Genomic DNA, 115343 nt, shown 5'->3' on the forward strand with positions numbered 1-115343 from the left:
GATTTCGCCGCTGCCGCACGCATCTGCAGGTAGTAATTGTAAGATGAGGTGTTGGCCTTTTTATTCGGCGTCACCACGTGGAAGCCTTCACCGAGGAAGTCGGCATACTGATCGGCAACCGCCTGGCTTGAGGTACAGTCCACAATCACCGGATTCAGCAGGTGATACTCTTTTACCAGACGCATCAGGCGGCCAAGATTAAACGGCTCTTTGGCGTCAGCCAGCGACGCTTTCCAGTTCTCCAGCGGAATGCCGTGCACGTTGGTCAGCAGCGCTTTGGAATTGGCGATGCCGCACACCCGTAAATCGATATGTTTATTTTTCAGCCACGCCTGCTGGCGATGCAGCTGATCGATCAGTGCCGCGCCAACGCCGCCGACGCCGATCACAAACACTTCAATCACCTGGTCAGTGGCGAACAGCATCTGATGCACCACGCGCACGCCGGTGGTCGCCTGATCGTTATCCACCACCACCGAGATAGAACGCTCGGAAGAGCCCTGGGCGATGGCCACGATATTGATATTGGCCCGCGCCAGCGCCGAGAAGAATTTGGCAGAGATGCCGCGCAGCGTGCGCATACCGTCGCCGACCACTGAAATCACCGCCAGATGCTCCATCACATCCAGTGGCTCTAGCAGGCCATCTTTCAGCTCAAGATAGAACTCTTCTTCTAATACGCGTCGGGCACGCGCCTGATCGCTCTGCGGCACGCAGAAACTGATGCTGTATTCAGACGAGGACTGGGTGATCAACACCACGGAGATACCGCTGCGGGACATGGCGGCAAAGACTCGCGCCGCCATGCCGACCATCCCTTTCATGCCCGGGCCGGAGACGTTAAACATCGCCATGTTATTCAGATTGGTGATGCCCTTAACCGGATTATCATCATCCGAGCTGTCGCCACCAATCAGCGTGCCGGGCGCCTGAGGATTGGCGGTATTCTTGATCAGGCACGGGATCTGGAACTGTGCGATAGGAGTGATGGTGCGCGGGTGCAGCACTTTCGCGCCAAAATAGGAAAGCTCCATCGCTTCCTGGTAGGACATCGATTTCAGCAGGCGCGCATCCGGCACCTGGCGAGGATCGCAGGTGTAAACCCCGTCCACATCGGTCCAGATTTCACAACAATCAGCGCGTAAACAGGCGGCCAGCACCGCAGCCGAATAATCGGAGCCATTGCGGCCCAGTACCACCAGTTCACCTTTATCATTACCGGCGGTGAAGCCGGCCATCAGGATCATGTTTTCTCGCGGGATTTGGCTGGCGGCAATACGGCGAGTGGACTCAGGGATATCAACGGTGGATTCGAGGTAATGCCCAACGGCCAGCAGCTTCTCAACCGGGTCGATGACGCTGACGCCATGTCCGCGCGCCAGCAGCAGCGCTTCCATAATGGCGATCGACAGCTTTTCGCCACGGCAGATAATCGCCGCGTTGACGCTGTCCGGGCACTGTCCCAGCAGGCCAATGCCGTGCAGGATCTGCTTAAGCTGCGCAAATTCCTGGTCGACAACGGTTTTCAACTTGTCGTACTGGAAACCCGGCTGCACTTCCGCCAGGCCCTGCAGAAGGGAAGCAAAAATGCTTTCCGCATCGCTGATGTTCGGCAAGGCATCCTGGCCGCTGATGGTTTTTTCAATCATCGCCACCAGGTGATTAGTGATCTTAGCTGGCGCGGACAATACGGTAGCAACCTGTCCCTGCTTCGCATTACTTTCCAGAATGTCTGCCACGCGTAAGAAGCGTTCCGCGTTGGCTACTGAGGTTCCACCGAATTTCAGCACTCGCATATCAAAATCTCCTGAATTTTTGCCGAAAAAAAAGCCCGCACTGTTTAGGTGCGGGCTTATTTTTGATGATTCCTGTATGCGTCAGCCCGCACCGTTACCTGTGGTAATGGTGGTGGTAATAATGATTGTTGTCATCAGGCTGAAATTGCGCATTTTAGATTTATCGTCTGTCTGTTTATAAATTCTGTCGGCCTCCAGAAGTAAAGCAATCCCCTGGCCAAGTCAATTTTTTTATCACCGTCTGGCCGACGGCGCAGCGGAGAAGCCTTGGGGCATTTCCCGGAAAAACAGATCCATTCTGTTAGCTGTCGAAACAATGCCAGTAATACCCACTGCCATTGCTTTATTCGCCAGTTTTTTTATCTATAAGTTTTTTTTCTACATCATGCAGCAGACGATGCAGCATGGCGTTGTCGCGCTGTTCCAACAGGCCAAGTCGCTGGGCCAGCCAGTCCACCAGTTTGCTGTCCTCGCTGACTTCCAGGCTCACCAACAGCCGATCGAGACGCTGCCGCAATGCATCCAGCTGCTGGGCATCCGCTGGCGCTTCTTTTATGGCACTCACCTGCCGTAGCGCGGAAAGCTGGTAGCAATAGACCATGACTGCCTGTCCCAGATTCAGGGAAGGATAGTCGGCAGCCATCGGGATCCCGGTCAGCACATCCACCAACGCCAGCTCCTCATTGGTCAGCCCGGTATCTTCTCGGCCAAACACCAGCGCGGCACTTTGCACCCACTGCTGCTTCTCTTCTAACAGGCTCTGCACCTGCTGAGGCGTGGCGTAATAGCGGAATTTTGCCCGACTGCGCGCGGTGGTGGCGATGCTGAAGTCGATGTCCGCCAGTGCCGCGTCCAGCGAATCCCAGTGGGTGGCGTTGTCGAGGATTTCCCCGGCACCATGCGCAACCCAGCGGGCGGCCGGTTCAAGGTGCGCCTGACTGTTGACGATCCGCAGCTCATCAAATCCCATGGTTTTCATGGCGCGGGCGGCGGCGCCGACATTTTCTGGTCTGCGTGGTGAGACAAGGATCAGGGGAAAACGCATAACTGCCTTAATAATGGTTGGCCGGGCGGTAAACAAATTACAGCCAGCTTGTAAAAAAATTCGCTCACCAGTAACAAATAAACAACATTACCGGTGCATACTCTATTCAGTCATAAACAAATTATATGACGACTTCAGGCTAAATACCCTAATAAAAACAATTATCAGCACATAAAACCATAGGGTTCAATCAATTACCAAATGTTAAATCCGATCCAAACTCCTTTTGCCGCCGGGCGCTAACTTGTCGGCGAAAAGCACATAAATGTGAGCTAAGCTGGCATTCTTGGAAGAGTTTTTCACAAACTTGTTAACGTGCTACAATTGGTTTGATATAAGTCAACTTAGCGTTGTTTATTACATTTCGGTCAGGTCTTGTACTGTTATATTGCTGTTAATGCGGATAAGATGTACACCCATTTTTAAGCGTACCAGGACAGGATGCACCTTGTCTTCCCGGGAAGCACGGCCTGGTCTTTAATGGCTCAAGAACATATTCTGTACAGTTGACGTTTTGCGCCGGATGACTCATCTGCTTTGTCTGGTCCTGTTAACTGTATGCCCTGTTTTAACTTTGTTGGCAATTTTAGGTAGCGAACACATGCAGACCCCGCACATACTTATCGTTGAAGACGAATTAGTGACTCGTAATACTCTCAAAAGTATTTTTGAGGCCGAAGGCTACATGGTTTATGAAGCTACGGATGGTGCTGAAATGCACCATATATTGACCGAGAACGACATCAACCTGGTGATCATGGATATTAACCTGCCAGGGAAAAACGGTCTGCTGTTGGCCCGCGAACTTCGCGAACAGGCTAACGTAGCCCTGATGTTCCTGACCGGTCGCGACAACGAAGTCGACAAAATTCTCGGCCTGGAAATTGGTGCAGATGATTACATCACTAAACCGTTTAACCCGCGTGAGCTGACCATCCGCGCACGCAACCTGCTTTCCCGCACCATGAATCTGGCGCCGCACAGTGAAGAGCGCAAGCTGGTTGAGAGCTACAAGTTTAACGGTTGGGAGCTGGACATCAACAGCCGTTCCCTGATCAGCCCACAGGGCGAGCAGTACAAGCTGCCGCGCAGTGAGTTCCGCGCGATGCTGCATTTCTGCGAGAACCCAGGCAAAATCCAGACCCGTGCCGATTTGCTGAAAAAGATGACCGGCCGTGAGCTGAAGCCACACGATCGTACCGTTGATGTGACCATCCGCCGTATTCGTAAACACTTCGAATCCACGCCGGATACCCCAGAAATCATCGCGACCATCCACGGTGAAGGTTACCGTTTCTGTGGCGATCTGCAGGACTAATTCCTGCGGGTGCAAAAAATTAAGGGCCGGTAATCCGGCCCTTTTCTATGCAGCAGACTATTTCCACGGCATAATAGGCACTGCGCTCAGGGCGTTTTTAGGCGAACCATCCACAACTTTATCGGAATAGCTCAGATAGATCAGCGCATTACGCTTCTGATCGTAAAACCGTACCACCTGAAGCTTTTTAAACACCAGTGAAGTCCGTTTCTGGAACACGACCTCGCCTTCCGCTTTGCCCTTGGCAATTTTATCGCTAAGTTCAACCGGACCAACCTGCTGACAGGAGATGGCCGCGTCTGAGGTATCCTCAGCCAGCCCAAGTCCCCCCTTGATGCCGCCGGTTTTGGCGCGACTGATATAACAAGTTACATTTTTTACATCCGGATCGTCGAAGGCTTCAACCACTATCTTATGGTCTGGGCCAAACACCTTAAACACCGTGTCCACTGATCCAACCTGCTCAGCATGAGCGGTTACCGATGCAAAAATTACCGACGTGACTATTAACAATTTTCTCATTGTCATAACGTTACCATTGCTTAGAAAATAGATGACATTGTAAGGTAAACTTCTTCAGGCACTTGCCGCATGGTAACACCTCCCCGTTGTTTGAGGCGCATCAGCACAGGGTATTTGTCTTCTTGCAGACTGAATGCGTAACAGAAGCCAGTAGTGGAACTTTTCCCTGCACTAATTTTAACCAGGTAAGGATGATTTATGGATCAAGCCGGTATCATTCGCGATTTGCTTGTCTGGCTTGAAAGCCACCTTGATCAGCCGCTGTCTTTGGACAACGTGGCGACCAAGGCCGGTTATTCAAAATGGCACTTGCAAAGAATGTTTAAGGAAGTCACCGGACACGCGATTGGCGCATACATCCGCGCACGCCGTCTGTCTAAGGCCGCAGTAGCGCTTCGCCTGACCAGCCGTCCGATTCTGGACATTGCCCTGCAGTATCGTTTTGATTCGCAACAGACGTTTACCCGGGCATTTAAAAAGCAGTTCAACCAGACGCCTGCGTACTATCGCCGCTCGTCTGACTGGAACTCGTTTGGCTTACGTCCGCCGATCCGCCTGGGTGATTTCCACGTTCCCGAGCCTGCTTGGATCACTCTGCCGGAAACGGTGTTGGTTGGGCAAACGCAAAGCTACACCTGTACGCTGGAGCAGATCTCCAGTGCGCGGAGTGAGATGCGGTTGCACTTCTGGCGTCAGTTCCTGGCCGAAACGGATATGGTGCCGCCGGTGCTGTATGGCCTGCATCAGTCGCGTCCAAGCATGGAAAAGGATGATGAGCAGGAGATCCTGTACACCACCGCCGTGCCGTCGGACAAGCTGTCGCAGCCGTTGCAGTCCACGCAGACCGTGATGTTAGAAGGGGGGGAATACGTGCAGTTTACGTACGAAGGCCCGCACAGCGAATTCCAGGACTTTATCCTGCTGGTGTACGGCACCTGTATGCCGATGCTGAAGCTGACCCGCCGCCATGGCCAGGATATTGAGCGCTTCTACACCCACGGTGGTAAGAAACGCGCCGAGCCGCCGACGGAGATCCGTTGTGAATATCTGATCCCCATCCGTGCGCCGGCAGACTCAGCAACCGCGTAACCACAGGGTAATTGAGCACGGTATTCCCCGGCTTTTAGCGTGAAGGGGCGAAACACCTCGCCCCTGCTTCATCTTCCGATGATTAGCGCTGCAGCTCATCCAGCGCAGGCTGATCGAGATGGGCAACATCCCCGGCCGTTTCCACGACCCAACCCGCTGCCAGCCAGGCACTCTGCTGATGATCAACGCGTGAAATCGAGCAGTTGCGTAAGCGCAGACGACGTTCAGCATGCGCCGGCAGGCCCAATAAGGTACTGACCAACACGCCCAGCGCCATACCGTGGCTGACGATCAGCGGACGGCTTCCTGCAGGCAGATCCAGACAGGCGTTCAGCGCGTTATGCATCCGCTCTGCCATCTCCGTCATCGACTCTCCGCCAGGAATGCGGCCGTTTTCAGTGCCGTCGACCAGCGTTTTCCGCCAGCTCTCCTGCTCGGCGGTCAGTTCATCCAGCGGCTGCTCTTCCAGCACACCCATGTTCAGCTCACGCAAGCGTGGGTCGAGGGTGACGTTGCAGCCACAGGCATCCGCAATGATCTCCGCCGTGCGTTTGGTTCGCCCCAAATCGCTGGAGATCACATGGGTGATGCCAAGATGTTTCACGCGCTCCCCAACCTGATGAGCCTGCTGCTCTCCTTTCTCCGTCAGCGCGCTGTCTGACTGTCCCTGAATGCGTCGGGCGGCATTCCAAAGCGTTTCTCCGTGGCGAACAAGATAGACCTGTAACATGCGATTTTCCGTTATACTGCGACAAATTTGCCTAAAGGGTTCAAACAATTATGTACCATGTTGTCGCTGCCACCATCAATCCAGCCAAAATTAAGGCAATTTCTCAGGCATTCAGCGATGTGTTCGGTGAAGGATCCTGCCATATTGAGGGTGTCGAGGTCGACAGCGGCGTGGCCGCACAGCCAATAACAAATCACGAAACGAGAACTGGCGCACGCCAACGGGTGATGAATGCCCGCCAGGTTCGTCCGGAAGCAGATTTCTGGGTGGCGATTGAAGCCGGGATCGAAGAAGAGAGTGCCTTCGCCTGGATGGTGGTGGAAAACCACAAACTGCGCGGCGAATCGCGCTCGGCCAGCTTTACGCTGCCGGCCATCGTGATGAAAGGGATCCACGAAGGCCGTGAACTGGGTGAAGAGATGTCCCGCCTCACCGGCATTGATAACATCAAGCAAAAAGGCGGTGCCATCGGCGCCTTTACCGCCGGCCTGCTGTCACGCACCAGCGTGTACCATCAGGCGCTGATTCTGGCGCTCTGCCCGTTCCATAATGATATCTATCAGATGAAGCCGGGCGAATCCGACGGATCAGATCTTATCTGAGCCGGTCAGCAGTTGCGCCTCCAGCCAGGCTTTCAGCGCTGGCGGCGCACTTTTCAGGCTGTTCGACCCACGGGTTATGGTCGCAATCCCCACCCCTAAATCGTTTTTCAATTCACGCTGGCTCAATTCGCCCCGCATCAATTCTTCAATAATCCGCAGTCGCGTTCCCAATGCTTCGCGCTCATCTGGCGTCATCATCAGTTGCAGCAGCGGCAGATGTAATCCATTGCCAAAGGCACGTTGCAGCAGCGTCACAAAACGCTGCCACTCTTCGTTATGCGGTTCCATGGTAACGGGAACGGAAGATTCGCTCATGTGTGGCCCATACTATTAAACTAGTACAGAAGCATAGCACAGGCCTGGCGCGATCAGTAGCGTCGTTGCCACTCGTTATCCGCCAGAATTTTGTCTGACTTATCCATGAAATGGCGATAATACGCATCGTACGCCAGCACGTTTTTCACATAGCCGCGCGTTTCCGAGAACGGGATGGTTTCAATAAAGGCCACCGGATCCAGCTTGCCCGCGCTGTTACCCAGCCAGGTTTTCACCCGTGATGGGCCGGCGTTGTAGGCAGCAGACGAGAAGATGCGGTTCTGACCAAACTGCTGATAGACCGATTCCAGATACTGCGTGCCGATCTGAATATTGGTTTCCGGATCCAGCAGCTGGCTGCTGTTGCTGTAGCCCGGCAGGCTGTAGACCTTCACCGTATGCTGCGCGGTAGCCGGCATCACCTGCATCAGACCAGACGCCCCCACCGGCGAGCGCGCTTTCGGGTTCCAGGCGCTCTCCTGACGGGCGATGGCCATCGCATAGCTAATCGGAATCGCCTTGCCGTTGGCATAGCGCTGGAACTGATCCTGATAGGCCAGCGGGAAGCGTTCCTGCAGGCTGTTCCACAATTTGCCGGTAATGGTTGCCTGCACGCTCAGCACCCACCAGTTTTGCTGGTAGGCATACTGGGCCAGTTGCTGCTGCTGGCCGCTGTTTTTACTGGAAACCAGGTAGCTCCATTCGGTGCGGGCAAGGTTATCCATTCCCCAGTACATCAGCTCACGCACGCGGGCAATCTCGCTGCCCTGGGTCAGGCTGCTGTCCTGAGGCGGCGCCTTGTCGATCTGCATTTTGTACTCTTCGCCGAGCTTCTGCGCGGCCACCATCGGATAGAAGCCGCGTTCCTGCATCAGTCCATGCAGGATTTTCTCGGCTTCCTCTTTCCGGCCCTGCTCTAACAGCAGGTCGGCCTGCCAGTATTGCCACTCATCTTTCTGTTTGGCTTCAACCGGCAGGCGGGCTATCCAGGTATTCAGACCGCGACGATCGTTATTGCCGAGCGACATCCTGACCCGGCGCTCAATCAGTGACGTGGAGTCGCTGCGCATCACCACATCATCACGCCAGCGGGCCTGTTCAGAGGTGATATCGTTGCCCATCAGACGCCAGGCGACCGCCTCTTTCAGATCCTGCGCTTCCTGATCGCTCATTTTTTGCGCGGTCACCAGCGACGGGATCATCGCCCGGGCATTTTCCGCGTCTTCACGCGCCACGCGCGCAAACGCCAGTGAGGTCGCCTGACGGGTGAAATCGGTCGGGCCCACGGCGCGGGCAAAGGTCACCACCGTTTGAGGGTTGTTCTGCAGATCCATTACCGCGTTGGCCATGGTCTGATAATCTTCCGGCAGCTGTTTCGCGAGGAAATTGACCAGGTTGGTATTGCCTTCCTTCATCGCCAGACGCATACGCTCAAGGGTGGTAATGGGCGTTTGCTGACCTGCAGCCTGCCAGACGCTGAACAGCTTATCGCAGGTTGCTGGCAGAGACGTGCCGCGCAGCCAGATGGCTTTCGCGCCATCCCAGGCGACCTGCTGCTGCCCGGTCGCCCATTTGGCGTAATACCAGTTACAGCGCGCGGACACCGGCTTCGGCTCTTCCGGGCTGAACACCAGCAAACCGCGCCAGTCTTCACGACGGGCCAGTTCATTAACAAAGCGGGAAGGTAAGGAGCGTACCGGCGGTAAGGTCGGATACTGCTTAATAAAGGCATTCACTGCCAGCCCGGTTTCCTGATCCAGGTGCTGAGCCAGCTCACGGTATTCAAGATAAGGATAAAGAGGATAGTCACGTAACGTGGGCATCAGCTGCGCCACCGTATCCATTTGATTGCTGTCCCACGCCTGCTTAATCTGCAAATAACGACCGCGCTGCGCATCCAGCGAATCGGCGTGTGCCATTCCTGTAACTACCGTTAAACAGGCGCCTGCTATCCACAACTGCCACTTGTCCGCCATGACTTTCCCCACGTTAACGCCTCTCTTTATCCTGAACTCACGTTACAACTTCCTTCATGCTAACCAGGCTTACGCACTACTGCACTGATATGCACAAATATTTACTAAACTTTGGTCAGTTTTTTAGCGGATATGCATCACATTTCACGGATCAAGTGATTGCGGTATCCGCACCCGCCGTTAATCATGGCGCATGATTGTTACTGTGCATAGCACAGGCAAAACCTGGCACACCGTTCTCCCGGTGGGCCAGGTTTTTTTATTTTCAGGGCGGATAAATGAAGATCGCAAAAATCCTTAATAATAATGTGGCGATTATCCTGGCGGACAACGGCCACGAACAGGTGGTGATGGGACGCGGTTTAGCCTTTCAAAAACGCGTCGGCGATGAGCTGGATGCCGGCCTGATTGAAAAAGTGTTCGCGCTGCAAAGCGATGCGCTGACCGCCCGTCTGAGCGAACTGCTGTCGGAAATCCCGCTGGAGGTGATCACCACCACCGAGCTGATTATCGCCGAAGCCCGCCGCGAGCTGGGCACGCCCTTACATGAGAGCCTGTCGATTGCCCTCAGCGATCACTGCCACTTTGCGCTGGAGCGGCACCGGCAAAACCTGCCAATCCGCAATGTGCTGAAGTGGGAAATCAAAACGCTGTACCCTAAAGAGTTCGCGCTGGGCCTGAACGCCCTTGAGCTGATTGAAAAACGGCTGGGCGTAACGCTACCGGAGGATGAAGCCGGGTTTATTGCCCTGCATCTGGTCAACGCCCAGCTGGGCAGCGATATGTCCGATGTGTCGCATATCACCCAGTTTATGCAGGAGATCCTGCATATCGTGAAGTACCGGCTCCAGCTGGATTACCGCATCGACAGCCTGAGCTATAACCGCTTTGTTAACCATCTGAAGTTCTTCGCCCAGCGCATGCTCGGCAAACGCGGCGTGTGGAGTGACGATGAGTCGTTGCATGATGTGGTGCGCGATAAATATCCGCTCTCCTACCAGTGCGCGCAAAAAATTGACCAGCATATTCAGCAAAAACATCACTACACGCTCTCCTGTGAAGAACGCATGTTCCTGACCATTCATATCGAGCGGGTGCGTAAGGAAACGCTGGCGTTAGCGGAGGACGCAGACGAGGCGTAACGCCGGGCGGAAACCGCCCGGCGAGCGGTTATTTCAGTGACTCACCGTGGCTGCGGATCACCTGTTGATACCAGTAAAAGCTCTGCTTACGGGACCTGGCCAGCGTTCCTTTTCCCTGGTCATCACGATCGACATAGATAAAGCCATAGCGTTTGGAGAACTCCGCTTTCGAGGCGCTGACCAGATCAATCGGTCCCCAGCAGGTATAGCCCATCACTTCCACGCCATCTTCAATCGCTTCGCGCACCTGCACTAAATGATCGTTCAGATACTGAATGCGGTAATCATCCTGAATGCTGCCGTCGGCTTCGACCTTATCTTTCGCGCCCAGGCCATTTTCAACAATAAACAGCGGCTTCTGGTAACGGTCGTACAGCATATTCATCAGAATGCGCAGGCCTTCCGGATCGATCTGCCAGCCCCAGTCGGAACTGGCAAGATGTGGGTTCGGCACCATTGAGAGAATATTGCCGCGCGCCTTCTGATTCTCTTCTTCATTGGTGGTGACGCAGCCGGTCATATAGTAGCTGAAGGAGATGTAATCGATGGTGTGTTGCAGGTCCTGCTTATCCTGCTCGCTCACCTCCAGCGTGATATTGCGGTCGGCAAAGAAACGGCGCATATAGGCCGGATAGTAGCCGCGCACCTGCACATCACCGAAGAACAGCCATTCGCGGTTCTGCTGCAGGGTTTCCATCACGTCTGCCGGGCGACAGCTGAGTGGGTAAAGTAATCCGCCCAGCAGCATATTGCCGATTTTCCCGTCCTTGACGATCTGATGGCACGCCTTTACCGCGCGGGCGCTGGCCACCAGCTGATGATGGATGGCCTGATAAATTTCCGCCTCGCTGCTCTCTTCAGCCAGACCCACGCCGGTGTAGGGCGCGTGAAGCGACATATTGATTTCATTGAAGGTCAGCCAGTGCTTCACCTTGTGCTGATAACGGCTGAACACCGCCCGGGCATAACGCTCGAAACAATCGATGGTGGTCCGGCTTCCCCAGCCACCGTATTGCTCGACCAATCCCACCGGCATTTCGTAATGAGACAGGGTCACCAGCGGCGTAATCTGGTATTTGGCCATCTCATCGAACAGGCGATCGTAAAACGCCAGCCCTTCTTCATTCGGCGACTGTTCATCGCCCTGCGGGAAGATGCGCGTCCAGGCAATCGAGGTGCGCAGCACGGTGAAGCCCATCTCGGCGAACAGCTTGATGTCCTCCGGGAAACGGTGGTAGAAGTCGATCGCCACGTCCTTGATGCCAGCATCCCCCGGCACGCGTTCCACTCGCCCGCCAAAAATGCCGTTGGGTTGCAGATCCGAGGTCGACAGCCCTTTGCCGCCCTGCTGATACGCCCCTTCAACCTGATTGGCCGCGACCGCGCCGCCCCATAAGAAATTATCCGGAAAACGTCTGTTCATGGTGAATCTCCTGTTAGTTCAATATGGTCAGTAACGGCGCACCTGCAGATATCGCGCCGTCGCTGAGGATAAGTACGTCGATGTAGTCATCGCTGTTGCTGACCAGCACCGGCGTGGTCAGGTCGTAACCCGCCGCTTTAATCGCCTCTAAATCAAATTCCAGCAGCAGATCGCCGACCCTGACCGGCTGATCGTTGCTGACGCGCGGGAAGAAAAACTGTCCGTCGAGTTTGACGGTATCCAGTCCCACGTGGATCAGCACTTCGGCCCCGTCGTCGGAGGTCAGCCCAACCGCGTGGCCGGTGCGGAACATTGATGACACGATGCCGTTGACCGGCGACAGCACGCGCCCCTGTTGTGGAACAATCGCTACCCCTTTGCCCAACAGCCCGCTGGCAAAGGTGGCGTCCTGAACCTGCTCCAGCGGCAGCGTTTCACCGCTGATCGGGCTGACTACCGCTTGCCTGCGCGAGGAGGCTTTCTCAACCGGCGGCTCAACGGGCACCTCAACCGGTACGGCAGATAAGCCGAAACCGTAGGTGGTTACGGCGGCAAAAATCAGCGCCACCGCAGAGCCGACAAAGGCGGCCCACACGCTGGCATCGATGCCGGTTGGCGGCACGATTTGCAGGAAGGTGAAGATGCTGGCAAAGCCGAAGGAGTAGATGGTGGTATGGAAATAGCCGAGGATGGCGGCGCCCAGTGCCCCGCCGATGCAGCCAAAGATAAACGGACGGCGATGCGGTAAGGTCACGCCATACACCGCCGGTTCGGTGATACCGAAAATGCTGGCGGTGAAGGCAGATCCGGCAATCGCTTTCAGCTTGATATCGCGCGTTTTCAGCATCACGCCAAGCGTGGCGCCCGCCTGCCCCATCACCGCAGGCAGCAGCAGTGGCACCAGCGTGTCCTGGCCGAAGGTGGCAAGATTGTTCAGCATCACCGGCACCAATCCCCAGTGCAGGCCGAAAATCACGCAGATTTGCCAGATAGCCCCCATAAACGCGCCAGCCACCGTTGGGCTGAGGCTGTAAATCCAGACATAGCCTTCCGCCAGCCAGCGGCTCAGCCAGGTGGCGGCGGGGCCAATGATCAGAAAGGTCAGCGGCACCGCCAACAACAGGCAAATCAGCGGGGTGGTAAAGTTGCGCACCGCAGACGGCGATCGTGGATGCACCACCCGCTCAATCAGGCTGGCCACCCAGGCGGCAAAGATAATCGGGATCACCGAGTAGCTGTAATTGAGGATCTCAAGCGGGATGCCGAAGAAGTTAAGCGACTGCCCCAGCTTCTGGCTTTCCACCACCGCCATGATTTGCGGATGCACCAGCGCGGCGGCGATGGCCATGCTGATAAACGGATTGCCGCCAAATTTTTTCCCGGCGCTAAAGCCCAGCAGGATCGGCAGGAAGAAGAACAGGCCATCGCTGGCAACAAACAGCACTTTGTAACTGCCGCTCTCCTGATGCATCACGCCCAACACCAGCATCAACGCCAGCAGGCCCTTGATGATCCCCGTGGCGATCATCACGCCGATAAACGGGGTAAAAATGCCGGACACCAGGTCGATAAAGCGGGCGAACAGGTTCTCTTTACTGGCGTTCTCACCGTCTGTCGGCCCGTTCTCGGTACCTAACAGGCGATAGACCTCGCCGACATTATTGCCAATCACCACCTGATACTGGCCGCCGCTCTCGACCACCATGATCACCCCAGGGTTCTGCTTCAGGGCCGCCGTATTGGCCTTGCGGCTGTCTTTCAGCTTGAAACGCAGACGGGTCGCACAATGCATCACGCTGTGAATATTGTTCTTGCCACCGACACAGTCGATGATTTCATCTGCCAGCTGCTGGTATTGCATACCCTGTCTCCTGAACGCGCCTGTGAAAAATGAGCAAAAAAAAACCTCAGGCACGGCGTCTTGGGGAAGACGCCGTGCCTGAGGTTTTGCCTGTAAACAGTAACAATCCTGTGGCCGCTATCAATGTCATTTCAGCGGCGAACAGGCAAGATTTTTAATGGGTTTCAGTAGCGAACTGTGAGGCGAGTCAAATTTCGCCGGCCTTTGCAGGGGTTAAACGGCGCGGAATAGCGGGAAAATGTGGGCAGCTTGCCGACGGCATTGCGAGGCTAATCATCGGCTTGTGGCGTTATTCTTATTAGCGGGCTAAAACGATGATAATAATAATTATTATGCTATTATCCAGCCTTGCTCCTGCCCAAGCCCTGACGATTTCTTAACTGATTCTATACTTCCGTTGATCGCAGGCTTATGTCCGTGGTCAGGGGTCAGTGAGGGTTCCCTTAAGAAGAGAAACGTTATGAACCACATAGTTTATGTTGTTGATGATGATGAGTCTGTGACCACCGCGCTGACCAACCTACTCAGCTCACAAAATTATGACGTGGCGGCCTTTTCGTCCCCGGACGCCTTTCTGGCGCATCCCTTTTACCCGTCCCCCTGCTGCCTGATTGTCGATATTAATATGCCGGGCACCGACGGATTCGGCGTGGCCAGCGCGCTGATGGAACGAGGCTATTCCATTCCCACCATCTTTCTGACCGGGTTTGGCACCATTCCGGTGACCGTCCGGGCAATGAAAGCCGGCGCCTTCGAGTTCCTGACCAAGCCGGTCGATCCCGAGCGACTGTTGCAGGCGGTGGAAGAAGCGCTGAGGATTTCCGAAGACGGTATGGCTTCCTCGCAGCAAAAGCTGGAGCTGACCGCGCGGCATCATTCGCTGACGCCGCGTGAAGGGGAAGTGATGTTGCTGGCTATTGGCGGCTTACAGAATAAGCAAATCGCCGCCGAAATGGGGATCAGCGAAATCACCGCGAAGGTGCACAAACGCCGGGTGATGGAGAAAATGCAGGTGCGTTCCCTTTCCGATTTGGTGCGGGCGGCGGAACGGCTCAATATCGAAAAAACCCGGGGCCGCTAGCAGCCCCGGCTTATCCCCTACGCTGGCGGTTCGGTCGGCAGCGTAAACCAGAAAATACTGCCGCCGCCTTCCCGATTTTCAGCCCGCAACTCGCCCCGATGCTTTTTAATGATCTCATCACTGATGGTCAGTCCCATGCCCATGCCCTCTTTCTTGGTGGTGTAGAACGAGTCAAAGATGCGTTTGATCACCGGTTCAGGCAGGCCGGTGCCGGTATCGGACACCTCAAAGCGGATCAGCCCGGGCGTTGGATTGGACGACGACAGCGTCAGCAGATGCGCCCGCTGCTGGGTTTCATCCATCGCTTCGATGGCATTCAGCACCAGATTTAACAACAGCTGCTGGATCTGCACGCGGTCGCAGTACACCGCGTCATTGCTGGCGCGCAGCTTAAGCTCAAGGCCAATCCAGCGCCTCTCCAGCTCCATCCGGGACAGCGACAGGATATCGCGGGCAATCAGGTGCAGATTCGCCCGGCCAAATTCAGCGGCATGATTGCGGGTCAGCGATTGCAGGCCACGGATAATATCGCCCGCCCGTTTCCCTTCGTTGATGATCTCCTGCAGGCTGGAACAGGCATTTTCGAGGTGGATCGGGTCACGTTTAAGCCAGCGCAGGCTGGCACCCGCATTCGCCACAATCGACATCAGCGGCTGGTTGATTTCATGAGCGATGGAGGAAGTCAGCTGCCCGACGGTGGTGGCGCGGGAAACCCTGGCGAGATCGGCCTGCGCCATGCGCGCAGCATCTTCCGACAGCCGCTGCGCGGTGATATCGCTGATGGTGCCGAAATACTCTTTCACCTCCGCGCCGCTGTCGACCGGCTCGCCAATCCCTTTGATATAGCGACACTCGCCATTCGGCCTGAGCACGCGAAACTCCGCCTGCATGATGATGCCGTTACCCACGCTGTCGCTCACCAGCTCGCTGATACACTGGCGATCGTCAGGATGGACGCGGGTTAAAAAGTTGGCCATCGACAGGCTCTTTTGCTGTTCAGGCAGCCCGAGGATCAGCCGGTATTCATCCGAAATCTCCATCATGTCCTGCTCCAGATACCAGTGCCAGGTGCCGGTATGGCTGATCTTCTCCCCGAGCATCAGCGAGGTTTGGCTGGATCGCAGCTGTTTCTCGACGCGGCGTCGCTGAATGTTCTCTTCCAGCAGCTCACTGTAGAGGCGGGTGGTTTCCAGTGAAATCGCCGCCTGCGCGCCCAAAATCGCCACGATTCGGGAGTGTTCCGCGGTAAACACCTCCGGCATCAGCCGGTTTTCCAGGTACAGCACGCCGACCATCCGCGCCTGCTTAAACATCGGTACGCACATCACCGCCGCGCCAGACGCCACCAGATAGGGATCCTGGCTGAACGGGCTGAAGACCTCCGGTTTGCCGGTGCGGATCTCCTGGCCGGTGCGGATCACCGCCGATAAAACCGACAGCGGCAAATCCGTTGAGGTCGGGGTGACCTGCACAATTTTCACCCGGGTGCCATCGGCCGTGGCGGTGGCCATCGCTTCGATTTCGAGAACCTGCCCTTCCAGTAAGCGGATCAGCAGGCACCGCTGCGCACCGGCCCGCTCCAGTAACATCATCATCAGGGTATTGATCAAGCGATCCAGGTTGATCTCTTCGGTCAGCGCGCGCATCGCGGCGATCACACTCTGCAGATCGCTGACCGCTTCATTCTGATCGAAGCTGACGGTATTGAAAGGCGAATGCCGGGCGGCCGGTGCCAGATAAGCATGGCGGGATCCCAGCTGCCGGACTTTGGCGTCGGCTCCCCAGCGTTGCCAGGCCTTGATCGCGCCCTTCAGGTAAGCCTCTGCCGCCACCGATAATCCGCGCGCGCTGGCAAAGCGGGCGGCCAGCTCATGCGCCACGCCGTTAATGTGCTCAAAGTGGCCGCTGCGGGATAAGGCGATGGCCTGTTCATAATGCTCAGCGGCGGCACTGTTATGGCCTTCCAACCGCAGGATTTCGGCCCGCAGCAACGCCTGTTTATCGGCAAACGTTTTGGCATTTTCGGTGGCCCAGGTGGCGATTTTTTCAAAATGCGCCGCCACCTGTTGCTGCTTATCGGCAGTGAAGGTCGCCGGTTCCAGCTGCAGGGTCAACGACAGCGCGCTGTAAAGATGAAAGTCGAGCATATGAATATGCCCGGGGATTGAATCGGTAAAGCGCGCCGCCTGTGCCAGGCAACGTTCCGCATGGCGGTATTCGCCCGAGAAAAAATGCGCCATACCGCGATATAGCCAGTGCCAGAACTGCATCAAAAATAACGGCTGCGTGGCGATACCGCTGCCGGCCAGTCGCAGTCCGCCCGCGACAAAATGCTCGCCTGACATCTCGCTTCGCGAGCCATCACGCAGGAATAACACGAAGTCGCGCTGCATCTGCAGCACGCATTCCACATCCTGATACTGCGCCTTGCGCACATAGGCCAGGCCGCGTTCAATGGTGGTTAGCACGCCTTCCAGGTGATCGCCTCGCGCCAGATAGTTCATGGTTTGATGGCGTAACGCCAGACAGGCAGAGGTGCGATCGCCATTGGCCACCGCCACGTTGAAGGTTTCCTTCGCGCGCTCAATGGCATAGGCCAACGGCATGGTCCAGACGCTGACCTGATCCAGCGGCATCAGGGTGCGGGCCTTATAGCGGGTAAAATCGTGGTGATAAACCAGCTCCCGCGCCAGCAGCGCACTGGCATAGCCGCGGCTGTACTCGTCGTAATGGCTGCCGCACAGCACGCCATACCAGGACAGCGCAAAGGTCGAGGCCCCGCTGATCCCCTGGTCCAGGGTCAGGTGCAGCATTTTGCAGACGATCATAAAGTGCAGTCGCGGATTGCAAAACGCCGCAAACATGCTGGCGCTGGCCATCAGGTTGATGATCGCCTGGCTCTCACGGCTGGCCATCAGCGGCAGCGAGCGGAAGCGGGTGTAAGGATTGATGCCGACATCCGCCTTCAGCAAAATCCTCGCGGCATCACATTCGGCCTTGTCGGGATGGCGGTTCAGCTGGATGCCAAATACCGCCAGCCAGCCAATGGCGGTTTCCAGCGCCAGGCTGTTGTCAGACTGGCGCATATGTATTTCCGCCAGCCAACAGGCGGCGATCGCTTTATCGGTGATGTTGCCCGGTGCTGCCAGCAACTGTTCGCAATGCGCCCGCGCCACGGCAAGATTGCCCTGAAGAAACGCCCACTCGGTCTCTTCCAGCAGCGTCCGGCGGGTAACCGACACCGATTCCAGCGGCGGTAACACAGGGGCGGCATGTTCCCTGTACCGGCAGGCGCGCAGGCCTTGGCGATCGTAACCCCATTTCTGCGGCGTGCGGCCGTGGTGGATGAGGCCATCCTGCACCGCCTGACGGAAAAACGCCTGGGTAGCGAGCGGATTACCGGCGGTTTTCTCGTGGATCAGCTGCGCCAGTTCCTCTGTTGCCGCCGGACGGTCATGGAAGATGTCCGCCAGCCACAGCGCGACCGCGTTTACCGACAGGGGCTGAGGGGCGATCTCCACCGATCGGCCCGCTGAACGCTGAAGCGCCGTCAGCTGCTGGCCGATCTGCGTACTGGGCAGCGAAGCCAGATCGTGATGGGCGATCACCAGCATCAACGGCGCATCTTCACTCATTTCCAGCAGGTTTTGCAGCAGCTGCAGGCTGGCCCGATCGACCCAGTGAATATCGTCGATCAGCATCACCAGCGGCCTGCCCGGCCGGGCGAAGGCGTTGACCAGGCGACAGACCATATGGGTAAAACGGTGTCGGGCATCGGGCGACTCGACATCGTCAGGCGCTTGCGCCTTCTGTTGCAACAACACCCCAAGTTCAGGCACAAAATCGATCGCCAGCCCGACATAATCGCCCAGCAGCCGGACCAGGTGCGATCGCCAGCGGGCAACCTCTTCCGCCGACAGTCCCAGCAGATTCAGCACCACCATCCGAAACGCGGCGGTAAAGACCGCATAAGGCCGCCGCGGCGCGTAGCGATCGGCTGTCACCACCGTTAACAGCAGCGGCTTTTGCTGTAATTTTTTCACGCCGGAGGCCAGCAGCGCGGACTTTCCGCTGCCCGCTGCACCCACGATCGCCGTCAGCGCGGATCGGCCGCTGTGCATCACTTCATCGAACTGCGCCAGCAGCTGGTCAGTCTGAGGGTGTTCGTTATTGAGGGTTCCGCAGGCAAACCCGTTGCGCTGGGTATCCTGCAAGCCTGGGGTAAAAGGCGCAATCTGGCCGTCGGGCGTCAGAGTCGCCAGGCAGCGCTGCAAATCGGCCTGCACCCCCTCCACCGTCTGATAACGCTGCTGCGGGGATTTTTCCAGCAGCTTTAAGAGGATGGCAGACAGCACCGGCGGGACATCGCTGCGCATCAGGTGCGGCGGATGCGGCTCGGAGGCGACATGATGATGAACCCATTCGGCATGGCCGCCGTCGGCGTTGCCGAAAGGCAGCTTCCCGGTCAGCAGCGCGTACAGCACCATGCCGAAGCTGTAGAGATCGCTTAATGGCGTCACCTGCTGCGCGGTGCGGCGAGTATGCTCTGGCGACATATACGCCAGCGTGCCGCCGGATGCCGCGAATCCTGGCGGTAACGGCGCCGTTGACGTCAGCGAAGCCAGTCCGAATCCGCCTAACCGAAACGCGCCGTCTTCGGTGAGAAAGAAGTTGGCGGGCTTGATGTCACCGTGAACCAGCCCCTGCTGATGCATCTGGCCTAACGGCGCGCAAAGCCGGATGGCGCTGGTGAGGAAGTCGGGCAGTGTTTGCGGCGTCAGGCTAAGAAAGTCTGCCAGCGTGCGATGGGAAAAGAGGTCATAAATCAGCGCGTAACGGCCATGGAAATGGCTTTGCGCCAGCGGCCGGATCGCCCAGCGTTCGCTGAGTTGCTCACGCAGCGCGTACTCATTTTTCAGCAGTGGCGTCACCTGAAAGGTGGCGTCTTCGCTGGCGGCGGTGGCAATAATAAAGCTGTCGGCCGTACTGCGGCAGAGATACCAGGCCCGCTGACTTTCCTGAGCCAGCGGACTGAGGGTCAGATCTTCCGGCAGCGAAAATCCCTCTTCGCCGACCAACTGCAGTGCGGCGGGTGACAGGCTCATGACGGCGCTTCTCCTGGCGATAACAGCTGGCGGATGTGAGTGAACAACGTATCAATCTCGATGGGTTTGGGCAAAAAAGCAAGCGCGCCCAACTCAATCGCCACCCACAGCATGCTCTCGTCCCCGTCGCCCGAGATAAGAATGGCAGGCGGTGCCGCCAGCCGACGGCTCAGCTCGCTGAACAGCTCAACGCCACTCATCCCCTGCAGCCGCACATCAATGATAAACAGCGCCGCCTCGCGCAGCGCGATGCGATCCGCCAGCAAAGCCTCTGCCGACTCAAAGGCCAGCGTGCAGTAACCTTCTGATTGCAATAAGTTACTCAGCCCACTGCGGACCGAGGGTTCGTCATCCACAATAACAATGGGCCGTGAACGCATCCGGATATCCTTTTACATGGCGCGGGCGAGTCAGGGAAAGCGGCTCAGGGCGTTTTATCCCGGTCCGGGAGCGTCGACCCGGATCAGCGCGCAGGCACCGGTGCCAGCGTGCGGTGCTCACTCTTCTGACGGGAAGGGGCTTTGTGCACCATGGTATAGGCGTAATCCACGCCGATGCCGTAAGCACCCGAATGCTCTTTAGCAATGTTCATCACCGCGTCATAGGTATCGCGATGCGCCCAGTCACGCTGCCACTCCAGCATCACCTGCTGCCAGGTGACCGGCACCACGCCCGCCTGGATCATGCGCTGCATGGCAAAGTCATGCGCTTCTTTGGTGGTGCCACCGGACGCATCGGCCACCATATAAATCTCATAGTCCCCTTCCAGCATCGCGCAGAGGGCAAAACTGTTGTTGCACACTTCGGTCCACAGGCCGGAAACCACCACCTTCTTTTTACCGTTGGCGGCCAGCGCATCACGCACTTTCTGGTCATCCCAGGAGTTCATTGAGGTGCGTTCGAGGATATCCAGCCCAGGGAACACGTCCAGCAGCTCGGGATAGGTATGGCCGGAGAAGCTATCGGTTTCTACCGTGGTGATAATGGTGGGAATGTTGAAGACTTTTGCCGCTTTCGCCAGCGCCACGGTATTGTTTTTCAGCACCTGACGGTCAATTGACTGGACGCCAAAGGCCATCTGCGGCTGCTGGTCGATGAAAATCATCTGGCTGTTATGGGGCGTCAAAACTTCAAGTTTAGCGTTAGTCATTGTGGTCACCCATTGAGGTTGAAAAGCGAATTAAGCTAGCGAAAAATCACTGTCAGCCCGCAGTCTAAGGCGATTAAATCATCGTCACTATTATCTCTGCGTATAACTATACGGACGTATAGTTATCCCTTCGTATAACTAGACGATCGGCCAAACTCCTCACCATACTTCTTCAACGTTGGTGCCCTGCTGTCCGGCACCCAGCTCCCCTTTTCCGTACTGCCGCCTGCGCCGGGCGGTGCGGACATCTCACGTCAGGAGGATCCATGGTCACGCCCGCTAAAGCCGATCTTATTTTCACCAACGGCAAGTTCCACACCGTTGATCGTCAACAGCCCTTTGCGGAAGCCGTCGCGATTTCACAGGGTAAATTTTTGCAGGTGGGCACGGTGGCCGAGGTCATGCAGTACCACGATGACGCCACCAAAGTGATCGACCTTAAAGGCCACACGGCGGTGCCCGGCCTGAATGACTCCCACCTGCATTTGATCCGTGGAGGCCTGAATTACAACCTGGAGTTACGCTGGGAAGGGGTGCCTTCATTAGCCGATGCGCTGCGGATGCTGAAGGAGCAGGCGCTGCGCACCCCGTCTCCGCAGTGGGTGCGGGTAGTGGGAGGCTGGACCGAATTCCAGTTTGCCGAGCGTCGGATGCCGACGCTGGACGAAATCAATGAAGCCGCGCCCGACACGCCGGTGTTTGTCCTGCACCTTTACGATCGCGCCCTGCTCAACCGCGCTGCGCTGAACGTGGTCGGCTACACCAAAGACACGCCGAATCCACCGGGCGGCGAAATCCAGCGTGACGGCAACGGCAACCCGACCGGCATGCTGATTGCCCGGCCAAATGCGATGATCCTCTATGCCACGCTGGCAAAAGGGCCGACGCTGCCGCTGGAACAGCAGGTCAACTCGACGCGTCAGTTTATGCGCGAACTCAACCGCCTTGGCCTGACCAGCGCCATCGACGCCGGCGGCGGCTTCCAGAATTACCCCGAAGACTACCAGGTGATCGCCGAGCTGCACGAGAAAAAGCAGATGACGCTGCGCATCGCCTACAACCTGTTTACCCAGCGACCGGGCCATGAACTCGAGGACTTTGAAAAGTGGACCGACATGCTGTCACCCGGCCAGGGCAGCGACTACTTCCGCCATAACGGCGCCGGCGAAATGCTGGTGTTCTCGGCGGCAGACTTTGAAGATTTTCTGGAGCCGCGACCGGATTTAGCGCCCGGCATGGAAGACGAGCTGGAACGCGTGGTGCGCCATCTGGTCGAGCATCGCTGGCCGTTCCGCCTGCATGCCACCTATGACGAATCCATCAGCCGGATGCTGGACGTGTTTGAGAAAGTGAACCGCGACATTCCGTTCAACGGCCTGCACTGGTTCTTTGACCATGCGGAAACCGTCACCCAGAAGAATATCGACCGCATCAAGGAATTGGGCGGTGGGATCGCGGTGCAGCACCGCATGGCGTTCCAGGGGGAATACTTTGCCGAGCGCTACGGCATTGAAGCCACCCGCCACACGCCGCCCGTGGCGCGCATGCTCGACACTGAGGTGCCGGTGGGTCTCGGCACCGACGCCACCCGCGTCGCCAGCTACAACCCGTGGACCGCGCTGTACTGGCTGGTCTCCGGGCGCACCGTCGGCGGAATGCAAATGTATGAGGCCAGCGCGCGTCTGGATCGCGAAACCGCGCTGATGCTGTGGACCCAGGGCAGTGCCTGGTTCTCCAGCGAGCAGGGGAAAAAAGGCCAGATCAAGGTCGGACAGCTGGCCGATATGGCGGTGCTGAGCAAAGACTTCTTCAGCGTGCCGGAAGAAGAGATTAAAGGCATTGAATCGGTGTTAACCGTGGTCGATGGCAACGTGGTCTATGCCGCCGGGACCTTTGGCGCCGAGGCACCACCGTCCATTCCGGTGCTGCCAGACTGGTCGCCGGTGGTGAAGGTGCCGGGCCATTATCGCAGCGCACCACCGCAGGCCGCCTCCCGGGTTGGGATGATGCCGTCGGTGCACCATTGCAGCGGTCCGTGCGGCGTCCACAGCCACCAGCATGATGCGGCGCGCGGCGCCAACGTGCCGGTGTCCGAAGATACCGCTTTCTGGGGCGCGCTGGGTTGCAGCTGCTTTGCGTTCTGAGCCGATGAATAACGCCACGACTCCACCGTCTGAGGTACCCGCATGGCGCAGGTAAATGATATTCACAGTGCCAGCACGCCGCTGCCTGAAGACCTGCCGGCGGTGAGCGTTTCGCCCTGGCAGCCTTTACGGCTGCCGGTGTTCCGCATGCTGTGGCTGGCCACCGTCGTCTCCAACATCGGTTCATGGATGAACGATGTGGGGGTGAACTGGACGATGCTGACCCTGAGTGCCGATCCGCTGTCGGTGGCAATGGTGCAGGCGGCCAGCAGCCTGCCAATGTTCCTGTTTGCGCTGCCGTCGGGGGTGCTGGCCGATATCGTCGACCGGCGCAAATACCTGCTGTTTTCGCAACTGTGGGTATTTATCGCCGCGGCGATCCTGACGGTGCTGTCGTTTACCGGCCACGTCACGCCGCTGGTGCTGCTGGTGGCGGCGTTCTTCCTCAGCGCCGGTGCGGCAATGAGCTCGCCGCCGTTTCAGGCCATCGTGCCGGATCTGGTCGACAAGCCGTCGCTGGGTCCTGCCATTGCCCTTAACTCCCTCGGTATCAATATCAGTCGCGCCATCGGCCCGGCGCTGGGCGGGTTGATCCTCTCCTTCGTGGGCCCGTGGATGGTGTTTATGCTCAATGCGCTGTCGGTGCTGGGGGTCGCGCTGGTGCTGTATCGCTGGAAAGCCGAGCCGACCGTGCAGCGCCTGCCGCCCGAGCATTTTTTTTCTGCGGTCCGCGCCGGTCTGCGTTACGTCCATGCCGCGCCGGTGTTGCGAAATGTGCTGGTGCGCACCGTCGCCTTCTTTGTTTTCGGCAGCGCGGGCTGGGCATTGCTGCCGCTGGTCGCCCGCCGTGAGCTGGGGCTGGGGCCGGGCGGTTACGGCATCATGCTGGCGTTTATTGGCGTCGGGGCGATTTGCGGCGCGCTGCTCCTGCCGTGGATGCGCAAACGTTTCAGTGCCGACCGGCTGATGGTACTGGCCAGCCTGATGTTTGCCCTCACTATGCTGGCGCTGGCCTGGGTGCGTCATTTCTGGCTGCTGAACGCCTTTGAATTCTTCACCGGTTTTGCCTGGATTGCGGTGCTGTCTACCCTCAATCTTGGCGCACAGCGCAGCGCCGCCAGATGGGTAAAAGCCCGCGCGCTGGCGGTGTACCTGACGGTGTTCTTTGGATCAATGACCGCCGGCAGCGCCATCTGGGGGCAGCTGGCGTCCCACTATGGCATTCCGGCCTCGCTGTGTATTGCCACCGCCGGGATGATCCTCGCCAGCGCCACCGTGTTGCGCTGGCGGCTGGATCAGGACCCCGATCTGAATCTCGACAGCATCGCCCGCGATGAAAACGGCACCCTGCCCGATGTCCGTCACGATCGCGGGCCGGTGATGGTCAGCTATGAATACCTGATCGCCAGCGACCAGGCCCACAGCTTCACGGTCTGTATTCAGGAGATGCGCCGGGTAAGACGGCGCGGCGGTGCGATCAACTGGTGTCTGTACGAAGACATTTTGCGCCCCGGTATTTTTGTCGAAACCTTTGTCGTCGGCTCCTGGATGGAGCACCTGCGGCAAAAGGAACGTTACACCATTAACGACAGCAAAATTCAAAACCGGGTGCTGGCCTTCCATCAGGGAGACAGCCAGCCTGAAGTTCGCTATCTGGTCGCTCCGGTCTGACCGGGGCCCGTTATCACCGTTTCACTCAACGACAGGATAAACACCATGAGCACGATTAAAACCTCCGACGGCACAGCGATCTATTACAAAGACTGGGGCACCGGCAAACCGGTGCTGTTCAGTCATGGCTGGCCGTTGGATGCGGATATGTGGGACAGCCAGATGAACTTCCTGGCGGAACGAGGCTACCGTGGCATTGCCTTCGATCGCCGTGGCTTTGGCCGCTCCGATCAGCCGTGGACCGGCTACGATTACGATACCTTTGCCTCTGATATCAACGAACTGATCGTGCAGCTTGATCTGAGCGACGTGACGCTGGTGGGCTTCTCGATGGGCGGCGGCGACGTGGCGCGTTATCTCGGCACTTACGGCAGCGATCGCATTGCCGGGCTGGTGCTGCTGGGCGCGGTGACGCCGATCTTTGGCAAGGCCGATGACTATCCTGAAGGGGTGGATCTGTCGGTATTCAGCGGCATCAAAGCGGGCCTGCGTCAGGATCGCGCGCAGTTTATCAGTGATTTTGCCGTGCCTTTCTACGGCACTAACGCCGGGCAGACCGTCTCCGCGGGCGCACTGACGCAGACCCTGAACATTGCGCTGCTGGCGTCGCTGAAAGGCACCATCGACTGCGTTACCGCCTTCTCAGAAACGGATTTCCGCGGCGATGTGCAGAAAATTACCGTGCCAACGCTGGTGATCCACGGCAGTAACGATCAGGTGGTGCCGTTCGAGACCACCGGCAAAGTCGCTGCGGCGATGATCCCCGGTGCCGCGCTGAAAGTGTATGACAATGCGCCGCACGGTTTTGCCGTCACCCATCAGGATCGTCTTAACGAAGATTTGCTGGCCTTCCTGCAAAGCCATTAATTTTGCGCGCCAGCACGAAAAACGGCCACCTTGCGGGTGGCCGTTGTTTTTTCACCTCGAATTAACGCGTCTGGTGATTCACTTCCACCGGCCGCAGGTCGAATAACAACACTTCCGCGTCATCACCGTCACTGAAGGTCAGCGTGGTTTCATTACGCACCCGGGCACCATCACCGGCTTTAAAGCGAATGCCGTTTACCGTCAGGCTGCCGCGTGCCAGCTGAATATAGGCATAGCGATCGGCATTCAGGGTGAAGGTTTGCTGCTCGTCACCGTTAAACAGACCGGCGTAAATCTTCATGTCCTGACGCACGGTCAGCGCGTTATCTTCGCCATCCGGGGAGACAATCAGCCGCAAATTGCCGCGTTTCTCAGCGTCACTGACCGACACCTGCTGGTAGCCCGGCGGGGTATTTTTCTCTGCCGGCACAATCCAGATTTGCAGGAAATGCACGCCTTCAGTGGACGAGTGGTTAAACTCGCTGTGCGTGACGCCGCTACCGGCACTCATCAACTGCACATCGCCAGGGACAATCACCGAGCCGGTACCCATTGAATCTTTATGCTCCAGCGAACCTTCCAGCACATAGGAAATAATCTCCATATTGCTGTGCGGATGGGCACCAAATCCGCGGGCTTTCGCTACCCGGTCGTCATTGATCACCAGCAGATCCGAGAAGCCAACCTGTTTTGGATCCCAGTAGTTAGCAAACGAAAAAGTATGATGCGAGTTCAACCAACCGTGGTCGCCCACTCCGCGTTGTTCTGACAGTCTTTGTTCGATCATGATCTGCTCCGGTAATCTCAGTGTAGGTTTCTGGAGAGCGGTTGCCCTTCCGATGAACCCAGATTACAAGTAAACTCATTTGCTCAACAATGGCCTGTAAAGGCAATCACTGTCACAAATAAGTGGACAATATGCAGATTGACGATCTGAGGATTTATCTGGTGGTGATCGCCTCCGGCAGCTTTACCGCCGCCGCCGAGCAGCTGATGCTCTCCAAGCAGTACGTCAGCCGCCGGATGGCAGCGCTGGAGGACTCGCTGGGTGCCAGGCTGTTGATCCGCAACACCCGTAAGCTGTCGGTCACCGATACCGGCCACACCTTTGCTCAACACGCGCAGCGCATCCTGGAAGATATCGAGGAAGCCCAGCAGGCGGTGTCCGAGCGGCATCAGGCGCTGCACGGTGCCTTTCGCATCAGCATGCCAATGTCCTACGGCATGAGTCACCTCTCTCCGCTGATTGCCGAATTTCTGTCGCACCATCCCGCGGTTAATTTCCAGATCGAACTGGCCGATCGCTATGTCGATGTGATTGGCGAAGGGTTCGACATGGCGATCCGCATCGGCACGCTGGCGGATTCCACGCTGGTCGCCCGCAAGCTTGGCGAGTTGCCACGGGTGATCTGTGCCAGCCCGGCCTACCTGCAGCGACTGCCGCAACCGGAAAAGCCGGACGATTTGCTGCAACATGCCTGCCTGCGCTATGGCCGCGAAGGGCAAACGGGCTGGGAGCTGAAGGTGGACGGGAAGCGTAAGATCATGGCGGTCAGCGGCCCGGTGCAGAGCAATAACGGTGAGGTGTTGCTGGACGCCGCCGTGGCCGGGCTGGGGCTGGTGCTGCTGCCGGAATTTATCGTCGGCGGCGCGCTGGCGCGTGGCGAGCTGGTCCGGGTGCTGGATGACTGTATCCCCTCACCGCTGAGCCTGAATGCGGTCTTCCCCCAGCATCGCCAGCGAAGCGAAATTAACCGCCAGTTCCTCGCCTTCCTGCAGGACAGGCTGAGTCAGCCAACCCCCTGATCCCCGCGTACTCCCTGCCCTGTTTTTGCTCACTCCCTGCTCGTCCAGCGTGCACCGCTGACGGGTCGGGTTTCAAAAACCTATAAAATTCAACCTGTTACTGGTTGGCACGCGTTTTGCTCAATTGAATTCAATCTTGTATACCAGATGGAATTCAACTTATGGCCCTGACCACCGGATTCACCCTTAGCGACTGGCAGCATCACTATCAGCAGCATCCTGACGCCGTTCTCGACACGCTGACCGGCCTGTTGAACGAATTATCCACCGGGGATAACGCGTGGCTGTATCTGGCGACGCCGGCGCAGATCCGCGCACAGGTTGAACCGCTGCTGACCGCCTGGCAGCAGGACCCGACGTCGCTGCCGCTGTTTGGGGTGCCGTTCGCGGTGAAGGACAATATCGACGTGGCAGGCTGGCCCACCACCGCCGCCTGCCCGGCATTTGCTTATGACGCGGCGGCGGATGCCACCGCCGTGGCCAATCTGAAAGCCGCCGGTGCGGTGGTGATTGGCAAAACCAACCTCGATCAGTATGCCACCGGCCTGGTCGGCACCCGCTCGCCGTTTGGTGCGGTCTGCAATACCTTCAACCCGGCGTATGTCAGCGGCGGCTCAAGTTCCGGTTCGGCGTCGGTCACCGCGCGCGGTCTGGTGGGCTTTGCGCTGGGTACCGATACCGCCGGCTCCGGCCGCGTACCGGCGGGCTTTAATAACATCTTTGGCCTCAAGCCGACCAAAGGCTGGTTATCCGCGACCGGCGTGGTGCCCGCCTGTCGCCTGAACGACACCATTTCGATCTTCGCGCTGACGGTGGAAGATGCGTTCCTCGCCGCCAGCTGTGCCGGCGGTTATGACGCCAGCGATGCTTACTCGCGCCGCAATCCGGGTCTGGCGCCCGCCTCACTGCCTGCCGCACCGCGCCTGGCAATCCCCGCCACGCTGGAATTCTTTGCCGATGCCCAGGCCGAAGCGGCGTGGGAGAAATCCGTCGAGGCGCTCAAAGCCACCGGCGCAACGCTGCATCCCATCGATTTCTCAGCTTTCCACCAGCTGGCGGAACAGCTCTATTACGGCCCGTGGGTGGCTGAACGCACCGTCGCCGTCGGCGAGATGCTGGCACGCAAGGAAGAGATGGATCCGGTGGTGTACGGCATCGTCGCCAGCGGCAATAACTACAGCGCCACCGATGCCTTTAAGGCCGAATACCTGCGCGCGGAACTGACCCGTCAAATCCAGCAAACCCTCAGCCAGTTCGATGCGCTGGTGGTGCCGACCTCGCCCACCATCCACACGCTGGAAGAGATGAAGCAGGAGCCGGTGCGCTTTAACTCACAGTTCGGCACCTACACCAACTTTACCAACCTCGCCGATCTCTCGGCGCTGGCGCTGCCCGGCCCGTTCCGCGAAGACGGTTTACCGGCGGGCATCACCCTGATTGCCCCGGCCTGGTATGACCGCGCGCTGGTGACCTTCGGCCAGCGCTGGCAGGCCAGCCAGGCATTGAGCCTCGGCGCCACCGGCAAATCCCAGCCGGCCACCTACTCCGCGCTGCCGGCCTCGCCGCTGCATGTGCGCGTGGCGGTGGTCGGTGCCCACCTGACCGGCATGCCGCTTAACCACCAGCTCACCCGCCGCGATGCGGTACTGGTGGAAGAGACCCTCACCGCCGCCTGCTATCGCCTGTATGCGCTGGCCAACACCACACCGCCAAAACCGGGCCTCGCCAAAGGCAGCGACGGCGCGTCGATCGTGGTGGAACTCTGGGATATCCCGCTGGCGCGCTTCGGTGAATTTGTCGCTGAAATCCCCTCTCCGCTGGGGATTGGCACGCTGGAGCTGGCGGATGGCCGCCTGGTGAAGGGCTTTATCTGTGAACCCGCCGTGCTGCCAGAGGCGACGGACATTACTGAATTTGGCGGCTGGCGCAACTGGCTGACCCGCAAGGAGACCACCCATGTTTAATACTGTCCTGATCGCTAACCGTGGCGAAATTGCCTGCCGCGCCATCCGCACGCTGAAACGCCTCGGCATCACCAGCGTGGCGGTGTTTTCGGACGCTGATAAAAATGCGCAGCACGTGAAGGATGCTGACATCGCCATTGCCCTCGGCGGGGAAAAGGCCAGCGACAGCTATTTACGCATCGACAAAATTCTCGCCGCCGCTAAAGAGACCGGTGCGCAGGCGATCTGGCCCGGTTATGGCTTCCTGTCAGAAAGCCTGCCGTTTGCCGCCGCCTGTGAAGAGGCCGGCATCGCTTTTGTCGGCCCGACGGCCCAGCAGATTGGCGAGTTCGGCCTCAAGCACCGTGCCCGTGAACTGGCTGCGGCGGCGGGCGTGCCGATGACGCCGGGCACGCCGCTGCTGGCCTCGCTGGACGAGGCGCTGAGCGCCGCAGAACGCGTGGGCTATCCGGTGATGCTAAAAAGCACCGCCGGCGGTGGCGGCATCGGCCTGACCCGCTGTGCGGATGCGGAGGCGCTGAGCAACGCCTGGGAAAGCGTCCGTCGCCTGGGCGAACAGTTCTTCAGCGATGCGGGCGTGTTTCTCGAACGCTGCATCGACCGCGCCCGTCATGTGGAAGTGCAGATTTTTGGCGATGGCAAAGGCAAGGTGATCGCCCTCGGTGAACGCGACTGCTCGCTGCAACGCCGTAATCAGAAGGTGGTGGAAGAAACCCCGGCACCGCAGCTGCCGGAAGCCACCCGCGCCGCGCTGCTGGAATCGGCGGTCAAACTGGGCGAACTGGTTAACTACCGCAGCGCCGGCACCGTGGAATATATCTACGATGCTGAACAGGATGATTTCTTCTTCCTCGAGGTCAATACCCGCCTGCAGGTGGAGCATCCGGTCACTGAAAGCGTCACCGGGCTGGACCTGGTTGAATGCATGCTGCGCGTCGCCGCCGAAGAGGAAATTGACTGGCCACGCCTGACGCTGGCACCGCAGGGTGCGTCGATTGAAGTGCGTATTTACGCCGAAGATCCGCTGAAAAACTTCCAGCCAAGCCCTGGCGTGCTGACCGAAGTCTGCTTCCCGGACGACGTGCGCGTCGACGGCTGGATCAACACCGGCACCGAAGTGTCGGCGTTTTACGACCCGATGATTGCCAAACTGATCGTCCATGCGGAGAACCGCGAGGCGGCGTTAGCCAAAATGCAGCAGGCGCTCAGCGAAACCCGCCTGCACGGCATTGCCACCAACCTGGATTACCTGCGGCAGATCGTCGCCACCGAGGCCTTCCGCAGCGGCAAGGTGTGGACGCGGATGCTCGACAGCTTTGTACCGGCCTCGCCGGTGATTGAAGTGATCCAACCCGGCACCTGGAGCAGCATTCAGGACTACCCTGGCCGCCTGGGTTACTGGGACATTGGCGTGCCGCCGTCCGGCCCGATGGATGATTTTGCCTTCCGCCTGGCCAACCGCATTGTCGGCAACGCCGAAGAAGCGGCGGGCCTGGAGTTCACGCTACAGGGCCCAACCCTGCGCTTCCACAGCGATACCCTGATTGCCCTCACCGGTGCCGAATGCCCGGCCACGCTGGATGGCGACGCGGTGGCGTACTGGCAGCCGGTGTCCGTCAAAGCCGGTCAGACGCTGACCCTTGGTCGTGCGCAGATGGGTTGCCGCACCTATCTGGCGGTGCGCAATGGCTTTGACGTGCCGGAATACCTTGGCAGCCGCTCCACCTTCGCCCTGGGCCAGTTTGGTGGCCATGCCGGTCGCACCCTGCGCGTTGCCGATATGCTGGCGATTTCGCAGCCTGAACTGGCCGCCTGCACCACGCCGGCCCCGGTCAGCGAACCGCAGGCGTTAGACGCCTCGCTGGTGCCGGTGTACGGCGACGAATGGCGCATCGGCGTGCTGTACGGCCCGCACGGCGCGCCGGACTTCTTCACCCAGGAATCCATCGACGAATTCTTTGCCAGCGAGTGGCAGGTACACTACAACTCCAACCGTCTGGGCGTGCGTCTGGTCGGACCGAAACCGAGCTGGACCCGCGCCAACGGCGGTGAAGCCGGTCTGCATCCCTCCAACGTTCACGACTGCGAATATGCCATCGGCGCAGTGAACTTTACCGGCGACTTCCCGGTGATCCTCACCCGCGACGGACCGAGCCTGGGCGGCTTCGTCTGCCCGGTAACCATCGCCAAAGCCGAGCTGTGGAAAGTCGGTCAGGTTAAGCCTGGCGACCGCATCCGCTTCCATCCCATCAGCTTTGAAGAGGCCCATGCGCTGGAGCAGGCACAGGCGAAAAGCGTCGATAAACTGCACGCCACCTCGCAGCCTGCTTATCCGGTGCCATCACTGGCTGAAACCGAACACGGCTCGGCAACGGTGCTGGCCGCCATCAAGGCCACCGCCTTTACCCCAACCGCCGTTTATCGTCAGGCGGGCGACAACTACATCCTGATGGAGTACGGCGACAACGTGCTGGATCTGGCATTGCGCCTGCGCGTGCACCTGCTGATGACCGCCCTGCGCGAAACCGGCCAGCCGGGCATTGAAGAGCTGTCGCCAGGCGTGCGTTCGCTGCAAATCCGCTATGACAGCCGCATCCTCAGCCAGAAACAGCTGCTGACCTTGCTGCTGACGCTGGAGAAAAACCTCGGCGACGTCAGCAAGATGAAAGTGCCTTCGCGCATTGTGCATTTGCCGATGGCCTTTGAGGACAGCGCCACGCTGGGTGCCGTTGAGCGTTACCAGGAAACGGTGCGATCCACCGCACCATGGTTGCCGAACAACGTCGACTTTATTCAGCGCATCAACGGCCTGCGCAGCCGCGAACAGGTCCGCGACACCATTTTTGATGCCAGCTACCTGATCCTCGGGCTGGGCGATGTCTATCTCGGTGCGCCGTGCGCCGTGCCGATCGATCCGCGTCACCGCCTGCTGAGCTCCAAATATAACCCGGCGCGCACCCATACCGCCGAAGGCACGGTGGGCATTGGCGGCATGTATATGTGCATTTACGGCATGGACTCGCCAGGCGGCTATCAGCTGGTGGGCCGCACGCTGCCCATCTGGAACAAATTCCTGAAAAACGCACAGTTCGCCGCTAACGAGCCGTGGCTGCTGCACTTCTTCGACCAGGTGCGTTTCTACCCGGTGACCGAAGCGGAACTGGATGTGCTGCGGGAAGATTTCCGCGAAGGCCGCGCCACCGTGACCATCGAAGAAACGGTGTTTGATTTCGCCGGGCACCAGCAGTTCCTGCAGGACAATGCCGCGTCTATCGCCGAATTCCGCAGCAAACAGGCCAGTTCGTTCGACGCCGAAGTGGCGCTGTGGGCGCAGGAAGAGGAAGGTGCGCCGCTGACCAGCGATGAAAATCTGCTGCCAGAGGAAGTTGAAGACGGCGGCGTGCAGGTCAGCGCCGATCTGAACGGCAATATCTGGAAAGTGCTGGTGAAACCGGGCGATGAAGTGGTTGCCGGTCAGCCGGTGATCATCGTTGAAGCAATGAAGATGGAGCTGGCCATTCATGCGCCGCAGGCTGGCATTGTTAAACGCATTGCCTGTCAGCCAGGCCGTGCCGTCAGCCCAGGTGATGCCCTGCTGTGGCTGGAATAAGGAGTCAGGATGCAGGAACTTCAGTCCAAACGCGGTAAGGCCCGACCGGAAGCGCTGGCGGAAAAGGTCTACCAGACCATCAAGAACGACATTTTCGATTTCCGCCTGATGCCGGGTGACCGCTTCAGCGAAAGCGAAATGGCAGAACGGATGGAGGTCAGCCGCACGCCGGTGCGGCAGGCGCTGTTCTGGCTGGAGCGTGAAGGCTATGTCGAAGTCTATTTCCGCAGTGGCTGGCAGGTTCGCCAGTTCGACTTCGAATACTTCGAAGAGCTTTACGACCTGAGGATTGTGCTGGAGTGCGAGGCGGTGCGCCGCCTGTGCAGCATGCCGCCTGCGCGCGCCAGCGAACTGCTGAGCGCGTTAAGCCTGTTTTGGGTGGAGGCGCCACGGCTGGAAGACGGCAAGGCGGTTTCCCTGCATGACGAAGCGTTTCATATGGCGATGGTGGCCGCCGCTGGCAACAGCGAAATGGCGCGCATCCACGCTGAACTGACCGAAAAAATTCGCATCATTCGTCGTCTCGACTTTACCCGGGAAGACCGCATTGAGGCGACCTATCACGAGCACGCCCGGATTTTGCAGGCGGTTTTACATCAACACGCTGAGGAGGCCCAACGCATTCTGACCGACCATATCGCTGTCAGTAAGGCGGAGGTCAGAAAGATCACGCTGCATATGCTGCAACAGGCAAGGCTACAACCGGATTCACAACCATAAACAACAATACTTTTGAGGGTTCGCCAGATGAAAAGACGTTCACTGCTCAAGGCTTTTGCGCTATCCGCCACGGTTGTCAGTATGGGCTTGTCATGGGGTGCGCAGGCTGCGGACACCATTAAGGTCGGGATCCTCTCGTCGCTCTCCGGCACCATGGCGATCTCCGAGACGCCGCTGAAGGACGTGGCGCTGATGACCATCGACGAGATTAACGCCAAAGGCGGCGTTCTGGGCAAAAAGCTCGAACCGGTGGTGGTTGACCCGGCCTCGAACTGGCCGCTGTTTGCCGAGAAAGCCCGTCAGTTGCTGACGCAGGATAAAGCGGCGGTGGTGTTTGGCTGCTGGACATCGGTATCGCGTAAATCGGTATTGCCGGTGTTTGAAGAGCTGAACGGCCTGCTGTTCTATCCGGTGCAGTATGAAGGCGAAGAGATGTCGCCAAACGTGTTCTACACCGGCGCAGCGCCTAACCAGCAGGCGATCCCGGCGGTGGAATACCTGATGAGCGAAGATGGCGGCAGCGCCAAACGCTTCTTCCTGTTGGGCACGGACTACGTCTATCCGCGTACCACCAACAAAATCCTGCGCGCCTTCCTGCATTCAAAAGGGGTGAAGGACAGCGATATCGAAGAGGTGTACACGCCGTTTGGTTATAGCGATTACCAGACCATCGTGTCGAATATCAAGAAATTCTCGGCGGGCGGTAAAACCGCAGTGATCTCCACCATTAACGGTGACTCCAACGTGCCGTTCTACAAAGAGCTGGCGAATCAGGGCATCAAAGCCACTGACGTCCCGGTGGTGGCCTTCTCCGTCGGTGAAGAAGAGTTGCGCGGCATTGATACCAAACCTCTGGTCGGTAACCTGGCGGCGTGGAACTACTTCGAATCGATTGATAATCCGGTGAACAAGCAGTTTGTGGCCGATTACCGTGCTTACGCCAAAGCGCACAACCTGCCGAACGCCGCTACCGCAGTGACCAACGACCCGATGGAAGCGACCTATGTCGGCATCCATATGTGGGCGCAGGCGGTTGAGAAAGCCGGCACCACCGATGTGGATAAAGTGCGTGCGGCAATGGCCGGACAGACCTTTAAAGCACCAGACGGCTTTACGCTGACCATGGACCAGACCAACCACCACCTGCACAAGCCGGTGATGATTGGTGAAATCGAAGATAACGGTCAGTTCAACGTGGTCTGGCAGACCGATAAGCCGGTTCGTGCTCAGCCATGGAGCCCGTATATCGCCGGTAACGACAAAAAGCCTGACTATCCGGTGAAAACCACCAAATAACACCCACGGGCGGACGCCAGTTCGCCCGTAAGATCCTTACCGAAAGGGCCGATGCGTCGGCCTGTTTTCTGCAACCCTGACATGGACGGGCATTGCGATGACGATTCGCCCTTTACGCACATTTTTACTGGCCCTGTGCCTGCTGGCCCCGCTGTCGGCCTTTGCCGGTCCGGCGGCGGATTTTGCGGCCGCCAGCCGCAGCGACCAAATCACACTTTTACAGAGGTGGGCGGCGACACCCGATCCGGCCCGTCTGCCCTTTCTTCAGGCCCTGCGTAACGAAAACGTGGTGCTGGATGAGCACAAACAGCCGTTCAGCGAGGTTGACGGCAAACTGAGCGCGCTGGACAGCGTGGCGCAACCCACGGGAAGTACCAAAAAGCTGTTTATGAACAACCGCCTGCGGGTGATGATTGCCACCACGCTGGCGGCGCATCAGCTGGTCAGCGACAGCGTGGCAACGCGCCTGAGTGCCGCCCGCGCGCTGCAAAACGACGCGCAGGCCGATCAGCTACCGCTGCTGACCCAGCGTCTGGCGGCGGAGAAAGACGACGGCGTCCATGCGGTGCTGGCGCAGGCGGTGGCCGGTTTGCAGATTGCCGACAGCAACCCGCAGGTGCGTCTGCAGGCGGTGAAGCTGTTAGGCGAAACCAGCGACCCGCAAACCCAGGCGGTGCTTGAGCGCTTATCGCAGCCGCAGAACGAGCCGGATGCCACGGTGCGCGCCGCCGCCAGTGATGGCCTGAAGCAGATTAAACACCGGCTGGTGCTCGGCGATCTGCTGGGCCAGGCATTTACCGGTTTGTCACTGGGCTCGGTGCTGCTGCTGGCCGCGCTGGGGCTGGCGATTACCTACGGCCTGCTGGGGGTGATCAATATGGCCCACGGCGAGATGCTGATGCTTGGCGCCTACGCCACCTGGTTGGTGCAGACGCTGTTCCAGCGCTTTGCGCCGGAGTGGCTGGCGTTCTATCCGCTGCTGGCGTTGCCGGTGGCCTTCTTTGTCACCGCCGCGATTGGCATGGCGCTGGAACGCACCATTATTCGCCATCTTTACGGGCGTCCGCTGGAAACCCTGCTGGCCACCTGGGGCATCAGCCTGATGCTGATCCAGCTGGTGCGCATGCTGTTTGGTGCGCAAAACCTGGAAGTGGCGAACCCGCCGTGGCTGTCCGGTGGATTGCAGGTGCTGCCGAACCTGGTGCTGCCGTATAACCGCATGGCGGTAATTGTCTTTGTCTTTGCCGTGCTGTTCCTCACCTGGCTGCTGCTGAACAAAACCCGTCTGGGGATGAACGTGCGTGCGGTGACGCAAAACCGGGCGATGGCGGACTGCTGCGGCGTGCCCACCGGTCGCGTGGATATGCTGGCGTTCGGCCTCGGTTCCGGCATTGCCGGTTTGGGCGGCGTGGCGCTGTCGCAGCTCGGCAACGTCGGCCCGGAACTGGGCCAGGGCTACATCATTGACTCGTTCCTGGTAGTGGTCACCGGCGGCGTGGGCCAGTTGGCCGGCACGGTGGTCGCCGCCTTTGGGCTGGGGATCCTCAACAAGGTGCTGGAGCCGCAGATTGGCGCGGTGCTCGGCAAAATTCTGATCCTGGTGCTGATCGTGCTGTTTATTCAGAAACGACCGCAGGGGCTGTTTGCCTTTAAAGGAAGGGTGATTGACTGATGACGCAACCGATGACGCTGACCCTGACGCAGAAAGCGCCGCGCCTGACAATCGGTATTGGCCTGCTGGCCCTGCTGGTGCTGCTGGTGCTGCCTTTCCTCGCGCTGCTGCCGGCGGATAATCCGCTGGCCCTTTCCACCTATACCCTGACGCTGATTGGCAAGATCCTCTGCTACGCCATCGTCGCCGTGGCGCTGGACCTGGTCTGGGGCTACGCCGGGCTGCTGTCGCTGGGCCACGGGCTGTTCTTTGCCCTCGGCGGTTATGCGATGGGCATGTACCTGATGCGCCAGGCCTCCGGCGACGGGCTGCCGGCCTTTATGTCGTTCCTTTCCTGGAACGAGCTGCCGTGGTTCTGGACCGGCACCCAGCACTTTGCCTGGGCGCTGTGCCTGATCGTGCTGGTGCCCGGCATCCTCGCGCTGATCTTCGGCTTCTTCGCCTTTCGCTCGAAGATTAAAGGCGTTTACTTCTCGATCATGACCCAGGCGCTGACCTATGCCGGCATGCTGCTGTTTTTCCGAAATGAAACCGGCTTTGGCGGCAACAACGGCTTTACCGGCTTCACCACCCTGCTTGGCTTCCAGGTGACCGCCACCAGCACCCGCATCGGGCTGTTTGTTGCCACCGTGCTGCTGCTGGTGGCCAGCCTCGGCATCGGTTTCGCCCTCGCCCGCAGCAAGTTTGGCCGGGTGCTGACTGCCGTACGCGATGCGGAAAACCGCCTGATGTTCTGCGGCTACGATCCGAAAGGCTTCAAGCTGTTTGTCTGGACGCTCTCTGCGGTGTTGTGCGGGCTGGCCGGGGCGCTGTATGTGCCGCAGGTCGGCATTATCAACCCCAGCGAAATGTCACCCACCAACTCGATTGAGGCGGCGATCTGGGTCGCGCTCGGCGGCCGTGGCACGCTGATTGGCCCGCTGCTGGGTGCCGGGATCGTTAACGGCGCGAAGAGCTGGTTTACCGTGGCCTTCCCGGAATACTGGCTGTTTTTCCTTGGTCTGATGTTTATCCTGGTCACCCTGTTCCTGCCGCGTGGCGTCATCGGGCTGATCCGCCGGAGGAAGCATGACTGATCAACTGTTTACCCAACCCCATCCGGCCGACCGCCACCGCGACCAGACCGATCCGGTGCTGCTGCTGGAAAATATTAACGTCTCGTTTGACGGCTTTAAGGCGCTGACCAACCTCTCGTTGCAGATTGGCGTCGGCGAGTTGCGCTGCATTATCGGGCCGAATGGCGCCGGCAAAACCACGCTGATGGATGTGATCACCGGCAAAACCCGGCCGGACAATGGCCGGGTAATGTATGACCAGAGCACCGATCTCACCACCCTGTCACCGGTGGACATTGCCCGTATCGGCATTGGCCGCAAGTTCCAGAAACCGACGGTATTTGAAGCGCTGACGGTGTTTGAAAATCTGGAAATCGCGCTGAAAACCGACAAATCGGTGTGGGCCTGCCTGCGCAGCCGCCTGAGTGGCGAGCAGCAGGACCGCATTGACGAGGTGCTGAAGCTGCTGCGGCTGGGTGCCGAACGCTACCGGCTGGCCGGCTTACTCTCGCACGGTCAGAAGCAGTTTCTGGAGATCGGCATGCTGCTGGTGCAGGACCCGCATCTGCTGCTGCTGGATGAACCGGCAGCGGGCATGACCGATGCGGAAACCGAGTACACCGCCGAGCTGTTTCGCAGCCTGGCGGGGCAGCATTCGCTGATGGTGGTCGAGCACGATATGGGCTTTGTCGAAACCATCGCCGACCACGTAACGGTACTGCATCAGGGCCAGGTTCTGGCCGAGGGCTCGCTGCGCGACGTGCAGGCCAACGAGCAGGTTATCGAAGTCTATCTGGGGCGCTGACATGCTAAAAGTGTCTGAACTGAATCAATATTACGGTGGCAGCCATATCCTGCGCGGCCTCTCTTTCGAGGTAAAAACCGGGGAAATCACCTGCCTGCTCGGCCGTAACGGCGTCGGTAAAACCACGCTGCTGAAATGCCTGATGGGCATCATCCCGGCTAAATCCGGCACCATCAGCTGGCAGGATAAAATCCTTAACGGCCGCAAGCCGCATCAGCGCGTGCAGGCCGGCATTGCCTACGTGCCGCAGGGCAGAGAGATCTTTCCCCGGCTGACGGTGGAAGAGAACCTGCTGATGGGGCTGGCGCGTTTTTCGGGCGCGGAAGCCAAACAGGTGCCGGAGGAGATCTACCGGCTGTTCCCGGTGCTGAAAGAGATGAAGCAACGGCGCGGCGGCGATCTCTCCGGCGGCCAGCAACAGCAGCTGGCGATTGGGCGGGCGCTGGCCTGCCGGCCCCAGCTGCTGATCCTCGATGAGCCAACCGAAGGCATCCAGCCCTCGGTGATCAAAGAGATTGGCGCGGTGATCCGCCAGCTGGCGCAGCGCGGGGATATGGCGATCCTGCTGGTGGAGCAGTTTTATGACTTTGCCGCCGAGCTGGCGGACAGCTATCTGGTGATGTCACGCGGCGAGATCGTCCAGCGCGGCCGGGGCGACAGTATGGAAACCGATGGCGTCCGCAGTCTGGTGGCAATTTAACGCAGCAAAAGAAGTGCCGGTAAACGGGGATAAGGGTCGGCATTATCCCCGTCTTTTATTTATATTCGCGCTTATTTAACCGACTTAATTAAAGCTGATTATAAACCACCATCTCGAAATAAGATGTTTATCTCCGTTAATAGTTATTTCACTTAAGTCATTATTCAGACGACCATCTCTCAATAAATAATTCCATTCTGCAAAGGGTGTGAATTATTCTCATAACAAAATAAATATAATTCCGTATCATATTTTTGAAATCTTCCTATACAATCCTTGCTGAGAATGCTTTCCCTATTTTGACTTTCCTTAACCGGAGGTATGCGCTTGTCTATTTATCCGTTAACGTCCTCACAGCAAGCCGTCTGGCTGGACCAGGCACTGACGCCCGATACGCCCTGCTACAACGTGGGCGGGCTGTGGCGCATCGACAGTCCGCTGGACACCTCCCTGCTGCACCGGGCAATTAACCTGGTATTACAGCAGCATGACGCGTTAAAAATAAAATTGACGGAAGGTGAAGAGGGAATTAATCAGACGACCGTCCATAAAAGAGAATTCATTCTCGAATGCCACGATGTCAGCAGGGAATTACAGCCGGTAAAAACCGCACGGGAAATATTAAACGCCCGTCTTATTCAGCCTTTCAAATTGTACGGTGAATTACTCTGGCGATCGTCTTTAGTGAAAGTGAATGCCACCACCTCTTTATGGTTAGTTAATGCTCATCATATTATTGCCGACGGCACCTCGGTGTCGTTATTAGGCCGGATGATTATCGATCGTTATAAATCGCTGTTGCTGGGACAGGCACTCGCCGTGACGGACGCCTGCGCGGGATATACCGATTTTATTGGCCAGGACCGCGACTATCTCGCCTCCAGCCGTTACCCACGGGATCGCGCGTACTGGCTGTCGCGCTTTGCCGATGCCCCGGCGTCGCTGCTGGAAAGGCGCAATGGATTTGCCGCCAGCGAAGCCTGGCCGAGCACGCAAATCCTGCGCACGCTGCCGCAGGCGCGCTATCAGCAGCTGACGGCATTTGCCGGACGCTATGGCGCGTCGCCGATGCATTTCTTTAGCGCGCTGATGGCGTGCTGGTTTGCCCGGCAGTGGCAAACGGAAGACTTTACCCTCGGCGTGCCGGTGCACAATCGCAGTGGGGCGCGGCATAAGCAGACGCTGGGGATGTTCTCGGCGATGCTGCCCGTCCGCTTGCAGATTGACACCGCCCAGCCGTTTTCTTCGCTGATCCGGCAGGTCTCTGCCGAGCTGCGCCGCAGCTATCGCCACCAGCGTTTCCCGGTGGCCGAGCTGAACCGCCATCTGCGCCTCAGCCAGCAGGGACGCCGCCAGCTGTACGATATGAGCTTCTCGCTGGAAACCTTCCCGACCGATATTGAGCTGAACGGCACGCCGCTAAAAGTGGAAGCCCTGCATCACGGCTTTGAGCAGATGCCGGTGGCGGTGTACCTGCGCCATTATCATCCTGGCGACGATCCGGTGCTGGAATGCAACGTCAATCAGGCCTGGTTCAGCGAGCAGGAAGCCGGCAAGATTGCCGATCGCCTGCTGCACCTGCTGAACGCGATCCTCGACGCGCCGCCCGAACAGCCGATGGCGTTACTGCCGCTGCTGCTGCCCGACGAACAGCATGCGATCCTCAACCTGTGGAACGACACCGCCGCCGACTGGCCACTGCCGGAAGGGATCCACCGCTGGTTTGAGCAGCAGGTCAGCAAAACCCCAGACGCGGTGGCGCTGAGTGGCGTGGCGGAGATGACTTACGCCACGCTGAACGCCGAGGCGAACCGGCTGGCGCACTGGCTGCGCGCGGGCGGGATCCAACCGGACGATCGCATTGCGCTGTGCGTCAGCCGCAGCGCCGACATGGTGATCGCCCTGCTGGCGATCCTCAAGGCCGGTGCCGCCTATGTGCCACTGGATCCGGATTACCCGCAGGATCGCCTGCAACATATGCTGAGCGACTGCGGCGCGAAGCAGGTGTTGGTGGATGATGTCGGCGCCCGGGCGCTGCAATCGATCGCCAGCCTGCCGCTGGTGCATCTGCGGAATGACCAACCGCGCTGGCAGGCGGGATCGACCGACAATCTGCCGGCGCTGGCCGACGATCCGCAACGATCGCTGGCCTATGTGATCTACACCTCCGGCTCGACCGGCAAACCCAAAGGGGTGATGAACGAGCATCTGGCGGTGATGAACCGGCTGCAGTGGATGCAGGACGCCTACCCGCTGACCGCGCAGGATCGCGTGCTGCAAAAAACGCCGTTCAGTTTTGACGTCTCGGTCTGGGAGTTCTTCTGGCCGCTGATGGTCGGCGCACGGCTGGCGATGGCCAAACCGGGCGGCCATCAGGATCCCGGCTACCTGAGCGACTTTATTCAGCAGCAGCAGATCACCACGCTGCATTTTGTCCCGTCGATGCTGCAACTGTTTTTGCGCCACGGCGAGATGGCGCACTGCCGCAGCCTGCGTCGGCTGTTCTGTAGCGGTGAAGCCCTGCCGCTGACCGCCGTCGAGCGCTGCCACCAGCAGCTGCCTGCCGTGGAGCTGCACAATCTGTATGGCCCGACCGAAGCGGCGGTCGACGTCTCTTACTGGCACTGCAAACCGGGCGAGATCGGCAGCAGCGTGCCGATTGGCCGACCGGTAGCGAATACCCAGCTGTATATCCTCGATGCCAACCTGCAGCTTCTGCCGCCGGGCATCAGCGGCGAGCTGCACATTGGCGGCGTGCAGGTGGCGCGCGGCTACCTGAACCGCGAAGAACTCAGCCAACAGCGCTTTATCGCCGATCCGCTGAGCGCTCAGCCGGATGCGCGGCTGTATAAAACCGGCGATCTGGCGCGCTGGCGGGAGGATGGCAACATTGAGTACCTGGGCCGCAATGACTTCCAGGTCAAAATCCACGGCCTGCGCATCGAGCTGGGCGAAATCGAGCAGCAGATTGTCGCCTGCCCGCAGGTGGAGGATTGCGTGGTGCTGGCCTGCGAGGATGACGACGGCGATAAAAGGCTGATTGCCTGGGTGGTGGCACGGCCCGATCCGCAGCTGACGGACAGCCTGCGCCAGCAGATCGGGCAATCGCTGCCGGAGTTTATGATCCCGGCCAGCTTTGTCAGGGTGGATGCCCTGCCGCTGTCGCCGAACGGTAAGCTGGACCGTAAAGCGCTGCCGATGCCTGCCGCCGACGCGCAGCCTGCCTTTACGCCGCCGGCCACCGCGCAGGAACGGCTGTTAGCGGCCTGCTGGAGCGATCTGCTGGGCGTCTCGCCTGTCGGTCGCGATGACGACTTTTTTGCCCTCGGCGGCCACTCGCTGCATGCCATTCAGCTGATGATGCGGCTGAGAAAGCGGGGGATTGAGGTAGAAATGAAGACGCTGTTTGCCCATCCCAAACTGCGTCAGCAGGCTGAAGCCCTTAGCCAGCCGGCGTCGGAACAGAGCCCGCAGTGGGTCGACACGCCTGCACCGCTGGCCAATCTGCTTAAGCAGCTCAATCGCCCGCAGCAAACCTTTGATCTGATCCAGCCGTTAAATGCCGCCACGCAAGGTGACGATCTGTGGATGATCCATCCGGCGGTGGTCGGCTGCGAGATCTATCAGGATCTGGCGGACAGCCTGAGCGGAAAATTCAACGTGCTGGGGATCAACAACTACAACCTGCACAACCGTCCGCACATTCCGACGCTGGCGGCGTTAGCCAGCTACTATCTGCAGCATATGCTGCAATGGGGCATGCCGACCGACCGGCCGGTGCGGCTGCTGGGCTGGTCGCTCGGCGGGGTGATCGCGCTGGAAATCGCCGCACAGCTTGAACAGCGGGGCTATACCCAGCTGCAGGTTTGCCTGCTGGACTCGCTGTATCAAACCGAGGTGCAACAACGGGTCGCGCCCGGCATGTTGGCGTCGCTGCTGAAGGCGATTGGGCTGGAAGGCGATGCGGCAAAACGCGCGATTCAGGCGGAAGAGACCGAGTTGAGCATCAATAATCAGGCGGTCAGTTCGCCATTGCGTCACACCCAGGTAACCTTGCTGAAAGCGATGCAGTTTTTCGATTTAAGCGACAGCGGCACCGCGGAAGGCAATGAGCTGCTGGCGATTAAGGATAACGGCGTCGGCGCGCTCTGTTCCTCGCTGAAAATCGTGCCGCTGGCGGCCAATCACCATTCGATTATCCTGTGTCATCAGGAGATTGCCGCCGCGTTATCCGCTGTCGGCGTCAGCCGCGAAACTCATCCACACTGATACCGTGCTTCTTCAGCTTGTTGTATAACCCGGCGCGGGAGACCCCCATCTTCTGCGCCGTTTTACGCAGATTGCCGTTGAGCGACGCCAGCATGGTAACAATATGCGCCCGCTCGTGGCTGTCCAGCCGCTGCGAGTCGCCGGATTTCGGCCGCTCTTCGGTGGCGATCTCTTCCGGCAGATCCCCGGCATCAATCAGCAGCTTGTCACTGAGGTTAATCGCCCGCTCGACAATATTCTCCAGTTCCCGCACGTTACCCGGCCACGGATACTGCTCCAGCGCGGCCATCGCCGCCGGGGTAAACTGCATGCTGGCCTTCTTAAGTCGGGTACACATTTTCTCGCTAAACCACTCCACCAGCTGCGGCACATCGCCGGTCCGCTCGCGCAGCGCCGGGATGCGCAGAGAGATCACGTTCAGACGGTAAAACAGATCGCGCCTGAACGCGCCCGTTTCGATTGCCCGTTGCAGATCGCAGTTGGTGGCGGCAATAATCCTGACGTTGACCTTCACCGGACGCTGCGCGCCGATGCGCATCACTTCCGCCTCCTGCAACACGCGCAGCAGGCTGGTTTGCGCTTCCAGCGGCATATCGCCGATTTCATCGAGGAACAGCGTGCCGCCGTCGGCCAGCTCAAACTTGCCTGCCGCCCCGCCGCGTCGCGAGCCGGTAAACGCGCCGTCGACGTAGCCAAACAGTTCGCTTTGCACCAGATCGCGCGGTAAGGCGCCACAGTTGACCGCAATAAACGGCCCGCCGTGGCGCGCGCTGCCGTTGTGGATTGCCTGCGCGAACAGCTCCTTGCCGGTGCCGCTCTCGCCGGTCAGCAGTACCGTACTGTCGCTGCGGCTGCTGGTGCGCGCTTTATCGAGCACTTCCGATAGCGCGGTGGAACGTCCGCAGATCATCTCAAAGGTGTAGCTGGCACCGATGCCCATCACCTGGCGGGTGATCGCCCGGATGCGCTGATTATCGCGCAGCGAGACGATCCGCCCACCGTCCGGCGCCGGCATCACCGACACCAGGCAGGAGACGCGCGGCCGATCCTGCGGCTGAAACACCACTTCGCGGTCGTTGCAGAAGGTGATGCCGGTAAGCGTCACGCCCTCCGGGTTTAACGCGCTGTCGACCGATTTTCCGGTCAGCATCATGCCGTGGAAAATTTGCCGGGCGTAGCGGTTGATGGTTTTGATGATGCCGCGCGCGTCGGTGACGATCACCCCTTCGTTCAGCGTTTCCAGAATGGAGCGCTGTTCGGCCAGCAGGCTGCGCAGTACCAGCTGGCGGCCAATGGCTTCGGCCGCGGCCTGCACCGTGCCGAGGGTGTGATAGTGGAAATTGTCCTGGCTGGCGGTCAGGGTCAGCACGCCAATCATCCGCCCTTCCGCATTGCGCACCGGCGCGGCGGCACACTGCCGGTGCCGCTGACGCAGCGCCTGTTTCCAGTTCTCGCCATTCAGCACGTAGACCAGTCGCTGTTCGTTAAGGCAGCGTCCGGTGCAGTTGGTGCCCATCACCGACTCGCGCAGAATGCTGCCGACCGGCGTTAAATCCAGCCCGCAGTAACATAAGGTCACGCCGTTTGCATCGGTCAGATTGATGTGCCCGTCCGGGTTATAGGCCAGCAGGCTTTGCATAATGCTGTCCGCCACTTCGATCAGCTCCGCATGGTTTTCCAGAATCGCCTTCAGTTCGGCCTCGGCGGGGAAAACGTAGTTAATGGCACCGGGCTCGATACCGGCGTCGCGGCTGGCCTGCCAGGATGCGCGGATCTGCGGACGCAGAAAAGAGGGCTCCTGCCCGGCTACAAACGCCCGCCAGGCCAGCTCAAACTGGGCATCCCAGCGGCTGGCTTCTGCCCCTTGCGGCAGACTGAGTTTACCTTCGCACTCTTCCACTATCGCGCCCGCCAAAACAGGTATATGCATTTTGTTCTCCCCCTTTCTGGAATGTCCATTTTATCGACATGTTGAGTTTACATGTCGATTTTGTGTTCACTTTGTGATCGAACGCCTACTGACAGGCCGCTAATCTGCGGGTTTTGCCACTGGCATAACATTTGCTTATTAGTGATTAGCCTGCATCCCTGCGGCTGGCCAATTGAACAAATGACTTCGGAGGAAGGACATGACCCTTTTCACTCTTTCAGTGTGTGCTGAAATGGTTTTCCTGGAACTGCCGTTTATTGAGCGCGTGAAACGGATCCACCAGTTGGGCTTTGGCGTGGAACTCTGGAACTGGCAGAACAAAGATATTCCGGCGTTGGCGGCCACCGGCGCGCGCTTTACCTCAATGACCGGCTACCTGTCCGGCAATTTTACCGATGACCGTGAGATCGCCAGCCTGCTGGCCAGCGCGGAAGTGTCGCTGGGCGTGGCTGAGCAGCTCGGCTGTCCGTCGCTCAACCTGCACGGCACCGGGCTGGATGACAAAGGCCTGCCGGTGAAGCCGGTGGAGGTGGTGACCGGCGCGATGTGGCTGAAGGCCGCCAGCACGCTGGAAAAACTGGCGGCGATGGCGGAACGCGCAGGCAAGGTGTTCACCCTGGAAAACCTGAATACCGCCGTCGATCATCCCGGCACGCCGTTCGCCAAAGCCAGTGAGGTGCTGGCACTGGTCGAGGCGGTCAACAGCCCGCATCTGCGCATCAACCTCGACCTGTATCACGCGCAGATCGGCGAAGGAAACCTGATTGAGCTGGTGAAAAGAGCCGGCAGCGCGATTGGCGAAATTCAGGTCGCCGACGTTCCCGGTCGTCAGGAACCGGGCACCGGAGAGATCAACTACCGCGCCATTGCCAATGCCCTGCGGGCGATGAACTACCAGGGCGTGGTGGCGATGGAAGGCTGGGCATCAGGCGACAGCGAGACCGCCCTGATGCGTTTCAAAGAGCAGTTTATGTTGTAACCCATAACAAAATATCCCCAACAAGGGGAAAAACCCTACAGGAAGAATCGCTATGAAATTATCTCAATCGTTACTGTTGGTCTGTACGCTGGCCCTCAGCCCGTTAAGCCAGGCAAAAGAGCAAACCGTTGGCGTGGCGCTGGCCAACTTCGACCTTAACTTCGTGTCGATCCTGCGTACCCAGATGGTGAAAGAGCTGGCGAAAGAGAAGATCAACGGCCAGTTCGAGGATGCCAAAGGCGACGTTGCCGTGCAGGTGCAGCAGGTGGAGAACTTTATTAACCAGGGCGTCGACGCCATTATCCTCAACCCGGTGGATACCCAGGCGGTAAAGCCGATGATGGAGGCCGCCAGCCGTGCCAAAATCCCGTTGATTTTCGTTAACCGTAAGCCGGAAATTCCGTTAAGCGCCAATATGGCCTATGTCGGTTCAGATTCGGAACTCGGTGGCAAAATGGAGATGGAAGCGCTGGCGAAAAAGATGAACTACAAAGGCAACGTGGCAATTTTGATGGGCGCGCTGTCGGCGGAAGAAGCCCGTCAGCGTACCAAGGCCACCGAAGAGGTGATCGCCAAATATAAGGATATGAAGGTGGTTGAGAAGCAGTCCGCGCAGTGGATGCGTAACGAGGCGGTGGATGTCACCTCCGGCTGGTTGCTGAACGGCGACAAGATTGATGCGATTGCCGCCAACAATGACGAAATGGCGATTGGCGCGATCATGGCGCTGCAACAGGCGGGCAAAAAAGATGTGCTGGTCGCCGGCATCGACGGCACGCCCGATGCGCTGCGCTTTGTGAAGTCCGGCAAGCTGTCGCTGACCATCTTCCAGGACGCGGCCGGTCAGGGCATCGGCGCGGTGCAGACGGCGAAGAAAATGCTCGCCGGTGAGAAAGTTGAAAGCACCATCTGGATCCCGTACCAGACCATTACCCCTGAGAACTACACCGAATTTATGACCAAAAACAGCAAGTAACCAATGGGGGAGCCTGGCTCCCCTGTTCTTCCACCGTCGTCTATCGCGGCGCGGGCAACCGTTGAGCAAAGTAGTCGCTGAGAAAATCGATACAGGTTTTAATCCGCAGTGAGTGGGAGGAACGTTGGGTGTAGACCGCCCAGATATTCGCCTGCTGATACCACGCCGGCAGGATCTGCACCAGCTCGCCGCTGGCCAGATGCTTCGCCACGTCCCACGCCGATCGCAGCACAATCCCTTGTCCGCGCAGCGCCCAGGCCAGCACCACGCTACCGCTGTTGGACGAATGCTGACTGTTGACCCGGCAGACAATACTGTCCTCGCCGTTGGTCAGCGCCCAGTTGCCGAATGCCGCACTTCTTTCCTGAATAATCAGGCAGTCATGCTGTCGCAAATCATCCAGCGATGTCGGTACGCCAGCCTGACGCAGATAGTCCGGTGAGGCGCACAGGATCCGGCGGTTAGCCGCCAGCTGCCGGGCGATATAGAGATCGTTGATTTCATCGCCGACGTGGATCTCGATGTCGATCCCTTCGTCCACCAGATTCACTTCCCTGTCACTGAGCATCAGCTTCACGTTCAGCCCGTTATGCAGGTTCATCAGGCCGGACAGGGCATCTGCCATATATTCGTGACCAAAACCAAACGAGCAGCTGAGGGTGATATTGCCGGTCACCGCGCCGCGCAGCCCGTTAAGGTCGCTGACAAAATCGCCGACGCCGCTGACGATCTGCATCGCCCCTTCCAGCGCAATTTCCCCTTCGGCGGTCAAGCGCATGCTGCGGTTATTGCGGAAGAACAGCCGGATATCCAGCTGCTTTTCCAGCATGGCAATCCGCTTGCTGATGGTGGACGGCGACAGCCCCAGCTCCTGTGCCGCGCGGGCGAAACCGCCGTTGCGCGCCACGGTGACAAACACCGACAGATCGTCAATGGCAGGCCAGCCCTCAACAGGCTGGCGGAGATTTTTTCCGGCGGAAGGGGTTTTCATCGTCACCAAAAACAGAAGGAATAATAGAGTTTTATAGCACTGTTTTCAGGAAGGGCTGAAGTTTCTGCAAAAAGAGATCCGCGATCTCTTCCTGCGGCGAATGGCCACAGGGCAACGCTTCGCCCTGCACGTTGAGCGCCTTATCGCGCCAGGTCGCCAGCACGTCGTACAGCTGGCCGACGGTGCCCTTTTCACCCCACAACAGCTGCAACGGGCAGCGGATGCGGTTCTCGCTGTCGGCCGCGTCATCCTCCAAATCAAGGGTCGCCGCCGCGCGATAGTCTTCGCACACCGCATGAACCATCTGCGGATTCTGATAACAGCGCAGGTAGTCCTGGAACACCGCTTCCGACATCGCTCCCGGAGTTTTGAGCTGGCCGTCGATATGTTTGCGCAGGAAAAATTCAGGATCGTGCAGGATCAGCGTTTCCGGCACCGGCGTCGGCTGGATCAGCAAAAACCACCAGAAATAGCGGGTGGCAAAGGCCTGATTGGTCAGGGCGTACATGGTGGCGGTCGGCGCGATATCAACAAAGGTACAGCAGGTGACGCGTTGCGGATGATCCAGCGCCAGCCGATGTCCCACCCGCGCGCCGCGATCGTGGCCGACAAAGGCAAAGGTCGGGTGACCCAGCCCCGCCATCAGCTGCACCAGATCCTGCGCCATCACCCGTTTCGAATAGGGACGATGCTGTTCATCGCTGGTGGGCTTGTCGCTGTCGCCGTAACCGCGCAGATCCGGCAGGATCACCGTGTGGGTTTTCGCCAGCGTCGGGGCCACTTTGCGCCAGCTGATATGATTCTGCGGATGGCCGTGCAGCATCAACAGCGGCGGGCCGTCGCCGCCAATCGCCACTCTGAGCGTGATGCCACTCTCAAGGGTGATATCGTGCAGCCTGAAGCCCGGCACAAACGGCGAATCGCCGCGTTCGGCACCGGCAATCATCCATTCCTCCCGGCGCTCTGGCTGGCAGCCAGCCGCTTCAGCCAGGGTTTCTGGCCATAATGCTGCGCTTCAAACTGCTCAATGGCGGTGAGGTATTGCAGCGTCCAGCCAATCGCGTCTTCGCCACCGGCGAGCATTTCCCGCTTCAGGGCGCTGACCGAAAACGGCAGGGTTTCTGTACCGGCGGTGATTTCGCAGGTTTCCAGCGAGACGGTGATGCGGTTACTGTCCGGGTTAACCGCCAGCTGGCTCAGGCGTCCGAAGCTGCTGTCGTCCAGCGACACGGTCAGCACACCATTGTTCTGGCAGTTATCGTTGAAGATCCCGGCAAAGCTGGTGCCGATCAGCGCGCGGATCCCCAGCTGGCGTAATCCCCACACCGCATGTTCGCGGCTGGATCCGCAGCCGAAATTCGGTCCGACCAGCAGAAAGGACGCGCCCTGCCAGCCCGGCTGATTGAGAATAAAGTCCGGATTCAGTTCGCCATCGACGGTAAAGCGCCGATCGAAAAACACCCCTTTATCCAGTCCCTGACGATCGATCCCTTTCAGAAACTGTTTCGGCATAATGACATCGGTATCGATGTTCGCTTCCAGTAACGGCGCGAGGATGCCGCTTACCCGATCAAATGCTTCCATGATTTCCCCCTGCGTTAAGCATTGTGCGCACATCTTCAAGGTGGCCGCTGATTGCTGCCGCCGCCACCATCGCCGGGCTCATCAGGTGTGTTCTGGCCCCGACGCCCTGGCGGCCAGGAAAATTGCGGTTGGTGCCGGAGGCGCAACGATCGCCCGGTGCCAGCACATCCTCATTCATCGCCAGGCACATTGAACAGCCCGACTGACGCCATTCAAATCCGGCATCAAGAAATTGCTGCGCCAGCCCTTCCGCTTCCGCCTGTCGGCGCACCTGGCTCGATCCCGGAACAATAATTCCGCGCACGTGGCTGGCGATTTTGCGGCCCTGAAGCACCGCCGCCGCCGAGCGAAGATCCTCAATGCGGCCGTTAGTACAGGAGCCAATAAAGGCATGGGTAATGGGGATTTCCCGCAGCGGCGTGCCGGCCGTCAGTCCCATATACTGCAGCGCTTTGCGGATCGCCTGTTGCTTAATCAGGTCGGTCTCCTGTTCCGGATCCGGCACCGCGCCACCGATCGGGCTGGTTTGATCCGGGCTGATGCCCCAGGTCACTTTCGGATCCAGTTCGCTGCAGTCGATCTGCACGGTTTTATCGAATACCGCCAGCGGATCGCTGCGCAGCTGTGACCATTCGGCCAGCGCCTGTTGCCATAGCGCGCCGGTCGGCATCTGCGGTTTGCCCGTAATATAGTCGAAGACTTTTTGGTCCGGCGCGATAATCGCCCCGCGCGCGCCGGCTTCCACCGCCATATTGCACAGCGTCATCCGCCCTTCCATGCTCAGGTCGTCGATCGCGTCGCCGTCAAATTCAATCGCGTAGCCGCTCGCCCCTGAGGCGCTGATTTTCCCCAGCAGGTCGAGGATGATGTCTTTGGCGGTGCAGGCATAGGGCAGCAGGCCGGTGACCGTCACCCGCATGGTTTTCAGTCTGCGATAGACCAAGGTTTGCGTGGCCAGCAGGTGTTCGATTTCTGAGGTGCCGATGCCAAACCCAAGCGCGCCAAACGCGCCATAGGTTGTAGTGTGGCTGTCGCCGGCGGCAATGACCATGCCGGGCATCACCATGCCCTGTTCATGGGCCACCACGTGTTCAATGCCCTGTCGTGGGTCCATCACATCAAACAGTTCGATGCCGAAATCCGCGGCGTTTTGGCGAAAGTAATCGACCTGCAGTTGGCCGCCCGCATCGGTCATGTCGGCATCGCGCGTCGGTCGGGTGGGGTTTACATGATCGACGTTGAGCAAAATGTTCTCAGGATGGCGCACCCCACGGCCGCTTTCGCGCAGGCCGCTGAAGGCTTGCGGGCTGGTATATTCATTGAGAATTGAGCGGTCGATATAGAGTAAAACGTGGCCGTCGTTATCCAGTTCACGCACCACGTGCGTATCAATTAACTTTTCATACAGCGTTTTATTCGACATATCTGCGTCCAAAATATAATCACGGTGAAAGGGAAAATTCAGCGTCATTGGCGAGGAATTAATCAGCAGAGTATGTCATGGAATCACGGCGGTAATGATTCCATCCGGGAAAGGATAGCGTGACGAAACGTGCATCACGGGTGGGGTTGTGGGGCTTAAGGTCAAAGCGGCTTCGGTGGTTCGGCGTCGTTGGGTGGCCAGGTGGACACACAGGTCAAAACACGCTCGGGTGATACGGCGTCAGCATAGATGTTGTGGATTGGGCCGGTGGACGCACGGGTCAAAGGCGGATTGGGTGGTTCGGCGTCAGCATAGAGCGCGTTATCCGGGACGCCGTAAATCCATCCCTGGAGGCTTGGCTGCGGCATCCCTGCCGCAGACACCCGGCTAACGCGCTCTATGCCGCCACCCACAAGCAGTGACGTTGTGGATGGAGCCGGTGGACGCACGGGTCAAAATCAAATGAAGTTTGGTAAACGCATGGGATGAACTCAGCGGGGTTTTGACCTGTGCGTCCACAATCGACCATTCAACACTGAAGCTTGAGGGGAAGGGAGAGAGGGGGGAAAAGCAAAGCATCGGCGACAGGGATGTCGCCGCTGAGCCCCCAGGGATGGGTTTACGGCGTCTTTGTGTTCCCCCCTCTCTCCCTGAGCAAAGCACCGAAACATCCAGACGACGTCCCTAAAACACAGGTCAAAACCCGCTCCGGCGATAAGGCGTCAGCATAGAGCGCGTTATCCGGGACGCCGTAAATCCATCCATGGAGGCTTGGCTGCGGCATCCCTGCCGCAGACACCCGGCTAACGCGCTCTATGCCGCCACCCACAAGCAGTGACGTTGTGGGTGGGGCCGGTGGACACACGGGTCAAAATCAAATGGGGGCCGGGGACGCACGGGTCAAAATCAAATGGGGTTTGGTGGATACATAGGGTGAACTCAGCGGGGTTTTGACCTGTGCGTCCACAATCGACCATTCTACATTGAAGCTTGAGGGGAAGGGAGAGAGGGGGGAAAAGCAAAGCATCGGCGACAGGGATGTCGCCGCTGAGCCCCCAGGGATGGGTTTACGGCGTCTTTGTGTTCCCCCCTCTCTCCCTGAGCAAAGCACCGAAACATCCAGACGACTTCCCTAACACACGGGTCAAAATCAAAGATGCCTTATGGGTTTTCGATTAGCCCGGTTTCCACGCTGAAATGCCGCTGCTCGCGCGGTTCCAACATGATCAACGTGCCTGCCTGCTTCGCTGCGTTCAAGCCTTCCGGGCGGCAGGTGGCCGGTAACACATAGGCGGCGACCTGCTGATCGCTGTTGTGCAGGATCCAGCGCGTGGCATAGTTGAACTGCGCGGTCTGGAAGGTGGTGCTGAAACCGTGGCCGTCCGGCGAGTGCAGATTAAAGGTCACCGTCTCGCCGTACTGCGCCAGATTATCAGCAAAAAACACAATCTCCGGATCGTACATTTCCGGGCGGGTCAGCCCGCCAAAGGCCTGCGGTTCCGCCGCAAGCTGACGGGTATAGTCCAGCCACACCGGCGTTGGATGCACGTGGCCAGGAATCGAGGTCCGCAACGTAAAGGCACTGTCCGGAATACTCTGGCTAAAAGTGCCGTTGTCGACATAGGCGCTGTTCATATGGCACATGTACTGCAACGGCATCGCCTTGCCGGACAGATTGGTGACCGCCATCTCAATGCGCAGGCGCGGCCGATCCGCCAACAACGTCACACCTGGCAATGCGCGATAGTGATGGCCAAAACCTTTGATGTACTCCACCTCGCCGCGCACCGACACGCCCTCTTCTTCCAGCACGATCCAGGCGCTATCCATGCGGGCGCAGGCCATCTCGCCGTGCAACGCATGGACATCGCCCTCGCCAGGGCAACCGTTGGCCAGCAGGCCGGAGTGGAAGGCGAAGCAGCCGTAAGTGTCGATAATGTCCTTGCCCGGCAACGGTTGCTTAAAGCCGTTGCCCATGGTCATCCGCTGACCGTCGAAAGCCGCATCCCACACCATCTGCCCGTAATACGGCAGCACGATTACATAGCCACGGCGGTTCTCCATCCGCACCGCCTCAATCCCTGAGGGGTAACGGAACAGATCGACTTTGACGTCGGCGTTATCCAGCAGCGTGCGCGGCGTTTCACCGAACAGCGAGGGATGCAGTGGCAAAGTGGTTCTCATCGTGCCTCCTCAGCCAGACGACCAGTAACTGCCGGCTGTTTTTTGTGGCGCAGTTCGCCCCAGAAGTAGAAGCCCACCCAGGCGAAGCACAAAAGTGAGACGCCAAACGCCATCTGCATCGAGCCGAGACGGTCAGATACCAGACCCTGCAAGGCCGGGATAAAGGCGGCACCGACAATCGCCATCACGATAAACGCGCCGGCCACTTCGGTGTATTTGCTCTCGACGGTAGACAGGGTGCCGGCATAAATCGTCGCCCAGCACGGTCCAAACAACACGCTGACGAACACGGCGGCATAGACGGCGGTGAAGTTCGGCACCAGCATCACGTAGGCCAGCGTGGCCACACCGACGATGGAATAAGCAATCAGCACCTTCTCGGCGCGGAAGCGCGTCATCAGGAAGTTGGCGACAAACTTGCCGATAAAGAAGCAGATAAAGCTGTAAATCATAAAGTTAGAGGCATGACGCTCGTTGGCCGCACCGAGGTTCAGCGCCAGACGAATGGTGAACGACCAGACCGCCACCTGCATCCCCACGTAAAGGAACTGCGCAATGATGCCGCGCTTGAAGTGGCGGTTTTTGGCCAGATAGCTGAAGGTTTCGCCAAGGCTCGGCAGCTTTTTCTCATTGCTCTGCGGTTTGCAGTGCGGATAACGGGTCAACAGGAACAACACCATCACCACCACCAGGACCATCACAAGGTATTTGTAAGGTTCCAGCGTGTGCTCCAGCATGGTCAGACGGAACTGGTGCAGCTGTTCCGGGTTCATGCCGGCCATCTGGCTGTGCAGGCTGTCGCCATCCTGGAACACCAGGTATTTGCCCAACACGATGCCCATCAGCGCGCCAATCGGGTAGAACGTCTGGCTGACGTTCAGCCGCAACGTGGCGTGATCGCGGTGACCGATCATCGAGCTGTAGGTATTCGCCGCCGTTTCCAGGAAGCTCAACCCGATAGCAATCGCGAAGATCGCCGCCAGGAACATGGTGTAGGTCGCCATATGCGAAGCCGGATAGAACATCACGCAACCGGCGATATACAGCGCCAGCCCCAGCAGGATCGCAATCTTGTAGCTACTGCTGCGGATCACCAGCGAGGCCGGGATGGCAATTAAAAAGTAGCCGCCGTAAAAGGCGCTCTGCACCAGCGCGCTGGCGAAATCGCTGAGGGCGAAAACGCTTTTGAACTGGGTGATCAAAATATCATTCAGGCTGGCGGCGCAGCCCCATAACGGGAACAGGCACGAGAGCAAAATAAACTGAAACAGTGGCGTCTTATTTAAATAGCCATCAGGCTGCTGGACGATGGTCGGTTGCATAGCGAATCCTCAGTTAATCGTTGAGAAAACGGTGGAAGGTATCGGCATCAGGGTACGAAAGCTGGGTTCCCCGTCCGGTGACGCTACAGGCGGCATAGTCGGAGGCAGACTGCATTGCCTTCGCGATATCGCCATGCTGGATCAGAAAGTGGGCAAAGCAGCCGATAAAGGCATCCCCTGCGCCACTGGTATCAATCGCCTTCACCGGCGTGGGCTTAATGCGGTGGACGGCATCCCCCTGCATCCACACCGATCCGCGGCTGCCGAGAGTGATAATCAGGTTTTTCAGGCCGCGTCCCAGCAGCATCTGCCCGGCGCGCAGCACCTCGTCTTCGGTGCTGACCGGCAGGCCCGTCAGGATCTCCAGTTCGGTTTCGTTCGGCATAAAGAAGTCGCACTGGCAGGCGTAATCGATGTCCAGACCGGCCACCGCCGGCGCGGGATTGAGGATCACCTGAATGCCGTTCTGCCGCGCAAAGTCGATGGCGTAATAGACCGTCGGCAGCGGGATCTCCAGCTGCAACACCATCAGACGACAGCGCTTAAGATCGTCCGCGGCGGCATCAATATCCGCCGGAGACAGGTGCGCGTTGGCCCCTTTGATAATCAGGATGCGGTTTTGCGACTGGTCATCGACAAAAATCGGTGCCACGCCGCTGGAGGTGCCCGCCGCGACGGTGACGTGCTGCGCGTCGACGCCGAACCGCTGCAAGTTTTTCACCGTGTTGTCCGCAAACAGGTCTTCGCCCACTTTGCTGACCATCATCACGCTTGCACCCAGCTTCGCCGCCGCAACGGCCTGGTTGGCCCCTTTGCCGCCGCAGCCCAGTGCAAAGTCGGGCGCTTCTAAGGTTTCACCGGCTTTCGGCATGCTGTTGGTGTAGGTGATCAGATCGACCATATTGGAGCCGATGACGGCAATGTCCATGACGTTTTCCCCGTGTAAATTTTCATCATTAAATGTTGTGGAAATAACAATAACAATCATCTCATGTTATTTTTGTGACACCCGTCTCAGCCTGAAAATCCCGCCCGCGAGATGTTAATTGGCGATTGACGCCAGAATGAAAATGTTATTATTTTAACAAAACCCCCTAATCTGCTGAGGAGCTTCCCGTGCAAAACCTGGACTATGCCCGCTACATCGACCACACCCTGCTGGCGGCGAATGCCACCGTGCAACAGATCGCCACCCTGTGTGACGAAGCCATCGCCCACCACTTTTACGCGGTGTGCGTCAATTCGGGTTATGTGCCGTTAGTGGCGGAGAAGCTGGCGGGAAGTGAGGTAAAGGTCTGTTCCGTCATCGGTTTTCCGCTGGGTGCCGGGCTGACCAGCGCCAAAGCCTTCGAAGCGAAAGCCGCCATTGCGGCCGGTGCGCAGGAGATTGATATGGTGATTAACGTCGGCTGGCTGCAAAGCGGTGAGGTGAAGGCCGTCAGCGCCGATATTCAGGCGGTGCGCGAGGTTTGCGGCCCGATCCCATTGAAGGTAATATTAGAGACCTGCCTGCTTAGCGATGCGCAAATCATTCAAATCTGTGAAATTTGTCGTGAACTGAAGGTCGCGTTTGTGAAAACGTCCACCGGTTTCAGTACCGGCGGCGCGCGCGAAGAGCACGTCCGTCTGATGCATGACACCGTTGGCCCCGAGGTGGCGGTCAAAGCATCCGGCGCGGTGCGCGACCGGCAGACGGCAGACATCATGATCCAGGCGGGCGCCAGCCGTATCGGCACCAGCTCCGGCGTCGCCATCGTTAACGGCAGCGCTGCCGGCGAGGGTTATTAACCGTATTATCAGGAGTGACTGACCATGGAAACCCGCCGCGACGAGCGCGTAAACAAGCTGGCATCTGCGCTTAAGCGAACCGATAAAATCCACCTGCGAGAGGCGGCGCGACTGCTGGGTGTGTCCGAGATGACCATCCGTCGCGATCTCAACGAACAGCCGTCGGTGGTGGTGTTATTGGGGGGCTACATTGTCAGCGATCCGAAAAGCAATCAGGGTCACTACTTTGTCTCCGATCAGCAGGCGCATAACGTCGAGAAAAAGCGGCGTCTGGGCCAGCTGGCGGCGTCGCTGATTGAGCCGGGTGATACGGTGTTCTTTGACTGCGGCACCACCATGCCGTGGATTGTCGATGCCATCGATAATGAGCTGGCGTTTACCGCCATCTGCTGCGCGATGAACACCTTCCTGGCGCTGAAAGAGAAACCGGCCTGTCAGGTGATCCTCAACGGCGGTGAGTTTCATGCCGACAACGCCATCTTCACTCCGCTGGGTCACGGCTCGGTAATGGACAGCCTGTGTCCCGGCAAAGCCTTTATCTCTGCGGCAGGCATTGATGCCGGTCAGGGTGCGACCTGCTACAACCTCAACGAATTGCCGATGAAGCATCAGGCGATGCAGCGTGCCAGCCACAAGATTCTGGTGGCTGACAGCAGCAAGTTTGGCAAAGTGTTGCCCGCCCGCATCGGCGAACTCAGCGCCTTCGAGACGCTGGTCAGCGACGATGCCCCGCCGAAAGAGCTGGCGCAGAAGCTGAAACAGCTGGGCATTGACGTGATGGTCGGGCAGAAAGCGCGTTAGGTCAGCCTCTTACGCCCAGCGATTAAGGATCTCTTCGCCATCGCGTAAGCGGCGCAGGTTTTCACATACCCCCGCCACGTTGCCGTTCAGCGAATTATCGGTGACGCCGCCGATATGCGGCGTGGCGATCACGTTGTACTGAAACAGCGCGTCATCCGGCTCGGGCGGCTCCTGCCAGAACACATCCAGCCCGGCGCCTGCCAGGTGATTCACTTCCAGCGCCGCCAGCAACGCCTGCTTTTCAATCAGTCCGCCCCGCCCCAGGTTGATCAGGAAACTGCCCGGCTTCATCTGCGCCAGCGCGGTTTCATCGATGATATGGCGGGTGTCGGCATTGTCGGGCAGGCTGAGGATCACAAAGTCGGCGTCATTCAGCAGCGCGGGCAGATGGGCCATATTGCCCAGCCAGTCCAGCTGATGCGCTTTAGCAAAGGCCTGATCGGCGGTGCGTTTCACGCCAATCAGCCGCACGCCAAAGGGTGCCAGTCGTTTCGCCAGCGCTTTACCGATGCCGCCCAGCCCCACCAGTCCGACGGTTTTCCCCATCAGCCCCATGCCCACCGGCAGGCCTAGCTGACGCGTGGCGATCATCTCAGGGATTTCGCGGGCTTTGCGCGCCAGGCCAATCATCATCCAGATCCCCAGTTCGGCGACCGAATCGGCATTGCCGGATCGGTCCGACGGCACGTTAGCTACCTGAATGCCAAGCGCTTTGGCGCTGGCCAGGTCCACCCCTTCCAGCCCGGCACCGGCCTGCTGTATCAGCTTCAGCCGGTCAGCGGTTTTGAGCAGCTCAGGCGTGACTTTTGCCATACCGGGAATTAAGGCATCGTATCCGGCCAGGCTTTCGGCGGCGTGGCCCGCAGAAGCCGTAAACTCGACGTCTGGCAAGGTGTGACGAAACTGTTGGATCATGCCGCCCCAGGCGTTCTCTTCCGCCGCGATCAGAACTCTCATCGTTATCTCCCTGCTTTGTAAGGCAAAAAAACAGCATAAAGCCATCGGCTCAAAAATCAATCAATAATCCGGCACGCGAGCGCATCCCCTGGCGCTGACGCGGGTCAGCGAATGGGGCAGCCAACGCACCGATAACCTGAAGCAGGAAGGATATTCCTCGGGTGGCGGCTGTGATTAGCAAGCAAAACCAGCTAAACTTCGTCATCTGAGTGGGCATCTGCTGCCCCAATTAACACACAGACACCAAGAGGCTCATCCTACGTGGCTCAATTCGTCTATAGCATGCATCGCGTCGGCAAAGTGGTTCCGCCGAAGCGTCACATTCTGAAAAATATCTCCCTTAGCTTCTTCCCTGGCGCCAAAATCGGCGTGCTGGGTCTGAATGGCTCCGGTAAATCCACCCTGCTGCGCATCATGGCCGGTATCGACAAGGATATCGAAGGGGAAGCGCGTCCACAGCCCGGCCTGAAAATCGGTTACCTGCCGCAGGAACCGCAGCTGAATATGGAACACACCGTGCGCGAATCCGTTGAGGAAGCGCTGGCGGAAGTGGTTGGCGCGCTGAAGCGTCTGGACGAAGTCTACGCGCTGTATGCGGAAGAAGACGCGGACTTCGACAAGCTGGCCGCCGAACAGGGCAAGCTGGAAGAGATCATCCAGGCCCACGACGGTCATAACCTGAATACCCAGCTCGAGCGTGCTGCCGACGCGCTGCGCCTGCCAGAGTGGGATGCGAAAGTCGCCACCCTGTCCGGTGGTGAACGCCGCCGCGTGGCGCTGTGCCGCCTGCTGCTGGAAAAACCGGACATGCTGCTGCTGGACGAACCGACCAACCACCTGGATGCAGAATCCGTGGCCTGGCTGGAACGCTTCCTGCATGACTTCGAAGGCACCGTTGTGGCAATTACCCACGACCGTTACTTCCTCGACAACGTGGCCGGCTGGATCCTGGAGCTGGACCGTGGCGAAGGTATTCCATGGGAAGGTAACTACTCTTCCTGGCTGGAGCAGAAAGATGCCCGTCTGGCGCAGGAAGCGTCAAGCGAAGCGGCCCGTCGCAAATCCATTGAGAAAGAGCTGGAATGGGTTCGTCAGGGCGCTAAAGGCCGTCAGTCTAAAGGCAAGGCCCGTCTGGCCCGCTTTGAAGAGCTGAACAATACCGATTACCAGAAGCGTAACGAAACCAACGAACTGTTTATCCCACCGGGCGCGCGCCTGGGCGATAAAGTGGTGGAAGTGGCCAATCTGCGGAAGTCTTACGGCGATCGCCTGCTGATTGATGACCTGTCGTTCTCGGTGCCGAAAGGCGCTATCGTCGGCATTATCGGGCCGAACGGTGCCGGTAAATCGACCCTGTTCCGCATGATGTCCGGTCAGGAAGAAGCGGATTCAGGCAGCATCGTGCTGGGTGATACCGTGAAGCTGGCCTCGGTCGATCAGTTCCGCGACAGCATGGATAACAGCAAAACCGTGTGGGAAGAAGTGTCCGGCGGGCAGGATATTATGCGTGTCGGTAACACCGAGATGCCAAGCCGTGCTTACGTGGGCCGCTTCAACTTCAAAGGGGTTGATCAGGGCAAACGCGTTGGCGAGCTGTCCGGTGGTGAGCGTGGCCGTCTGCATCTGGCGAAGCTGCTGCAGGTGGGCGGCAACATGCTGCTGCTCGATGAACCGACCAACGACCTGGACATTGAAACCCTGCGCGCGCTGGAAAACGCCCTGCTGGAGTTCCCTGGCTGTGCGATGGTGATCTCGCATGACCGTTGGTTCCTCGACCGTATTGCCACCCACATCCTCGATTATCAGGATGAAGGCAAGATCGAGTTCTTCGAAGGTAACTTTACCGAATACGAAGAGTACAAGAAGCGGACGCTGGGCGCAGAAGCGCTGGAGCCAAAACGCATCAAGTACAAGCGTATGACCAAGTAACACTCAGAGGGCGAAGCGATTCGCCCTCTGCTTTTCTTCTGCGGGACGCACTCGCGTTGTCCCCTGCTTCCCAACGTTACTGATAAAACTCCCGAAACACCGGCGACTGCAAGGCGTAATCAATAAAGCGCGCCACCGCAGGCGAATTCAGCTTACGGCTTGGATAGACCAGCCACAGCTCATTGCCTTCCACCTGCCAGTCCGGCAACACCTGCACCAGACCACCGCCCGGCAGGATCTCCTGGGTCAGAAATCGCGGCAGCAGCGTGATCCCGGCATCGCCCAGCGCGCACTCCCGCGCATACACCAGGTTATCGGTCATATGCGTTGGCGGCAGCAGCCAGCGGTAATACTCTTCCCCGCGGTTCAGCAGCCATTCGCTCCATGCCCGGTGCGCAATGCAGCGGTGTTCAGCCAGCTGCTGCGGATGCGTGATCGCCTCATATTGTTCAAGGTAGCCCTTAGAAGCCACCAGCAGCCGCTCGCAGTAACCAATTCGCCGCCCAATCAGCGAAGAGTCCTGCGGCTGTCCAGTGCGCAGCGCCACGTCATAGCCCTCCAGCACGATATCCCGCACCTCATCGGACACCGAGACTTCCAGCGTGACGTCCGGGTATTCCTGCTGAAACGCGGCGTTTAAACGCGCCAGCAGCGTGGCGCCTATCCCCGCCGGTGAGGTGATGCGCAGCCGTCCACTGGGGTTGTCCCGCAGACGTTCAATCGCCACATTGGCGCGCTCGCTGGCCTGCATCATCTCCTGGCAATGCACCAGATAGCGCTCGCCGGCAAAGGTCAGGTTCAGCTGGCGGGTGGTGCGATTTATCAGCCGCAGCCCCAGTGCCTGCTCAAGCTGACTGATGCGCTGACTGACGCTTGATTTCGGCAATCCTGCCTTTTTGGCCGCCCCGGTGAAACTGCCGCATTCGGCCACCAGGGCAAACAGGGCCATATCTTGCAGCTGTTTAAACATGATTGTTTACCTGAAACGAACACTTCGTTAGTTATTGTGCGGCTTATCATTAGCCTGCTTAGGTTCTACACTGAATAACACACCTTAAAGGAGATGCGCTATGACAATCAAAGCGATTGCTATCAATCCAGAAAAACCGCAGCAGTTTATTGAGATCCAGGTCGAGAAACCGACGCCAGGCGAATACGATCTGCTGGTCGACGTTAAAGCCGCTTCGGTAAATCCCGTGGATACCAAAGTGCATAAAGGCGCACAGAAGAACGGACTCCAGCACCCGCGCATCCTCGGTTGGGATGCCAGCGGCGTGGTGGTGGAAGTGGGCAGCAAGGTCAGCGGATTTAAGCCCGGTGACGAAGTGTATTACGCCGGCGACATCACCCGTCCGGGCAGCAACACCACCCAGCAGCTGATCGACGCACGCATCACCGGCCACAAGCCGACGTCGTTAGACTGGGCAGAATCGGCGGCAATCCCGCTGACCGCGCTGACCGCCTGGGAAGGTCTGTTCGACCGTCTGCAGCTGGATAAGGCCGAAGAAGGTAAAACGCTGCTGATTGTTGGCGGTGCCGGCGGCGTCGGCTCGCTGGCGATCCCATTTGCTAAGCTGCACAGCAAGGTAAAAGTGATTGCCACCGCGTCGCGTCCGGATTCGGTGCAATGGTGCAAGGATCGCGGTGCCGATCTGGTGATCAACTACCACGACATGCCCGGCGAGCTGGAGAAGCATGGCCTGAAGCAGGTGGATTACATCTTCTGCCTGAACGACACCGACGGCCACTGGGATGCGATGGCTAAGCTGATTGCGCCGCAGGGGCATATCTGCACCATCGTCGAGAATGAAAAGCCGTTAGAAATGAATGAGCTGAAGCTGAAAAGCGCGGCGCTGCACTTTGAGTTTATGTACACCCGCAGCATGTACACCACGCCGGATATTGCCCGTCAGGGTGAAATTCTGGACGCCACGGCGAAACTGCTGGATGCCGGAAAGGTCAGCAGCTCGCTAAGCAAGACGCTGCACGGCCTGAGCGTGGAAACGCTGTCAGAAGCGCACCGGCTGGTGCTGGAAGGCCATATGCGCGGCAAAGTGGTGATGGTTTACTGATGCGATCCCGGCCTGCTGAACAGTGGGCCGGACGCTTTTTTAATGCACTACCGACAGCCGTTCAGTTTTTCCCAGCTGAACGGCTGTCCTGCTGAACGGCTGTGTTGAGGCTTACGCCCCCAGCATTTCCTTCACCAGCTCCACGCAGCGCAGGAAGCGCTCATCGTAGCTATCCTGCTCAACGTGCACGTAGCTGATGTTGTTCTCTTCCAGCATTGAGACCAGCAGCGTCTGGAACTCTTTGCGATCCACCGAACTGCCCAGGCTGCGTAATCCGTCGGCCACCCAGGGCACGTTATTCTCGACCAGGATCACCAGGTCAAAACGATATTCATCAATCAACGCCTGCACAAACGGGTGCTCGCGGCCTTCGTATTTTTTGCAGAAGGCCTGGGTGGTGACGAAATCGGTGTCGATAAAGGCCACTTTATTAGCGTACTTCACCGCAAAGTCGATGTACTGCGCCTGACCCAGGGCGATTTTGTCGTAGTCGGAATACTGCAACGCCATCTCATCGCCGCCGAGATGGGAGAAGACGTAGTCGCGGCCAAATTCCCAGGCACTGGTGGTGTTAAAGATGTTGGCCAGCTTGTTGACCAGCGTGGATTTACCGCTGGATTCGCCGCCCAGAATCGCCACCGTACGCACAAAGAACGGCTTCACTTCGGTCGGAATATATTCCCAGTAGCGGAACGGATCGTGACGGATTTGCGCACCGCTGATGCTCATAAACGAGCGCTTGGCATCGACCACCACCGCTTCAATGCCCAGATGCTGCTGATACTGCGGGGCATCGAACTCTTCGCTGGTGTAAACCCGGTTGGGCACAATGCCGTGGTTTTCCATAAAGTCGTTAATGCCGCGGCTCCAGACATCCCAGCCGTGCGGATAGGGCTCCATTCCTTCCTCGTTGAACGAGTGGATGCGGATGTTTTTCTGGTATTTGAAGGTTTGCAGCAGCCAGCGCAGGCGATCGCTCACCGTCGGTTGTTGCGACATGGCGCTGGCTTCAAACAGCTGACGGTCACGCGGCTCGTCGTAACCCATAATGATATGCAACTCGTCGACCTGACTACAGGCGCGCTGGATCAGGTAGATATGGCCGGTATGCAGCGGATAGAATTTGCCGAACACCACGCCGATGGTTTTTTCCCGGCGCGGAAACTCCAGCCCGAGAAAACGGTGCAGCGCTTCCAGCTTCTGCGCGCTGGGGCTTTTGATTTTGGCGTTCAGCAGCTGGCTCAGATAGCCCTTGGTCATGCCACTCGCATCCGCCACCTGTTGCAGCGTACAGCCCTGCTGGCGAATGGCGGTTTTCAAATAATCAAATGGTGACATCAATGCCTCCTGCGTTATAAGTCCTCAAGGATCGCCAGCGCATCGGCCAGCTTCTTCACGCCATACACTTTCATATTTTCCGGGGGTTTCTTCGGCACGTTAGCCGCCGGCACGATAGCACGACGGAAACCGTGCTTGGCCGCTTCGGAAATGCGTTCCTGCCCGCTTGGCACCGGGCGAATTTCCCCCGCCAGCCCCACCTCGCCAAATACCACCAAATCCTGTGGCAGCGGACGATCGCGCAGGCTGGACACCATCGACAGCATCAGCGCCAGATCGGCACTGGTTTCGGTGACTTTAACGCCGCCGACCACGTTCACGAACACATCCTGATCGGCCATCTGCAGGCCACCATGACGGTGCAGCACCGCCAGCAGGATCGCCAGACGGTTCTGCTCCAGCCCGACGGCAACACGCCGTGGGTTGCCCATCATCGAATGGTCCACCAGCGCCTGAATCTCTACCAGCAGCGGACGCGTGCCTTCCCACAACACCATCACCGAGCTGCCGGAGGTGACTTCTTCTCCCCGGCTAAGGAAGATGGCGGACGGGTTGCTGACTTCGCGCAGGCCCTGTTCGGTCATAGCGAACACGCCCAGTTCGTTCACCGCACCAAAGCGGTTCTTGTGGCTGCGCAGCGTGCGGAAACGGGAGTCCGCATCGCCATCCAACAGCACCGAACAGTCGATGCAGTGCTCAAGGACTTTCGGCCCGGCCAGCGAACCATCTTTGGTGACGTGGCCGACCATGATGATCGCCACGCCACGGGTTTTGGCGAAGCGGGTCAGATAGGCGGCGGTTTCACGCACCTGAGCCACGCTGCCGGGCGAAGACTGAATATCCGCCATATGCATCACCTGAATCGAGTCGATCACCATCAGCCGGGGTTGTTCCTGCTCGGCAATCATGCAGATTTGCTCGATGCTGGTTTCCGACAGCATGTTGAGGTTTTCGGTCGGCAGACCCAGCCGGTGCGCGCGCATCGCCACCTGCTGAAGAGACTCTTCGCCGGTGACGTACAGGGTTTTCATCCCCTCGGCCAGCTTGCACAGGGTTTGCAGCAGCAGCGTACTTTTCCCGGCACCGGGACTGCCGCCAATCAGAATGGCACTGCCTGGCACCACGCCGCCACCCAGCACCCGGTCAAACTCTTTAAAGCCGGTTGAGAAGCGCGGCAACGCCTCAAGGCTGATTTCCGACAGCTTCTGCACGCGGCTTGGTCCCGCGCTGCCGGCATAACCGGTGAGGCGCTCGTTGCGCGCCACGGTCGGCGACGCTGCGAGGCGCACTTCGGTGATGGTGTTCCAGGCCTGACAGGCGCTGCATTGCCCCTGCCAGCGAGGATAATCGGCGCCGCATTCATTACAAACAAAGGCGCGCTTTACCGCTTTGGCCAAATCTACCCCTTAACGCTCTTCATGGATCAGGCTGCCGCTGAGAATACACAGCACGCCCATTAAATCCGCATGGCGGATGATCACTTCTGTCTGCTCGTTCACTTTCGGCTTGGCGTGATAGGCAATGCCCAACGCGGACGCCTTAATCATCAGCAAGTCGTTGGCGCCATCACCGATGGCCACGGTCTGCTCAGGCGCGATTTCAAAACGCCCGGCCAGCTTTAACAGCGTATCGGCTTTGTATTGGGCATCAACGATATCGCCCAGCACTTCGCCAGTCAGCTTGCCGTCGCGAATTTCCAGCACATTGGCGGCAATCGCAGACAGACGCAGCTTATCGCGCAGGTACTCAGCAAAGTAGGTGAAGCCGCCGGAGGCAATCGCCACATGCCAGCCCAGCGCCTGCAATTGCTGCACCAGCTCAGTCAGGCCCGGCATCAGCGGCAGTTCGTCACGCACTTTTTTTAAGATATTGGCATCGGCATCTTTCAGGGTCGCCACGCGCTGACGCAGGCTGGCGGCAAAATCCAGCTCGCCACGCATTGCGCGTTCCGTCACTTCCGCCACCATTTCACCGCAGCCCGCCAGTTTGGCGATCTCATCAATGCACTCGACTTCGATGGCCGTCGAGTCCATGTCCATCACCAGCAGGCCAGGGGTTTTCAGATGTGGGATTTTCCCCAGCGGCGCAACGTCCAGACCGGCATCGTGGGCCAGCTGCGTGGCGCGCGCGGTCAGCGATCCGGCCAGACGGACAACGTGGTAATCCGCCACGCGCCAGGCACTGACAATCACCATCGCCGCACCCAGCTGATGCTGAAGATGCGTCAGGCTGTCTTTATTCAGATCGCGACCATACAGAAGCCAGCCGGTACGGCCAGCGCGGTAGTCCAGCGGCATCACTTCATCGCCACTGAGAGAAAGAGGTAAACCCGGCCAGAGAGAGACATCAGATGGCAGGTCGCACCAGGTCAGACTATTTGGCATTACAGCTCCTGAAAGGACATTTTAACCACGCAAGAGGCTACCCTGTCAGCCCCGCTTCTGGCAACATAAAGCTCGAGACGAACGCTGGTTCGTGCATAAAGTGTGAAGGGTACAGATGGCAAAGGCCAAACTTAAATTTCGTCTGCATCGCACGGCAATCGTGCTGATCTGCCTGACCTTACTGGTGGTGCTGATGCAGGGTGCGTCGTGGTTCAGTCTGAGCCACCAGATAGCACGTTCCGAGCAGGTGGATGAACTGGCCCGCACGCTGACGCGCCAGGTGGCGTTCAGCCTGACGCCGCTGATGGAAAACAGCGACGATAACCACCAGCAGATTGTCGATATCCTCGCCCAGCTCACTAAAGAGAGCCGCATCCTTGATGCCTCTGTCTACGACGACGACGGCACCTTACTGGCCCACAGCGGCGAAACCATTAACGTGCGCGACCGTCTGGCGCTGGACGGGCAGCGAGCCGGGAGCTACTTCAACCATCAGCTGGTGCAGTCGCTGGACAGCGCTGAAGGCCCGCGCGGCTTCCTGCGCATCACCCTGGATACGCACGTGCTGGTGACGGAATCCAAGCAGGTGGATAACACCACCAATATTCTGCGCCTGATGATGCTGCTGGCACTGGCTATCGGGATTATCCTCAGCCGGACCCTGCTGCGCGACCGCCGCACCCGCTGGCAACAATCGCCTTTCCTGCTGACCGCCAATAACCCGGTGAAGGAAGACGACGACGAGACCCGCGACGCGCCGGCCCAGGCTGATAAGCCGTAATCAGGCCATGCGGGCGATGTGGGGCTCAAGCGATTTGAGCCCTTTTTGCATCTCCTGCGCAATGCGCCGAAAATCCTCACTCCAGGCATCATCACTACTCATCTGTAGCCAGTAACGATCGGCCATGGCCAGTGCTTTTTGCCAGACCGTTCGCCCCACGCTGCTATCCAGTTCAATCACCGGCGCGTCTGTACGCATATAGCCCGCGCTGTTGGGGGCGAAGCTCATCGGCAACATGTCGTAGGCCGGCGTCAGCGTCAGCGTCGGCGAGGTGAGGAAAAAGGCCAGGTTGCCAGCATGCATATCACCATTCGCGATCAGCTTGCCAAATGCCCATTGCAGGGTGCCGCGTTCGGCATCCGGCATCACAATCATTTTTTGGCTGACCAGCGCGCTGAGTGCCTGCGGCCAGCGGGACTGTTGGCCAGTAAATTCGGCCTGCACAGACTCCAGCGACACCATGCTGCGTCGGCCTCTTTCGCCCAACCGATCGAACCTGACCACTTCAAGAAACAGCTGCTCTTCCGGGCCTGAGAGGATGGTGGCCTCGGCCGCCGACACGCCCTCTTCCCTCAGAACCTGCAAGGCCAACGCCTCGGCCCGCAGTAAATCACACCAACGCTGGCTGTTTTCGTTTCGCCGTGCGGGCGTGAACTTCACCAGCACATGCGCATTCTCGCCATCCGCCAGCTGGGTGTAACAGGCAAATTTTGGCTGTTCGCCGCCCGCCGAAGAACCGACTTCTTCTCCCGCCAGCACTCTCTGCGCCAGCTCAGGATACAGAGCCGACGTCACCGGCGTTGGCGCGGGTTGCTGAAGCCACTGATGGTAACTTTCACGGCCAATCAGCCAGCTACCCGAGATATCGCTGCCTCTGGCAGTCAATGCCAGCAGGCTGTGATCGTCATTCCACTGGCGGATATCTTCCGGCAACCCTAATTTTTGCGCGCACTCGCGCCCCCATGCCCTGCCGAGAAAACCCTGCGGGCGCATATCACTGAGATACCAGGGTAATCCCGCAAAATGCTGCCAGTTACCCTGGGCATCTTCCACCACGCAGCTGCCGGCCGGCCAGACGCTGAACAGCTGCCCGGCATGATGAGAATGCCCCTGTTCATCAATCTGCCAGAGCGGGAAGTGACTCTCCTCACGCAAGGGACGCAGCAATGCATAGCGGGTCGCGCGTGCGCGACCATATTTCATCACCTGCGGATGGGCAGCAATCAGACGCGAGAGCGTGGCCTGGCTAATTGCCAGACGGGCAGTCAATGTTGTCGCATCCAGCGGCCCTTGCAAAAGAAGCGTGGTTAAATCAGACATGGTGAATAGATTCGTGAATAGATACTTGAATAGATCATTAGCACTTAATCGGCTGAAAAGACATAAAAATGATAAAAAATGGTGGGGAAAGATGAATAGATACTTTAGTGATTTCTACTGAAGACTTTACGGAGGGGACGTTCATTAATATCACTGCTGGCCGGATTGCCCGGCCAGCAGAAGGCGTTAGATTACGCTTCTTTATCGCCCAGCAGCACAGATTCCAGCGCGATTTCAATCATCTCGCTGAACGTGGTCTGGCGCTCAGCCGCCGTGGTTTGCTCACCGCTGCGGATGTGGTCGGAAACGGTACAGATGGCCAGCGCTTTCGCACCGAACTCTGCAGCCACGCCGTAAATACCGGCGGCTTCCATTTCCACGCCCAGGATGCCGTACTTCTCCATCACGTCGAACATCTGCGGATCTGGCGTATAGAACAGGTCAGCAGAGAAGATGTTGCCAACGCGGGCAGACACGCCCAGCGCTTTGGCCGCATCGACGGCGTTACGCACCATCTCGAAATCGGCAATCGCGGCGAAATCGTGATCTTTGAAACGCATGCGGTTCACTTTGGAATCGGTAGATGCACCCATGCCGATCACCACGTCACGCAGCTTCACGTCTGAACGCACCGCGCCGCATGAACCGACACGAATGATCTTCTTCACGCCGAAATCGGTGATCAGCTCTTTCGCATAGATTGAGCAGGAAGGAATGCCCATGCCGTGGCCCATCACCGAAATTTTACGGCCTTTATAGGTGCCGGTGTAACCCAGCATGCCACGCACGTTATTCACTTCTACCGCGTCCTGCAGGAAGGTTTCTGCGATATGTTTTGCGCGCAGCGGATCGCCCGGCATCAGCACCACGTCAGCGAAATCACCCATTTCTGCATTAATATGAGGGGTAGCCATTTTTCATCCTTTTTTCAGTCTGGCCAGCGGCTTAGCGCTGGTCGTTTAGGTTGCGCAGATTACAGCATGGATTTGCCGTATTCCATATCGGAAAGGCCAAAATAGTTCGCGACGGTCTGGCCGATGTCGGCGAAGGTCTCGCGATAGCCTAACGATCCCGGCTTCACGCCTGGGCCGTAAATCAGCACCGGGATGTGCTCGCGGGTATGCTCGGTGCCTTCCCAGCTTGGGTCACAGCCGTGGTCGGCGGTGAGGATCAGAATATCGCCCTCTTTCACCTGCGCCATCAACTCCGGCAGACGGCGGTCGAACAGCTCAAGGCCACCGGCATAACCCGGGATATCGCGACGATGCCCCCAGGTGGAGTCAAAGTCGACAAAGTTGGTGAAGACGATGCTGTTGTCCGGCGCGATTTTCATCTCGGCAACGGTGGCGTCAAACAGCGCATCCAGCCCGGTGGCCTTCACTTTTTTGGTGATGCCAACGTGGGCGTAGATATCGGCAATTTTACCGACCGAAATCACCTGGCCATTCTGCTCATCCACCAGCTTTTTCAGGATGGTCGGCGCCGGTGGTTCTACCGCCAGGTCGTGACGGTTGCCGGTGCGCTCGAAGTTGCCTGGCTTATCGCCAACAAACGGACGGGCGATCACCCGGCCAATGTTGTAGCCGCCTTCGGTTAAGGCCTCACGGGCGATTTCACACAGCGCATACAGACGTTCCAGCCCGAAGGTCTCTTCGTGGCAGGCAATCTGGAACACCGAGTCAGCGGAAGTGTAGAAAATCGGCTTGCCGGTTTTCATATGCTCTTCGCCAAGCTGATCGAGGATCACCGTGCCTGACGAGTGGCAGTTGCCGAGGTAGCCCGGCAGGTCGGCCTTCTCAACCAGCAGATCCAGCAATTCCTGCGGGAAGCTGTTCTCTTTGTCGCTGAAATATCCCCAGTCGAACAGCACCGGCACACCGGCGATTTCCCAGTGGCCTGACGGCGTGTCTTTGCCGGAAGAGAGTTCGCTGGCATAGGCATAAGCGCCGGTAATTTCGGCGTCTTTATCCAGCCCTAACGGGAATTTTCCGGTCGACTCTTCCGCCGCTTTGCCCAGGCCTAAGGCGGTGAGATTTGGCAGGTGCAGCGGGCCTTTACGTCCAACATCCGCTTCGCCCTTGAAGCACGCCTCGGCAATGTGTCCGAGGGTATCAGAGCCTTCATCACCAAATTTATGGGCATCTTTGCTGGAGCCGATCCCGAAGGAGTCGAGCACCATGATAAATACACGTTTCATCCTGATCTCCTGCGTCTGTGACGCGCTGAGCGTAAATTTTATCGATCCGAACAGTATGACGCTTATCCGCTAATTCTGCGATAGATAACTGGGGTCTGGGCCGGCGCATTTTCGCTTAAGGTCACCGCGCGCTTCATCGCGTCAGCGGCTTCCTGCCAGGCGGTTTCCGTAGCGGCGTGGATCACCGCCAGCGGACGCTGGTTGTCTGCACGGTCACCCAGTTGCGCCATCTCACTGAATCCGACGCTGTAATCGAGCGGATCGCTGGCCTGACGACGACCGCCGCCCATCGACACCACCGCCATGCCGAGCGCACGGGTATCCATCGCGCTGACGATGCCCGGTTTGTCGGCATACACCGCCTTGCTGAGCATCGGCGCCGGTAAATATTTATCCATCTGCTCGATAAAGTCTGTCGGGCCTTTTTGCGCCGCGACCATGCGCGCAAAGATTTCTGCTGCCTTGCCGTTATCCAGCACCGCCTGCAGTTTGCCGGTGGCTTCGTCGGTATTGGCCGCAAGCCCACCGGACACCAGCATTTCCGCACTCAAAGCCAGCGTCACTTCCAGCAGGCGTGGATTGCGGTATTCGCCGGTCAGGAAGCGCACGGCTTCACGCACTTCCAGCGCATTACCGGCACTGGACGCCAGCACCTGATTCATATCGGTTAACAGTGCGGTGGTTTTACAGCCCGCGCCGTTCGCCACGCCAACAATCGACTGGGCCAGCAGCTCGGACTGTTCGAAGGTCGGCATAAAGGCCCCGGAGCCGACTTTAACGTCCATCACCAGCGCATCCAGACCTTCCGCCAGTTTTTTGGCGAGGATCGAGGCAGTGATCAGCGGAATCGAATCGACGGTCGCGGTGATGTCGCGGGTGGCGTAGAAACGTTTATCCGCAGGCGCCAGCGAGTTGGTCTGGCCGATAATCGCCACGCCGACGTCTTTGATGATACGACGGAACGTCTCGTCATCAGGGAAGATATCAAAGCCCGGAATGGCTTCCAGCTTGTCCAGCGTCCCGCCCGTGTGGCCGAGGCCACGGCCAGAAATCATCGGCACATAGCCACCGCATGCCGCTACCATCGGGCCGAGCATCAGCGAGGTCACATCGCCCACGCCGCCGGTTGAGTGCTTGTCCACGATCGGGCCGTTAAGATTCAGCGCCTTCCAGTTGAGTACCGAGCCGGAGTCGCGCATCGCCATGGTCAGCGCGACCCGCTCCTGCAGCGTCATATCGTGGAAATAAATGGTCATCGCCAGCGCGGCGATTTGCCCTTCAGACACGGTGTTATCACGCACGCCATTGATAAAGAAGCGGATCTCTTCTTCCGTCAGCGGCTGGCCATCTCTTTTTTTACGGATAATTTCTTGTGGCAGGAACACGTTGCCCCCTGGTGGTTGCGGTAATGAGGGCGAAATGATTTTCGCCCTTGCGGCTGAGGTTGGCGGGGTCGCCAGTCAGACTAGTAAGCGGAGTCGCTCTTGGCTCCAGCATGACCCGCCGTTTCCAGCAGGCTGGCTAACAGGCTGGACGCACCAAAACGGAAGTGACGGGCATCGGCCCAGTCGCTGCCGAGAATGTCATCGGCCAGCTTCAGGTAAATTGCCGCATCGTCCGCGGTACGCACGCCGCCAGCCGGCTTGAAGCCCACCTGGTGCTTAACGCCTTTGTCAGCAATCACTTGCAGCATGATTTTTGCCACTTCCGGGGTGGCATTGACCGGCACTTTACCGGTGGAGGTTTTGATAAAGTCAGCGCCCGCTTCGATGGCAATTTCAGAGGCTTTACGGATCAGTGCCGCATCCTTCAGCTCGCCGGTTTCGATAATCACCTTCAGCAGCACGTCGGCTTCGGCGCAGGCTTCTTTACAGGCGCTCACGATCTCGTAGCCAATCTCTTCGTTACCGGCCATCAGCGCGCGGTAAGGGAACACCACGTCGACTTCGTCAGCCCCGTAGGCGATCGCCGCGTGGGTTTCTGCCAGGGCAATTTCTTTGTCGTCGTTGCCGTGCGGGAAGTTGGTGACGGTGGCAATGCGGATATCCGGCGTGCCCTGCTCGCGCAGCGTTTTACGGGCAATCGGGATAAAGCGCGGATAGATGCAGATCGCCGCGGTATTGCCCGCCGGGGATTTTGCCTGATGGCACAGCGCGATCACTTTCGCATCGGTGTCGTCATCATTCAGCGTGGTCAGATCCATCAGTTTCAGGGCACGTACGGCCGCTGCGGTTACGTCAGTCATTCTGTTCTCCAGACAAGGTTTAAGGCGGCTTCCCGGATGCCGGGCAAGAATTCCTTCCGCCTGAGCCCGCGAAGGGCTGTGATGTTAAAATAATAACGGAAAAGGCTGAGCCACTTCCGTGATGAAATTCACGAACAGGGAATTACTGTTGCAAGCATTGTACATGCAATGTGATTAATATCACATAAATAGCCTATTAACCTGCCCGATACGGCCATTGTTGCGCAACAGAGCCTGATTTTAGCTGACATCATCAGAAAATGTTATAATTATAACATTCATCGTTCAGTGTAGCAGATGCAGATGACAGTAGACCCGGCAGGCCAAAGGCGCACCGTCTCGCAGGGGACTTTAAGAGTTTAGCCAGTCAGAGCTGAAAAAGAGTGCGGGTGTTCTCAAGAAGGGTTTCGGCTATTTCCTGCGGGGATTCTTCCCGCAGTTCGCACAGGCTTTGCCAGACGTTCTTTACCCGCTCGGGGCGATTGGCCTGACCCTGAAAGCCCTGCAGCGGCATATCCGGCGCGTCGGTTTCCAGCAGCAGCGAGGTCAGCGGCAGCCGTGCGATGGTATTGCGGGTTTTGCTGGCGCGTTCATAGGTAATGGTGCCGCCCACACCGATGGCATAGCCGGCGCGGATAAAGGCCAGCGCCTGCTGTTCGCTGCCGGCGAAGCCGTGCACCACGCCACGGCGAGGAAGATCGAGGCGTCGCAGATGCAGGGCTAACTTATCGTGGGTGCGGCGGGAGTGCAGGATCACCGGCAGATCGTACTGCTTTGCCAGCCGGATTTGCGCATCCAGCACCCGCTCCTGCTTATCAAACTGGGGATTGTCGATAAACAGATCGAGGCCGATCTCGCCGATCGCCACCAGCTTTTTCGGCCGCTGTTTCAGCACCGCTTCCAGCTGGTCCAGATGTGAATCATCATGCTGCGCGATAGCCATCGGATGGGTACCCAACGCGGCATATAGCGGTGGCCATTGCTCTGCCAGCGCCATTACGCCTGCGAAGCGGTCAGCCGACACGCCGACCACAATGATTTTCTCCACCCCTGCCGCTGCCGCCAGACGCAGGCTCTCTTCTTCGTTGCCAGAAAACGGCGCAAAATCGAAGTGACAATGGGTATCGATAAACGTGGGTGTCATGCCAGCGAACCCTTATCGTAATCGGCATCGTTGCCCGCCAGTGGATCGAGAATCACGCCATCCCGCACCGGTTCGTTGGCCACCGGCGCAGGTGGCACCACCGGTTTGGTACTCAGCAGCGTCTCATTCTCCTGCAACCATTGCCCCACGGTGGCGAGGAAATAGCGGCCGCAACGGCGTCCCAGATGATAATCCTGATTCAGCGAGGCCACGCGACTGCCCAGCGCCATGCTGGCGAGCGCATGCGGCGGGAAGATCTCAATAATCCGCAGATTACCCGGCGGATTGTCAATAAAGTCCTGCGTCTCGCGGTAGCTGTCTTCATGCAGATGCATGATATTGACCAACGGCTGCAGCGCACTGTCGCTCAGCCAGCGCTCAATGCGCTTCAGCCACTGTGGCGTATAGGTCATCTGCGAAGGAACGGTGCGGATCACCACGATAGTATCGGCCCCGCGACGCGCTGCTTCACGCACCGGAATGGCATCGCTGATCCCACCATCGAGATAGCTGATGCCGTCCATATCCACGCCGGGACGATACAGACCCGGAATGGCGCTGGAAGCCTTAATGATGTTCATCCAGTTGGCGGCGGTCGGGGCAAAATAGCCCGGCGAATAATCGTCGCTGCGGCAGGCGCACATATAGAATTCGCGGCCTGCGGAGAACATCTTCTCACCGGCTTCTATCGCCAGCGGGAATTCCTGAGAGGTGACATCCACCAGCCAGTCGAGATCGATCAGGTGCCCGCCACGCACAAAGCGCAACGGATCGAAAAACAGTTTACTGGTGGTGTAACGGGTGATCACTCTGCGGGCATAGCCCGGCTGTCCGCAGACATAGGCAGAGAGATTCTGCGCCCCGGCAGAGGTGCCCAGCATCAAATCAAAGGGGTTGAATTTTGCCCGCTGGAATTCATCCAGCACGCCGGCAGTAAAGATCCCGCGCTGCCCGCCGCCTTCGCAGACCAGGGCCAGTTTGCCCGGACGAAAAGGGGTTAACGCCAGCGGCTCAATATTGCCGAGGGTTATAGGGATGCGCTTGCCCAATGGTGAGATCCTCTGAGGGAGTTGAAGACCGGAGGATACCCTGGATGGACGGTAACTGTTTGCCGTTTTTTGCGGCAGAATGTGTAAAGCCAGAAATGCTAAAGGCCAGTCAGTGACTGGCCTTCATTGAAACATCTGTTATTGGATCTATAACTTCTTGCGGCCGGTGAACAGGCTGATCAGGAAGATAATGATACCGACAACGAAGACGATTTTAGCTGCCCAAGCGGCTGTACCAGCCAGACCACCAAAACCTAACGCTGCTGCGATAAGCGCAATAATCAGAAAAATAATGCCCCAACGAAACATAAGCTTCTCCTTACCCTATATGTAGAAAATCAAACTGCCTGATTTATTTACTCTGCCGAAACCGGCGAAAGTGGATTATTTTCTTCAAACATTTCAGTTGCGGACCGTCCTGTTATCAGCCGGTCCGCGACTGCTTTATGACTTCACAGTCAGATCGTTTTTAACGCTTTTCACACCATCAATCGCTTTAGCGATGCTTTCGGCACGTTCAGACTGCGCCTGGCTTTTCACCGTACCGGAAAGCTGGACAACACCGTTGGTGGTTTCAACTTTCACGTTACGTGATGGCACGATGTCGTCAGCTAACAGTTTAGCTTTAATTTCGCTGGTCGTTGCCGTATCACCGGCATAACCGCTGACGCTGGCTTTAGTGCTGTCTTTTACGTGTAGTTTGTCGCTAACAGATTTAACGCCTTCGACTTTTTTGGCCGCCGCAACAGCCAGTTCGGCCTGATCCTGCGACGGTACAAAACCACTAAGCGTCACGACGCCTGAATGGGTCTTAACAGAGATGTCTGTGCTTTTGATTGCGTCGTTGTCTACCAGAGCGGCTTTCACCTTGGCAGTCACGCCGCTGTCATCCATGTACCCACCGACTGATTTCATTGAACTATCGATTTTGGAACCCGCGTTGTCAGCAGCATTCTGCGTTTTGTTCATCATGGTGTCTTCTGCCATTGCAGAACCACTTACCAGTGCAGAACCTACCAGTACAGCCATCAGAGTTTTAGTAATCTTAGTCGTGTTCATCGATTATTCCTTCTTCATGTGTTTTGCACTCACAACTGTGAGGTTTCAGTCACAAACGGCGTGACTGCAGTAGGAGAGACGTTGCAGCTTACCGCCGCATATTTTGCGTCCGTTGAGATTAAATATAGACGCTCGTCAGGATTTCACCGCCGCTTGTGGTTGATATGATGGATAAATGCACAAAAAGCAGGTTTTTTAAGAGCAGTCTGTAAAAAACGGGGGGCGGAAAGCGGTGTGGAGAGGAAGGCGAAAAAAAAGCGATGCATATTGCATCGCTTTTTCCAGTATAGACCAGACCTGATTATCTGTTAGTGTTCGCGCGTTTTGCGGAACACCACTTCAGGATAACGTTCCTGAGTAATGTTCAGGTTTACCATGGTCGGCGCGATGTAGGTCAGGTTATCCCCGCCATCCAGCGCCAGGTTCACTTCGTTTTTACGCTGGAACTCATCAAACTTCTTGGCATCGCTGCATTCAACCCAACGCGCGGTTGAAACGTTGATCGCTTCGTAGATGGCTTCCACGTTGTATTCGCTCTTCAGGCGCGCTACAACCACTTCAAACTGCAGCACACCCACGGCGCCGACAATCAGATCGTTGTTGTGTACCGGACGGAACACCTGCACGGCGCCCTCTTCCGACAGCTGAACCAGGCCTTTCAGCAACTGCTTCTGCTTAAGCGGATCGCGCAGACGAATACGACGGAACAGCTCAGGGGCGAAGTTCGGAATCCCGGTGAACTTCATGTTTTCACCCTGAGTGAAGGTATCGCCGATCTGGATGGTGCCGTGGTTGTGCAGCCCGATGATATCGCCCGGATAGGCTTCCTCAACGTGCGAACGGTCACCGGCCATAAAGGTCAGCGCATCGGCAATCACCACGTCTTTGCCCAAACGGACCTGACGCAGCTTCATGCCTTTTTCGTATTTACCGGACACCACACGCATAAAGGCCACGCGGTCACGGTGTTTTGGATCCATATTCGCCTGGATCTTAAAGATGAAGCCGGTGAACTTCTCGTCGGCCGCAGTCACGGTGCGCAGCGTGGTCTGACGCGGCATTGGCGACGGTGCCCAGTCGCACAGGCCATCCAGCATATGGTCCACACCAAAGTTACCCAGTGCAGTACCAAAGAATACCGGGCTAAGCTTGCCGGCGAGGAACTGTTCTTTATCAAACTCGTGGGAAGCGCCCTGCACCAGCTCTAACTCTTCACGCAGCTGAACGGCCAGCTCTTCACCGATGGCGGCATCCAGATCCGGGTTATTAAGCCCTTTCACGATACGCACGTCCTGAATGGTGCGCCCTTTACCGCTCTGGTAGAGGTAGGTTTCGTCTTTATAAAGGTGGTAAACACCCTTAAACAACTTGCCACAACCGATTGGCCAGGTGATCGGCGCGCAGGCAATTTTCAGCTCGCTTTCCACTTCATCCAGCACTTCCATTGGATCGCGGATATCGCGGTCCAGTTTGTTCATAAAGGTCAGGATCGGCGTGTCGCGCAGACGGGTCACTTCCATCAGCTTGCGGGTACGATCCTCAACGCCTTTTGCGGCATCGATCACCATCAAACAGCAGTCGACCGCCGTCAGCGTACGGTAAGTATCTTCGGAGAAGTCTTCGTGTCCCGGCGTATCCAGCAGGTTAATCAGGCATTCGCGGTACGGGAACTGCATCACGGAGGTGGTGATTGAGATACCACGCTGCTTTTCCATCTCCATCCAGTCCGATTTGGCGTGCTGGTTAGAGCCACGGCCTTTTACCGTACCGGCGGTCTGAATAGCCTGTCCGAACAGCAACACTTTTTCAGTGATGGTGGTTTTACCGGCATCCGGGTGAGAAATGATGGCAAAAGTGCGGCGACGAGCCACCTCTTGCATAAAGGGTGCATTAGACATGAAAAAACTCTGTTTGGTGCTGTGCTGCCGCTGCGCAGACGGCGCGGGGGCAATTTCACAGGCGATTAATCATCAATGGCCGGCATTTTCGCCGATCCGGCGGTTATAAACAATGCAGAACGCCGCGTTATCCCCATAAATGCGTAGCGCAGCGAAACCAGATGGCCTCAGCTGCTGTTTTTTTCAGCCATTTTGCGGCGGGGTTCCGGGTTCTACACTGGCCTGACCTCTTGATAATCTTTTTGCTGGCCTGATTACAGCGGGCGGTTGAGGGCTTCGCGCTGCTGCTCGAACTTGTCCCTGCACTGGCAGCCCGCCAGATGATCGTTAATCAGCCCTAACGCCTGCATCAGCGAATAGGTGGTCACCGGCCCCACCCACGTCCAGCCCCGTTTTTTCAACGCTTTGGACATGCGCACCGATTCGGGTGAGGTTTTGGCATTCTGCCAGTATTCCAGATCGACGGTATGAGGCCGTTCGCCCGGCTGCGGCTCAAACTGCCAGAAAAACGCCGCCAGCGATCCGGCTTCTTCAATCAGTTCGATGGCCCGCTGCGCATTGTTGATGGTGGAAAGAATTTTGGCGCGATTGCGGACAATGCTTTTATCTTCCAGCAAACGGGCAACGTCCTCGTCGTTGAACTGCGCCACGGCATGGAAATCAAAATCCTTAAAGGCGCGACGGAAGTTTTCCCGCTTGTTGTAAATCAGCTGCCACGACATGCCAGAGTGAAAACCTTCGAGACAGACTTTTTCAAACAGGCGGCGGTCATCCACCACCGGTTTGCCCCACTCGTTATCGTGATAGTCAGGCATTGAAGGCTGCCAGTAGCAGCACACGCGTCCATCTTCGGTCAGTGTCAGTCCGGCTTCTTTCAGATCTGCCAGATAATGCTCATCCATTCTGTATTCCCGTTGAAGAGTGTGAAGAGTGCTGCGTAAAGATAAACGCCGGCCAGATCCTGATGCTATACCTGACATCCGATGTAACAACCGCGTTTGGTTTTTTGTGCAGACAGCAGCTATTTTTAGACCATCATCGGCGAGACGTCTGTGGGCTTTGCTCCAGGATGCGCCATTTTTTTATCAGAAAGGGGATTTTCGGACATGAGCACCAAGGATTATCAGCCAGCCAAAGTCTGGTCAGAGAACAAAGAAGCCGGCGGCACCTGGGGCAGCATCAACCGCCCAACCGCTGGCGCACGTCACGAAGCGGAACTGCCGGTGGGCAAGCACCCACTGCAGCTGTACTCAATGGGTACGCCGAATGGCCAGAAAGTGACCATCATGCTGGAAGAGCTGCTGGCGCTGAACGTTAACGATGCGGAATACGATGCCCACCTGATCCGCATTGGCGAAAGCGATCAATTCTCTTCAGGCTTTGTCGACGTAAACCCTAACTCAAAAATTCCTGCGTTGCTGGACTGCTCCACCAAGCCAGCCACCCGCGTGTTTGAGTCCGGCGCGATCTTGCTGTATCTGGCCGAGAAGTTTGGTCACTTCCTGCCGAAAGATCCGGCCGCCCGCACCGAAACGCTGAACTGGCTGTTCTGGTTACAGGGTTCTGCACCTTACCTCGGCGGCGGTTTCGGTCACTTCTATAACTACGCGCCAGTCAAAATCGAATACGCGATCGATCGATTCACCATGGAAGCCAAGCGTCAGCTCGACGTGTTAGATCGTCAGCTGGCAAACCATCGCTATATTGCCGGTGAGGACTACACCATCGCGGATATCGCTATCTGGCCGTGGTATGGCGCGCTGGTCAGAGGAACCGTCTATAACGCAGCGGAGTTCCTCGACGCCAAATCGTACAAAAACCTGGTGCGTTGGGCAGATGAAATCGCACAGCGCCCGGCAGTGCAGCGCGGCCGCATCGTCAACCGTACCTTCGGTGAGCCTTCTGAGCAGTTGCATGAACGCCACGATGCGTCGGATTTCGATCTGCGCACCGAGGATAAGCTGGCGAAATAACGCCGCTTAATAAAACTAAGGGCATCCTGCGGGGTGCCTTTTTTTTGGATGGACTTCGGTGAAGGCATAGCAGATGCACTGTTATGATCCCCGACGCCCTCCTTAGAGAAACCGTCAGACGCTGGTGCATTTGGATAAGATTAGCGGAGAAAAATAAAGCCGGAAGAATGGGCTCCGGCGTTAAGTTGTTGCTTTAGCTCACTATCCGCAGGCCGCTCCACGGGAATGAACTCGTCTCCTCCAGCTTGTGGTGACAATGCAGGATTTTAAGTGCGGCGACCTAAAGCATCGTAGCGGTATTCTGCGCGGCTGAATTCCTTATGCCCGCTAAAGCTGACTTGCGCTATCCGCTGCTCATCGTCATAGCGGTAATGCTGCTCTACGGCATCTGGCCCGGTTTTCCGCCAGGTCATCCGCCCAAAACCATCGTATGCCCACCGTGCGCCTTTCAGCCTCTGCAACAGATTGTGCCAGACTATCTGACCCGGTTTATCCGTCCTGGAGACGTGGCTAAAAGTAAAAAGCCGGAGGGATTTTGGGAGCGCAACGAGCTAGGTGATGGAAACAAGTTTTGGTATGGGTACTCCATCTAGCCTGAAGGTGTTGTGCTGGCCCCCTACTGTCGTGAGCTGGCGTATGGTGAGCGACTCAACCGGGTAATAATCATGACCGACATCAGGCGCAGTTATTGCTGGCTCAGGTTAGCCGCTAAAATAAAGCCGGAAGAGTCGAGGGATAGATCCCGGCTTATTATTATAATTGTATAGGTTTATATTCTAATATTTTATCCGCTATTTGTTCAGCGCTAAAATCCTCTGAGAGGATATAATTTTCTGCATGAGGATACATAAAATTATTGCAAAGGTAATCAATATCACTATCTGCCTCTTCCTCTCTGTCCTCACTGTGCTGTATTTTTTATTAACTCGATCAGCTCTTGTCTTTGCATATTTAACCTCAAAAATGATAAGTACGATCCAACACTTCAAGATGATATATTGGAGTTGCAATTATTAAATCATCAAGATCATAGACACCACCACCATGCTGCATAGGTGTCCTAGAGTGAATAACATAAGATCTATTTTTTCCATTCCATTGGGTATCATAGGCTATTGATGCTCTTCCACCTTTCATCCTTGTAACATTTGAAATGTCTAAACTGCTGAGAAAGATTAGGATCATTTCCTACCTCTTTCCAGACATTTTCTCTAAAGTCATCAAACGATTTGAATTGTCTTCCACGAAGTTTGTCGGCTACTGACGATGGGAATAAGCCCGCATTACCGTGAGTTCCCCTTAACCATTTTCCTTTAATATTGCTTCCTTTTCCTGAAGCAGTTCTTGGATTACACCGATTCAACCCCAGCGGATCAACCCAACTCAACGAATTCGGTGCGTGAGCGTACTGATCTAATCCCCCCGCCAACCCTATCGGGCCAGGCTACGCAATCTGCCCACCCTCAGGATCGTACTATCCGTTCAGGTTGTAATTACCTGCCTTTTTTAAATCGTACTTCATAGACATAATTCTTCTGCACTGCTATGAAACGGAAATAATGTGAGCTTGAAGTTCTGATCCCCGATGCCCTGGCTGCGTCATTAGAAGGTATGACTTCAAAGCTGCGATAATAGATCCCCCCCTAACAACAAGCACTGTCATTACAGGCTCAAGTCAATAATAAACCAGGAAAGATCTATGGGTTATCTCCCAGCTTATCTTAATTAAATTATTTAAGACATTCTCATCACACATTCTCGAAGACGTTTTAATAGTTCAGGATTTTTAAGGCAATCAACTGGCTTTATTCCTTCTAATGCTGGTACCTCTCGTTCTATCCACCATAAGGCCTCTTTTATTCCTCTTTTCCCATAAATAATCACAGCCAAATCCAAATGACCATCTAATTTTTCAGAAAGTAGGCGAGCATTATCATCTAAATAATCTTCAGCATAAAAATCAGAATAACTTTTCCACTTTTTATCACCAGCGTAATGGTGTTCTAAGGATGGCATATCTAAAATCCTCCGAATGATATTAAGTTAGAACCAGTTGAATTTCTTGCTGATGGAGCAAGTATGCCATCATACCCTTGCTCCTTAGCCCAACTTCCGATTTGATGAGTGATGCTGTAATCATTACCTGTAATATCACTTAAAGAAACACCCAATTTATCTCTCACACCCGAACGAGTCAGGTCTAATACATTATTTAATTGCACGTTTTTACTAATTAATACTCTGTTTGACAGATCAACATCCCAGTGGGTTACTTCAGAAAGCGCGGTTTTACGTGAGTTTGCACCATAGACACCACCTAAACCTTCATCTGTATATCTATGCGAGGCTTTGATATTCCATTTATGGGTTGTCCACGTTGTGCTCATTCTGTCAGGTTCTTCAAATCTGTAAACCGTTCGGTTAACTTTCCTTCCTTTTGGTGCAACCGAGCATTTCATCAACCCCAGCGGATCAACCCAGTTCAGCGGATTCGGCGCATAAGCATAAGTATTCAACCCACCCGCCAACCCTATCGGGTCAGGCTGGGTAAACCTACCGCCCACTGGGTCATAATAGCGGAATAAATTGTAATGCAGCCCGGTTGATTCGGCACCTGCGGTGCCTCACCCCTTCGGGGCCATCGCTGAAGCGATGTTCAAATTCGCTGTCGCAAATTAGTCCCTGTCCAGGTACTGCCCCTGGAAGCGCAGATTTTGCTGCACTGACTGGAGGCCGCTGCTGCTTTCCTGCCCGGTCATTCCCCAGGTGGAGAACCGGCCACGCCATACCACGTCACCCTCTTCGTTGGTCATCCGCTCGGGCAGACCATTCAGTTCGGTGTGGTACCAGAAAATATCCGCCTGCTCGCCAATGCTGTCTACCCGTGCCAGCGGCTCCCAGCTTCCTTCGCTGTACAGACACTGCGTGTTGCGATCCGGCGTTAAGCTGCTGCTTTCGCCCACCATCCGCAGGCCGCTCCACAGGAAGGAAATCGTCTCCTCCGGCTTGAGGTGGCGATGCAGGATTTTATGCGTGCGGCGGCCCGGCGCGTCATAGCGGTAGCTCTTGCGCCGTCCCGCCCAGTCGGTCTGCGCCAGCAGCCGCTCGCCGTTGTTATACTCAAACTGCCTGCGGGTTTTATGCCCCGCCGGATCGGTTTCGGTGACGATCTGCCCGCGCACGTTGCGGGGCACGCTGCGTTCCGAAAAGCCGTCAATGTTCTCGCCGGTCAGCATTCCGGCGGCGCCATATTCATAGTCGGTTGCGCGACCGTCGGGACGCGTCAGGCACTGCAACCGTCCCGCCGCGCTCCAGCGGTAACGCGTGGTGTTGCCTTCCGCATCCGTCTCGCTCAGCAGCCTGCCCGCGTCGTCGTAAATGCGCACGCTCTGATTGCCGGAGCAGTCCCCGTCGCGCGTCATCTGCCCGCTTTCGTTCCACCAGAAGCGGTGCGTGTTCTCCAGCACGTCGGTGCGCGTCAGCAGGTCGCCCCTGTCGTTCCAGGCAAACCGCGTGGCGCCGTTGAGCGGATCGGTTATGGCCACCACGTCTCCGGTGGCGTTGTACTGATACTGCCAGACCGCGCCGTCGGGCTGCACTTCCTTCACCGGGAAGGCGAATGACGGATGCTAGGTGGTCAGCATCGTCCGGCCCGCCGGATCGCGCACCATCGTCAGGTTAGCGCGCTCGTCGTAGCTATACTGCAAGATCCAGTCGCCCGGCTCGTGCTTGGCCATCAGTAGATCGCCTTGCTCTGCCCAGCACCAGTGCCAGTGCCAGTGCGCCCCCTAGCTGTCGGTATAGTCGGTGATGCGACAGAGCGCGTCCCAGCGGTGCTGCGTGGTGCCGCCGGAGAAGCAGGTCACGGTCGCGCTGCGATCCCGTTCGTCGGCATCAATCAGCCAGTGCTCCAGGCAGTTGCGCGCCTCTCCCAGCACCTGATATTCGGTGACGCGCCAGTAGCGCGGATCGCGGCCGGGCTGCCACTGGTATTCCACGGTCAGGCCGGTAGCATAGCCGTGCGAGGCCATAAGATCGCTGGCGCGATCTCAGCTGATGTGGGAAATGGCAACTGGCATACCTTGAACAGTAGCAAGAGAGGGAGCAGGCGCTGCCGGAGACTATGTTCTCTGAATATAACTTGGTATTTTCTTCCATATTAAGATGAAATTACTTTCTAATTATTATTAATATAAAATTACCTTGGGAAGACGTTGACTTTACCACCTTTATTCTCAAAATATATTTCTTTTATATTTTTTTCTTCATCGTATACGCATGATAAAATCACATAAGGCAGTGGGGAATTATTGCTCACTGTTAAAATTTTATTTATAATATTTTCTTCGTAAAAGTAATGATAACCTGAAACATTATCATCATCGTTTACGTAGTAAGCCTCTACAGGTCTACCTTCTTCATCCAAAAAAACTTGAGAAATAGCTAAATTCTCACCATTAACATCTTGCTTTATTTCTAATGCACTATTATTTTTTCTAATAACATATGAAATATCCTCTACAAATCCTTTAGAGTTATAGCTTAATATTTTATTAATTACTCCATTATCTGAAAGATAACAATATACGTTTTTTTTATTTTTTGGTTCCTTGTATTGCATCTCTCCACTTTTAAAACCTGTTAGTTCGTTATAAAAAGGCATCACACTAAACGCATTTAGTTTAGACCATGATAAAATTTTTTCTTCGTTATTATTAATGGAAGTAATTTGACTTGATATAATATCTTCTGAACATAAAAGAGACGATATGTCCTTTAATTTTTTCTTAATATTATCTGCTATTTCTTGCATTTTGTGCATCCTTTTTATAAAACTGGAACTTTACCACTAGCAAGGGAAAAGACCTTTCCGCTTGCGAGTTCACTTTTGATTGATTTAAGAGCAGCAAGGAAATCTTTATCCGTCTGGCTATTAATCAATTTGTCATAAATATATTGTTTGTAAGCATTACCATGTATGCCATTACCTTTATGAGCAGTTGTAAATGTACCATCAATACGATCTGCTCGTGTATTTGGCAGCCAAACACCATTTTTTTAATTATTAATATCAATATTAAGATCATTGGGATCGTCCATTCGCTTCCTTAACGCAACCATACGAGGATCTGAGGAGTTGGACATTACAATATGATGGGCATCATATTTCCCTCCTCCTAAAGGTTGTGGACCTAAGTTCCGAGCGAGTTTTGCTGCATCTGTCGAACAACTCATCCAACCCAGCGGATCAACCCACGTAAGCGGATCACCAACATAACTATAAGTATTCAACCCACCCATCAACCCTATCGGGTCAGGCTGGGTAAACCTACCGCCCACTGGGTCATAATAGCGGAATAAATTGTAATGCAGCCCGGTTGATTCGGCACCTGCGGGGCCTCACCCCTTTGGGGCCATCGCTGAAGCGATGTTCAAATTTGCTGTCGCAAATTAGTCCCTGTCCAGGTACTGCCCCTGGAAGCGCAAATTTTGCGGTACTGACTGGAAGCCGCTGCTGCTCTCCTGCCCGGTCATTCCCCAGGTGGAGAACCGGCCGCGCCATACCACTTCACCCTCTTCATTGGTCATCCGCTCGGGCAGACCATTGAGTTCGGTGTGGTACCAGAAAATATCCGCCTGTTCGCCAATGCTGTCGACCCATGCCAGCGGCCCCCAGCTTCCTTCGCTGTAGAGATACTGCGTGTTGCGCGCAGGCTGAAGGCTGCTGCTTTCGCCCACCATCCGCCACACACGCAGGATAATATTGCTGATAAAGACTGGCCGAAAAGAGATTTGAGGTGGGAACGAGTGTGAGCCTGAGAATACCGGACGGCTGTCCGGTACTGATCGCTGACCGTCGCTAAGAGAGGCGACTGTGACAAGAGCAGGAAAAGTTTGAGCAGCCGCGGCGGTTGTACAAACCCATCAGAAGATGCGCGTGTGGGTGGCACTATTCGATGGCTAAAACAAGAGAACCAAAGAAGGACGACTTAGTTCACCTCCAACTTCCTCAGTAATTTACATCTGGTCGAAAGTAATCTGTTTATATGGAAAATTACTGGGTAGCGAATCTGGTTTTATTTTTTTTGATAAAATCCCAGCCAGTAATGATGTAATACTTTCATCAAAATATTCAACATCTGGAGATCTGGATGCAACGATAGCTGTTCCCCATAAGTTGCTGTCCTCTGTACTGGAAACAACCCAAAAAAAATAGTCCCCATTATCAGTGACACCTACTGGCAGCAGCCCTTTTTTATTTGGATATAAGGTGTATTTGTAATAGTTGGCATCTTCTTCAATCAAGTAATTAAAATCTTCTAGAATTAATTTTTTTTGCTCAAAAAAGTTGAGATCATCATTTTTAGTAAATGGATTGAAAAGCGCGATAAAGTCAGCAATTCTTCCTGTTCCATATGATTTCGTGAAATCAACATAATCATCTGGAAATGAAAAATTATTATCTATGAGAGGCCAGACTTCTTTATCCCCATTTTCACTTGGTAAATGAGGTGGGATTAAAATAGTTTTCAAATCAAATTGAGACATTGTTACATTCCTGGAGGGTTTAGAAGAGTGAGACTTTCAAAGAAGCCGCCGTTACCTTCCGTGTTAATAGTTATCCCTGCGGGGATTCTTGAAGGCCCTTTATAAATCGGAGTTACTGAAATATCAATTACTTCTCCATTTTCCAGTGCCTTTCTTATGCGTCCTTCAACGCCACTCATGTTAGGTGTATTTACCGGACGATGCTGGATAGTAATCAGATTTCGTGGGTCATCGCCAGAGCCTCCTAATTGTCGGCCAAGTAAATGACCTCGAGCACGATTAGACCCTGCACCGGTAATAAATCCTGGTGGTTGAATTGTAGGATTCGCATGTGTACCAGTATTTATATCACTTGCATCTAAACGTGCTCTGACACCTGTAGGCCGCCCTAAATGATCCAATTCACCGTAGTGTATATTACACTTACTCAACCCCAGCGGATCAACCCACGTAAGCGGGTCCCCGACATAGGCATAAGTATTCAACCCACCCATCAACCCTATCGGGTCAGGCTGGGTAAACCTACCGACCACTGGGTCATAATAGCGGAATAAATTGTAATGCAGCCCGGTTGATTCGGCACCTGCGGTGCCTCACCCCTTCGGGGCCATCGCTGAAGCGATGTTCAAATTTGCTGTCGCAAATTAGTCCCTGTCCAGGTACTGCCCCTGGAAGCGCAAATTTTGCGGCACTGACTGGAAGCCGCCGCTGCTCTCCTGCCCGGTCATTCCCCAGGTGGAGAACCGGCCGCGCCATACCACTTCACCCTCTTCGTTGGTCATCCGCTCTGGCAGACCATTCAGTTCGGTGTGGTACCAGAAAATATCCGCCTGTTCGCCAATGCTGTCGACCCGTGCCAGCGGCTCCCAGCTTCCTTCGCTGTAGAGATACTGCGTGTTGCGATCCGGCGTTAAGCTGCTGCTTTCGCCCACCATCCGCAGGCCGCTCCACAGGAAGAAAATCGTCTCCTCAGGCTTGTGGTGGCGATGCAGGATTTTATGCGTACGGCGACCTAAGGCATCGTAGCGGTATTCTGCGCGGCTGAACTCTTTATGCCCGGTGAAGTGTACTTCCGCTATACGCTGCTCATCGTCATAACGGTAATGTTGCTCTACGGCATCTGGCCCGGTTTTTCGCCAGGTCATCCGCCCAAAACCATCGTATGCCCAGCGAGCGCCTTTCAGCCTCTGCAACATATTGTGCCAGACTATCTGACCCGGTTTATCCGTCCTGGAGACGTGGCTGAGGCGGGAGCAGATACGGCTAAAACAGCATAGAAAGGACATTGAGCATAGCCGGCAGCAGCGGCTGTCCTTGGTAATAGGCTAAAAATAGAGCCGGAAGGATCATTGGGGATCGCTTCCGGCACTTTGTTATCTAAAAATCAATCCCATCGGTCATCAATATACGGTTTTATGTCATCAATGGTTAAAAATTTTGCTTTGCAATAAAAGTATAACTCCGGACTTTCAATTTTAACTATAGAACACTCTTTAGTTGTTTCCACTATTGGCGTTGAAGTAAACATCACGTTAGTACCTTTACTTTCAAACTGAACAATTCCAGACAGAGTAATATTTAGCACTAAAGAATTAAATCCATCTTCATTCCATTTTTCTGGAAATTTATTAGGTATTGTTTTGCTTGAAAAAATCAAATGAACATTTGAATGATTAAAGGAAAATGAAATTAATTCTAAGTCCGACAATGAAAATGAGTTATCAAACATGAACTTAATCTTCTCTTTTCCCAACGCATGTTCAAACCACATAATCTGTCTCCATTAAGGAAAGTTATAATGCCCGTGCACACCCAAAGGGGTTTTAGTATCCAAAGCGACACCAGTAGTAGAGTCCGCTGGCCTTAAATTGAAGTGTGGGTCAGCTCCATGAAGAGGAGTTGCCTTTGAATGCCCCAAACTATGTTCCTGTAAAAATACTTTCTCACCTTTATTATTCAAAAACTCATACTGTCTTGTTTTTATTGGCAGCCCATTATTGTTGAGCAATAAATTGCCATTACCATCTAACAAACCAGGTCTCGTTATAGATTTAGGATGCTGATTCATAGGTATTCCAGCATCTCTCTTAGCCTGCCTTAATGCATCTCTTCGACTTTTTCCTTCATAAGTCGTTTTCTTATTAGGCTTACACTTACTCAGCCCCAGCGGATCAACCCAAACCAGCGGATCCCCAACATAACTATAAGTATTCAACCCACCCGCCAACCCTATCGGGTCAGGCTGGGTAAACCTACCGCCCACTGGGTCATAATAGCGGAATAAATTGTAATGCAGCCCGGTTTCCCTGTCCAGGTACTGCCCCTGGAAGCGCAGATTTTGCGGCACTGACTGGAAGCCGCTGCTGCTTTCCTGCCCGGTCATTCCCCAGGTGGAGAACCGGCCGCGCCATACCACGTCACCCTCTTCATTGGTCATCCGCTCGGGCAGACCATTCAGTTCGGTGTGGTACCAGAAAATATCCGCCTGTTCGCCAATGCTGTCGACCCGTGCCAGCGGCTCCCAGCTTCCCTCGCTGTACAGATACTGCATGTTGCGATCCGGCGTTAAGCTGCTGCTTTCGCCCACCATCCGCAGGCCGCTCCACAGGAAGGAAATCGTCTCCTCCGGCTTGTGGTGGCGATGCAGGATTTTATGCGTACGGCGACCTAAGGCATCGTAGCGGTATTCCGCGCGGCTGAACTCTTTATGCCCGGTGAAGCGGACTTCCGCTATCCGCTGCTCATCGTCATAGCGGTAATGCTGTTCTACGGCATCTGGCCCGGTTTTTCGCCAGGTCATCCGCCCAAAACCATCGTATGCCCAGCGTGCGCCTTTCAGCCTCTGCAACAGATTGTGCCAGACCACCTGACCCGGTTTATCCGTCTGGTTGCCTGCTGCGTCCCAACTGAAATGTTCTGTATTATGTGGCTGAACGGCGCCGGTAATCTGCCCCGTCGCATCGTAGCCAAAGCGCTGCTGATACTGCGCCCACTCGATCTGACCCGTGGCGCTGTCCAGAATCCGTTGCTGCAAGACCTGATCCAGACGATCCCAGTTATAGCGACGCTCAAAAACAGCGCCCGAACGATCTTCAAAGCCACTGCGCCGCATCACAATACGGCCCACCGGATCGTAACGGGTTTGCTGATTCAGCGGCCCCTGAGTCCGTCCGATTTCCCGATGCAACTTATCACGCTGATAGCCGGCAATCTCAACCTGTTTACCGCCCAGCTTCAGGTTCATCTGCAGCAGATGCCCGGTCCCGTAGCGCAAGCAGTTTAGTTCGCGGCCGTCCGGCAGCGTGCTGCCGATAAGATTCCCCAGCACATCGTACTGATGGGCGATCGCCCCAGCGCTGCTTTCCTCGCGGGTGAGGTTGCCGACCGCATCGCTGGTCAGCGTAATCACCTCAGCGTCAGTGACCTCAAAGCCGCCTGTCCGGGCGCGCTGCCAGCTTTCGAGGGACATCTTTTTGATATCCACCCGATCGGGGCCGTAGTGATATTCGGTACGGTTCTGCCGGGTGAGCTTGACCGTAAGTCGGTTCACCACATCGTATTCAAACCAGGTCGAGTGCGGTGAAAGCTGTTCATCTGCCGCATTCAGCGGTGACTGGGTGACCTCGGTAACCTGACCCAGATCGTCATAGCGATAGCTTTTACGTCTGCCGGCATAGTCGATCTGCGTAAGCAGACGTTGGCCGTTATCATATTCAAACTGCCAGCGATCGTTGTTGGGGTTGATCAGTGCGGTCAGGTGGCCAAAACGATTGTACTGATAGCGAGTCTGGTGCCCGGCCTGATTGATTTCCGTGACGATCTGCCCACGAACATTGCGCTTAACCCGACGTTCGGAAAAGCCGTCAATATTTTCACCGGTGAGCATCCCGGCGGCATCATATTCATACTCGGTATCGCGACCATCTGGACGGGTCAGACATTGCAGTCGCCCGGCGTCGCTCCACTGATAGCGGGTGGTATTTCCTTCGGCATCGCAGCTGGCGATCAGCCTGCCTGCCCCATCATACTGGTTATGGCTTTGATGGCCGGAACAGTCCTCATCACGTTGGATCTGACCGCGATCGTTCCACCAGAAGCGATGCGTGTTCTCCAGCGCATCGGTGCGGGTGACCAGGTCACCCTGCTCATTCCACGTGAAGCGGGTTATCCCGCCCAGCGGATCGATCACCGCCACCACATCGCCGGCAACGTTGTACTGGTATTCCCAGACCGCGCCGTCAGGCAGGACTTCTTTCAGTGGGAAAGCGTAAGAAGGATGCCAGGTGGTGATGGTGGTTCGATCCGCCGGATCGCGCACCATCGTCAGGTTGGCACGCTCGTCATAGCCGTATTCCCATACCCTTCCACCCGGCGCCTCGGTTGCCATCAACAACTCGCCTGCCCAGCGCCAGCGCCAGTGCGCCCCGTAGCTGTCGGTGTATTCCGTAATACGGCAAAGTTCATCCCAGCGATGCAGGGTGGTTCCGCCGGAAAAACAGGTCACTGACGCGCTGCGATCCTGTTCATCCGCATCGATCACCCAGTGTTCGAGTGTGGCCCTGTTTTCATCCAGCACCTGATACTCATAAACACGCCAGTAGCGCGGATCGCTCGACGGCTTCCACTGATATTCCACCGTCAGTCCGGTGGCATAACTGTGTGACGCCATCAGATCGCTGGCACGATCCCAGCTGAAGCGTCGGGTAACCACGCCATCAGCATCCTGCACCGTCGTCAGCTGTCCTTCAGGATTGTAGCTGTAGCGCACCAGCGGCCGATGCTCTTCCCCCACCACTTGATGCAGCGCAATCAACCGCCCCTGCACCGGCTCATAACTCAGCCGGACTTCAAGGGCCTGATTATCTCCGGCAATGGCCACCAGCTGGCCCGCATCATTCCACTGGAAGTGCTGACAGTTTTCATGACGATCGTAAATGCGCCCAATGCGCCATTCGCCTTCGCGGGTGGGATCGGGCTCATAGAGGTGAAACTCTCCCTGTGCGGTTTGCATAATGATCACCCCCTGAAGGGTGCAATAGAGCGTGAAGCCCTCTTCGTCAAAATGAATCACATCGCCAGGGCTGATTTCGCCTAATCCCAGCTCCTGTCCGGAGATATCCCGCCACATAAACGGGTACGAACCATCCTCATGACGGAAACGAATCAGACGGGTTTCGAACGGCAGCATCCAGCCGGTCCCCAGCATTCCACGGCTGAGATTTCGGCTGTTATAGATACGTTGCCAGTAAAGCGGAAGGCGATCTTCAAGCACAAAATCCAGCTCTTCTTCGCCAGCAAGGATCTTCGCCCCCGTGGCGTAATTCACCGGATGCGAACCCTGTACTGCGGCGATGGCAACCGCGCCCGCCACCTGTCCACCGGCCTGAGAGGCGATAATGCAGGTGATCTGGCGCAATGCACGTCGGGCGGCAATGCGGGTAAAGAGTTGCTTCAGCAACTGGGCCCCTTCTTTACCGATGCCGCCGCCCACAATTCCGCCAAGGAAATACGCGAGGAAGTTTTTCCCACTGCGAATATCGCGGACCACAACACTGTCGCCACCAATACGCACCCGGGGATTTTCACTGACCTGAATTTTGGCTTCACAGGTACTGCGGTCGCCATTACGTGCAGCCGGGTGCCCGTTAATCAGCACTTTTTTAGACCCTTCAGCGATAAAATTCACGCTTTCGGCGAGATGTCCTTTGGTGCAGGCCACCGTATCTTTGCTGGCTGGCGTGGCATATGGGCTGGCACTGGCGACCGTCGGTTGCACCAGGTCATCCCACAGGCTGCCAAACCAGTGCTTTACCGAATCACCGCTGGTGTTGCTGACTTTATCCCACAAGGCACTGGCGGTTGCGCCAGGATGGCTGATCGCAGAGGCGATACCGGCCGCCACGGCCATGGCGATATCCAGTGCGCCGGGCTGTTCTTCACTGCCCGCCTGCGGCGAATTAAGCCATTCATGATTAACCGTGCCGGCGGCGCGCGCGGCGGGTTTACCCATTATTCTGACATTGTCTGAACCACTGGTGATGAACGCATCCGGTGGGCCGCGCATCCCCAGCATATCTAACAGGCCATCAACCGCCTCTCCGGCCTTATTGCCCAGCTTTTCCGGGTAACCGGACGCCATGGCGGCCACGGTTAAGCCCACCCCAACGGCGAGCCCCACGCCGGTGCTGGAGATCAGCGCGGCACCAAACAGAATTCCGCCGTAAATCGCCCCTTCAACCACGCCACTGACAAAATCGGCAATGACAGAGCTGTGAACCAGCGGATCGCCCAGGCGGGCAGCAATCAGTTCGTCAGACATCGATCAGGCCTCCTTGCCCGTAGCAGGAACAAAGCCCAGCTTGATGTTTTGCCAGACCGCCAGAGAGGCCTCATCGAAACTGGCTGCAAGGCTGAAGGTGACCGCCATCAGGTGGGTTTCCAACATCACCACCAGCAGCTTTTGCATCACCATCACGCCATGATTTTCAAAATGCATACTCACTTCACGTGCAGGGATGCCGCCAAACGTCGTGTCTTCTACGGCGTCTGCAGCAAACTTTTTCATGTCGCGTTTAACTTTGGCTAACTGCTGCTGCAGATAGGCTTCTTCCTCACCCGCCTTCACTTCCCAGGCCCGGGTGACCACCAGCGAAGCCCCGATCTTTGGCAGTTTTAGCAAAGTGATGCTTTGTTCCTGCACGGCTTCCGGAAGCGGAAGCGTTCCTTCGGTGAGGTGATAACTGACTGGCTGACTCATTTGCTGCTCCCTTTATTCTGAAATGCTTCCATAACGTCATTTTTGATTTCATCCGGGGTTGGCGAGGGCTGAGCCGCCGTACCCGGCACATTAATATTGAGGTCGAGCGTCCCGCCGGTATTGATTTCAGCCTGCCCGCTGGCATTGATTTGGAACTGTTTGCACTGCAAGGATATGGTGCCGTTCGGCATAAGCGTCAGCATGCTGTCCCCCGATACCAGACTGATACCTTCCCCGGAGGCCAGCACCATTCCTCCCTGCACCTTCAGCACGTAATCACTGCCGACCAGCTCACTGCGCGTCCACTGTGTTTTCTGATCGTAAGTCCCGGACACGGTGCTGCTGAGGGCTTTTTCCACGCTGATGGTCTGATTGCCACCGACGGTTTGCGTTTCATCCGCCTTCACATGGGTATCCATGTTCTTCTGTGCCTGGATCCACACCTGCTCTTCCCCGGCCTTATCTTCAAAGCGCAGGGCATTTGCGTTGTCCGGCGAACCGTCTTTGGAGCGGCTGAGGAAGCCCATCTGGGTGGCGGCTGCCGGCAGTGCCCACGGCGGCATGCTCGCTTCGTTGTAAACCCGGCCGGTGACGATCGGCCGGTCCGGATCGCCGTTGATAAAGTCGATCACCACCTCGTCGTTGACGCGCGGGATCTGCACGCCACCGAAGCCCTGACCCGCCCAGGCGCTGGAGACGCGCACCCAGCAGGAGCTGGTGTCGTCGCCTTTTGCCAGCCGGTCCCAGTGAAACTTCACCTTGATGCGGCCGTATTTGTCGGTCCAGATCGATTCGCCTTTCGGCCCCACCACCTTCGCCGTCTGCGGGCCGTGGGTGCGCGGCCATTCTGCCGTCGGCTGCGGCCGGAAGGTGACGTCAGACGGGATCACCACGATATCCACCTTGTGGATGGTGCTGCCGCTGTTGCTGCTGGCGTAGCTGTTCTCTTCGAAATCGTAAACGGCCTTAATCGTCAGGTATTCGCCGTTATCGCTGAAGAACGGCGCGTTCAGCAGCGTGAAGGTGTTTCCCGGCGCCAGCCCCAGCGCGGTGCCGGAGGCGGTGACCTGCTGGTGCTGGGCCTGCCACACTTCCTGGCGGATTCTGGCGTAAAACTCGCCGTGGTCGTGGTCGATAAAATGCCCCGGCCAGTCGTAGACGTCGATTTGACCCGGCGACGGTGAGGCCGGATTCTGGCGGGCCTGGAACATCCACGCGTTGGGCTTGCGGAAGTCGTAGTCATCGATGCTGTACAGCCCCGGCGTCACCTGGTCTTCCAGGCTCCACAGGCTGATGCCCTCTTCGCTGGTCGAGCCGCCGGACGGGGTGACGTGGTACGGAATGGTTTCGTAGCCGCTGAACGGCTGATGCTGCTGCGCGCTGTCCATCAGCACCATGGTGTGTTTGTCCGCTTCATGGCGGAAGTAGTAGTAAATCCCCTCCAGCTCCATCAGGCGGCTGATGAAGTTAAAGCTGCTTTCCTGATACTGCACGCAGTATTCCCACACGCGGTAATTGCCGGTGAGCTTGTCTTCTACCGTCACGTTGTATTCGGAAAGCAGCGTTTTAATGATTTGCGTTACCGTCTGGCTCTGGAAGATGCGCAGGTTTCTGTCGCGCTTCAGGGGCCACAGGTCCGGCTCCATCACCAGGCTGTAAACCGCATAGCGCGTGCCGCTCAGCTCGGTGCTGCTGACCGACACTTTGGTGATTTTCCCGTTCAGGTAACGGGTTGCCATCAGGTTCTGGGTGGGGATGGACACGGTCATGGGCTGCCCCAGCAGGGCCTTACGCTCAATGCGGGCATCGGTGCTCAGGAGCTGGACGGTGATTTCAAACGCGCTGGAAAGTGCCTCCGTGCCGTTCAGTTTCCAGAACAGCAGGCCGTCCATCGGCAGTTGAACTGTAATGCGATCAAGCATGATGATTTCCCTGAAAGACTGTGCCCGGCCGGTGATGGGCCGGGCTGAATGAAGAAGAGGGTTAATGCAGAGAGAACCGTACCTTCAGGAGGACGTTGCGATTAAATAGGGCAGAAAAGTATGTGTTCAAAAAATCTATCCGAACGAGCCGGACAACCAAATTCCATAAAAAATCAAAATACTGCCAAGTGATATAAGACATTTTGCCAATATAAAAAGTGGAGGTCCAAAACGCTTAGAGATATCGTCTATTTCTGGGTAATTATCTTTATTGTGGTCACGATGAAATAAAATTATTCTTGAAAAGATAACCCCTATCATTACAATAAGAAACCTATTCATAAAAAAAGCGTTAATCGACATCCAAAGCATGGCCGTGAGGTTTCTTCCTGTGGAAAATGAAATAACACCCACCACAGTTGCAAGAAATTTAAAAACAAATGCTAAAATAAACATAATGCAGAAAGAAGCCAGGAACTTTAGACCAAATAACACCCATTCCTTCTTGTTAAAAGAATCCTTTCCATTCCAGATATAAAAAATAGTAGTTGACAAGAAAAAAGCAAATGCTAGGTATCTCATTTAAATACCTTCATAGTTTTGTAAAATGGTCCCAATATCTACCAATCAAAAAGTCCTTTTCTCCAACAAACTATTTCCGATTTAATAATCGCGAAATTCTCATTTAGAATTTCGTCATTATCTAAAGCAGCATAATAATATATCATCAGGAATCAATTTTAGTAAGCTGGGGCCCCTCTTACTAAATCTTTCTTAGTTAGGTCAAGTGAATAGTGCCAGTCATACCAACCTTCTAATTTTTCTTCGAAAATGCAAATTATTAAAACATTATTTGATTGATCTTTTGTCAGATAAGAAAAATAAGCCCCATCAGGAGGAGAACATGAAAATAGCTTAACACCATATGCATTAATTACTGTCAATATATCAGGATAAGCTTGTGGGCCACTTAAAATCATTATTATTTTATTACATTCATCTTCTGATGCTTGATCGATATTTTCAATTATATAGCCATATTCTTTCTCATCAAAACTCCATTTAACTGAGCCCTTATATTTATCTATTTCTAAATTTATTATCATTTTATTCTCGTGGCCTTACATAGTTAAGGTTTAAGTGGTTGCTCATCGATAACTTCCAAATAATTCATCCTATCTCTCGGCGAAACATTCATTTCAACTTGAGAACCACCGCCTGGGAGATAAGTACCAGCACCTTTATCAACTTGAGGGCCAACAGCCCCTATTTTAACTGGCAATGGATGTTTGACTTCATATGTTATAACTCGATCTATCTCGGGTTTCCATTCGTTTTTAACTGCAAGTTCGTTCCTAACATAGGATACATTTGGAATATCATCAAATGTTGCAAATCCACCGGGCCTTGTAGCAGGTTGCCCTGGAGAGACAGCCATCTTTATTCTTGTTCCGGGTATGAGAGTGGCTTCTAAAGGTGAGCTATTTACTGGCCACGGAGACTGTTCACGAATGAGTTTCTGGTAAGCTGCAGCAGATTCGGTTGAAGTTTTGAAATGACCACGATGCTGCCGCTGGAATGCATTCCAAGTGTTATCGCGACTACATTTAGATTTTAAACCTAAGGGATCAACCCACCCCAGCGGATTCGGCGCATAAGCATATAAGTTAATCCCACCACTTAGCCCTATCGGGTCAGGCTGGGTAAACCTTGCGCAGTCGGGGTCGTAATACCTGAACAGATTGTAGTGTAACCCGGTTTCACGATCCAGGTACTGGCCCTGCATTCTCAGGTTTTGCGCAAATCCGGGCGATTTTAACGGCTCTTCACGCAGCAATTTCCCCCAGGCGCCGTTATGTCCGTGCCAGCGGAGCTGACTCTGTTCGTCGGTTAACCGCTCCGGCGTGCCGTTGGGATGACAGTGATACCAGTAGATTTCCGGTTCTGTCACCCCGTCAATACGGGCCAGAGGTTCGTAACTGTTCTGATCCGCATAGACATAAGTCAGCGGGATGCTGTCCTGAATTTCCTGTAAAAGCCGCAATCCTTCCCAGACAAAACAGGTTGTCCGTGGTTGCCCAATCTGCTCACCGTTCCTGATATTACGGCTGGTTTTGCTGATACGGCGCCCCAGCGGATCGTATCTGAAACTGACATGAACCCCAGCACCATGCCTGGCTTCACGGACGACGTCACTCAGCCGGTGTTCTCCGTCGTACTGATAGCGCCAGCGCTCACCGTCCCGGACTTTCTCTACCGTCCTGCCGTGAACGTCATATTTCCAGCGGGCCCCGTGTAGTTCCGACACCCGGTTATGCATCACCGGCTGGTCGCTTTTATCCAGCGGATTAGACGCGGCATCCCATCGCCACTGCTCATGGTCAGGCAAGCCGCCATCCTGTTTCAGTAACCTGCCGGCCGCATCATATTGCCACTGCCGCCAGGCGAAAGGATTGTCGTCATGCTCTTCACGCACCAGGTTATTGCGGTAATCATAATCCCAGCGGCGGGACCACTGCCTGGGAGCCGGGCGCTGGCGGGAACCGGTGAACACATCCCGCTGACAAAGCCTGCCAAGCCGATCGTAAGAAACCCGGCTGATTAATTCGCCCTGCGTGCGGCTGGTTTCACGGTGCAGGTTGTCACGACTGAAGCCGGTAATCGGCAGGTTGTCGAGCGCGATATTTAACAGATGGCCGCTGCCGTAATAAAGGTTTCGCAACCTGCGGCCATCAGGCAGCGTCGTCGCTATCCGGTTGCCCAGCGCGTCCCATTCATACTCAACGGCACCCTGTTCCCCCGACTCTTTGATTAATCGTCCAAGCGGATCGTAGGTGAAATCCAGCGCCTGTTCTGGCGCTTCCGTGACGCTCTGATTATCCAGAGCAGGATGGTAAGAAGCCCTGAGCAGCTGGCCTATCTTTGAGTAGTCGAAACGGGTTTCCCCATCGGGCGAGCGTCTGCCGGTTACCTGTCCCCGGGGATCGTAGCGAAAGAGATGGCTGAACTGTGCTGAAGTATCCGCAGCAAAAATACGTTCGGCCACGCGTCCGCTGGCATCATAGCCATAGCGGGTTACAACGCCATCCAGACCGCGCTCTTCAAGTAAAAGCGAGTCGGCTCCCCACTGGAAACCATAGCGCTCGCCATTTTCATTAATCAGGCTGGTCAGGCGGCTGCGGTTGTCGTACTCCCGCAATACCTCGCCGCCCTCGGGACTGCGGGTGGCAATTAATCTGCCCGCTTCGTCATACCTGAAGTGACTCTGTTTTCCATCCGCTGCCAGATGCTTAACGGGGAGGCCACGTTCACTCCAGTGCAGTGTCTCTTCCCAGCCTTCCGGACGTTGCAGAGCCACGGGGCGTCCTGCAGCATCATAAACGTAGTGAGTTTCTTCCCCATCGGGTGCAATTTCAGCGATCAACCAACCAAGCGGATGATAGCGATAATGGGTGGTAAAACCTGAGCAGTCCATGACGGCAACCACCTGACCGGCAGCATTGTATTGGTATTTAGATACGCCGCCAGCGGCATCCGTACGGCGGATAACCTGACCAAAATCATCACGCTCCATCTGCTCGCTCAAGCCTTCGGCGGAGAACACCTTCGCCAGACCATAGCGTTCGTCATACATGAAACGTACGCCGGTACCGTCAGCTTCGATAATTTGGGTCGGCAAGGCCCGCGTCTCAAGCCACTGTGTGGTGCGGACATACCCGCACGCATCCTCTTCCTCAACCCGGTTGCCCGCTTCGTCGTAACGAAATTTCGTCGTATTACCCAGGGGATCAACCGTTTTGATCAGCTGCTGGTTTGCATCCCAGTCAAAGCGCCAGATTTCTCCCCGCTCATCGACATAACGGGTAATTAGAGATTGAGCATTCCAGAAATGACGATGCTCACGCCCATCACCATGGACAACGCGGGTTATCCCGGTATCCAGCGCGTAGGTGAGCGTGCTGCTGTCGCCGGCACTGGTTCTCGTGGCGACCACCCGCCAGTGATCAAAGTACTGCCAGCGATACTCACTGAGCATTCCGCCCGGCAAGCGGTGCGAGCTCATTAGCCCCTCATCGTTATAGGTAAATGCCCGGGTCACTACGCCGGAGGCATCTGTGACCTGTGCCAGTTGGCCGGACTCAGCATAAACATACGCTATCAGCGGCCAACGGGTTGTACCGTCATCATGAGTGAGGGAGGTTACGCGTAGAGGGAAACGCAGATCTGCATAATCCAGATGAACGTCAATAGCACAAGGCGCATCATGAATGCGGCAAGGGCGTCCCTGCTGGTCATAATCAATCTCCAGCATGTTGCCATACTCATCACTCAGCGAGGCCAGACGAAGCTGCTCAGGCTTACCGCGAAGAGGACGATAGAGGCGCCATACGCTGCCATCCTCGTCAGCAATCGCCAGCTCACCGCCTGGCCCCCGCCGGAAGATCAGGCCATCAGCAGGGCTGTAGAGAGGTTCATTTTCGGCGGGTAATGCAAAACGAAGTTCGCGCCCAAATTCATCGAACCAAAGGCAATCAGTACCCGTGATTTCAAGTCGGGTATCGAACAGGGTTGTCCAACCCGTACCAAAAAGCCCTTCCAGCCGTGAACGGCTGTTGTAGTTACGTTGCCAGCGGAGAGGAAAGCGTCCCGGCAGGGTAAAATCCAGATCGCTGTCATCATTAAGCACCTTTGCACCCGTTGCCGCATGCACAGGGTTAGACGAGGAAAAAACAGCGTTAACCAGCATATCCGCTGCCATGCCGCCAATAGCGCCTGAAACCATACAGGGCATATTGCGCAGCACCTCACCGGGCCGCCCTCTGAGTAGCGGTAACAGCATCATTGCTACGGCCAGACCGGGCGTTTTACCGCTTTTGATCTCCCTGACGACCACACTTTCACCACCGATAATGACATCAGGAGAAACGTTATCGGCAACGGTTGCCTCGCAGGTAGAACGGTCGCCGGCGCGGATTGCTGGCTGCCCATTGATCAACACTGACGAAGACCCTTCCGCCATAAACTGCGGCCCGGGGTGCTTCTCGCAAGCGACCATATCCTGCTGAGTCGGGTCTGCATTCGCCACCGGCCCGGCGACGGAAGGTTGCCAGAACGAATGCGCAATCTGCCCCAGGCTTCCCAGTAATTCCCGTCCGTAGTCCATAAAACTCATGGGGGACTGGCTTTCCGGCACTACCGTGGCGGCTGGCAGTAATTTGGCTGCCGCACGGGCAGCCATTTTATTATTCGTCAGAACGTTATCTGAGCCGCTGATGATTTTTCCGCATACGGACGGGGGAAAAAGGAAGTCACCGACACCACTGGCGACGTTTGCAATGTCATCTGACAGCCCGGCCGCATTGGCCAGCAGGCCACCGATGATGCCACTGAGAACACAGCTTCCTCCTACTGTTGCCAGACCCGCTGCCACTGCGCCCGCTCCTGCCAGAGGCGCTGCCGCCGCAGCTGCGGCACCTACTGCTGCGCCAATAGCGGCATAAGCGGCACCTTCCACCACGATACTGGTTATGTCAGCAAAAATGCTGGAGTGAATAAGATCGTCATCCTTGCGCGCAGCAGGTTTATTACTCATGACTCAGGCATCCTGTCCGGGAGTGTGGAGGGCTAAGGTATTTTTCAACGCATCCCAGCGGATGGCGTCTTCGTCGGTAAAAGGTCGCAGGGCAGAAAAGGTAAAGACCATCAGCGTGTTTTTTTGCGGAACCTGAACGGCAAGCTGATGCTGATAAAGCGCCTGTCCGTTACGTTCAAACTGACTTGTCACCTCTACAGCACGTATCTGCTGCCCGGCACCCACGCTCACGCGCAAAAACTCAGACTGTTGCAAGTGGGTCATTTGCTCACGCATGCTGTCCCACTGGCGGTGAAACTCTTTTTCGAAATCACTGCCGTCCGGAACAGGCCCACGGCTGACAATCACCGAGATCCCATTGGCATCATCCCGCAGCACATTCATGCTGTTATCCAGCCAGTCGCTGGCTGGCAGCGAAAAAGATCCTTCATTTAGATGATATTGCATGGCAGTTACTCGTTAGATAGAAAAAAGAATTAATGGCCAAAAGGCCAGCAGAATTGGCTGACTAAGGTTTCAGCGAAGATAAAGCATGAGAATATTTATTGGCGCGCTCCAGTGTCATATCCAGAATACAACCGGTTCGCATAACTTCCGCATTGCTACCTGGCGCTTCAATAGCATATTCAGCATCGCATTCTGCATCTCTGAAAGTGACCCAGGCTCGCTGGGATTTTATTGTAGCCGTACGTAAGGCAGCATTAATATTTGCGAGATAGCGTCGATATCCCTCGTTAAGGCGTTTATCTTGAGCCACAGTTTCAATCCTATTGCAATTGACTGTTTCAGCCGAAGCGCCATTCGCCTGATTGAGACACAAGGAATAATTGCTTGAGTATTCATTAGTTGCGGAATATACATTCAAAGGAAGCATGAAAAACAGGAGTAAAAATAGGGTTCTTGATTTATTTTTTGACATGAAGATAACCTACCCAACATTCCTAACAACCACTAACCTATCGAATTACTTCGAGAAATAGTAAGGTCTACCTTCATCAGGAGTAGAGTGAAAATATAACCAACATTGATTTCTTCGTTAATTTTTAATAATTACACTACTTAAACATTCAGCTTTATTTTCTGCAAAACTAAATGTCACTACTTGACCTTTTTCATCAGGAGCTGAAGAATAGCCGGTAACATCTTCAGATGAGTGTCCTTGAGGTGTTTCGGTAATCACAAGAGAAGGATAATGTTTCCTCACCTCTTCCAATTTAATGCAACGGTCTGATACGTCGACATAGAAAATGAAAGGCTTATCATTTTCTTTTTTATTTACCCGTAGATTGAGGTTTTTTAACTTTGTTCCATCCACTAACGTGAACTCGGATGAATGATAAAAAGAAAAGTAATGATTTTCTTTATATATATTTAATGGCACGGGGAGTAATGGCTGTAGAGATTCAGCCGAAATTGATAAAGCAGGGCGAACGCTGTCAATGAAAGACCATATGTTATCATGCATCACTACTGCTCCTCTGGCAAAGTTCATTGTTAGTACCCCTGCACATAGTAGAGAGAATAAAAACTTATTTCGCAGGGAAGTTTTTATCATACCATCCTCCATAATAATCTTCATAGGTCTGCCCCGTATTGGATGTAACCTCTCCTTTACCGAAAATCCTTCCTATAGATTCTTCAGCTTGTACTTTTGTCTTAACACCACTCTGAAGTTCATCATAAACCTTATTATAAGATGCGGTATTTTCATAATTCCCGGCGACACCGATATCTTCCCCTCCATTGGAAAGGATCTCTCTTCTGACTTCAATATTTTTAAGCGTAGCAGCTCCCTCATCGCTAAGTGCACTGTTAAGGTAGCTGTCTTTTGATGAGAAGTCATTTTTAGGTGTATATAATGCGTGGCCAGTTTCATGAGCGATTGATTGAACTGCATTGGCTGGATCCTTCAAGTCATTACTGTCAACGGTGATAACTTGCTTACTCCGATTGGCTGTTGTTCCTCCTCCCGCCTTTCCTTCCTGTAGTTCCCATCCTTGCTCCTGAAGCTTCTTAAGATCTTCAGTCAGTGTTGGTGATTCGCTGACAAGTTTGTCAATATCTTGCCCAAAAGGGGTGACATCTGGAATATGAGTTTCAGTCGTTGAGAGTGGGGCTGGAGCCAACGCAGGCGCAGCAGCCTTACTGCCCTTTTTTGCCGGGAAAAGCGCCTCCACAGCACTTTTGATATCTGCTTTATGGCCTGCGCCAGGTGCAGCAACTGCTGCAGCGGTGCCATCATTCAGGTTGAGCTTGCCGCCACTGGTGTTGATGTAGCCCTGCCCCTCGACGAAAATATTGAAGCCTTTGCCTTTCATATTGATCTGCCCGGCTGCCGTGAGTTCAATTGCGCTCTCGCCGCACAGTAAACGCAGCGTGGTGCCTGATGCCAGTACGTATTCATCTACAGCTGAATCACTTTTCTTACTTCCGGTGAGGATAGTTTCTCCCACCTTCACACCATGTACCCGGCTTGCTTCAACACGGTGTTGCTCATTTTGCCCTACGTAATGCGAGTGATTTTGGCCGACTGTATGACTGGCATCCGCCTTCACATGGGTATCCATGTTCTTCTGCGCCTGGATCCACACCTGCTCCTCCCCGGCCTTATCTTCAAAGCGCAGGGCGTTGGCGTTGTCCGGCGAACCGTCCTTCGAGCGACTGAGGAAGCCCATCTGGGTGGCCGCTGCCGGCAGTGCCCACGGCGGCATGCTCGCTTCGTTGTAGACCCGGCCGGTGACGATCGGCCGGTCCGGGTCGCCGTTGATAAAGTCGATCACCACCTCGTCGTTGACGCGCGGGATCTGCACGCCACCAAACCCCTGACCCGCCCAGGCGCTGGAGACGCGCACCCAGCAGGAGCTGGTGTCGTCGCCTTTTGCCAGCCGGTCCCAGTGGAACTTCACCTTGATGCGGCCATATTTGTCGGTCCAGATCGATTCGCCTTTCGGCCCCACCACCTTCGCCGTCTGCGGGCCGTGGGTGCGCGGCCATTCTGCCGTCGGCTGCGGCCGGAAGGTGACGTCGGACGGGATCACCACGATATCCACCTTGTGGATGGTGCTTCCGCTGTTGCTGCTGGCGTAGCTGTTCTCTTCGAAATCGTAAACGGCCTTAATCGTCAGGTATTCGCCGTTATCGCTGAAGAACGGCGCGTTCAGCAGGGTGAAGGTGTTTCCCGGCGCCAGCCCCAGCGCGGTGCCGGAGGCGGTGACCTGCTGGTGCTGGGCCTGCCACACTTCCTGGCGGATTCTGGCGTAAAACTCGCCGTGGTCGTGGTCGATAAAATGCCCCGGCCAGTCGTAGACGTCGATTTGACCCGGCGACGGTGAGGCCGGATTCTGCCGCGCCTGGAACATCCACGCGTTGGGCTTGCGGAAGTCGTAGTCATCGATGCTGTACAGCCCCGGCGTCACCTGGTCTTCCAGGCTCCACAGGCTGATGCCCTCTTCGCTGGTCGAGCCGCCGGACGGGGTGACGTGGTACGGAATGGTTTCATAGCCGCTGAACGGCTGATGCTGCTGCGCGCTGTCCATCAGCACCATGGTGTGTTTATCCGCTTCATGGCGGAAGTAGTAGTAAATCCCTTCCAGCTCCATCAGGCGGCTGATGAAGTTAAAGCTGCTTTCCTGATACTGCACGCAGTATTCCCACACGCGGTAGTTGCCGGTGAGCTTGTCTTCTACCGTCACGTTGTATTCGGAAAGCAGCGTTTTAATGATTTGCGTTACCGTCTGGCTCTGGAAGATGCGCAGGTTTCTGTCGCGCTTCAGGGGCCACAGGTCCGGCTCCATCACCAGGCTGTAAACCGCATAGCGCGTGCCGCTCAGCTCGGTACTGCTGACAGACACTTTGGTGATTTTCCCGTTCAGGTAACGTGTTGCCATCAGGTTCTGGGTGGGGATGGACACGGTCATGGGCTGCCCCAGCAGGGCCTTACGCTCAATGCGGGCATCGGTGCTCAGGAGCTGGACGGTGATTTCAAACGCGCTGGAAAGCGCCTCCGTGCCGTTCAGTTTCCAGAACAGCAGGCCGTCCATCGGCAGTTGAACTGTAATGCGATCAAGCATGATGATTTCCCTGAAAGACTGCGCCCGGCCGGTGATGGGCCGGGCTGAATGAATAAGAGGGGTAATGCAGAGAGAACCGTACCTTCAGGAGGACGTTGCGATTAAATAGGGCAGAAGAGAAAATTGATTGAATGATACTGAGCACTTCACGTCATCAACAGTGAGTCTCTAAAAATCAAGAACGGGTCACGAAGCCACACGTTTTTACTGGCCTGTTTTCACGTTGATATTAATTGTTGAAAGGACTAGTTCGAGACAGCGTTTGTTAGCTTCATAATGATATTCTTTATGATTAATATTTTTGCCCACCAATTCGATGTAAACCCACAAGTCGGCATGGCTAAGTATAAACATTTGATAAAATGCGCGCATATTCTCAGTGGCGCTGAACACGTCGCCAATACAGGTATATACGTCTTGATCAAGATTATCATTGAAATTATTAATGATGCGCTGGACTTTTTTAACCGTAAGCGTCACAGAATTTTCATTATGATAGAACCGTTCAACAGATTTATTAAATACTTGTTCCGGTGAATGATGCAAAGGCTTGGAATAAAAATAAATATTTATTACGCCATAGTTAATACCTTTAATCGTATGCTCTACAAGCAATCGGTTATCGGCAACGTTCTTAGCCCTCCAGGAGGCAGGAACTTTAAATGAGCTGTCAGCATTAAGATTAATAGTCGTCAGCAATTCTGCTGTGCCCAGATGACTACGATGAAGAAGATCCCAATTGACCACAACGGTATAGATATCATCAGCCAACGCGGGGTAATCCCCCGAAGCGCAGGAAGCTTTCAGAAGAAAGTAATTACCACCAGCGCTCTTAGGGTTGTAGTCTTTTTGCACAGTGTAACGGGAGATCACTTCTTCACCCGAAGGTTGCGTTTTGGTTGTTAACACATCAGCGAATTTCCCACTGCCAGAGGGATTATCGAGTATGCGTTGATGAAGAATTTTCTCTCCCATCAACGATAGCTTATTAAACAACCAATCAGAGGCATTCATTTCCCACGGGCAATGCTCATATGCAGCCCATATCTCAAGATAAGGTGACTTATCTGGCGAGACATAGCGACCGATATTGGTTAAGCCGACGTCATGAAAATCAATAGGATCGAGTTCGGCTGGCTTAACCTTCTGTGGCAATATCACCCAATAATGCAGCATCTCCTGTTTGGCAGAAGTATAAAGGCATTTCCAGAAATGCTGCTGCACCTGCTCATTTGTAAATGCTGAGGTCAGCGGGAAGTCATAACTGCGATCAATGTTCATAAAAACCCTCTGTCCAGGCGGTTATGCCAACCAAATACCATAAAATATTAATACGCTGCCGAATGAAATCAGGCATTTTGCTAACAAGATAAGTGATGACCCATAACGATTAGAAATAGAAGCTATCTCTTGATAATGGTCTTTATTATGGTCACGGTGAAATGCAATTATCCTTGAAAAAATAGCACAAATCATAACCACAAGAAATTTCGTTCCTAAAATCATAGTAAACGACAGGAAAAATGTAACGGTTAAATATTTAGCTGTGGTTACTGAAATAACAGGAACTACAGTTGCAAAAAACTTGAAAATAAACCCAAATATAAATACACCTAAAATAACCGCTAAAAACTTGAGACCAAATGAAATCCACTCTTTCTTATTGAAAGTATCCTTTCCATTCCAAAGGTAACATAATGCCAGCATTAAAAAAAACAAGAACCCAATCCAGTTCATCATTAAAAGCCTCTAAAAATTCAATCGCCAATCAACACAATAACACAACCTGTTAAAATCACCCCATCACCATCAGACGGTTTAATCTCGCCATCATCTTCATAAAGTAATTTAAGTATAGGTTTAGCTGAAATTTTAACATTAACATCGCCTTTAAGCCCTAAAATTATAGCTAACTCCCCAGCAATCTTTAGATTACCTGAGTAATCAGTCTCATCTATATAAGCAGTCAATCCTGCTGAAACCCCAGCTCCACCAATAGGGGCTCCGAACTTAGCTTCGGCGACAATAAAACTATATATATCAATGTTTACAATTGCTTCAGGTTTTAGTAACGCCGCTTCGCTTCCCCCCTCCACACTAAATCCATAGCGCCCCTTATTACCATAATAAAGTTCACCAATAGCTTTAGATTCGACCGTTGCTATGCTTACGTCACCTGACACACCACCATAGAGGGCCCCCTGACTCCCCAAGCCTGCGGTACCACCATATTGTACCGCAGTAGCAGTACCACTCCCGTTCACTCCAAATATTCCGGAGTCACCACCATATAGTGAACTATTGAGATTCGCTACGGCCAATTTATTACGATTTTCAAACTTAAATAAATCATCACTTTTCATATTACCAACGGTGAGGTCTAAAAGTGAAAACCCAGCCGATGCACTATCATAATTACCATCACCGGTTTTATCCTCGCTATTGTCATAGGCACCCAGTACTCGGAGATCAAACTTTTCTCCATGTAACATGCCATCGTCACCCGCTTTTTCAGCTAATGAGCCTCCCCAGTAGATATTTGGAGCTACTGCCGGTGCCCCCGACGTATTACACTGAGTTTTATCCCCCAATCTAGCAAGAGGTAGCCCATTTACCAGAACGCTTGCAGAGCCGCCGACAATAATGCCACTACCATGCTGAGAGCAGCCTACTGGGTCACCCTTTCTGGCTGCGGGGAAGCCCCCAATAAGCACATTGGGGCTGCCGGACTGAATTTGACCGGTATGAGCACACTGATCAATAGTTGCTCTGGCGGCTGGTTTTCCCATAAAATTATCATCCTTCCCTATGCCACTAGCTGTTCACTTTAATCAGAGCACCTTTAATATCGGTGATATTCACGCCGGTGATACTCACAGTATCATTAGCTTTTAACTCTGCATCCGTTCCACCACCAAGCGAGGTAAAGTTGGTCCCTTTAAAGAGCGCTTCATCCTCGCTCTGAGCCAGGATACTTCCCTCTGTCACCTGAATTTCAATCGCTGCCGGGGAAATCAAAATATAATTATCATTCACTTTTAATTTAATGCTGGTCGCGGCTTCAAGAAGTACATTACCTTCCTTATCCATGGTCAGAACGCTCTGACTTTCACCAACGTTGATAATATGTTTCTCACCTGTCTTGTGTGTCGCATTTACACCAACGTCGACATTTGAATGACGTTTAATAGTGACGTTCTCATCGCGCCCAATCGTTTTCTTACGATCGACACCGACTTCATGTGTTTCACAATTCTCAACCTCTGTGTCCATGTTCTTTTCAGCATGGATCCAGATTTGCTCATGTCCTGATTTATCTTCAAAACGGAATGCATTGGCGTTGTCTTTATGCCCATCCTTACTGCGGCTATAAAACCCCATCTGAGTTGCTGATGCTGGCAATTCCCAGGGTGGCATACTGGCCTGGTTATATACGCGCCCCGTTACGATCGGCCTGTCCGGATCGCCATTAATGAAGTCAATCACCACCTCATCACCTACACGCGGGATTTGCATACTGCCAAACCCCTGTCCCGCCCAGGCGCTGGAGACGCGCACCCAGCAGGAGCTGGTGTCGTCGCCTTTTGCCAGCCGGTCCCAGTGGAACTTCACCTTGATGCGGCCGTATTTGTCGGTCCAGATCGATTCGCCTTTCGGCCCCACCACCTTCGCCGTCTGCGGGCCGTGGGTGCGCGGCCATTCTGCCGTCGGCTGCGGCCGGAAGGTGACGTCAGACGGGATCACCACGATATCCACCTTGTGGATGGTGCTTCCGCTGTTGCTGCTGGCGTAGCTGTTCTCTTCGAAATCGTAAACGGCCTTAATCGTCAGGTATTCGCCGTTATCGCTGAAGAACGGCGCGTTCAGCAGGGTGAAGGTGTTTCCCGGCGCCAGCCCCAGCGCGGTGCCGGAGGCGGTGACCTGCTGGTGCTGGGCCTGCCACACTTCCTGGCGGATTCTGGCGTAAAACTCGCCGTGGTCGTGGTCGATAAAATGCCCCGGCCAGTCGTAGACGTCGATTTGACCCGGCGACGGTGAGGCCGGATTCTGCCGCGCCTGGAACATCCACGCGTTGGGCTTGCGGAAGTCGTAGTCATCGATGCTGTACAGCCCCGGCGTCACCTGGTCTTCCAGGCTCCACAGGCTGATGCCCTCTTCGCTGGTCGAGCCGCCGGACGGGGTGACGTGGTACGGAATGGTTTCATAGCCGCTGAACGGCTGATGCTGCTGCGCGCTGTCCATCAGCACCATGGTGTGTTTATCCGCTTCATGGCGGAAGTAGTAGTAAATCCCTTCCAGCTCCATCAGGCGGCTGATGAAGTTAAAGCTGCTTTCCTGATACTGCACGCAGTATTCCCACACGCGGTAGTTGCCGGTGAGCTTGTCTTCTACCGTCACGTTGTATTCGGAAAGCAGCGTTTTGATGATTTGCGTTACCGTCTGGCTCTGGAAGATGCGCAGGTTTCTGTCGCGCTTCAGGGGCCAGAGGTCCGGCTCCATCACCAGGCTGTAAACCGCATAGCGCGTGCCGCTCAGCTCGGTGCTGCTGACCGACACTTTAGTGATTTTCCCGTTCAGGTAACGGGTGGCCATCAGGTTCTGGGTGGGGATGGACACGGTCATGGGCTGCCCCAGCAGGGCCTTACGCTCAATGCGGGCATCGGTGCTCAGGAGCTGGACGGTGATTTCAAACGCGCTGGAAAGCGCCTCCGTGCCGTTCAGTTTCCAGAACAGCAGGCCGTCCATCGGCAGTTGAACTGTAATGCGATCAAGCATGATGATTTCCCTGAAAGACTGCGCCCGGCCGGCAGTCGCACCGGGCTGAAGAGAGGTGATTAACTTTGCGGATTCAGCAGCCACACGCCTTCACGATCGACGGTGATGCTCTGGTCGCGGGTCTGGCCGTTATTGCTGATGCTGAAGCGGTAGTCGCCCGGCGGCAGTTGCAGCATGGCAAAGCCGTTTGGCGACGGCACTAACGCCTGCGGATTGCCGTTCATGGCGACCTGGTCACCCGGCAGCAGCTTGATGTAGACCTGCGCAACCGGGGCTGGCGGTGGCGGCGCAACGGCTGGGGTCGCCTGTTCGGCACCGGTCTGGGTTTCCGAAGCGGCCGGAGTCGCCGACGGATTTGCGCGGGCGGTTTCCGTTGGCTGCGATGCCGATGCTGGTGCGGTTGTCGATGCTGGCGCAGTTGCCGCGCTCTCAGGCTGGCTGTTGCTGCCGCCTCCGGCAATCAATGCCCCCACGCCGATGCCCACCAGCACGCCCGCGGCAATCAATCCCGGAACCATAAAGCGTTTCAGCGGAGAAACGGGCGTCGCCGCCACCTCTTCTTCTGGCTCCACTGCCACCAGCATGGTGCCCGGCCCGCTGACTTTCACTTCGTGGATCTCGTTGATGTCGGTCGGGGTGAACTCCATCAGCGCGGCAAACTCATCGACGGTTTGTGGGCGATCTTCTGGCTGCAAGGCCAGCGCCCGATCGATGGCATTTAGCAGCGCCAGCGAGTAGCCAAACGGCTGACGCTGCATCAGCGGCTGGTAGTTATCTTCAATGCTGCGCACCACGCTGACCGGCGGCGGCGATCCCACAATCAGCGTGTGCAGCACCGCGCCCAACGCATAGATATCGGTCCAGGTGCCCTGCTCGCTCTCGTTATCGTCGCTGTATTGCTCAATAGGGGCGAAACCCGGCTTGAGCATGGTTTCGGTCTCATCGGACAGGTTGCCGATGGCCTTACGCGCCGAACCAAAGTCCAGCAGCACCGGCACGCCGTTCTCCTGAATCTGGATATTATCCAGCGAGATATCGCGGTGCAGATACCCTTCGTGATGGATGGTGTTGATCGCGCCAAACAGAGGCGGCAGCGCGGTGCGGATCCAGGCTTCGCTAATCATCTCCGGACGTTGCTGATGCAGCTGAGAAAGCGTGGTGCCGGTATAGAACGCGGTGCCCATATAGGCGGTATCGTTCTGTACCCAGAAACGCAGAACGTGCAGCAGGTTCGGGTGATTGAAGCGGGCCAGCAGGCGCGCCTCCTGAATAAAGCTGTTCAGCCCGGCGTGGAAGGTTTTGCTGAAGCGTTCGCTACGCAGCACCAGCGTCAGGTCATCATTGCGTACGGCCAGCGAGGCCGGCATAAACTCCTTGATGGCAATCGTCCGCTCCAGCTGATGGTCCCAGGCGCGGTAGACAATGCCAAAGCCGCCACCGCCAATCACTTCCTTGATTTCAAACTCGTTAAAGCGGTAGCCCACCGGTAAGGCATTCGGGACTGCGCGCGGATTATCGTGTTCTGACATATTGGACAACTCTCTGATAGTGACAGGCCTTAAGCCTCAAACTGACACTGGAATTCGCCCTGCTGTAAGGTCACACGCAGGCGGCGATACTGTTCATCCCGCGCGCTGGCGGTGAGCAACATCTGGCTCATCTGCGGCAACAGGGTATTGGTTAGAATGGCGTCAACCATGCGACCACCGGATTCCACCTCGGTGCAGCGCTGCACAATCTGGGCAATCACGCTGTCGTCCACCTCGGAAACAATGCCGTGGTTCTGCTCCAGGCGACGCTGGATGCGCTTCAGCTGCAGGCGAACAATGCTGGCCAGCATTTCGTCGCTGAGCGGGTAATACGGCACCACCAGCAGACGGCCCAACAGCGCGGGCGGGAAGACCTCCAGCAGCGGAGGACGCAGCGCAGCGGCCAGCGCATCGGGATCCGGCATCAGTTCAGGATCGGCGCACATCGCGCTAATCAGCTGGGTGCCGACGTTGGAGGTCAAAATGATGATGGTGTTGCGGAAGTCGATATGACGTCCTTCACCGTCTTCCATCCAGCCCTTGTCGAACACCTGGAAGAAGATTTCGTGCACGTCCGGGTGCGCTTTTTCGATCTCGTCGAGCAGCACCACGCTGTAAGGCCGACGGCGGACGGCTTCGGTTAACACGCCGCCTTCGCCATAGCCGACATAGCCCGGCGGCGCCCCTTTCAGGGTAGAAACGGTATGCGCTTCCTGGAATTCACTCATATTGATGGTGATGATGTTCTGCTCGCCGCCGTACAGCGTCTCGGCCAGTGCCAGCGCGGTTTCGGTTTTACCGACGCCCGACGGGCCGCAGAGCATAAACACCCCGACCGGCTTGTTGGGATCGTCGAGTCTGGCGCGCGACGTCCGCACCCGCTTAGCAATCAGATCCAGGCCGTGACGCTGACCAATCACCCGCTCGTTCAGCGTGTCTGCCAGCTTCAGCACCGCATCGATCTCGTTTTTGACCATGCGGCCCAGCGGGATGCCGGTCCAGTCGGAAACCACTGCCGCAACCACGTTGGCATCCACGGCGGCAAACAGCAGCGGCGATTCGCCCTGCAGATCCTTTAACTGCTGCTGACGGTTTTTCAGCGTGGCATGCAGTTCAGCCACATCTTCCGCACTGTCCTGATGCAGCTGGGCACGCAGGGCGATGATGCCATCGACCAGTTCCCGCTCAGCCTGCCAGCGGGCGGTTAGTGCTTCAGCCTGCGTGGCGAGTTCGGCCAGCTGTTCGCTTAGCGCCTCAACGCGCGTGCTGTCGCCAATGCCGACTTTCAGCTCGCGTCCGGCAATCTCTTTTTCGATTTCCAGCGCGTGGATGCGGTGCAGGCAGTCTTCCAGCTGCGGCGGCTGAGCGCTCTGGCTGACGGCGACGCGGGCGCAGGCGGTATCCAGCAGCGCCACGGCTTTATCCGGCAACTGACGCGCCGGAATATAGCGGTGCGACAGTTTCACCGCCGCGGCCACCGCTTCGTCCAGCAGCAGGACGCGGTGATGCTTTTCCAGCGGGCTGACGGTGCTGCGCAACATCAGCAGCGCCTTCTCTTCATCCGGCTCCTGCACCTGCACGGTCTGGAAACGGCGGGTCAGCGCCGGATCTTTCTCGATATATTTTTTGTATTCGGCCCAGGTGGTGGCACCAATGGTGCGAAGCTGACCGCGCGCCAGCGCCGGTTTCAGCAGGTTAGCCGCATCACCGGTTCCCTGCTGACCACCCGCGCCGACCAGCGTGTGGATCTCGTCGATAAACAGCACAATCGGCGTTGGGCTGGACTGCACCTCGTTGATCAAGGCCTGCAGACGCGCTTCAAACTCGCCCTTCATGCCGGCACCGGCTTGCAACATGCCGATATCCAGCAGCCACAGCTGCACGTCCTGCAACGGTTGCGGCACGTCGCCTGCGGCAATGCGCAGCGCCAGCCCTTCCACCACGGCGGTTTTACCGACCCCGGCTTCCCCGGTCAGTAGCGGGTTGTTCTGGCGACGACGCATCAGGATGTCGACCATCTGGCGGATCTCTTCATCACGCCCGGCCACCGGGTCAATCTTGCCTTCGCGCGCCCGTGCGGTCAGGTCCTGGGCATATTGCGCCAGCGTGCCCTGCTGCTGAGGAACCGCACCGGCATCAACCGGCGCGACGCTCACCTGCTGTTCCTCTTTGCTGTTGGCAAAAACGGTGTCGAACTGTTCCAGCAGCGCGTCCACGCTGATGCGACCAAACTGCGGCGAGATGCCCTTCAGCAAATTGGCAAGGTTGAAGGTTTTCAGCATGCCGATCAGCAGATGGCCGCCACGAATTTTCTGCACGCCGAATTTCAGGGAACCGTAAACCCAGGCGCGCTCGACGGCGCTGTCGATATGTTCCGACAGATCGGCGACGGCGCTGGCCCCGCGCGGCAGGCGATCCAACGCCGCCACGATATCCCGCGTCAGCGCCTCTTCATCCAGCGAGAAATGGCGGATCGCCTGTTGCAGATCGCCCTCCTGATGCTGCATCAGCTGATGAAGCCAGTGCACCAGTTCAACATAGGGATTGCCGCGCAGTTTGCAGAACGCGGTCGCACTTTCCAGAGAGGTGAATAACAGCTTGTCCAGTTTGCCGAACAGTACGGCGCGGCTGATTTCTGACATAGTTTTTCTCAGTAGTTGAAGGCGGTGATAAGCGGGATGACGACAGAATGACGTCCTTAAATCCCAGAGGTTTCAGTTGGTTCAGGGCTGAAGGTCAGATCGTTACGCGGCTGCGGATTTTCAGGGCAACCCAGCCAGCCGTTGTAGCCCAGCTGAGCCGGGCCACCGAGGCTGACGCCCTGCACGTCTTCCGCCGCCAGGATCAGCCGCAGGTCCCAGACGTATTCGATGCCCAGATACTGCCGAACCCAGTCGCGCAGCTGCTGTGCCCAGGGTGTGCCGGGCAAAAACCGGTTGTAATTTGCCAGGCTCAGCGGCCCCAGTTCGATGCGGAATTTATGCTGCACATCGCGCACCGCGATGCCGAGAAAGGCGGACTGGCCCAGTGTCGGCATCCGCCGTCCGGCACCCAGCTGCGCGCGCTCGCGGCGGTCGATCGGCTGCCAGTGCGGCACGTTTTCCACCAGCGTGACCGGCACCTTGAAATAGTGGCTGAGGATTTTTTGCAATCCTTCGGCATCGCGGCCGTTGCGGGTTAAGTGCCCGGCCACCGTATAGCGCGCATGTTCGCTGAGGCTGCCTTTTTCCAGCTGGCCGGGCTGGCCCATGCCAATCAGGCTGGCCAGATAGCGTTCAAAGTGATGGGCGTCCTCGCGGTCCAGCGACACCGTCGGCTGCGCATCGGCCCAGGCACGATAAAACAGCAGCGTCAGGCGATGATGGAACAGATCCGCAAAGGCGCTCAGGCTGTGATCCTGATGATGGTAGATGCGCTCGCGGGCATATTCGGTCAGGTGAACCGGCAGCGGGCCGTTGGGGCCGAACAGGCCGAAGCTGAGGATCGAAACATCGTGCAGCGGGCTGTTCTCACGCGGGCTGGCGCTGGCGAGCGTCGAGGGTGCGAAGGCCAGCGAAGGCGTCTGACCAATACGCAGCGGCTCGTGGCGCGGCAGCGGCGCCCGTCCCAGCGGATAGCGTTCTCCGCCCTGCGCATCCAGCCGCCGCAGCAGCTGGAACAGATCGTAGCGCCAGGGTGCCAGCGTCACGCCTTGCCAGAAATGTTCCGGCAGCCGCTGGATTTTGCGGAATCGTAACGTCGATGGTGCCGTCGCATCACTCATATCAGCGCCCTTTTGCCCATCCTCGGCGACCAGTAACCCACTTCACCGCGCTGCTGACTGATCAGCGTCACTTCGGTAAAGCTGTTCATCGCCACCAGCCGCGAAAAGACCCGCTCCAGCACGCTGCCCAGTAACCACGGGCTTGAACCGGAGAACGCCTGTTCATCCACGCTCAGTTCGATGCCCACACCCCGCGCGAAGACGATCGGACCGGGTTCCGGCACCCGGCGATACACCGGCTTTAACTGACAGTGGCGGATGCCTTCGATCTGCCTCGCCACCGGCGCTTCCGCCAGATTGGCATACAGCCCCAGCAGCTGACGCAG

General features: G+C 56.4%; 90 protein-coding genes, 3 pseudogenes and 1 other annotated feature (2 of these 94 cut by a window edge). Of the genes and pseudogenes, 27 read left to right on the forward strand and 66 right to left on the reverse strand.

The features are described 5' to 3' along the window. From thrA to AC0IXH_RS14095, 3 genes are all read right to left on the reverse strand, one after another. A protein-coding gene (gene thrA / locus AC0IXH_RS14085) for a bifunctional aspartate kinase/homoserine dehydrogenase I (RefSeq protein WP_013200696.1) crosses the window boundary here: on the reverse strand, positions 1-1796 show its 5' portion. It extends 667 nt beyond the left edge of the window; only the first 1796 of its 2463 coding nucleotides appear in the window; the start codon lies at positions 1794-1796; its stop codon lies off the left edge, out of view. Between the two features lie 24 nt (positions 1797-1820). After that, positions 1821-1942 (reverse strand) — a sequence feature (Thr leader region). After that, positions 1878-1949: a thr operon leader peptide gene (thrL, locus tag AC0IXH_RS14090; RefSeq protein ID WP_071822137.1), complete on the reverse strand. Its 72-nt coding sequence runs from the start codon at positions 1947-1949 to the stop codon at positions 1878-1880. (Overlaps the previous feature by 65 nt.) Before the next feature lie 190 nt (positions 1950-2139). Continuing rightward, positions 2140-2841, reverse strand: coding sequence for a tRNA/rRNA methyltransferase (locus AC0IXH_RS14095; RefSeq protein ID WP_013200695.1), 702 nt, complete (start codon positions 2839-2841; stop codon positions 2140-2142). Positions 2842-3442: 601 nt separating this feature from the next. Here AC0IXH_RS14095 and arcA point away from each other — a divergent pair. After that, positions 3443-4159: a two-component system response regulator ArcA gene (gene arcA / locus AC0IXH_RS14100; RefSeq protein WP_013200694.1), complete on the forward strand. Its 717-nt coding sequence runs from the start codon at positions 3443-3445 to the stop codon at positions 4157-4159. A 57-nt stretch (positions 4160-4216) separates the two neighbouring features. On the opposite strand, the gene creA is transcribed toward arcA, so the two are convergent. Then, the gene (gene creA, locus AC0IXH_RS14105) at positions 4217-4687 is read right to left on the reverse strand and encodes a protein CreA (RefSeq protein ID WP_013200693.1); all 471 of its coding nucleotides are present in this window, start codon (positions 4685-4687) and stop codon (positions 4217-4219) included. 192 nt (positions 4688-4879) lie between these two features. Between creA and robA the strand changes: the two genes are divergently transcribed. Beyond that, positions 4880-5770 carry an MDR efflux pump AcrAB transcriptional activator RobA gene (gene robA, locus AC0IXH_RS14110; RefSeq protein ID WP_013200692.1) on the forward strand — a complete coding sequence of 297 codons (891 nt, stop codon included), beginning with the start codon at positions 4880-4882 and terminating at the stop codon, positions 5768-5770. Between the two features lie 82 nt (positions 5771-5852). On the opposite strand, the gene gpmB is transcribed toward robA, so the two are convergent. After that, complete coding sequence (gene gpmB, locus AC0IXH_RS14115; protein WP_013200691.1) at positions 5853-6500, reverse strand: 2,3-diphosphoglycerate-dependent phosphoglycerate mutase GpmB; 648 nt, start codon at positions 6498-6500, stop codon at positions 5853-5855. A 50-nt stretch (positions 6501-6550) separates the two neighbouring features. Between gpmB and yjjX the strand changes: the two genes are divergently transcribed. Further along, a complete protein-coding gene (yjjX, locus tag AC0IXH_RS14120; protein WP_013200690.1) occupies positions 6551-7102 on the forward strand; it encodes an inosine/xanthosine triphosphatase in 552 nt (183 codons plus the stop codon). Here yjjX and trpR read toward each other — a convergent pair. Beyond that, a complete protein-coding gene (gene trpR / locus AC0IXH_RS14125) occupies positions 7088-7417 on the reverse strand; it encodes a trp operon repressor (protein WP_041691896.1) in 330 nt (109 codons plus the stop codon). The genes yjjX and trpR overlap by 15 nt on opposite strands. A 53-nt stretch (positions 7418-7470) precedes the next feature. Next, positions 7471-9393, reverse strand: coding sequence for a murein transglycosylase (sltY, locus tag AC0IXH_RS14130; protein ID WP_455864240.1), 1923 nt, complete (start codon positions 9391-9393; stop codon positions 7471-7473). 278 nt (positions 9394-9671) lie between these two features. Here sltY and licT point away from each other — a divergent pair, with 278 nt between their 5' ends. Then, the gene (licT, locus tag AC0IXH_RS14135; RefSeq protein ID WP_013200688.1) at positions 9672-10535 is read left to right on the forward strand and encodes a BglG family transcription antiterminator LicT; all 864 of its coding nucleotides are present in this window, start codon (positions 9672-9674) and stop codon (positions 10533-10535) included. Positions 10536-10563: 28 nt separating this feature from the next. Here licT and AC0IXH_RS14140 read toward each other — a convergent pair whose 3' ends face one another. Continuing rightward, the gene (locus AC0IXH_RS14140; RefSeq protein ID WP_346566964.1) at positions 10564-11958 is read right to left on the reverse strand and encodes a glycoside hydrolase family 1 protein; all 1395 of its coding nucleotides are present in this window, start codon (positions 11956-11958) and stop codon (positions 10564-10566) included. 13 nt (positions 11959-11971) lie between these two features. Continuing rightward, the gene (gene bglF, locus AC0IXH_RS14145; protein ID WP_471720575.1) at positions 11972-13819 is read right to left on the reverse strand and encodes a PTS beta-glucoside transporter subunit IIABC; all 1848 of its coding nucleotides are present in this window, start codon (positions 13817-13819) and stop codon (positions 11972-11974) included. Between the two features lie 460 nt (positions 13820-14279). Here bglF and AC0IXH_RS14150 point away from each other — a divergent pair, with 460 nt between their 5' ends. Continuing rightward, the gene (locus AC0IXH_RS14150; RefSeq protein ID WP_346566962.1) at positions 14280-14900 is read left to right on the forward strand and encodes a response regulator transcription factor; all 621 of its coding nucleotides are present in this window, start codon (positions 14280-14282) and stop codon (positions 14898-14900) included. Between the two features lie 17 nt (positions 14901-14917). Here the strand turns inward: AC0IXH_RS14150 and AC0IXH_RS14155 are convergent, their stop codons facing one another. The 3 genes from AC0IXH_RS14155 to AC0IXH_RS14165 all read right to left on the reverse strand — a co-directional run bounded on the left by AC0IXH_RS14155 (position 14918) and on the right by AC0IXH_RS14165 (position 21155). Then, complete coding sequence (locus tag AC0IXH_RS14155; protein WP_471720576.1) at positions 14918-20005, reverse strand: AAA family ATPase; 5088 nt, start codon at positions 20003-20005, stop codon at positions 14918-14920. Then, positions 20002-20385, reverse strand: coding sequence for a response regulator (locus AC0IXH_RS14160; protein ID WP_471720577.1), 384 nt, complete (start codon positions 20383-20385; stop codon positions 20002-20004). The genes AC0IXH_RS14155 and AC0IXH_RS14160 overlap by 4 nt, the downstream gene beginning before the upstream one ends. 83 nt (positions 20386-20468) lie before the next feature. Continuing rightward, positions 20469-21155: a hydrolase gene (locus AC0IXH_RS14165; RefSeq protein ID WP_471720578.1), complete on the reverse strand. Its 687-nt coding sequence runs from the start codon at positions 21153-21155 to the stop codon at positions 20469-20471. A gap of 266 nt (positions 21156-21421) precedes the next feature. On the opposite strand from AC0IXH_RS14165, the gene AC0IXH_RS14170 reads away from it, so the two are divergent. From AC0IXH_RS14170 to AC0IXH_RS14180, 3 genes are read left to right on the forward strand one after another with little or no spacing between them, the layout of a single operon-like run. Beyond that, positions 21422-23299: an amidohydrolase gene (locus AC0IXH_RS14170; RefSeq protein WP_346566960.1), complete on the forward strand. Its 1878-nt coding sequence runs from the start codon at positions 21422-21424 to the stop codon at positions 23297-23299. Between the two features lie 42 nt (positions 23300-23341). Next, positions 23342-24970 carry an MFS transporter gene (locus tag AC0IXH_RS14175; RefSeq protein ID WP_471720579.1) on the forward strand — a complete coding sequence of 543 codons (1629 nt, stop codon included), beginning with the start codon at positions 23342-23344 and terminating at the stop codon, positions 24968-24970. A 45-nt stretch (positions 24971-25015) separates the two neighbouring features. Then, the gene (locus AC0IXH_RS14180; RefSeq protein WP_471720580.1) at positions 25016-25837 is read left to right on the forward strand and encodes an alpha/beta fold hydrolase; all 822 of its coding nucleotides are present in this window, start codon (positions 25016-25018) and stop codon (positions 25835-25837) included. 61 nt (positions 25838-25898) lie between these two features. Here AC0IXH_RS14180 and AC0IXH_RS14185 read toward each other — a convergent pair whose 3' ends face one another. Then, the gene (locus tag AC0IXH_RS14185) at positions 25899-26624 is read right to left on the reverse strand and encodes a pirin family protein (protein ID WP_471720581.1); all 726 of its coding nucleotides are present in this window, start codon (positions 26622-26624) and stop codon (positions 25899-25901) included. A 131-nt stretch (positions 26625-26755) separates the two neighbouring features. Between AC0IXH_RS14185 and AC0IXH_RS14190 the strand changes: the two genes are divergently transcribed. The 10 genes from AC0IXH_RS14190 to AC0IXH_RS14235 all read left to right on the forward strand — a co-directional run bounded on the left by AC0IXH_RS14190 (position 26756) and on the right by AC0IXH_RS14235 (position 43734). Continuing rightward, the gene (locus tag AC0IXH_RS14190; protein WP_471720582.1) at positions 26756-27643 is read left to right on the forward strand and encodes a LysR substrate-binding domain-containing protein; all 888 of its coding nucleotides are present in this window, start codon (positions 26756-26758) and stop codon (positions 27641-27643) included. Positions 27644-27804: 161 nt separating this feature from the next. Further along, positions 27805-29607 (forward strand): allophanate hydrolase, encoded by a 1803-nt coding sequence (gene atzF, locus AC0IXH_RS14195; protein ID WP_471720583.1) that lies wholly within the window; start codon positions 27805-27807, stop codon positions 29605-29607. After that, the gene (uca, locus tag AC0IXH_RS14200) at positions 29600-33217 is read left to right on the forward strand and encodes an urea carboxylase (RefSeq protein ID WP_471720584.1); all 3618 of its coding nucleotides are present in this window, start codon (positions 29600-29602) and stop codon (positions 33215-33217) included. Before atzF ends, uca begins: the two co-directional genes overlap by 8 nt. A gap of 9 nt (positions 33218-33226) precedes the next feature. Further along, a complete protein-coding gene (locus tag AC0IXH_RS14205; protein WP_346566956.1) occupies positions 33227-33937 on the forward strand; it encodes a GntR family transcriptional regulator in 711 nt (236 codons plus the stop codon). Between the two features lie 27 nt (positions 33938-33964). Continuing rightward, positions 33965-35233 (forward strand): urea ABC transporter substrate-binding protein, encoded by a 1269-nt coding sequence (gene urtA / locus AC0IXH_RS14210; RefSeq protein WP_013200673.1) that lies wholly within the window; start codon positions 33965-33967, stop codon positions 35231-35233. Positions 35234-35330: 97 nt separating this feature from the next. Continuing rightward, positions 35331-36905 (forward strand): urea ABC transporter permease subunit UrtB, encoded by a 1575-nt coding sequence (urtB, locus tag AC0IXH_RS14215; RefSeq protein WP_471720585.1) that lies wholly within the window; start codon positions 35331-35333, stop codon positions 36903-36905. After that, complete coding sequence (urtC, locus tag AC0IXH_RS14220) at positions 36905-37981, forward strand: urea ABC transporter permease subunit UrtC (protein WP_053140406.1); 1077 nt, start codon at positions 36905-36907, stop codon at positions 37979-37981. The genes urtB and urtC overlap by 1 nt, the downstream gene beginning before the upstream one ends. Then, positions 37974-38765: an urea ABC transporter ATP-binding protein UrtD gene (urtD, locus tag AC0IXH_RS14225; RefSeq protein WP_013200670.1), complete on the forward strand. Its 792-nt coding sequence runs from the start codon at positions 37974-37976 to the stop codon at positions 38763-38765. Before urtC ends, urtD begins: the two co-directional genes overlap by 8 nt. Before the next feature lies 1 nt (position 38766). Continuing rightward, positions 38767-39465, forward strand: coding sequence for an urea ABC transporter ATP-binding subunit UrtE (gene urtE / locus AC0IXH_RS14230; protein ID WP_013200669.1), 699 nt, complete (start codon positions 38767-38769; stop codon positions 39463-39465). Positions 39466-39786: 321 nt separating this feature from the next. Further along, complete coding sequence (locus AC0IXH_RS14235; protein WP_471720586.1) at positions 39787-43734, forward strand: amino acid adenylation domain-containing protein; 3948 nt, start codon at positions 39787-39789, stop codon at positions 43732-43734. Here the strand turns inward: AC0IXH_RS14235 and AC0IXH_RS14240 are convergent. Further along, the gene (locus AC0IXH_RS14240; protein ID WP_471720587.1) at positions 43709-45664 is read right to left on the reverse strand and encodes a sigma-54-dependent Fis family transcriptional regulator; all 1956 of its coding nucleotides are present in this window, start codon (positions 45662-45664) and stop codon (positions 43709-43711) included. The genes AC0IXH_RS14235 and AC0IXH_RS14240 overlap by 26 nt on opposite strands. A gap of 199 nt (positions 45665-45863) precedes the next feature. On the opposite strand from AC0IXH_RS14240, the gene AC0IXH_RS14245 reads away from it, so the two are divergent. Continuing rightward, positions 45864-46643, forward strand: a complete 780-nt coding sequence (locus tag AC0IXH_RS14245; RefSeq protein ID WP_013200667.1) for a TIM barrel protein — start codon at positions 45864-45866, stop codon at positions 46641-46643. A 52-nt stretch (positions 46644-46695) separates the two neighbouring features. Continuing rightward, entirely contained in the window at positions 46696-47619 is a 924-nt protein-coding gene (locus tag AC0IXH_RS14250) for a sugar ABC transporter substrate-binding protein (protein WP_151038319.1), read from the forward strand. 40 nt (positions 47620-47659) lie between these two features. Here AC0IXH_RS14250 and AC0IXH_RS14255 read toward each other — a convergent pair whose 3' ends face one another. The 7 genes from AC0IXH_RS14255 to rbsK form a co-directional block, all read right to left on the reverse strand. Further along, complete coding sequence (locus AC0IXH_RS14255) at positions 47660-48610, reverse strand: LysR family transcriptional regulator (protein ID WP_346599947.1); 951 nt, start codon at positions 48608-48610, stop codon at positions 47660-47662. A 31-nt stretch (positions 48611-48641) separates the two neighbouring features. Then, positions 48642-49556 (reverse strand): alpha/beta fold hydrolase, encoded by a 915-nt coding sequence (locus tag AC0IXH_RS14260; protein WP_471720588.1) that lies wholly within the window; start codon positions 49554-49556, stop codon positions 48642-48644. After that, on the reverse strand, positions 49553-50194 hold the full coding sequence (leuD, locus tag AC0IXH_RS14265; RefSeq protein WP_471720589.1) for a 3-isopropylmalate dehydratase small subunit: 642 nt from the start codon (positions 50192-50194) through the stop codon (positions 49553-49555). The genes AC0IXH_RS14260 and leuD overlap by 4 nt, the downstream gene beginning before the upstream one ends. Beyond that, the gene (gene leuC / locus AC0IXH_RS14270; protein ID WP_471720590.1) at positions 50181-51617 is read right to left on the reverse strand and encodes a 3-isopropylmalate dehydratase large subunit; all 1437 of its coding nucleotides are present in this window, start codon (positions 51615-51617) and stop codon (positions 50181-50183) included. The genes leuD and leuC overlap by 14 nt, the downstream gene beginning before the upstream one ends. Before the next feature lie 1161 nt (positions 51618-52778). After that, the gene (locus tag AC0IXH_RS14275) at positions 52779-53801 is read right to left on the reverse strand and encodes an aldose 1-epimerase family protein (RefSeq protein WP_471720591.1); all 1023 of its coding nucleotides are present in this window, start codon (positions 53799-53801) and stop codon (positions 52779-52781) included. Next, positions 53798-55123 carry an L-fucose:H+ symporter permease gene (gene fucP, locus AC0IXH_RS14280; protein ID WP_471720592.1) on the reverse strand — a complete coding sequence of 442 codons (1326 nt, stop codon included), beginning with the start codon at positions 55121-55123 and terminating at the stop codon, positions 53798-53800. Before fucP ends, AC0IXH_RS14275 begins: the two co-directional genes overlap by 4 nt. A gap of 13 nt (positions 55124-55136) precedes the next feature. Next, positions 55137-56051 carry a ribokinase gene (gene rbsK, locus AC0IXH_RS14285; protein ID WP_346566944.1) on the reverse strand — a complete coding sequence of 305 codons (915 nt, stop codon included), beginning with the start codon at positions 56049-56051 and terminating at the stop codon, positions 55137-55139. A 188-nt stretch (positions 56052-56239) separates the two neighbouring features. On the opposite strand from rbsK, the gene deoC (AC0IXH_RS14290) reads away from it, so the two are divergent. Both deoC (AC0IXH_RS14290) and deoR read left to right on the forward strand, forming a co-directional pair. Continuing rightward, on the forward strand, positions 56240-56911 hold the full coding sequence (gene deoC / locus AC0IXH_RS14290) for a deoxyribose-phosphate aldolase (protein ID WP_013200658.1): 672 nt from the start codon (positions 56240-56242) through the stop codon (positions 56909-56911). Positions 56912-56935: 24 nt separating this feature from the next. Continuing rightward, positions 56936-57712, forward strand: a complete 777-nt coding sequence (gene deoR, locus AC0IXH_RS14295; protein WP_013200657.1) for a DNA-binding transcriptional repressor DeoR — start codon at positions 56936-56938, stop codon at positions 57710-57712. A 9-nt stretch (positions 57713-57721) separates the two neighbouring features. Here deoR and AC0IXH_RS14300 read toward each other — a convergent pair whose 3' ends face one another. Continuing rightward, positions 57722-58669: a 2-hydroxyacid dehydrogenase gene (locus AC0IXH_RS14300; RefSeq protein ID WP_134823422.1), complete on the reverse strand. Its 948-nt coding sequence runs from the start codon at positions 58667-58669 to the stop codon at positions 57722-57724. Between the two features lie 261 nt (positions 58670-58930). Between AC0IXH_RS14300 and ettA the strand changes: the two genes are divergently transcribed. Continuing rightward, entirely contained in the window at positions 58931-60598 is a 1668-nt protein-coding gene (ettA, locus tag AC0IXH_RS14305; protein ID WP_013200655.1) for an energy-dependent translational throttle protein EttA, read from the forward strand. A 76-nt stretch (positions 60599-60674) separates the two neighbouring features. Here the strand turns inward: ettA and AC0IXH_RS14310 are convergent, their stop codons facing one another. Next, a complete protein-coding gene (locus AC0IXH_RS14310) occupies positions 60675-61571 on the reverse strand; it encodes a LysR family transcriptional regulator (RefSeq protein WP_041691892.1) in 897 nt (298 codons plus the stop codon). 97 nt (positions 61572-61668) lie between these two features. Between AC0IXH_RS14310 and AC0IXH_RS14315 the strand changes: the two genes are divergently transcribed. Then, on the forward strand, positions 61669-62670 hold the full coding sequence (locus AC0IXH_RS14315) for a zinc-binding alcohol dehydrogenase family protein (RefSeq protein ID WP_106382153.1): 1002 nt from the start codon (positions 61669-61671) through the stop codon (positions 62668-62670). Between the two features lie 111 nt (positions 62671-62781). Here AC0IXH_RS14315 and nadR read toward each other — a convergent pair whose 3' ends face one another. From nadR to serB, 3 genes are read right to left on the reverse strand one after another with little or no spacing between them, the layout of a single operon-like run. Next, a complete protein-coding gene (gene nadR, locus AC0IXH_RS14320; protein WP_013200652.1) occupies positions 62782-64008 on the reverse strand; it encodes a multifunctional transcriptional regulator/nicotinamide-nucleotide adenylyltransferase/ribosylnicotinamide kinase NadR in 1227 nt (408 codons plus the stop codon). A 14-nt stretch (positions 64009-64022) separates the two neighbouring features. Next, a complete protein-coding gene (gene radA, locus AC0IXH_RS14325) occupies positions 64023-65405 on the reverse strand; it encodes a DNA repair protein RadA (protein ID WP_053145505.1) in 1383 nt (460 codons plus the stop codon). A 9-nt stretch (positions 65406-65414) separates the two neighbouring features. Next, positions 65415-66392 carry a phosphoserine phosphatase gene (gene serB / locus AC0IXH_RS14330; protein ID WP_013200650.1) on the reverse strand — a complete coding sequence of 326 codons (978 nt, stop codon included), beginning with the start codon at positions 66390-66392 and terminating at the stop codon, positions 65415-65417. Positions 66393-66507: 115 nt separating this feature from the next. On the opposite strand from serB, the gene AC0IXH_RS14335 reads away from it, so the two are divergent. After that, positions 66508-67173, forward strand: coding sequence for a YtjB family periplasmic protein (locus AC0IXH_RS14335; RefSeq protein WP_471720593.1), 666 nt, complete (start codon positions 66508-66510; stop codon positions 67171-67173). On the opposite strand, the gene yjjJ is transcribed toward AC0IXH_RS14335, so the two are convergent. The 11 genes from yjjJ to AC0IXH_RS14390 all read right to left on the reverse strand — a co-directional run bounded on the left by yjjJ (position 67174) and on the right by AC0IXH_RS14390 (position 78987). Then, on the reverse strand, positions 67174-68493 hold the full coding sequence (gene yjjJ / locus AC0IXH_RS14340; protein ID WP_471720594.1) for a type II toxin-antitoxin system HipA family toxin YjjJ: 1320 nt from the start codon (positions 68491-68493) through the stop codon (positions 67174-67176). It lies immediately after the preceding gene. A 191-nt stretch (positions 68494-68684) separates the two neighbouring features. Beyond that, complete coding sequence (gene deoD, locus AC0IXH_RS14345) at positions 68685-69407, reverse strand: purine-nucleoside phosphorylase (RefSeq protein WP_013200647.1); 723 nt, start codon at positions 69405-69407, stop codon at positions 68685-68687. 59 nt (positions 69408-69466) lie between these two features. Next, the gene (gene deoB, locus AC0IXH_RS14350) at positions 69467-70690 is read right to left on the reverse strand and encodes a phosphopentomutase (protein ID WP_134823419.1); all 1224 of its coding nucleotides are present in this window, start codon (positions 70688-70690) and stop codon (positions 69467-69469) included. Positions 70691-70752: 62 nt separating this feature from the next. Continuing rightward, entirely contained in the window at positions 70753-72075 is a 1323-nt protein-coding gene (gene deoA / locus AC0IXH_RS14355; protein ID WP_106382148.1) for a thymidine phosphorylase, read from the reverse strand. Positions 72076-72155: 80 nt separating this feature from the next. After that, the gene (deoC, locus tag AC0IXH_RS14360) at positions 72156-72935 is read right to left on the reverse strand and encodes a deoxyribose-phosphate aldolase (RefSeq protein ID WP_013200644.1); all 780 of its coding nucleotides are present in this window, start codon (positions 72933-72935) and stop codon (positions 72156-72158) included. A gap of 367 nt (positions 72936-73302) precedes the next feature. Then, positions 73303-74079, reverse strand: a complete 777-nt coding sequence (locus AC0IXH_RS14365) for a TatD family hydrolase (RefSeq protein ID WP_338571391.1) — start codon at positions 74077-74079, stop codon at positions 73303-73305. Beyond that, the gene (locus tag AC0IXH_RS14370; RefSeq protein WP_013200642.1) at positions 74076-75128 is read right to left on the reverse strand and encodes a patatin-like phospholipase family protein; all 1053 of its coding nucleotides are present in this window, start codon (positions 75126-75128) and stop codon (positions 74076-74078) included. The genes AC0IXH_RS14365 and AC0IXH_RS14370 overlap by 4 nt, the downstream gene beginning before the upstream one ends. 147 nt (positions 75129-75275) lie before the next feature. Continuing rightward, positions 75276-75437, reverse strand: coding sequence for a DUF1328 domain-containing protein (locus tag AC0IXH_RS14375; RefSeq protein ID WP_013200641.1), 162 nt, complete (start codon positions 75435-75437; stop codon positions 75276-75278). A 135-nt stretch (positions 75438-75572) separates the two neighbouring features. Then, a complete protein-coding gene (gene osmY / locus AC0IXH_RS14380; RefSeq protein WP_013200640.1) occupies positions 75573-76187 on the reverse strand; it encodes a molecular chaperone OsmY in 615 nt (204 codons plus the stop codon). 308 nt (positions 76188-76495) lie between these two features. Then, a complete protein-coding gene (prfC, locus tag AC0IXH_RS14385; RefSeq protein ID WP_013200639.1) occupies positions 76496-78085 on the reverse strand; it encodes a peptide chain release factor 3 in 1590 nt (529 codons plus the stop codon). A 254-nt stretch (positions 78086-78339) separates the two neighbouring features. Further along, positions 78340-78987 carry a DNA-3-methyladenine glycosylase I gene (locus tag AC0IXH_RS14390; RefSeq protein WP_471720595.1) on the reverse strand — a complete coding sequence of 216 codons (648 nt, stop codon included), beginning with the start codon at positions 78985-78987 and terminating at the stop codon, positions 78340-78342. Between the two features lie 204 nt (positions 78988-79191). On the opposite strand from AC0IXH_RS14390, the gene yghU reads away from it, so the two are divergent. Continuing rightward, positions 79192-80058, forward strand: a complete 867-nt coding sequence (gene yghU / locus AC0IXH_RS14395; protein ID WP_013200637.1) for a glutathione-dependent disulfide-bond oxidoreductase — start codon at positions 79192-79194, stop codon at positions 80056-80058. A gap of 266 nt (positions 80059-80324) precedes the next feature. Here yghU and AC0IXH_RS14400 read toward each other — a convergent pair whose 3' ends face one another. From AC0IXH_RS14400 to AC0IXH_RS14420, 5 genes and pseudogenes are all read right to left on the reverse strand, one after another. Continuing rightward, on the reverse strand, positions 80325-80471 hold the full coding sequence (locus AC0IXH_RS14400; RefSeq protein ID WP_346566937.1) for a hypothetical protein: 147 nt from the start codon (positions 80469-80471) through the stop codon (positions 80325-80327). A gap of 544 nt (positions 80472-81015) precedes the next feature. After that, positions 81016-81243: a hypothetical protein gene (locus tag AC0IXH_RS14405; protein WP_346566936.1), complete on the reverse strand. Its 228-nt coding sequence runs from the start codon at positions 81241-81243 to the stop codon at positions 81016-81018. After that, the gene (locus AC0IXH_RS14410; RefSeq protein ID WP_471720596.1) at positions 81164-81487 is read right to left on the reverse strand and encodes a hypothetical protein; all 324 of its coding nucleotides are present in this window, start codon (positions 81485-81487) and stop codon (positions 81164-81166) included. Before AC0IXH_RS14410 ends, AC0IXH_RS14405 begins: the two co-directional genes overlap by 80 nt. Before the next feature lie 305 nt (positions 81488-81792). Continuing rightward, positions 81793-82074 (reverse strand): hypothetical protein, encoded by a 282-nt coding sequence (locus AC0IXH_RS14415; protein WP_106381745.1) that lies wholly within the window; start codon positions 82072-82074, stop codon positions 81793-81795. A 2-nt stretch (positions 82075-82076) separates the two neighbouring features. Beyond that, positions 82077-82907 (reverse strand): annotated as a pseudogene (locus AC0IXH_RS14420) (RHS repeat-associated core domain-containing protein); the annotation flags it as partial. A gap of 600 nt (positions 82908-83507) precedes the next feature. On the opposite strand from AC0IXH_RS14420, the gene AC0IXH_RS14425 reads away from it, so the two are divergent. Continuing rightward, positions 83508-83681, forward strand: coding sequence for a hypothetical protein (locus AC0IXH_RS14425; protein WP_471721177.1), 174 nt, complete (start codon positions 83508-83510; stop codon positions 83679-83681). 165 nt (positions 83682-83846) lie between these two features. On the opposite strand, the gene AC0IXH_RS14430 is transcribed toward AC0IXH_RS14425, so the two are convergent. From AC0IXH_RS14430 to tssF, 24 genes and pseudogenes are all read right to left on the reverse strand, one after another. Next, entirely contained in the window at positions 83847-84089 is a 243-nt protein-coding gene (locus AC0IXH_RS14430; RefSeq protein WP_471720597.1) for a hypothetical protein, read from the reverse strand. A 167-nt stretch (positions 84090-84256) separates the two neighbouring features. Continuing rightward, positions 84257-84871 (reverse strand): hypothetical protein, encoded by a 615-nt coding sequence (locus tag AC0IXH_RS14435; RefSeq protein ID WP_471720598.1) that lies wholly within the window; start codon positions 84869-84871, stop codon positions 84257-84259. Between the two features lie 425 nt (positions 84872-85296). Beyond that, a pseudogene (locus tag AC0IXH_RS14440) lies at positions 85297-85803 on the reverse strand (RHS repeat-associated core domain-containing protein); the annotation flags it as partial. Between the two features lie 273 nt (positions 85804-86076). After that, complete coding sequence (locus tag AC0IXH_RS14445) at positions 86077-86607, reverse strand: SMI1/KNR4 family protein (RefSeq protein ID WP_471720599.1); 531 nt, start codon at positions 86605-86607, stop codon at positions 86077-86079. A gap of 2 nt (positions 86608-86609) precedes the next feature. Further along, positions 86610-87842, reverse strand: a pseudogene (locus AC0IXH_RS14450) (DNA/RNA non-specific endonuclease); the annotation flags it as partial. A 149-nt stretch (positions 87843-87991) separates the two neighbouring features. Further along, positions 87992-88378: an Imm50 family immunity protein gene (locus tag AC0IXH_RS14455; protein ID WP_471720600.1), complete on the reverse strand. Its 387-nt coding sequence runs from the start codon at positions 88376-88378 to the stop codon at positions 87992-87994. A 12-nt stretch (positions 88379-88390) separates the two neighbouring features. After that, positions 88391-92926, reverse strand: a complete 4536-nt coding sequence (locus tag AC0IXH_RS14460; RefSeq protein ID WP_471720601.1) for an RHS repeat-associated core domain-containing protein — start codon at positions 92924-92926, stop codon at positions 88391-88393. A 3-nt stretch (positions 92927-92929) separates the two neighbouring features. Further along, positions 92930-93364 carry a DcrB-related protein gene (locus tag AC0IXH_RS14465; protein ID WP_471720602.1) on the reverse strand — a complete coding sequence of 145 codons (435 nt, stop codon included), beginning with the start codon at positions 93362-93364 and terminating at the stop codon, positions 92930-92932. After that, complete coding sequence (locus AC0IXH_RS14470) at positions 93361-95286, reverse strand: type VI secretion system Vgr family protein (RefSeq protein WP_053140471.1); 1926 nt, start codon at positions 95284-95286, stop codon at positions 93361-93363. The genes AC0IXH_RS14465 and AC0IXH_RS14470 overlap by 4 nt, the downstream gene beginning before the upstream one ends. Before the next feature lie 135 nt (positions 95287-95421). Next, positions 95422-95868 (reverse strand): hypothetical protein, encoded by a 447-nt coding sequence (locus AC0IXH_RS14475; RefSeq protein ID WP_471720603.1) that lies wholly within the window; start codon positions 95866-95868, stop codon positions 95422-95424. Between the two features lie 158 nt (positions 95869-96026). Then, positions 96027-96392 (reverse strand): hypothetical protein, encoded by a 366-nt coding sequence (locus tag AC0IXH_RS14480; protein ID WP_471720604.1) that lies wholly within the window; start codon positions 96390-96392, stop codon positions 96027-96029. A 23-nt stretch (positions 96393-96415) separates the two neighbouring features. Continuing rightward, positions 96416-100879, reverse strand: coding sequence for an RHS repeat-associated core domain-containing protein (locus tag AC0IXH_RS14485; protein WP_471720605.1), 4464 nt, complete (start codon positions 100877-100879; stop codon positions 96416-96418). A gap of 3 nt (positions 100880-100882) precedes the next feature. Continuing rightward, complete coding sequence (locus AC0IXH_RS14490; protein ID WP_151038343.1) at positions 100883-101326, reverse strand: DcrB-related protein; 444 nt, start codon at positions 101324-101326, stop codon at positions 100883-100885. A gap of 61 nt (positions 101327-101387) precedes the next feature. Continuing rightward, positions 101388-101798, reverse strand: a complete 411-nt coding sequence (locus tag AC0IXH_RS14495) for a lysozyme inhibitor LprI family protein (protein ID WP_471720606.1) — start codon at positions 101796-101798, stop codon at positions 101388-101390. Between the two features lie 117 nt (positions 101799-101915). After that, positions 101916-102434 (reverse strand): hypothetical protein, encoded by a 519-nt coding sequence (locus AC0IXH_RS14500; RefSeq protein ID WP_471720607.1) that lies wholly within the window; start codon positions 102432-102434, stop codon positions 101916-101918. After that, a complete protein-coding gene (locus AC0IXH_RS14505) occupies positions 102409-104949 on the reverse strand; it encodes a type VI secretion system Vgr family protein (RefSeq protein ID WP_471720608.1) in 2541 nt (846 codons plus the stop codon). The genes AC0IXH_RS14500 and AC0IXH_RS14505 overlap by 26 nt, the downstream gene beginning before the upstream one ends. A gap of 204 nt (positions 104950-105153) precedes the next feature. Continuing rightward, a complete protein-coding gene (locus AC0IXH_RS14510; RefSeq protein WP_471720609.1) occupies positions 105154-106230 on the reverse strand; it encodes a hypothetical protein in 1077 nt (358 codons plus the stop codon). A gap of 21 nt (positions 106231-106251) precedes the next feature. Next, a complete protein-coding gene (locus AC0IXH_RS14515) occupies positions 106252-106689 on the reverse strand; it encodes a hypothetical protein (RefSeq protein ID WP_242600501.1) in 438 nt (145 codons plus the stop codon). A gap of 17 nt (positions 106690-106706) precedes the next feature. Continuing rightward, positions 106707-107738 (reverse strand): PAAR domain-containing protein, encoded by a 1032-nt coding sequence (locus tag AC0IXH_RS14520; protein WP_471720610.1) that lies wholly within the window; start codon positions 107736-107738, stop codon positions 106707-106709. A gap of 25 nt (positions 107739-107763) precedes the next feature. Then, entirely contained in the window at positions 107764-109725 is a 1962-nt protein-coding gene (locus AC0IXH_RS14525; protein WP_471720611.1) for a type VI secretion system Vgr family protein, read from the reverse strand. 59 nt (positions 109726-109784) lie between these two features. Continuing rightward, positions 109785-111254 carry a serine/threonine protein kinase gene (locus AC0IXH_RS14530; RefSeq protein WP_471720612.1) on the reverse strand — a complete coding sequence of 490 codons (1470 nt, stop codon included), beginning with the start codon at positions 111252-111254 and terminating at the stop codon, positions 109785-109787. Between the two features lie 29 nt (positions 111255-111283). Continuing rightward, positions 111284-113896: a type VI secretion system ATPase TssH gene (gene tssH, locus AC0IXH_RS14535; RefSeq protein ID WP_471720613.1), complete on the reverse strand. Its 2613-nt coding sequence runs from the start codon at positions 113894-113896 to the stop codon at positions 111284-111286. Positions 113897-113952: 56 nt separating this feature from the next. Continuing rightward, positions 113953-115017, reverse strand: a complete 1065-nt coding sequence (tssG, locus tag AC0IXH_RS14540; protein ID WP_471720614.1) for a type VI secretion system baseplate subunit TssG — start codon at positions 115015-115017, stop codon at positions 113953-113955. After that, positions 115014-115343: the final stretch of a type VI secretion system baseplate subunit TssF gene (gene tssF, locus AC0IXH_RS14545; protein WP_338571426.1), read on the reverse strand. Its footprint extends 1548 nt past the window's final position; the window shows 330 of its 1878 coding nt (coding positions 1549-1878); its start codon lies off the right edge, out of view — the gene reads right to left on this strand; its stop codon occupies positions 115014-115016. Before tssF ends, tssG begins: the two co-directional genes overlap by 4 nt.

Source organism: Erwinia sp. AC075, assembly GCF_979253995.1.

Excerpts from the sequence above, each read along its gene's own strand:
- AC0IXH_RS14415 (WP_106381745.1), bottom strand. The coding sequence starts at position 82,074 with ATGCCATCCTTAGAACACCATTACGCTGGTGATAAAAAGTGGAAAAGT.
- AC0IXH_RS14505 (WP_471720608.1), bottom strand. The coding sequence starts at position 104,949 with ATGCTTGATCGCATTACAGTTCAACTGCCGATGGACGGCCTGCTGTTC.
- AC0IXH_RS14510 (WP_471720609.1), bottom strand. The coding sequence starts at position 106,230 with ATGAACATTGATCGCAGTTATGACTTCCCGCTGACCTCAGCATTTACA.
- creA (WP_013200693.1), bottom strand. The coding sequence starts at position 4,687 with ATGACAATGAGAAAATTGTTAATAGTCACGTCGGTAATTTTTGCATCG.
- AC0IXH_RS14430 (WP_471720597.1), bottom strand. The coding sequence starts at position 84,089 with ATGGCCTCGCACGGCTATGCTACCGGCCTGACCGTGGAATACCAGTGG.
- AC0IXH_RS14190 (WP_471720582.1), top strand. The coding sequence starts at position 26,756 with ATGCAGATTGACGATCTGAGGATTTATCTGGTGGTGATCGCCTCCGGC.
- AC0IXH_RS14485 (WP_471720605.1), bottom strand. The coding sequence starts at position 100,879 with ATGAGTAATAAACCTGCTGCGCGCAAGGATGACGATCTTATTCACTCC.
- atzF (WP_471720583.1), top strand. The coding sequence starts at position 27,805 with ATGGCCCTGACCACCGGATTCACCCTTAGCGACTGGCAGCATCACTAT.
- bglF (WP_471720575.1), bottom strand. The coding sequence starts at position 13,819 with ATGCAATACCAGCAGCTGGCAGATGAAATCATCGACTGTGTCGGTGGC.
- AC0IXH_RS14235 (WP_471720586.1), top strand. The coding sequence starts at position 39,787 with ATGCGCTTGTCTATTTATCCGTTAACGTCCTCACAGCAAGCCGTCTGG.
- AC0IXH_RS14400 (WP_346566937.1), bottom strand. The coding sequence starts at position 80,471 with ATGACCTGGCGGAAAACCGGGCCAGATGCCGTAGAGCAGCATTACCGC.
- deoC (WP_013200644.1), bottom strand. The coding sequence starts at position 72,935 with ATGACTGACGTAACCGCAGCGGCCGTACGTGCCCTGAAACTGATGGAT.
- AC0IXH_RS14095 (WP_013200695.1), bottom strand. The coding sequence starts at position 2,841 with ATGCGTTTTCCCCTGATCCTTGTCTCACCACGCAGACCAGAAAATGTC.
- leuD (WP_471720589.1), bottom strand. The coding sequence starts at position 50,194 with ATGGAAGCATTTGATCGGGTAAGCGGCATCCTCGCGCCGTTACTGGAA.
- arcA (WP_013200694.1), top strand. The coding sequence starts at position 3,443 with ATGCAGACCCCGCACATACTTATCGTTGAAGACGAATTAGTGACTCGT.
- AC0IXH_RS14530 (WP_471720612.1), bottom strand. The coding sequence starts at position 111,254 with ATGTCAGAACACGATAATCCGCGCGCAGTCCCGAATGCCTTACCGGTG.
- urtD (WP_013200670.1), top strand. The coding sequence starts at position 37,974 with ATGACTGATCAACTGTTTACCCAACCCCATCCGGCCGACCGCCACCGC.
- yjjX (WP_013200690.1), top strand. The coding sequence starts at position 6,551 with ATGTACCATGTTGTCGCTGCCACCATCAATCCAGCCAAAATTAAGGCA.
- AC0IXH_RS14365 (WP_338571391.1), bottom strand. The coding sequence starts at position 74,079 with ATGACACCCACGTTTATCGATACCCATTGTCACTTCGATTTTGCGCCG.
- AC0IXH_RS14155 (WP_471720576.1), bottom strand. The coding sequence starts at position 20,005 with ATGAGCCTGTCACCCGCCGCACTGCAGTTGGTCGGCGAAGAGGGATTT.
- AC0IXH_RS14390 (WP_471720595.1), bottom strand. The coding sequence starts at position 78,987 with ATGGATGAGCATTATCTGGCAGATCTGAAAGAAGCCGGACTGACACTG.
- licT (WP_013200688.1), top strand. The coding sequence starts at position 9,672 with ATGAAGATCGCAAAAATCCTTAATAATAATGTGGCGATTATCCTGGCG.
- AC0IXH_RS14255 (WP_346599947.1), bottom strand. The coding sequence starts at position 48,610 with ATGAAAACCCCTTCCGCCGGAAAAAATCTCCGCCAGCCTGTTGAGGGC.
- fucP (WP_471720592.1), bottom strand. The coding sequence starts at position 55,123 with ATGCAACCGACCATCGTCCAGCAGCCTGATGGCTATTTAAATAAGACG.
- AC0IXH_RS14335 (WP_471720593.1), top strand. The coding sequence starts at position 66,508 with ATGGCAAAGGCCAAACTTAAATTTCGTCTGCATCGCACGGCAATCGTG.
- AC0IXH_RS14475 (WP_471720603.1), bottom strand. The coding sequence starts at position 95,868 with ATGAGATACCTAGCATTTGCTTTTTTCTTGTCAACTACTATTTTTTAT.
- AC0IXH_RS14480 (WP_471720604.1), bottom strand. The coding sequence starts at position 96,392 with ATGATAATAAATTTAGAAATAGATAAATATAAGGGCTCAGTTAAATGG.
- AC0IXH_RS14435 (WP_471720598.1), bottom strand. The coding sequence starts at position 84,871 with ATGCAAGAAATAGCAGATAATATTAAGAAAAAATTAAAGGACATATCG.
- AC0IXH_RS14375 (WP_013200641.1), bottom strand. The coding sequence starts at position 75,437 with ATGTTTCGTTGGGGCATTATTTTTCTGATTATTGCGCTTATCGCAGCA.
- robA (WP_013200692.1), top strand. The coding sequence starts at position 4,880 with ATGGATCAAGCCGGTATCATTCGCGATTTGCTTGTCTGGCTTGAAAGC.
- AC0IXH_RS14455 (WP_471720600.1), bottom strand. The coding sequence starts at position 88,378 with ATGTGGTTTGAACATGCGTTGGGAAAAGAGAAGATTAAGTTCATGTTT.
- AC0IXH_RS14175 (WP_471720579.1), top strand. The coding sequence starts at position 23,342 with ATGGCGCAGGTAAATGATATTCACAGTGCCAGCACGCCGCTGCCTGAA.
- tssG (WP_471720614.1), bottom strand. The coding sequence starts at position 115,017 with ATGAGTGATGCGACGGCACCATCGACGTTACGATTCCGCAAAATCCAG.
- AC0IXH_RS14445 (WP_471720599.1), bottom strand. The coding sequence starts at position 86,607 with ATGTCTCAATTTGATTTGAAAACTATTTTAATCCCACCTCATTTACCA.
- trpR (WP_041691896.1), bottom strand. The coding sequence starts at position 7,417 with ATGAGCGAATCTTCCGTTCCCGTTACCATGGAACCGCATAACGAAGAG.
- yjjJ (WP_471720594.1), bottom strand. The coding sequence starts at position 68,493 with ATGTCTGATTTAACCACGCTTCTTTTGCAAGGGCCGCTGGATGCGACA.
- AC0IXH_RS14185 (WP_471720581.1), bottom strand. The coding sequence starts at position 26,624 with ATGATCGAACAAAGACTGTCAGAACAACGCGGAGTGGGCGACCACGGT.
- serB (WP_013200650.1), bottom strand. The coding sequence starts at position 66,392 with ATGCCAAATAGTCTGACCTGGTGCGACCTGCCATCTGATGTCTCTCTC.
- AC0IXH_RS14500 (WP_471720607.1), bottom strand. The coding sequence starts at position 102,434 with ATGATAAAAACTTCCCTGCGAAATAAGTTTTTATTCTCTCTACTATGT.
- AC0IXH_RS14275 (WP_471720591.1), bottom strand. The coding sequence starts at position 53,801 with ATGAGAACCACTTTGCCACTGCATCCCTCGCTGTTCGGTGAAACGCCG.
- gpmB (WP_013200691.1), bottom strand. The coding sequence starts at position 6,500 with ATGTTACAGGTCTATCTTGTTCGCCACGGAGAAACGCTTTGGAATGCC.
- AC0IXH_RS14260 (WP_471720588.1), bottom strand. The coding sequence starts at position 49,556 with ATGATTGCCGGTGCCGAACGCGGCGATTCGCCGTTTGTGCCGGGCTTC.
- AC0IXH_RS14470 (WP_053140471.1), bottom strand. The coding sequence starts at position 95,286 with ATGCTTGATCGCATTACAGTTCAACTGCCGATGGACGGCCTGCTGTTC.
- AC0IXH_RS14165 (WP_471720578.1), bottom strand. The coding sequence starts at position 21,155 with ATGACTAACGCTAAACTTGAAGTTTTGACGCCCCATAACAGCCAGATG.
- AC0IXH_RS14150 (WP_346566962.1), top strand. The coding sequence starts at position 14,280 with ATGAACCACATAGTTTATGTTGTTGATGATGATGAGTCTGTGACCACC.
- AC0IXH_RS14490 (WP_151038343.1), bottom strand. The coding sequence starts at position 101,326 with ATGCAATATCATCTAAATGAAGGATCTTTTTCGCTGCCAGCCAGCGAC.
- urtA (WP_013200673.1), top strand. The coding sequence starts at position 33,965 with ATGAAAAGACGTTCACTGCTCAAGGCTTTTGCGCTATCCGCCACGGTT.
- tssH (WP_471720613.1), bottom strand. The coding sequence starts at position 113,896 with ATGTCAGAAATCAGCCGCGCCGTACTGTTCGGCAAACTGGACAAGCTG.
- urtE (WP_013200669.1), top strand. The coding sequence starts at position 38,767 with ATGCTAAAAGTGTCTGAACTGAATCAATATTACGGTGGCAGCCATATC.
- deoB (WP_134823419.1), bottom strand. The coding sequence starts at position 70,690 with ATGAAACGTGTATTTATCATGGTGCTCGACTCCTTCGGGATCGGCTCC.
- yghU (WP_013200637.1), top strand. The coding sequence starts at position 79,192 with ATGAGCACCAAGGATTATCAGCCAGCCAAAGTCTGGTCAGAGAACAAA.
- AC0IXH_RS14250 (WP_151038319.1), top strand. The coding sequence starts at position 46,696 with ATGAAATTATCTCAATCGTTACTGTTGGTCTGTACGCTGGCCCTCAGC.
- AC0IXH_RS14515 (WP_242600501.1), bottom strand. The coding sequence starts at position 106,689 with ATGATGAACTGGATTGGGTTCTTGTTTTTTTTAATGCTGGCATTATGT.
- deoD (WP_013200647.1), bottom strand. The coding sequence starts at position 69,407 with ATGGCTACCCCTCATATTAATGCAGAAATGGGTGATTTCGCTGACGTG.
- rbsK (WP_346566944.1), bottom strand. The coding sequence starts at position 56,051 with ATGGACATTGCCGTCATCGGCTCCAATATGGTCGATCTGATCACCTAC.
- prfC (WP_013200639.1), bottom strand. The coding sequence starts at position 78,085 with ATGTCTAATGCACCCTTTATGCAAGAGGTGGCTCGTCGCCGCACTTTT.
- AC0IXH_RS14465 (WP_471720602.1), bottom strand. The coding sequence starts at position 93,364 with ATGAGTCAGCCAGTCAGTTATCACCTCACCGAAGGAACGCTTCCGCTT.
- AC0IXH_RS14300 (WP_134823422.1), bottom strand. The coding sequence starts at position 58,669 with ATGAGAGTTCTGATCGCGGCGGAAGAGAACGCCTGGGGCGGCATGATC.
- AC0IXH_RS14140 (WP_346566964.1), bottom strand. The coding sequence starts at position 11,958 with ATGAACAGACGTTTTCCGGATAATTTCTTATGGGGCGGCGCGGTCGCG.
- AC0IXH_RS14240 (WP_471720587.1), bottom strand. The coding sequence starts at position 45,664 with ATGCATATACCTGTTTTGGCGGGCGCGATAGTGGAAGAGTGCGAAGGT.
- urtB (WP_471720585.1), top strand. The coding sequence starts at position 35,331 with ATGACGATTCGCCCTTTACGCACATTTTTACTGGCCCTGTGCCTGCTG.
- deoR (WP_013200657.1), top strand. The coding sequence starts at position 56,936 with ATGGAAACCCGCCGCGACGAGCGCGTAAACAAGCTGGCATCTGCGCTT.
- AC0IXH_RS14315 (WP_106382153.1), top strand. The coding sequence starts at position 61,669 with ATGACAATCAAAGCGATTGCTATCAATCCAGAAAAACCGCAGCAGTTT.
- leuC (WP_471720590.1), bottom strand. The coding sequence starts at position 51,617 with ATGTCGAATAAAACGCTGTATGAAAAGTTAATTGATACGCACGTGGTG.
- AC0IXH_RS14520 (WP_471720610.1), bottom strand. The coding sequence starts at position 107,738 with ATGGGAAAACCAGCCGCCAGAGCAACTATTGATCAGTGTGCTCATACC.
- AC0IXH_RS14525 (WP_471720611.1), bottom strand. The coding sequence starts at position 109,725 with ATGCTTGATCGCATTACAGTTCAACTGCCGATGGACGGCCTGCTGTTC.
- AC0IXH_RS14495 (WP_471720606.1), bottom strand. The coding sequence starts at position 101,798 with ATGTCAAAAAATAAATCAAGAACCCTATTTTTACTCCTGTTTTTCATG.
- AC0IXH_RS14160 (WP_471720577.1), bottom strand. The coding sequence starts at position 20,385 with ATGCGTTCACGGCCCATTGTTATTGTGGATGACGAACCCTCGGTCCGC.
- AC0IXH_RS14170 (WP_346566960.1), top strand. The coding sequence starts at position 21,422 with ATGGTCACGCCCGCTAAAGCCGATCTTATTTTCACCAACGGCAAGTTC.
- nadR (WP_013200652.1), bottom strand. The coding sequence starts at position 64,008 with ATGTCACCATTTGATTATTTGAAAACCGCCATTCGCCAGCAGGGCTGT.
- urtC (WP_053140406.1), top strand. The coding sequence starts at position 36,905 with ATGACGCAACCGATGACGCTGACCCTGACGCAGAAAGCGCCGCGCCTG.
- AC0IXH_RS14180 (WP_471720580.1), top strand. The coding sequence starts at position 25,016 with ATGAGCACGATTAAAACCTCCGACGGCACAGCGATCTATTACAAAGAC.
- sltY (WP_455864240.1), bottom strand. The coding sequence starts at position 9,393 with ATGGCGGACAAGTGGCAGTTGTGGATAGCAGGCGCCTGTTTAACGGTA.
- AC0IXH_RS14460 (WP_471720601.1), bottom strand. The coding sequence starts at position 92,926 with ATGTCTGACGAACTGATTGCTGCCCGCCTGGGCGATCCGCTGGTTCAC.
- AC0IXH_RS14405 (WP_346566936.1), bottom strand. The coding sequence starts at position 81,243 with ATGATCCTAATCTTTCTCAGCAGTTTAGACATTTCAAATGTTACAAGG.
- AC0IXH_RS14245 (WP_013200667.1), top strand. The coding sequence starts at position 45,864 with ATGACCCTTTTCACTCTTTCAGTGTGTGCTGAAATGGTTTTCCTGGAA.
- AC0IXH_RS14205 (WP_346566956.1), top strand. The coding sequence starts at position 33,227 with ATGCAGGAACTTCAGTCCAAACGCGGTAAGGCCCGACCGGAAGCGCTG.
- uca (WP_471720584.1), top strand. The coding sequence starts at position 29,600 with ATGTTTAATACTGTCCTGATCGCTAACCGTGGCGAAATTGCCTGCCGC.
- osmY (WP_013200640.1), bottom strand. The coding sequence starts at position 76,187 with ATGAACACGACTAAGATTACTAAAACTCTGATGGCTGTACTGGTAGGT.